At 44.8% G+C, this 115,343-nt stretch carries 105 protein-coding genes and 1 tRNA gene (1 of these 106 running past the window's edge); 61 read left to right on the forward strand and 45 right to left on the reverse strand.

The genetic code is table 11. The annotated features are described in order from the left end of the window. Positions 1-190 precede the first annotated feature (190 nt). Together nagE and glnS are read left to right on the forward strand one after the other, a co-directional pair. Positions 191-1,684, forward strand: a complete 1,494-nt coding sequence (nagE, locus tag R7E29_RS01285; protein ID WP_005384985.1) for an N-acetylglucosamine-specific PTS transporter subunit IIBC — start codon at positions 191-193, stop codon at positions 1,682-1,684. Positions 1,685-1,960: 276 nt separating this feature from the next. Continuing rightward, a complete protein-coding gene (gene glnS, locus R7E29_RS01290; protein ID WP_005382124.1) occupies positions 1,961-3,631 on the forward strand; it encodes a glutamine--tRNA ligase in 1,671 nt (556 codons plus the stop codon). Positions 3,632-3,853: 222 nt separating this feature from the next. On the opposite strand, the gene fcrX is transcribed toward glnS, so the two are convergent. Beyond that, positions 3,854-4,303, reverse strand: a complete 450-nt coding sequence (gene fcrX, locus R7E29_RS01295) for a ferric iron uptake transcriptional regulator FcrX (protein ID WP_005382141.1) — start codon at positions 4,301-4,303, stop codon at positions 3,854-3,856. Between the two features lie 200 nt (positions 4,304-4,503). On the opposite strand from fcrX, the gene R7E29_RS01300 reads away from it, so the two are divergent. After that, a complete protein-coding gene (locus R7E29_RS01300; RefSeq protein ID WP_005382144.1) occupies positions 4,504-5,007 on the forward strand; it encodes a DUF4442 domain-containing protein in 504 nt (167 codons plus the stop codon). Positions 5,008-5,059: 52 nt separating this feature from the next. Here the strand turns inward: R7E29_RS01300 and fldA are convergent, their stop codons facing one another. The 3 genes from fldA to R7E29_RS01315 all read right to left on the reverse strand — a co-directional run bounded on the left by fldA (position 5,060) and on the right by R7E29_RS01315 (position 6,743). After that, positions 5,060-5,593 (reverse strand): flavodoxin FldA, encoded by a 534-nt coding sequence (gene fldA / locus R7E29_RS01305; RefSeq protein WP_005382146.1) that lies wholly within the window; start codon positions 5,591-5,593, stop codon positions 5,060-5,062. 48 nt (positions 5,594-5,641) lie between these two features. After that, a complete protein-coding gene (locus R7E29_RS01310; protein ID WP_005393038.1) occupies positions 5,642-5,863 on the reverse strand; it encodes a DUF2788 domain-containing protein in 222 nt (73 codons plus the stop codon). 112 nt (positions 5,864-5,975) lie between these two features. Then, positions 5,976-6,743, reverse strand: a complete 768-nt coding sequence (locus R7E29_RS01315; RefSeq protein WP_017819953.1) for an alpha/beta fold hydrolase — start codon at positions 6,741-6,743, stop codon at positions 5,976-5,978. Positions 6,744-6,835: 92 nt separating this feature from the next. Between R7E29_RS01315 and seqA the strand changes: the two genes are divergently transcribed. Further along, entirely contained in the window at positions 6,836-7,378 is a 543-nt protein-coding gene (gene seqA, locus R7E29_RS01320; protein ID WP_005382149.1) for a replication initiation negative regulator SeqA, read from the forward strand. A 92-nt stretch (positions 7,379-7,470) separates the two neighbouring features. After that, entirely contained in the window at positions 7,471-9,117 is a 1,647-nt protein-coding gene (gene pgm / locus R7E29_RS01325; protein WP_025766986.1) for a phosphoglucomutase (alpha-D-glucose-1,6-bisphosphate-dependent), read from the forward strand. 61 nt (positions 9,118-9,178) lie between these two features. On the opposite strand, the gene R7E29_RS01330 is transcribed toward pgm, so the two are convergent. Continuing rightward, on the reverse strand, positions 9,179-9,952 hold the full coding sequence (locus R7E29_RS01330) for a DUF1853 family protein (RefSeq protein WP_054576698.1): 774 nt from the start codon (positions 9,950-9,952) through the stop codon (positions 9,179-9,181). A 232-nt stretch (positions 9,953-10,184) separates the two neighbouring features. Here R7E29_RS01330 and R7E29_RS01335 point away from each other — a divergent pair, with 232 nt between their 5' ends. Continuing rightward, positions 10,185-10,943, forward strand: coding sequence for a Nif3-like dinuclear metal center hexameric protein (locus R7E29_RS01335; RefSeq protein WP_025766984.1), 759 nt, complete (start codon positions 10,185-10,187; stop codon positions 10,941-10,943). 92 nt (positions 10,944-11,035) lie between these two features. Here R7E29_RS01335 and R7E29_RS01340 read toward each other — a convergent pair whose 3' ends face one another. Further along, positions 11,036-12,325 (reverse strand): citrate synthase, encoded by a 1,290-nt coding sequence (locus tag R7E29_RS01340; RefSeq protein WP_005382163.1) that lies wholly within the window; start codon positions 12,323-12,325, stop codon positions 11,036-11,038. A gap of 396 nt (positions 12,326-12,721) precedes the next feature. Here R7E29_RS01340 and sdhC point away from each other — a divergent pair, with 396 nt between their 5' ends. The 8 genes from sdhC (at position 12,722) to sucD (ending at position 22,431) form a co-directional block, all read left to right on the forward strand. After that, on the forward strand, positions 12,722-13,114 hold the full coding sequence (gene sdhC / locus R7E29_RS01345) for a succinate dehydrogenase cytochrome b556 subunit (protein WP_017634811.1): 393 nt from the start codon (positions 12,722-12,724) through the stop codon (positions 13,112-13,114). Beyond that, positions 13,108-13,452 (forward strand): succinate dehydrogenase, hydrophobic membrane anchor protein, encoded by a 345-nt coding sequence (sdhD, locus tag R7E29_RS01350; RefSeq protein ID WP_054576699.1) that lies wholly within the window; start codon positions 13,108-13,110, stop codon positions 13,450-13,452. The genes sdhC and sdhD overlap by 7 nt, the downstream gene beginning before the upstream one ends. After that, positions 13,453-15,219, forward strand: a complete 1,767-nt coding sequence (gene sdhA / locus R7E29_RS01355; protein WP_005382172.1) for a succinate dehydrogenase flavoprotein subunit — start codon at positions 13,453-13,455, stop codon at positions 15,217-15,219. 15 nt (positions 15,220-15,234) lie between these two features. Then, on the forward strand, positions 15,235-15,945 hold the full coding sequence (locus R7E29_RS01360) for a succinate dehydrogenase iron-sulfur subunit (RefSeq protein ID WP_054576700.1): 711 nt from the start codon (positions 15,235-15,237) through the stop codon (positions 15,943-15,945). Between the two features lie 171 nt (positions 15,946-16,116). Then, on the forward strand, positions 16,117-18,942 hold the full coding sequence (sucA, locus tag R7E29_RS01365) for a 2-oxoglutarate dehydrogenase E1 component (protein WP_017634810.1): 2,826 nt from the start codon (positions 16,117-16,119) through the stop codon (positions 18,940-18,942). 28 nt (positions 18,943-18,970) lie between these two features. Further along, entirely contained in the window at positions 18,971-20,179 is a 1,209-nt protein-coding gene (odhB, locus tag R7E29_RS01370) for a 2-oxoglutarate dehydrogenase complex dihydrolipoyllysine-residue succinyltransferase (RefSeq protein WP_005382177.1), read from the forward strand. A gap of 213 nt (positions 20,180-20,392) precedes the next feature. Next, the gene (gene sucC / locus R7E29_RS01375) at positions 20,393-21,559 is read left to right on the forward strand and encodes an ADP-forming succinate--CoA ligase subunit beta (protein ID WP_005382179.1); all 1,167 of its coding nucleotides are present in this window, start codon (positions 20,393-20,395) and stop codon (positions 21,557-21,559) included. Continuing rightward, positions 21,559-22,431, forward strand: a complete 873-nt coding sequence (gene sucD / locus R7E29_RS01380; RefSeq protein ID WP_005382181.1) for a succinate--CoA ligase subunit alpha — start codon at positions 21,559-21,561, stop codon at positions 22,429-22,431. The genes sucC and sucD overlap by 1 nt, the downstream gene beginning before the upstream one ends. A 119-nt stretch (positions 22,432-22,550) precedes the next feature. Here the strand turns inward: sucD and znuB are convergent, their stop codons facing one another. Together znuB and znuC are read right to left on the reverse strand one after the other, a co-directional pair. Further along, positions 22,551-23,336 (reverse strand): zinc ABC transporter permease subunit ZnuB, encoded by a 786-nt coding sequence (znuB, locus tag R7E29_RS01385; RefSeq protein ID WP_005382183.1) that lies wholly within the window; start codon positions 23,334-23,336, stop codon positions 22,551-22,553. Continuing rightward, positions 23,329-24,117: a zinc ABC transporter ATP-binding protein ZnuC gene (gene znuC, locus R7E29_RS01390; RefSeq protein WP_005382185.1), complete on the reverse strand. Its 789-nt coding sequence runs from the start codon at positions 24,115-24,117 to the stop codon at positions 23,329-23,331. Before znuC ends, znuB begins: the two co-directional genes overlap by 8 nt. Positions 24,118-24,195: 78 nt before the next feature. On the opposite strand from znuC, the gene znuA reads away from it, so the two are divergent. From znuA to R7E29_RS01415, 5 genes are all read left to right on the forward strand, one after another. Beyond that, positions 24,196-25,083 carry a zinc ABC transporter substrate-binding protein ZnuA gene (gene znuA / locus R7E29_RS01395; protein WP_054576701.1) on the forward strand — a complete coding sequence of 296 codons (888 nt, stop codon included), beginning with the start codon at positions 24,196-24,198 and terminating at the stop codon, positions 25,081-25,083. A gap of 202 nt (positions 25,084-25,285) precedes the next feature. Further along, positions 25,286-28,663 carry an AraC family transcriptional regulator gene (locus tag R7E29_RS01400; RefSeq protein WP_054576702.1) on the forward strand — a complete coding sequence of 1,126 codons (3,378 nt, stop codon included), beginning with the start codon at positions 25,286-25,288 and terminating at the stop codon, positions 28,661-28,663. Positions 28,664-29,496: 833 nt separating this feature from the next. Then, positions 29,497-29,724 carry a ferrous iron transport protein A gene (locus R7E29_RS01405; protein ID WP_005382190.1) on the forward strand — a complete coding sequence of 76 codons (228 nt, stop codon included), beginning with the start codon at positions 29,497-29,499 and terminating at the stop codon, positions 29,722-29,724. Then, complete coding sequence (gene feoB, locus R7E29_RS01410) at positions 29,724-32,000, forward strand: Fe(2+) transporter permease subunit FeoB (RefSeq protein ID WP_054576703.1); 2,277 nt, start codon at positions 29,724-29,726, stop codon at positions 31,998-32,000. Before R7E29_RS01405 ends, feoB begins: the two co-directional genes overlap by 1 nt. Next, complete coding sequence (locus tag R7E29_RS01415) at positions 31,997-32,227, forward strand: FeoC-like transcriptional regulator (protein WP_005382192.1); 231 nt, start codon at positions 31,997-31,999, stop codon at positions 32,225-32,227. The genes feoB and R7E29_RS01415 overlap by 4 nt, the downstream gene beginning before the upstream one ends. Before the next feature lie 108 nt (positions 32,228-32,335). Here the strand turns inward: R7E29_RS01415 and R7E29_RS01420 are convergent, their stop codons facing one another. The 3 genes from R7E29_RS01420 to argS all read right to left on the reverse strand — a co-directional run bounded on the left by R7E29_RS01420 (position 32,336) and on the right by argS (position 35,337). After that, a complete protein-coding gene (locus R7E29_RS01420) occupies positions 32,336-32,857 on the reverse strand; it encodes a YqhA family protein (RefSeq protein WP_042523163.1) in 522 nt (173 codons plus the stop codon). A gap of 150 nt (positions 32,858-33,007) precedes the next feature. After that, complete coding sequence (locus R7E29_RS01425) at positions 33,008-33,436, reverse strand: HIT family protein (RefSeq protein ID WP_005446436.1); 429 nt, start codon at positions 33,434-33,436, stop codon at positions 33,008-33,010. Between the two features lie 167 nt (positions 33,437-33,603). Next, positions 33,604-35,337 (reverse strand): arginine--tRNA ligase, encoded by a 1,734-nt coding sequence (argS, locus tag R7E29_RS01430; protein ID WP_054576704.1) that lies wholly within the window; start codon positions 35,335-35,337, stop codon positions 33,604-33,606. A gap of 220 nt (positions 35,338-35,557) precedes the next feature. Between argS and R7E29_RS01435 the strand changes: the two genes are divergently transcribed. After that, positions 35,558-36,154: a VOC family protein gene (locus tag R7E29_RS01435; protein WP_054576705.1), complete on the forward strand. Its 597-nt coding sequence runs from the start codon at positions 35,558-35,560 to the stop codon at positions 36,152-36,154. A 72-nt stretch (positions 36,155-36,226) separates the two neighbouring features. On the opposite strand, the gene R7E29_RS01440 is transcribed toward R7E29_RS01435, so the two are convergent. From R7E29_RS01440 to purU, 3 genes are all read right to left on the reverse strand, one after another. Further along, positions 36,227-36,595 carry a hypothetical protein gene (locus tag R7E29_RS01440; RefSeq protein WP_017819944.1) on the reverse strand — a complete coding sequence of 123 codons (369 nt, stop codon included), beginning with the start codon at positions 36,593-36,595 and terminating at the stop codon, positions 36,227-36,229. 4 nt (positions 36,596-36,599) lie between these two features. Beyond that, positions 36,600-38,219 (reverse strand): S1 family peptidase, encoded by a 1,620-nt coding sequence (locus tag R7E29_RS01445; RefSeq protein ID WP_005382202.1) that lies wholly within the window; start codon positions 38,217-38,219, stop codon positions 36,600-36,602. A gap of 206 nt (positions 38,220-38,425) precedes the next feature. Further along, the gene (purU, locus tag R7E29_RS01450; RefSeq protein ID WP_005382206.1) at positions 38,426-39,259 is read right to left on the reverse strand and encodes a formyltetrahydrofolate deformylase; all 834 of its coding nucleotides are present in this window, start codon (positions 39,257-39,259) and stop codon (positions 38,426-38,428) included. A gap of 218 nt (positions 39,260-39,477) precedes the next feature. Here purU and R7E29_RS01455 point away from each other — a divergent pair, with 218 nt between their 5' ends. The 7 genes from R7E29_RS01455 (at position 39,478) to rnd (ending at position 46,971) form a co-directional block, all read left to right on the forward strand. After that, entirely contained in the window at positions 39,478-41,418 is a 1,941-nt protein-coding gene (locus R7E29_RS01455; RefSeq protein WP_005382210.1) for an ATP-dependent DNA helicase, read from the forward strand. Positions 41,419-41,447: 29 nt separating this feature from the next. After that, the gene (gene tsaB / locus R7E29_RS01460) at positions 41,448-42,149 is read left to right on the forward strand and encodes a tRNA (adenosine(37)-N6)-threonylcarbamoyltransferase complex dimerization subunit type 1 TsaB (protein ID WP_213906498.1); all 702 of its coding nucleotides are present in this window, start codon (positions 41,448-41,450) and stop codon (positions 42,147-42,149) included. Between the two features lie 60 nt (positions 42,150-42,209). After that, positions 42,210-42,515, forward strand: coding sequence for a hypothetical protein (locus R7E29_RS01465; RefSeq protein WP_005382213.1), 306 nt, complete (start codon positions 42,210-42,212; stop codon positions 42,513-42,515). 41 nt (positions 42,516-42,556) lie between these two features. Further along, positions 42,557-43,114: a Slp family lipoprotein gene (locus tag R7E29_RS01470; protein WP_005382214.1), complete on the forward strand. Its 558-nt coding sequence runs from the start codon at positions 42,557-42,559 to the stop codon at positions 43,112-43,114. Between the two features lie 6 nt (positions 43,115-43,120). Then, complete coding sequence (locus R7E29_RS01475; RefSeq protein WP_213906497.1) at positions 43,121-43,975, forward strand: alpha/beta fold hydrolase; 855 nt, start codon at positions 43,121-43,123, stop codon at positions 43,973-43,975. Positions 43,976-44,081: 106 nt separating this feature from the next. Beyond that, positions 44,082-45,773 (forward strand): long-chain-fatty-acid--CoA ligase FadD, encoded by a 1,692-nt coding sequence (fadD, locus tag R7E29_RS01480; protein ID WP_005382216.1) that lies wholly within the window; start codon positions 44,082-44,084, stop codon positions 45,771-45,773. Between the two features lie 79 nt (positions 45,774-45,852). Beyond that, positions 45,853-46,971 (forward strand): ribonuclease D, encoded by a 1,119-nt coding sequence (rnd, locus tag R7E29_RS01485; RefSeq protein WP_031777213.1) that lies wholly within the window; start codon positions 45,853-45,855, stop codon positions 46,969-46,971. A gap of 77 nt (positions 46,972-47,048) precedes the next feature. Here rnd and minE read toward each other — a convergent pair whose 3' ends face one another. Genes minE through minC form a run of 3 tightly spaced genes read right to left on the reverse strand, consistent with a single transcriptional unit; the run spans position 47,049 to position 48,807 of the window. After that, on the reverse strand, positions 47,049-47,312 hold the full coding sequence (gene minE, locus R7E29_RS01490) for a cell division topological specificity factor MinE (protein ID WP_005388332.1): 264 nt from the start codon (positions 47,310-47,312) through the stop codon (positions 47,049-47,051). Positions 47,313-47,314: 2 nt separating this feature from the next. Then, positions 47,315-48,127, reverse strand: coding sequence for a septum site-determining protein MinD (minD, locus tag R7E29_RS01495; protein ID WP_005388331.1), 813 nt, complete (start codon positions 48,125-48,127; stop codon positions 47,315-47,317). Between the two features lie 17 nt (positions 48,128-48,144). Further along, positions 48,145-48,807, reverse strand: a complete 663-nt coding sequence (gene minC, locus R7E29_RS01500; RefSeq protein WP_054575214.1) for a septum site-determining protein MinC — start codon at positions 48,805-48,807, stop codon at positions 48,145-48,147. Between the two features lie 197 nt (positions 48,808-49,004). On the opposite strand from minC, the gene R7E29_RS01505 reads away from it, so the two are divergent. From R7E29_RS01505 to R7E29_RS01520, 4 genes are all read left to right on the forward strand, one after another. Further along, positions 49,005-49,286, forward strand: coding sequence for a YcgL domain-containing protein (locus R7E29_RS01505; protein ID WP_005382303.1), 282 nt, complete (start codon positions 49,005-49,007; stop codon positions 49,284-49,286). A 48-nt stretch (positions 49,287-49,334) separates the two neighbouring features. After that, positions 49,335-50,306: a lytic transglycosylase domain-containing protein gene (locus tag R7E29_RS01510; protein ID WP_005388330.1), complete on the forward strand. Its 972-nt coding sequence runs from the start codon at positions 49,335-49,337 to the stop codon at positions 50,304-50,306. 87 nt (positions 50,307-50,393) lie between these two features. Continuing rightward, on the forward strand, positions 50,394-51,338 hold the full coding sequence (locus R7E29_RS01515) for a LysR family transcriptional regulator (RefSeq protein WP_017634801.1): 945 nt from the start codon (positions 50,394-50,396) through the stop codon (positions 51,336-51,338). A 257-nt stretch (positions 51,339-51,595) separates the two neighbouring features. Next, a complete protein-coding gene (locus tag R7E29_RS01520) occupies positions 51,596-52,795 on the forward strand; it encodes a NupC/NupG family nucleoside CNT transporter (protein ID WP_005382298.1) in 1,200 nt (399 codons plus the stop codon). 68 nt (positions 52,796-52,863) lie between these two features. Here R7E29_RS01520 and folD read toward each other — a convergent pair whose 3' ends face one another. After that, a complete protein-coding gene (folD, locus tag R7E29_RS01525; protein ID WP_005382297.1) occupies positions 52,864-53,724 on the reverse strand; it encodes a bifunctional methylenetetrahydrofolate dehydrogenase/methenyltetrahydrofolate cyclohydrolase FolD in 861 nt (286 codons plus the stop codon). 203 nt (positions 53,725-53,927) lie between these two features. Between folD and R7E29_RS01530 the strand changes: the two genes are divergently transcribed. Next, positions 53,928-54,004: transfer RNA gene (locus R7E29_RS01530), tRNA-Arg, on the forward strand. A 185-nt stretch (positions 54,005-54,189) separates the two neighbouring features. On the opposite strand, the gene R7E29_RS01535 is transcribed toward R7E29_RS01530, so the two are convergent. The 17 genes from R7E29_RS01535 to R7E29_RS01615 are packed head-to-tail and all read right to left on the reverse strand — an operon-like array spanning position 54,190 to position 69,404. Next, positions 54,190-55,413: a beta-ketoacyl-ACP synthase gene (locus R7E29_RS01535; RefSeq protein ID WP_053307508.1), complete on the reverse strand. Its 1,224-nt coding sequence runs from the start codon at positions 55,411-55,413 to the stop codon at positions 54,190-54,192. Then, positions 55,410-56,135: a 3-oxoacyl-ACP reductase FabG gene (fabG, locus tag R7E29_RS01540; RefSeq protein WP_213906496.1), complete on the reverse strand. Its 726-nt coding sequence runs from the start codon at positions 56,133-56,135 to the stop codon at positions 55,410-55,412. The genes R7E29_RS01535 and fabG overlap by 4 nt, the downstream gene beginning before the upstream one ends. Beyond that, on the reverse strand, positions 56,132-56,596 hold the full coding sequence (locus tag R7E29_RS01545; RefSeq protein ID WP_017634799.1) for a hotdog family protein: 465 nt from the start codon (positions 56,594-56,596) through the stop codon (positions 56,132-56,134). The genes fabG and R7E29_RS01545 overlap by 4 nt, the downstream gene beginning before the upstream one ends. After that, a complete protein-coding gene (locus R7E29_RS01550) occupies positions 56,589-57,776 on the reverse strand; it encodes a beta-ketoacyl-[acyl-carrier-protein] synthase family protein (RefSeq protein ID WP_047102880.1) in 1,188 nt (395 codons plus the stop codon). The genes R7E29_RS01545 and R7E29_RS01550 overlap by 8 nt, the downstream gene beginning before the upstream one ends. A gap of 20 nt (positions 57,777-57,796) precedes the next feature. Further along, entirely contained in the window at positions 57,797-58,408 is a 612-nt protein-coding gene (locus R7E29_RS01555; RefSeq protein ID WP_054575211.1) for a DUF3261 domain-containing protein, read from the reverse strand. After that, on the reverse strand, positions 58,405-60,747 hold the full coding sequence (locus tag R7E29_RS01560; protein WP_213906495.1) for an MMPL family transporter: 2,343 nt from the start codon (positions 60,745-60,747) through the stop codon (positions 58,405-58,407). Before R7E29_RS01560 ends, R7E29_RS01555 begins: the two co-directional genes overlap by 4 nt. Beyond that, on the reverse strand, positions 60,719-61,339 hold the full coding sequence (locus R7E29_RS01565) for a LolA family protein (RefSeq protein WP_017634795.1): 621 nt from the start codon (positions 61,337-61,339) through the stop codon (positions 60,719-60,721). Before R7E29_RS01565 ends, R7E29_RS01560 begins: the two co-directional genes overlap by 29 nt. Beyond that, complete coding sequence (locus R7E29_RS01570) at positions 61,339-61,785, reverse strand: acyl-CoA thioesterase (protein ID WP_213906494.1); 447 nt, start codon at positions 61,783-61,785, stop codon at positions 61,339-61,341. Before R7E29_RS01570 ends, R7E29_RS01565 begins: the two co-directional genes overlap by 1 nt. Beyond that, entirely contained in the window at positions 61,785-63,338 is a 1,554-nt protein-coding gene (hutH, locus tag R7E29_RS01575; protein WP_017448720.1) for a histidine ammonia-lyase, read from the reverse strand. The genes R7E29_RS01570 and hutH overlap by 1 nt, the downstream gene beginning before the upstream one ends. Continuing rightward, positions 63,322-65,028 carry a glycosyltransferase family 2 protein gene (locus tag R7E29_RS01580; RefSeq protein WP_213906493.1) on the reverse strand — a complete coding sequence of 569 codons (1,707 nt, stop codon included), beginning with the start codon at positions 65,026-65,028 and terminating at the stop codon, positions 63,322-63,324. The genes hutH and R7E29_RS01580 overlap by 17 nt, the downstream gene beginning before the upstream one ends. Next, entirely contained in the window at positions 65,021-65,389 is a 369-nt protein-coding gene (locus tag R7E29_RS01585; RefSeq protein ID WP_054575205.1) for a hypothetical protein, read from the reverse strand. The genes R7E29_RS01580 and R7E29_RS01585 overlap by 8 nt, the downstream gene beginning before the upstream one ends. Positions 65,390-65,399: 10 nt before the next feature. After that, positions 65,400-66,800, reverse strand: a complete 1,401-nt coding sequence (locus R7E29_RS01590; protein ID WP_054576720.1) for an AMP-binding protein — start codon at positions 66,798-66,800, stop codon at positions 65,400-65,402. 4 nt (positions 66,801-66,804) lie between these two features. Further along, positions 66,805-67,365 (reverse strand): hypothetical protein, encoded by a 561-nt coding sequence (locus tag R7E29_RS01595; RefSeq protein ID WP_054576721.1) that lies wholly within the window; start codon positions 67,363-67,365, stop codon positions 66,805-66,807. Beyond that, positions 67,365-67,622, reverse strand: coding sequence for an acyl carrier protein (locus tag R7E29_RS01600; RefSeq protein WP_025766966.1), 258 nt, complete (start codon positions 67,620-67,622; stop codon positions 67,365-67,367). The genes R7E29_RS01595 and R7E29_RS01600 overlap by 1 nt, the downstream gene beginning before the upstream one ends. Before the next feature lie 15 nt (positions 67,623-67,637). Then, positions 67,638-67,898 carry a phosphopantetheine-binding protein gene (locus R7E29_RS01605; RefSeq protein ID WP_005382278.1) on the reverse strand — a complete coding sequence of 87 codons (261 nt, stop codon included), beginning with the start codon at positions 67,896-67,898 and terminating at the stop codon, positions 67,638-67,640. Positions 67,899-67,911: 13 nt separating this feature from the next. Then, positions 67,912-68,679 (reverse strand): lysophospholipid acyltransferase family protein, encoded by a 768-nt coding sequence (locus tag R7E29_RS01610; protein WP_005388305.1) that lies wholly within the window; start codon positions 68,677-68,679, stop codon positions 67,912-67,914. Next, entirely contained in the window at positions 68,676-69,404 is a 729-nt protein-coding gene (locus R7E29_RS01615; protein WP_054576722.1) for a beta-ketoacyl synthase chain length factor, read from the reverse strand. The genes R7E29_RS01610 and R7E29_RS01615 overlap by 4 nt, the downstream gene beginning before the upstream one ends. 76 nt (positions 69,405-69,480) lie before the next feature. Here R7E29_RS01615 and R7E29_RS01620 point away from each other — a divergent pair, with 76 nt between their 5' ends. The 13 genes from R7E29_RS01620 (at position 69,481) to R7E29_RS01680 (ending at position 86,059) form a co-directional block, all read left to right on the forward strand. Beyond that, entirely contained in the window at positions 69,481-69,879 is a 399-nt protein-coding gene (locus tag R7E29_RS01620) for a hypothetical protein (protein WP_005382272.1), read from the forward strand. Positions 69,880-69,906: 27 nt separating this feature from the next. Next, positions 69,907-70,974 (forward strand): class I SAM-dependent methyltransferase, encoded by a 1,068-nt coding sequence (locus R7E29_RS01625; RefSeq protein ID WP_005388297.1) that lies wholly within the window; start codon positions 69,907-69,909, stop codon positions 70,972-70,974. Between the two features lie 7 nt (positions 70,975-70,981). Continuing rightward, positions 70,982-72,226: an NAD(P)/FAD-dependent oxidoreductase gene (locus R7E29_RS01630; protein ID WP_054576723.1), complete on the forward strand. Its 1,245-nt coding sequence runs from the start codon at positions 70,982-70,984 to the stop codon at positions 72,224-72,226. Between the two features lie 210 nt (positions 72,227-72,436). Continuing rightward, the gene (locus R7E29_RS01635) at positions 72,437-73,177 is read left to right on the forward strand and encodes a transglycosylase SLT domain-containing protein (RefSeq protein ID WP_081008346.1); all 741 of its coding nucleotides are present in this window, start codon (positions 72,437-72,439) and stop codon (positions 73,175-73,177) included. A 99-nt stretch (positions 73,178-73,276) separates the two neighbouring features. Beyond that, positions 73,277-74,485: a DEAD/DEAH box helicase gene (locus tag R7E29_RS01640; protein ID WP_213906492.1), complete on the forward strand. Its 1,209-nt coding sequence runs from the start codon at positions 73,277-73,279 to the stop codon at positions 74,483-74,485. Positions 74,486-74,735: 250 nt separating this feature from the next. Continuing rightward, on the forward strand, positions 74,736-75,398 hold the full coding sequence (locus R7E29_RS01645) for a potassium channel family protein (RefSeq protein ID WP_005388291.1): 663 nt from the start codon (positions 74,736-74,738) through the stop codon (positions 75,396-75,398). Further along, a complete protein-coding gene (locus tag R7E29_RS01650; RefSeq protein ID WP_054576725.1) occupies positions 75,395-76,762 on the forward strand; it encodes a TrkH family potassium uptake protein in 1,368 nt (455 codons plus the stop codon). The genes R7E29_RS01645 and R7E29_RS01650 overlap by 4 nt, the downstream gene beginning before the upstream one ends. 360 nt (positions 76,763-77,122) lie before the next feature. Continuing rightward, positions 77,123-80,107 carry a M6 family metalloprotease domain-containing protein gene (locus tag R7E29_RS01655; protein WP_196363363.1) on the forward strand — a complete coding sequence of 995 codons (2,985 nt, stop codon included), beginning with the start codon at positions 77,123-77,125 and terminating at the stop codon, positions 80,105-80,107. Positions 80,108-80,279: 172 nt separating this feature from the next. Continuing rightward, positions 80,280-81,092: a hypothetical protein gene (locus tag R7E29_RS01660; protein ID WP_054576726.1), complete on the forward strand. Its 813-nt coding sequence runs from the start codon at positions 80,280-80,282 to the stop codon at positions 81,090-81,092. Positions 81,093-81,268: 176 nt separating this feature from the next. Further along, positions 81,269-82,738: a protein adenylyltransferase SelO gene (locus tag R7E29_RS01665; protein ID WP_054576727.1), complete on the forward strand. Its 1,470-nt coding sequence runs from the start codon at positions 81,269-81,271 to the stop codon at positions 82,736-82,738. Positions 82,739-82,950: 212 nt separating this feature from the next. Then, positions 82,951-83,949 carry a TRAP transporter substrate-binding protein gene (locus tag R7E29_RS01670; RefSeq protein ID WP_017634784.1) on the forward strand — a complete coding sequence of 333 codons (999 nt, stop codon included), beginning with the start codon at positions 82,951-82,953 and terminating at the stop codon, positions 83,947-83,949. A 70-nt stretch (positions 83,950-84,019) separates the two neighbouring features. Continuing rightward, positions 84,020-84,694 carry a TRAP transporter small permease gene (locus tag R7E29_RS01675; RefSeq protein WP_005384308.1) on the forward strand — a complete coding sequence of 225 codons (675 nt, stop codon included), beginning with the start codon at positions 84,020-84,022 and terminating at the stop codon, positions 84,692-84,694. A gap of 3 nt (positions 84,695-84,697) precedes the next feature. Continuing rightward, positions 84,698-86,059 (forward strand): TRAP transporter large permease, encoded by a 1,362-nt coding sequence (locus R7E29_RS01680; protein ID WP_005382255.1) that lies wholly within the window; start codon positions 84,698-84,700, stop codon positions 86,057-86,059. A gap of 33 nt (positions 86,060-86,092) precedes the next feature. Here the strand turns inward: R7E29_RS01680 and R7E29_RS01685 are convergent, their stop codons facing one another. The 3 genes from R7E29_RS01685 to R7E29_RS01695 form a co-directional block, all read right to left on the reverse strand. Continuing rightward, entirely contained in the window at positions 86,093-86,275 is a 183-nt protein-coding gene (locus R7E29_RS01685) for a hypothetical protein (protein WP_021034161.1), read from the reverse strand. Between the two features lie 78 nt (positions 86,276-86,353). Further along, positions 86,354-87,691: a sigma-54-dependent transcriptional regulator gene (locus R7E29_RS01690; protein ID WP_017819922.1), complete on the reverse strand. Its 1,338-nt coding sequence runs from the start codon at positions 87,689-87,691 to the stop codon at positions 86,354-86,356. A 4-nt stretch (positions 87,692-87,695) separates the two neighbouring features. Then, positions 87,696-89,501: an ATP-binding protein gene (locus R7E29_RS01695; protein WP_054576728.1), complete on the reverse strand. Its 1,806-nt coding sequence runs from the start codon at positions 89,499-89,501 to the stop codon at positions 87,696-87,698. A gap of 526 nt (positions 89,502-90,027) precedes the next feature. Between R7E29_RS01695 and tig the strand changes: the two genes are divergently transcribed. From tig to R7E29_RS01730, 7 genes are all read left to right on the forward strand, one after another. Then, complete coding sequence (tig, locus tag R7E29_RS01700; protein WP_005382251.1) at positions 90,028-91,335, forward strand: trigger factor; 1,308 nt, start codon at positions 90,028-90,030, stop codon at positions 91,333-91,335. Positions 91,336-91,440: 105 nt separating this feature from the next. Continuing rightward, entirely contained in the window at positions 91,441-92,067 is a 627-nt protein-coding gene (clpP, locus tag R7E29_RS01705; protein ID WP_005382347.1) for an ATP-dependent Clp endopeptidase proteolytic subunit ClpP, read from the forward strand. A 70-nt stretch (positions 92,068-92,137) separates the two neighbouring features. After that, positions 92,138-93,418, forward strand: coding sequence for an ATP-dependent protease ATP-binding subunit ClpX (gene clpX / locus R7E29_RS01710; RefSeq protein ID WP_005382345.1), 1,281 nt, complete (start codon positions 92,138-92,140; stop codon positions 93,416-93,418). Positions 93,419-93,548: 130 nt separating this feature from the next. Beyond that, positions 93,549-95,900, forward strand: coding sequence for an endopeptidase La (gene lon, locus R7E29_RS01715; RefSeq protein ID WP_005384300.1), 2,352 nt, complete (start codon positions 93,549-93,551; stop codon positions 95,898-95,900). Between the two features lie 191 nt (positions 95,901-96,091). Further along, on the forward strand, positions 96,092-96,364 hold the full coding sequence (locus R7E29_RS01720) for an HU family DNA-binding protein (protein WP_005382341.1): 273 nt from the start codon (positions 96,092-96,094) through the stop codon (positions 96,362-96,364). Between the two features lie 201 nt (positions 96,365-96,565). Continuing rightward, the gene (ppiD, locus tag R7E29_RS01725) at positions 96,566-98,425 is read left to right on the forward strand and encodes a peptidylprolyl isomerase (protein ID WP_053307495.1); all 1,860 of its coding nucleotides are present in this window, start codon (positions 96,566-96,568) and stop codon (positions 98,423-98,425) included. Between the two features lie 255 nt (positions 98,426-98,680). Then, complete coding sequence (locus R7E29_RS01730) at positions 98,681-98,965, forward strand: ComEA family DNA-binding protein (protein WP_031777211.1); 285 nt, start codon at positions 98,681-98,683, stop codon at positions 98,963-98,965. Between the two features lie 98 nt (positions 98,966-99,063). Here the strand turns inward: R7E29_RS01730 and rrtA are convergent, their stop codons facing one another. Beyond that, on the reverse strand, positions 99,064-99,615 hold the full coding sequence (gene rrtA / locus R7E29_RS01735; RefSeq protein ID WP_005382331.1) for a rhombosortase: 552 nt from the start codon (positions 99,613-99,615) through the stop codon (positions 99,064-99,066). A 3-nt stretch (positions 99,616-99,618) separates the two neighbouring features. On the opposite strand from rrtA, the gene R7E29_RS01740 reads away from it, so the two are divergent. Continuing rightward, complete coding sequence (locus tag R7E29_RS01740) at positions 99,619-100,233, forward strand: tRNA-uridine aminocarboxypropyltransferase (protein WP_054576729.1); 615 nt, start codon at positions 99,619-99,621, stop codon at positions 100,231-100,233. A gap of 6 nt (positions 100,234-100,239) precedes the next feature. Here the strand turns inward: R7E29_RS01740 and R7E29_RS01745 are convergent, their stop codons facing one another. From R7E29_RS01745 to R7E29_RS01755, 3 genes are all read right to left on the reverse strand, one after another. Then, on the reverse strand, positions 100,240-101,562 hold the full coding sequence (locus R7E29_RS01745; RefSeq protein WP_017634779.1) for an anti-phage deoxyguanosine triphosphatase: 1,323 nt from the start codon (positions 101,560-101,562) through the stop codon (positions 100,240-100,242). A gap of 15 nt (positions 101,563-101,577) precedes the next feature. Next, positions 101,578-102,162, reverse strand: a complete 585-nt coding sequence (gene yfbR, locus R7E29_RS01750; RefSeq protein WP_017634778.1) for a 5'-deoxynucleotidase — start codon at positions 102,160-102,162, stop codon at positions 101,578-101,580. Between the two features lie 90 nt (positions 102,163-102,252). Continuing rightward, on the reverse strand, positions 102,253-103,467 hold the full coding sequence (locus tag R7E29_RS01755; RefSeq protein WP_005384283.1) for a pyridoxal phosphate-dependent aminotransferase: 1,215 nt from the start codon (positions 103,465-103,467) through the stop codon (positions 102,253-102,255). A 217-nt stretch (positions 103,468-103,684) separates the two neighbouring features. On the opposite strand from R7E29_RS01755, the gene R7E29_RS01760 reads away from it, so the two are divergent. The 7 genes from R7E29_RS01760 (at position 103,685) to R7E29_RS01790 (ending at position 111,196) form a co-directional block, all read left to right on the forward strand. Beyond that, positions 103,685-104,992 carry an isochorismate synthase MenF gene (locus R7E29_RS01760; protein ID WP_054576730.1) on the forward strand — a complete coding sequence of 436 codons (1,308 nt, stop codon included), beginning with the start codon at positions 103,685-103,687 and terminating at the stop codon, positions 104,990-104,992. Continuing rightward, complete coding sequence (gene menD, locus R7E29_RS01765) at positions 104,989-106,707, forward strand: 2-succinyl-5-enolpyruvyl-6-hydroxy-3-cyclohexene-1-carboxylic-acid synthase (RefSeq protein WP_318082378.1); 1,719 nt, start codon at positions 104,989-104,991, stop codon at positions 106,705-106,707. Before R7E29_RS01760 ends, menD begins: the two co-directional genes overlap by 4 nt. After that, on the forward strand, positions 106,694-107,521 hold the full coding sequence (menH, locus tag R7E29_RS01770) for a 2-succinyl-6-hydroxy-2,4-cyclohexadiene-1-carboxylate synthase (RefSeq protein WP_054576732.1): 828 nt from the start codon (positions 106,694-106,696) through the stop codon (positions 107,519-107,521). The genes menD and menH overlap by 14 nt, the downstream gene beginning before the upstream one ends. Further along, complete coding sequence (gene menB / locus R7E29_RS01775; protein ID WP_005382318.1) at positions 107,514-108,380, forward strand: 1,4-dihydroxy-2-naphthoyl-CoA synthase; 867 nt, start codon at positions 107,514-107,516, stop codon at positions 108,378-108,380. The genes menH and menB overlap by 8 nt, the downstream gene beginning before the upstream one ends. 125 nt (positions 108,381-108,505) lie before the next feature. Beyond that, a complete protein-coding gene (gene menC, locus R7E29_RS01780; RefSeq protein ID WP_042524032.1) occupies positions 108,506-109,495 on the forward strand; it encodes an o-succinylbenzoate synthase in 990 nt (329 codons plus the stop codon). Continuing rightward, positions 109,480-110,907: an o-succinylbenzoate--CoA ligase gene (menE, locus tag R7E29_RS01785; protein ID WP_054576733.1), complete on the forward strand. Its 1,428-nt coding sequence runs from the start codon at positions 109,480-109,482 to the stop codon at positions 110,905-110,907. The genes menC and menE overlap by 16 nt, the downstream gene beginning before the upstream one ends. Positions 110,908-111,007: 100 nt before the next feature. Then, positions 111,008-111,196 carry a hypothetical protein gene (locus R7E29_RS01790; RefSeq protein WP_005382314.1) on the forward strand — a complete coding sequence of 63 codons (189 nt, stop codon included), beginning with the start codon at positions 111,008-111,010 and terminating at the stop codon, positions 111,194-111,196. Here R7E29_RS01790 and R7E29_RS01795 read toward each other — a convergent pair. From R7E29_RS01795 to R7E29_RS01805, 3 genes are all read right to left on the reverse strand, one after another. After that, positions 111,193-112,122, reverse strand: coding sequence for a YeiH family protein (locus tag R7E29_RS01795; protein WP_086013920.1), 930 nt, complete (start codon positions 112,120-112,122; stop codon positions 111,193-111,195). The genes R7E29_RS01790 and R7E29_RS01795 overlap by 4 nt on opposite strands. Before the next feature lie 115 nt (positions 112,123-112,237). Next, positions 112,238-114,112: an MFS transporter gene (locus R7E29_RS01800; RefSeq protein WP_005384269.1), complete on the reverse strand. Its 1,875-nt coding sequence runs from the start codon at positions 114,110-114,112 to the stop codon at positions 112,238-112,240. A 13-nt stretch (positions 114,113-114,125) separates the two neighbouring features. After that, entirely contained in the window at positions 114,126-114,716 is a 591-nt protein-coding gene (locus R7E29_RS01805) for a TetR/AcrR family transcriptional regulator (RefSeq protein ID WP_005382308.1), read from the reverse strand. Between the two features lie 392 nt (positions 114,717-115,108). Between R7E29_RS01805 and R7E29_RS01810 the strand changes: the two genes are divergently transcribed. After that, positions 115,109-115,343 carry the 5' end (the start) of a Tim44 domain-containing protein gene (locus tag R7E29_RS01810; RefSeq protein WP_054576734.1) on the forward strand. Its footprint extends 638 nt past the window's final position, so the window shows 235 of its 873 coding nt (coding positions 1-235); its start codon is at positions 115,109-115,111; the stop codon falls past the right edge of the window.

The following is a 115,343-nucleotide window of genomic DNA, read 5'->3' on the forward strand; positions in this document are numbered from 1 at the left end:
TATAATAAAATAAGTTTTATGATCTCGCTAGCAAAAACCTTCCGAAAGGGCAAATTGTGGTGATTATGATCACAAACGGTGAGCTTTTAATTTGCGGAGCAAAATTAATATCATAAACTTAGGATGACTAAATTAGACGGCTGAAATAAGTCATTCAACATAACATCTAATCCTATAGGGGGAACTTAAGGTGAACATTCTCGGATACTTCCAGAAGGTGGGTAAGGCGCTTATGGTGCCGGTTGCCACACTTCCTGCAGCAGCAATACTCATGGGTATTGGCTACTGGATCGACCCAAATGGCTGGGGCGCAAACAGTGCACTTGCTGCATTTCTTATTAAAGCTGGTGCAGCGATCATTGACAACATGTCAGTATTGTTCGCTGTTGGTGTTGCTTACGGAATGTCTAAAGACAAAGATGGCGCCGCTGCACTTTCAGGCTTCGTGGGCTTCTTAGTTGTCACAACGCTTTTGGCCCCTGGTGCAGTATCACAAATTCAAGGCATTGACCCAAGTGAAGTACCTGCTGCATTTGGTAAAATCAATAACCAGTTCGTAGGTATCTTGGTTGGTATTGTTTCTGCTGAGTTGTACAACCGTTTTTCTCACGTAGAGCTGCACAAAGCACTGGCGTTTTTCTCTGGTAAGCGTCTTGTACCTATCCTAACGTCTTTTGCTGGTATCGTTATTGCGTTCATCCTGATGTACGTTTGGCCATCAGTTTACGGCGGTCTGGTCAGTTTTGGCGAAAGCATTCAAGGTATGGGTGAAGCAGGTGCAGGTGTTTATGCATTCTTCAACCGTCTTCTAATTCCTGTTGGTCTGCACCATGCACTAAACTCAGTGTTCTGGTTTGATGTTGCTGGTATTAATGACATTCCAAACTTCCTTGGCGGTGCGAAATCATTAGCTGAAGGCACGGCAACGGTAGGTGTTACGGGGATGTACCAAGCGGGCTTCTTCCCAATCATGATGTTTGGTTTACCAGGCGCTGCTCTAGCGATGTACCATACTGCGAAATCAAAGAATAAAGAGAAAGTGGCATCTATCATGATTGCGGCTGCGTTTGCTTCATTCTTTACAGGTGTAACAGAACCACTTGAATTTGCATTCATGTTCCTTGCTCCAGGACTGTACGTTCTTCACGCAGCGCTGACTGGTCTATCAGTTTATATCGCGGCATCAATGCAGTGGATTGCAGGTTTCGGTTTCTCTGCTGGTTTAGTCGACTTAGTATTGTCGACTCGTAACCCGCTAGCGGTAAACTGGTACATGCTCATTGTACAAGGTCTTGGTTTCTTTGCGGTTTACTACTTCGTGTTCCGTACCGTGATTGTTAAGTTTGGCCTTAAAACACCGGGACGTGAAGATGATGAAGAAGCTTCATCTAACGTGGCTGGATCAAGCAATTCTTCAGAGCTTGCTCGTCAGTACTTGAAAGCACTTGGCGGTCATGACAACCTAAGTTCTATCGATGCCTGTATTACTCGTTTGCGCCTTTCTGTGAAAGATATGAGCGTTATCAATGAGAAAACTCTGAAAGATCTTGGAGCTATGGGAGTTGTGAAGCTAGGTACAAACAACCTACAAGTTATCCTTGGTCCACTAGCAGAGATTGTTGCTGGTGAGATGAAGAATGTATCTAAAGATGAAGACTTAAGTGGTGTTCAGTTACCAGCTTAACTGTTTAATAGTGGTGCGATTGTTTGTTATTGGTATTGCAAACAATTGATACTACAACATCGCAAAAGGCCTCCGCAGGAGGCCTTTTTTCGTTTAGGCCCTTTGAATCTGCTTTGCTTTCACGCCAACTCAATAAATATTGTCGTTTTAGAGCGAGTTCTTGTTGTCTAATTGCTTAGAATTGTGGATCATTAGGAACAATGTACTCTGTGAAACCATACTTGGATACAGGGTTCCGTTTTCTCTGACAATACTAATATTTTTGAGGTGCTATAGATGAGTGAAGCTGATGCTCGTCCATCAAACTTTATTCGCCAGATCATTGATAAAGATCTAGCGGATGGTAAACACACTAGCGTGCATACTCGATTCCCGCCGGAGCCAAATGGCTACCTGCATATCGGTCATGCTAAGTCTATCTGTTTGAACTTCGGTATTGCTCAGGACTACCAGGGTCAATGTAATCTGCGTTTCGACGATACAAACCCTGAAAAAGAAGACATCGAATACGTTGAGTCTATCAAGAAAGATGTAAACTGGTTGGGCTTTGAGTGGAGTGGTGAAGTATGTTACTCATCAAACTACTTCGATAAGCTTTACGAATATGCAATTGAATTGATTAACAAAGGCTTAGCGTACGTAGATGAGCTAAGTCCAGAGCAAATTCGTGAATACCGCGGCACACTAAAGGCGCCAGGTAAACCAAGTCCATACCGTGACCGTTCTGTTGAAGAGAACTTGGCGTTGTTTGAAAAAATGCGCGCTGGTGAATTTGAAGAAGGTAAAGCGTGTCTTCGTGCTAAAATCGACATGGGTTCTTCATTCATGGTCATGCGCGATCCAGTTTTATACCGTGTGCGTTTTGCTACGCACCACCAAACTGGTGATAAGTGGTGCATTTACCCAATGTACGACTTTACGCACTGTATTTCTGATGCATTAGAAGGCATTACGCACTCTATTTGTACGCTTGAATTCATGGATAACCGTCGTCTGTACGATTGGGTTCTAGACAACATCACGATCGAAAGCCGTCCACATCAATACGAGTTCAGTCGTTTAAACCTTGAATATACAGTGATGTCTAAGCGTAAGCTTAACCAGCTAGTTACTGAAAAACTGGTTAATGGTTGGGATGATCCACGTATGCCGACTGTCTCAGGTCTGCGTCGTCGTGGCTTCACACCTGCATCTATTCGTGAGTTTTGTAAGCGTATTGGTGTAACGAAGCAAGAAAATATGATCGAGTTTAGTTCATTAGAATCTTGTATTCGTGATGACCTAAACGAGAACGCTCCGCGTGCAATGGCTGTACTGGATCCTGTTAAAGTTGTTATCGAAAACTTTGAAGCAGGCGCAGTAGAAAACTTGACAGTTGCCAACCACCCAAATAAACCAGAAATGGGCGTGCGTGAAGTGCCATTCACGCGTGAATTGTGGATTGAGCGTGAAGACTTCCGTGAAGAAGCGAACAAAAAGTACAAGCGTTTAGTGCTAGGTAAAGAAGTTCGTTTACGTGGTGCTTACGTGATCAAAGCTGAGCGCGTTGAGAAAGATGCCGAAGGCAACATCACAACGATCTTCTGTTCTTACGATGCAGATACGCTAGGTAAAAACCCAGCAGATGGTCGTAAAGTGAAAGGCGTTATTCATTGGGTGTCAGCTGATAAAGCTCTTCCAGCGGAAATTCGCCTGTACGATCGTTTATTTACGGTGCCAAACCCAGGCGCAGCGGAAGATTTTGCTTCTACTATCAATCCTGAATCATTAGTTGTGATCAATGGCTTCGTCGAGCCTAGCCTAGCTTCTGCAGAAGCAGAAAAAGGTTACCAGTTTGAACGTATGGGTTACTTCTGTGCAGACTCGAAAGACTCTTCAGCAGATAATCTAGTATTCAACCGCACGGTTGGTCTACGTGATACCTGGGCAAAAATTGAGAATCAATAATTTCAATTAATGCTGAGAACGATGAAAAAATGCCAGCAAACGCTGGCATTTTTTATACCTAATCCCACAGAGTGCTATATAGATGTGCAAAACTGTGGAGAAAAAAGATGGGTGTTTAGTAGCTTTTGTTCTGTAACCAAAGTACTGACGTCTAAGGTACTGACTTCTAGAAACAAAAAACGCCAGCATGTGCTGACGTTTACTTTTTAAATTAACAAACCCTTATTTTTTCGGTTTGTGTGCATCTGGATTGTCTTTACAACCACCATCGCTACACTTGCCGTACAAGTATAAGCTGTGGTTTGTTAGTGTGACATTGTACTTAGCTGCAATCTCTTTTTGACGTTCTTCAATAAGATCGTCAGAAAATTCAATTACCTCACCACAGTCTAGGCACACTAGGTGGTCGTGGTGATGTTGAGTCGATAATTCGAAGACTGACTTTCCACCTTCAAAGTGGTGACGAGTTACAATACCAGCATCGTCGAACTGGTTTAGAACTCGGTAAACAGTTGCTAGGCCAATTTCTTCACCTAGATCAATCAACTTTTTGTACAAATCTTCAGCACTGATGTGCTGGCAGTCTGGCTGCTGAAGTACTTCTAGAATTTTTAGCCTCGGAAGGGTTACTTTTAAACCCGCATCCTTCAGCGCCTGATTATTATCTGACATATACTTTCCCGTTGGATCATCTGCAGCGATTTAACAGAATTCAATCTTCCTACCATTATAGGATAAGCGTTCGGAACATTAAACCACGAACTTCAAAGGGTTAATAGAATCTTTTTGTAAATTAGAAACAGGTCCATTATATTACAGCTCTGACCAGTTACAATTGTGTAACATTAAGCTTGGAGAGGGCAGGGATAGCGATGAATAGGCGACTAGCGAAGATATACAAACCAGGAATTGTAAAGTTCGCACTCAATATTTGGCCTCCTTTTTGGGGGGCGGGTATTAAAATCTTACATATTTCTCAAGACTTCCGTACTGTAAAGGTACGTTTAAAGCTTCGCTGGTGGAATAAAAATGCCAATCGCACCCAATATGGCGGCAGTATTTTCTCTTTAACTGATCCTATTTACTCGTTGATGCTGATGGGGATTCTACGAGAGGAATATTATGTGTGGGATAAAGAGGCAAGCATTAACTTTATTAAGCCGGGGCAAAGTGATTTGTTTGCAGAATTTGAGGTCACTGAAGGGATGCTGGAAAACATTTATCAAATGACACGGAATGGAGAAAAGTGTTTTCCTGAGTTTATTACTCATGTAAAAGATAAACAGGGGAATGTGGTTTCAGAGGTTCAACGCAAGCTTTATGTAAGAAAGAAACCTCAGTATCGCGAAGAGGAAGTACTTACCGATGCTGTGTGACAATACATACAAAAAGACCTCCAAGTGGAGGTCTTTGCATCATTCAATTTGATTAGCCTTCTAGCTCAGCTAAACACATCTCTTCATAGATCTGTTTAACCCAGCTTTCAACACGCTCGTCAGTCAATTCTGGTTGGCGGTCTTCATCAATACATAGACCTACGAATTGGCTTTCGTCACCTTCAACAAGTGCTTTAGACGCTTCAAATTCGTAGCCTTCTGTCGAGGTATGGCCAAGAATTGTGCCGCCTTTAGATTCAACGATATCACGGACTGTGCCCATCGCGTCACAGAAGTATTCTGCGTAGTCTTCTTGGTCGCCACAGCCAAAGATAGCCACTAGCTTAGTAGAGAAGTCGATTTGCTCAAGCTCAGGGAAGAAGTCATCCCAATCACATTGTGCTTCGCCGTAGTACCAAGTTGGGATACCTAGAAGAAGAAGATCGAAGTTATCAATGTCTTCTTTGCTGCTTTTCGCGATGTCTTGAACGTGAACTAGATGTTTACCTAGTTGCTTTTGAATCATCTTTGCAACGGCTTCAGTATTACCTGTGTCGCTACCGAAGAAGATACCTACACTTGCCATAGAGTCTATACCTTTACATTGTTTGTTATTGGCGATGTTACTAAGGGTTTAACCTAACCCTGAGCCTTCCCAAGTTAGCTGAATTACACCTTTTGCAATAAAGCCAGCACAGCCTAGGAAAAGGACTAACCACACAATACGACGACCAAAAACAGGTACATTGCCTTGCTTTAGCACATCTTTTATCGCCATCCCGATGAAAAAAAAGATAGCAGCAAAAAGAAGATCGAGCCCAATAGACTCGAGCATATCCATATAGTCGTAAAGCATTTTAGCCCTTCATGCCGAAAAATCTTGGGCGCACTATACCACTGTTAAACGGTAAAGTTAATGCACTACAAGAAGGGTTATTTCAATAATCTAGTGTTGCTTTTCGAATTTGTTAACTCGAAATGTATTTTCGAATGACTCTCATTACTTCTGTCGGTTTCTCGGCGTGTAACCAGTGACCAGTGCCAGCGATAATGTGTGCTTTAGCATGGTTAAATTGTCGCTTCACTGCCGGCTGATGTTCTGGCATTAAGTAGTCAGAGTCGCCGCCTTTGATAAATAAAGTTGGGATATCTGTTGGTGTGATTTCTTGCCAGCCAATAATTTGGTCATAATTCTCAAAAAGGCTCGGTACGTTAAACCGCCAATCCATCTTATCGCCATTTTTGTACAGTGATTTAGAGAGAAATTGTCTTACACCATCGAGTTCAATATGTTGAGCTAGGATATCCATGGCTTGCTGTCGATTTGCTGGTTTTTCATTAATAACAGCATGTAAGCCGTTAAAAACATTATCGTGACGGTTCGTAGTGTAGGCTACAGGCGCCATGTCGAGAACGACTAACTGCTTGACTACATTTGGCGCAATGTCCACAAGAGCCATCGCGACTTTTCCGCCCATGGAGTGACCAATAACAATAGATGGCTCAACGTTTAAGTGCTGAAGGAGCTGAGCCACATCTTTTGCCATATCGGTATAGTTATGGACTTCGGAGTGGAAAGAGAGGCCGTGATTTCTCAGATCAATACTGATCACCGTGTGATCTTTAATAAGATCGCGGGCGAGTAGACCCAGATTACTTAAACTACCAAACAATCCGTGAATCAAAACAACTGTTTGGCCTTGGCCTTCCTGCTTATAGTTGAGTAATGCTGACATTTTATCTTATTCGTGATGGGTTTAACGTGGAGTATCCGCGTGGATCTCGTTATAATCCCCCAGAGTTTAAACATTGAGAATGTGAAAAGCGAATGAAAACAATTGAGGTTGATGAGGATCTATACCGTTATATAGCTAGTCAAACTAAGCATATCGGTGAAAGCGCCTCGGATATTTTGCGACGCCTTTTAAACCTTGATGGTCAGTTGCAGGAAGCTAAAGCCGCGCCTGTAGTAGAGAAGCCACAAGGGATTGTAGTAAGTAAAGATGCGGGTAAAACGGAATCTGTTGATGTAGTGAAAGAAATGCGTTCGCTGCTTATTTCTGATGAGTTTGCCGGTCTAAAAAAAGCGATTGATCGCTTTATGTTGGTATTATCGACCTTACATAAATTGAATCCAGAAGGTTTCGCCCAGGCTACGAATGTAAAAGGACGCAAACGCGTGTACTTTGCAGATAATGAAGAAACCTTGCTAGCAAACGGTAATACGACCAAGCCAAAAGCCATTCCTGGCACACCGTTTTGGGTTATCACGAATAACAATACAAGTCGTAAAAGACAGATGGTTGAACAAGTGATGGCACACATGGGGTTCCAACCTGACTTAATAGAAAAAGTAACAGGTTCAATCTAAGAAACCTGATAGAAGCCTCATAATGCGTCGCAGTGAGCGGATATTATGAGGCTTTTTTAATTTTATTTGTATTGAAAGAAAGGATGTCAAACATGGCTATGCACCCTCGTGCTGGGCAAAAAGCGCAGCAGGAAGATCTTCACAATATCCCAGCACTCGTTGCTAACTACTTCTTACTTCAACCAGACGCGGCAAACGCAGAACACAAAGTTCAATTTGGTACTTCTGGCCACCGCGGTACTGCAGACAAGCACACTTTTAACGAAAACCACATTTTAGCGATCGCTCAAGCGGTAGCAGAAGTTCGTGCTGAGCAAGGCACAACTGGCCCGTTGTTTGTGGGTAAAGACACGCATGCGCTATCTGAGCCTGCTTTTTCAAGTGTGATTGAAGTATTGATTGCAAATGGTGTGAAAGTGATTGTCCAGCAAGACAACGGTTACACGCCAACACCGGGTATTTCACACGCGATTCTGACTTACAACATCAAACACGATGAAAAAGCAGACGGTATCGTTATTACCCCATCACATAACCCACCACAAGACGGCGGAATCAAATACAATCCGACACATGGTGGTCCTGCAGAAGCTGAGTTGACTCAAGCTATCGAAGATCGTGCGAACGAATTGATTGCTGAAGGTTTACAAGGTGTTAAACGCCTACCACTAGCAGAAGCAAAAGCATCGGATCTGTTTGTAGAGATGGACTTGGTGAAGCCATACATTGATGACCTGGTGAACGTTATCGATATGGAAGCAATCCAAAAAGCGAACCTGAAGATTGGTGTAGATCCATTGGGTGGCAGCGGTATCGATTACTGGCGTCAAATTGGTCAGGCATACAACCTAGACCTAACGCTAGTAAGTGAATCGATCGATCCTTCTTTCCAATTCATGTCGCTAGATAAAGACGGCGTTGTGCGTATGGACTGTTCTTCTCCTTACGCAATGGCGGGTCTATTGGCACTGAAAGACGAATACGATTTAGCATTTGGTAACGATCCTGACTACGACCGTCACGGTATCGTTACGCCAAAAGGTTTGATGAACCCGAACCACTTCTTAGCCGTTTGTATTGACTACTTGTACCGTCATCGTGACGCGTGGGGTAAAGACGTCGCTGTTGGTAAAACACTAGTTTCAAGTGCGCTGATTGATCGTGTTGTTGCGGATCTAGGTCGTGAGCTATGTGAAGTGCCTGTTGGTTTCAAATGGTTTGTAGACGGTCTGTACACTGGTAAGTTTGGTTTCGGCGGCGAAGAAAGTGCTGGTGCGTCTTTCCTTCGTAAAGATGGCACGCCTTGGTCAACAGACAAAGATGGCATCTTGCTATGCCTTCTAGCAGCAGAGATCACTGCGGTAACGGGTAAGAACCCTCAAGATTACTATGAAGAGCTAGCGGCGAAGCACGGTGAGTCGAAGTACAACCGTATTCAAGCTGTAGCAAATGGCCCACAAAAAGACGTATTGAAGAAGTTGTCACCAGAAATGGTTGCGGCTGAAACTCTAGCAGGTGATGCTATCACTGCTCGTCTAACGCATGCACCAGGCAATGGTGCTGCGATTGGCGGCCTTAAAGTAACGACAGCTAACGGTTGGTTCGCTGCTCGTCCATCAGGCACAGAGGACATCTACAAGATTTACTGTGAAAGCTTCAAAGGTGAAGAACATCTGAAACAAATCGAAGCTGAAGCACAAGAGATCGTTAATCAAGTGTTTGCAGCCGCTGGTTTGTAAAACATCCAATGGTCAATGTATCTAGCAAAGGGTTGATGTGAAAACATCAACCCTTTCATGTTTAAGTGCCCCGAACCGCTTTATCTCCGGGCCATGAATCTGGTACCACAAACCAGAATTGACCGTCTTCCGTTTGTGCGTGTATGAATCGATCTAAAGGCTTTTCAATAGGTTGAGAGAAATCGTCTGTACCGATCGCCCAGCATGGTTTATGTAAATGATAAAGTGGTTTACCAATTAAATCCCATTGACTTTGATAGCACCAGTAACCACTAATCTGACTTGGATTTAATTCATAACCCAAGCACTCCTTAGGAGTTGGCTCTGGAGTAAACGGATTAATATAGAGTCGTCCTTGCATCAATAGATGCTCTTGTGGGGCGTCGTTTAACGGAATTATTTTTTGAAATTCCGGGCGATCGCTCATTTTCAATTGATGAGTAAGCATTCTATTCAGTTTTGTATGCAGCTGGTCGTGAGCATTCGGACCATACCAAACGCCGTTATAAAGAAGATAAAACTTAATCGCCACTTCCCAGTGTTCTATTTGATTTGATTCTGTATTCCGCAACACCAAATCTATAGCACCAATGGTCTTACCTTCGATGTCGTTTAACTGAACCTCTTCAGCGATAACCTGATATCGTTCTGAACTAGAGAGAACTGCAGTGCATAAGTGCTGATATAAAAAGCCCAATCTTGGATTACCATTGTATTGCTCAGTGTTCTTTAAAGGCGTTACCGTAAGATCCTCTAAGGTTGCAAACGGAGGGCGTAACTTGAAAAGAGGAGGTGAAGTGGCGATCCATTGGTAAAAGCGTTGCAGTTGGTTCATCCGTATCCCTAAATGTATGGTGAGGCGACAAGCTTTGTTATTGTAACTAAATTTGCTTTTGAGGGTAGGGTGGCTAGCATCGATATTAGGGTTCGAGATACACTTTAAATACCTAAATGATATCAAGGTGCCAGATGTCAAAACGTTGTTGTATCAACTAGGTTGCACACTCTCGGTCTGATTTCATCGAGAGGTTATTTAGGTTTACATGCGCTAGAAATTGGAAGTAATAATGAATAACTTAAAGCTAGAACAGATTCTTAATGACAAACTGTCACCGCAGTTAATTAAAGATTACGCACCAAACGGGTTACAGGTAGAAGGGACGCCAGCCGTAAAGCGTATTATCACTGGCGTAACCGCCTCTCAAGCCTTAATCGATAAAGCGATTGAGCTTAATGCAGACGCATTGCTTGTTCATCATGGCTATTTTTGGAAAGGTGAGCCTGAGCCAATTCGTGGCATGAAAGGTAAACGAATTCGTAGCCTGATCAAAAATGATATCAACTTATATGGTTATCACCTTCCTCTAGATATTCATCCAGAGCTAGGCAACAACGCTGAATTAGCTCGCTTACTTGAAATCGAAGTAGAAGGTGGGCTTGAAGGGCACCCTCAGTCAGTTGCTATGTTTGGGCGCTTGAAAAAGCCGATGTCTGGTGTTGAATTTGCGAGTAAGATCAACCAAGTTCTTGAAAGAGAGCCTCTGCATATCGCTCCAGAGAATACTGATAAGATGATTGAGACAGTCGGCTGGTGTACTGGTGGAGGGCAGGATTTCATTGAACTTGCTGTACAGCACGGGCTGGATGCATTTATCTCTGGAGAAATTTCAGAGCGCACCACTTATACTGCTCGTGAAATGGACATTCATTACTTTGCTGCAGGTCATCATGCTACTGAGCGTTATGGTGTTCAGGCCTTAGGCAAATGGCTAGCGGATGAATATGGCCTACATGTGGAGTTTATCGATATTGATAATCCGGTTTAGCGTTCTCCATTAATAACGTTAAACGCAAAAAAGAAAAAAGGGTTGAGACGAAAATCTCAACCCTTTTGTTTGTCTATCTTCGTACTAAAAGATCATTCACGTTCGTGAAGTGGAGAAAACTCACGTTGTGTTTCGCCAGTGTATAGCTGACGAGGACGACCGATGCGGTTCAGTGGATCGCTGTGCATTTCGTTCCAGTGAGCAATCCAGCCGATGGTACGAGAAATCGCGAAGATAACCGTAAACATAGAAACTGGAATACCAATCGCTTTAAGAATGATACCTGAGTAGAAGTCTACGTTCGGGTACAGCTTCTTAGACACGAAGTACTCATCAGAAAGTGCAATGCGCTCAAGTTCCATTGCAACGTCTAGCAGAGGGTCTTGAATGTTTAGCTCTTTGAGAACTTCATGACACGTTTCGCGCATTACTGTCGCACGTGGGTCGTAGTTCTTGTAAACGCGGTGGCCAAAGCCCATTAAGCGGAATGGGTCATCTTTGTCTTTCGCGCGGTCTACATATTCAGGGATGTTATCGACGCTGCCAATCTCTTCTAGCATTCTCAAGCAGGCTTCGTTTGCGCCACCGTGAGCAGGCCCCCAAAGGGATGCAATACCAGCGGCAATACATGCAAATGGGTTCGCACCAGAAGAGCCAGCTAGGCGAACAGTTGATGTCGACGCATTCTGTTCGTGATCCGCGTGTAGAGTGAAAATCTTATCCATCGCACGGGCAACCACAGGATTTACTTCATACTCTTCGCAAGGGTTTGCGAACATCATATGCAAGAAGTTCTCTGCGTAGCTAAGGTCGTTACGAGGGTAAATAAATGGCTGACCGATAGAGTATTTGTAACACATCGCCGCCAGTGTTGGCATTTTTGACAGCAGACGGTACGCTGCAATTTCGCGGTGTTCGTCGTTGTTAATGTCAAGAGAGTCGTGATAGAAGGCTGCAAGTGCTCCAACTACACCACACATTACCGCCATTGGATGAGCATCGCGTCGGAAGCCATGGAAAAAGCTTGCGATTTGCTCGTGTACCATTGTGTGACGAGTAACGGTCGTTTTGAATTGCTCGTATTGTTCTCGGGTAGGGGCTTCACCATAAAGAAGGATGTAACATACTTCTAAGTAATCTGCGTTATTGGCTAATTGATCAATCGGGAAACCGCGGTGCAAAAGAATACCTTTGCCGCCATCGATGTACGTGATTGATGATTCACAAGATGCAGTGGCAAGAAAACCTGGGTCAAAAGTAAAGTAACCATTGGCTCCCAGCTTACGAACGTCAATTACAGGTGTACCTAGCGTACCGTCCATAATTGGCAGTTCGATTGGCGCTTGACCTTCAACATGAAGGGTCGCTTTCTTATCCGCCATAACAATCTCCTTTGTTTATTATTTAATCCGTCCAGGATGTTTATGTGCCATTTTTGTACTGTTGTTAAAGCTTAAAGTCAATTTTTCTCCATCTTTGTGTGCACTTGTTATGATTTTTCTCATGAAAATCGTTAAAAATCTGTTCTATGTAGCATAATTTGTTACACCAATTGTATTAGAATGTTGCTCGCCGTATATTGGCAAAGAAAATTTTAGTTAAATCCTTATAAATTCGGGGCTAGAAACAAAGAGTGAGGTTTGTTGCTGGATTCCGTTTGTTAACAACTTGTTTACAATTATCTGAGTGGTTACTCGCGATATTTGTTAAATAGATGTTAACTTTTGTACGTTTGGAAGCTGAAATTGGTTATAACAATAAATGCTCAATGGAGCTGAGTGAGCAAGCCCGTGAAAGAAAGAAAGTCAAGACCTGTTAATTTAGATTTACAGACCATCCACTTTCCTATCACAGCAATCGCATCCATCCTACACCGTGTGTCTGGGGTAATTACGTTTGTTGCGGTGGGTATATTACTGTGGTTACTATCCATTTCTCTGTCATCCCCAATGGGTTTTATGGAAGCCGCTGACATCGTCGATAGCTTCTTCGTAAAATTCATCCTGTGGGGAATTCTTACTGCACTTGCCTACCACATCGCAGGTGGTATCCGTCACTTATTGATGGATCTAGGTCACTTTGAAGAACTAGATTCAGGCACGATGAGCGCTAAAGTCGCGTTTGGTGCAACAGCAGTATTATCATTATTGGCGGGGATCTTGGTATGGTAAAACACGTATCTTCATTTGGTCGTAATGGTGTACACGATTTCCTACTAATTCGTGCAACTGCAATCATTATGACGCTATACACGATTTATCTGATTAGCTTCTGTGCATTTTCAGATATCTCTTACGCATCTTGGAGCCAATTCTTTGGTGGTACCTTCACTAAAGTATTCACCATGTTGGCACTTGTCTCGATCCTGATTCACGCTTGGGTTGGTTTGTGGCAAGTATTAACTGATTACATTAAGTGCGCGAAACTACGTGGCGCACTACAACTTGGTGTTATTGCCGTGCTATTCGGCTATGTCTTCTCTGGTCTATTTATTCTGTGGGGTGCGTAAGTGTCTATTCCAGTTCGTGAGTTTGATGCCGTAGTAATCGGCGCTGGTGGTGCAGGTATGCGCGCTGCACTACAAATTTCAGAGCAAGGCCTATCATGTGCTTTGTTGTCAAAAGTATTTCCAACACGTTCTCATACTGTGTCTGCACAGGGCGGCATTACCGTTGCTCTGGGTAACTCGCACAAAGACGATTGGCAATGGCACATGTACGATACCGTTAAAGGTTCCGACTACATCGGTGACCAGAACGCGATTGAATACATGTGTAAAAATGGTCCTGAGTCAGTTATCGAGCTTGAAAAAATGGGTCTGCCATTCTCTCGTTTCGATAACGGTACCATCTACCAACGTCCATTCGGTGGTCAATCTAAAGAGTTTGGTGGTGAGCAGGCTGCTCGTACAGCCGCTGCTGCAGACCGTACTGGTCACGCACTTCTTCACACGCTTTACCAGCAAAACGTAAAACACAAAACAACCATCTTCTCGGAGTGGTACGCTTTAGATCTTGTGAAAAACCAAGACGGCGCAATCATGGGTTGTACTGCGATTTGTATGGAAACGGGTGAAATCTGTTACTTCAAATCAAAAGCAACCATTCTAGCTACAGGTGGTGCAGGTCGTATTTACGCATCGACCACTAACGCGCACATCAACACGGGTGATGGCGTTGGTATGGCACTTCGCGCAGGCGTTCCAATGCAAGACATGGAAATGTGGCAGTTCCACCCAACAGGTATTGCTGGCGCGGGTGTTCTAGTGACGGAAGGTTGTCGTGGTGAAGGTGGTTACCTTCTAAATAAAGATGGTGAACGCTTCATGGAGCGCTACGCACCAAACGCGAAAGACCTTGCTGGTCGTGACGTGGTTGCTCGTTCAATGATGATTGAAATTCGTGAAGGCCGCGGCTGTGATGGTCCTTGGGGTCCACATATCAAGTTGAAACTTGATCACCTTGGTAAAGAAGTACTTGAATCACGTCTACCAGGTATCTGTGAACTGTCTCGTACATTTGCACACGTTGACCCAGTGAAAGAGCCAATTCCAGTAATTCCAACTTGTCACTACATGATGGGTGGTGTACCTACTCAAGTCTCTGGCCAAGCAATTAAGCAGAAGGCCGACGGTAGCGAGATGGAAGTACAAGGCCTTTACGCATGTGGTGAGATTGCTTCTGTATCGGTACACGGTGCTAACCGTCTGGGTGGCAACTCATTACTAGACTTGGTCGTATTTGGTCGTGCCACTGGCTTGCACCTTGGCGAAACGCTAGCAGCGCAAGCAGAAGCTCGTCCTGCAACAGAATCTGATATTGAAGCGTCTCTAGCGCGTACTATGCGTTGGGAAAACAGCACTGGTGGTGAAGATCCAGTTCAGATTCGTAAAGACCTACAAGCATGCATGCAAAACAGCTTCTCGGTATTCCGTGAAGGCGATGCGATGGCAACCGGTCTAGAAGAGTTGAAAGTGATTCGCGAACGTTTGAAAGACGCGCATCTAGCGGACAAGTCTTCAGAGTTCAACACGCAGCGTATCGAGTGTCTAGAACTTGATAACCTGATGGAAACCGCGTTTTCAACTGCCGTTGCAGCGAACTACCGTACAGAGAGTCGTGGCGCACATGCTCGTTTCGATTTCCCTGAGCGTGATGATGAGAACTGGCTATGTCACTCTATCTACAATCCGGAAACAGAAGCGATGACTAAGCGTGATGTAAACATGACGCCAACGCATCGTGAAGCTTTCCCGCCGAAAGTACGTACATACTAAAGGGAGGATACGACTATGAAATTAAACTTCTCTTTATACCGTTACAATCCGGATGTGGATACTAAGCCTTACATGAAAGAGTATACCCTTGAGGTAGACGAAGGCTCAGACATGATGGTGCTTGATGCATTGATTCTGCTAAAAGAGCAAGATCCAAGCATCGCTTTCCGTCGCTCATGCCGTGAAGGGGTGTGTGGTTCTGATGGTTTGAATATGAATGGTAAAAACGGCCTAGCGTGTATCACACCGTTATCTGCTCTACAAGGCGATAAGATAGTTATTCGTCCACTACCAGGGTTACCTGTCGTGCGCGATCTTATCGTTGACATGACGCAGTTCTATGATAACTATGCGAAAGTTAAACCATTCTTGATTGATGATGGTGCATTACCACCATCACGTGAGAACCTACAATCGCCTGATGATCGTGCGCATTTAGATGGATTGTACGAATGTATCATGTGTGCATGTTGTACAACGTCTTGCCCATCATTCTGGTGGAACCCTGATAAATTCATCGGCCCAGCTGGTCTTCTCGCAGCGTACCGTTGGCTAATTGATAGCCGCGATACGGCAACAGATGAACGTTTGTCTGAGCTTGATGATGCATTTAGCGTTTTTCGTTGCCATGGCATCATGAATTGTGTAAGTGTTTGTCCTAAGGGATTAAATCCGACGAAAGCCATCGGTCACATTAAGTCGATGTTGGTTAATCGTTCGGTTTAATTTACTCGCTCTTAGGAGTGTCGCAGTGTTGCGGATCACCCGATATGACCGCTTCACTGCTTCAGTAATATTCGAGTAAAGAATACAAAAATTGCCGACCGTATTTTTAGTCGGCTCTTATAGCTCGGCAAAGACCGAAGCAAACGTGAAAACTACTGGTTAAGGGAAAATATGCACAACGGCGTGATGAAGGCATGGCTCGAGTCTTCACACTTGGCTGGCGCCAATGCAACGTATGTAGAGGACCTCTACGAACTGTATCTAAGTGATCCCGATCTGGTAAGTGAGGAGTGGAAACGTGTTTTTGAAGGCTTGCCTAAGCCATCAGAAGAAGTGGCAGAACAACCACATTCACGTGTCCGTGACTACTTCCGACGACTCGCTAGAGAAACAAAGCATTACAATGTCCAAGTTAGTGACCCAGATGTCGATGCAAAACAAGTAAAAGTTCTACAGCTAATCAACGCATACCGTTTCCGCGGGCATGAAGCTGCAGAATTAGACCCACTAGGTCTATGGCAACGCCCAACAGTGGCGGAGTTAGACCCTGCTTTTCATAATCTTACCGAAGATGACTTCGAAGAAACTTTCAACGTAGGTTCTTTTGCTGTTGGGCAAGAAACCATGAAGTTGAAAGATATCTATGAAGCCCTCAACAAAACTTATTGCGGTTCCATCGGTGCTGAATATATGCACATGACTGACACAGAGCAAAAGCGTTGGATTCAGCAACGCCTTGAGTCTGTCGTAGGCCAGCCATCATTCAACAAAGATGAGAAGCGCACATTCCTAGAAGAGCTAACAGCCGCTGAAGGTTTGGAGCGTTACCTCGGGGCGAAATTCCCAGGTGCAAAACGTTTCTCTTTAGAAGGTGGTGATGCGTTGATTCCGATGACGAAAGAGTTGATTCGTCATGCGGGTACAAGTGGAATGCGTGAAGTGGTTATCGGTATGGCTCACCGCGGTCGTTTGAACATGCTGGTGAACGTACTTGGTAAGAAACCTCAAGACCTGTTTGATGAGTTCGCCGGTAAACACGACGAAACTTGGGGGACGGGTGATGTGAAATATCACCAAGGTTTCTCTGCTGATTTTGCGACTCCAGGCGGTGATGTTCACTTAGCGCTTGCATTTAACCCATCACACCTAGAAATCGTAAACCCGGTAGTCATGGGCTCAGTTCGAGCACGTCAAGACCGCTTGGGTGATAATCAAGGTAGCAAAGTGCTTCCTATCACCATCCACGGTGATTCAGCAATCGCTGGTCAGGGTGTGGTTGCCGAAACGTTCAACATGTCTCTTGCTCGTGGGTTCCAAGTTGGTGGTACGGTACGTATCGTCATCAACAACCAAGTAGGCTTTACGACGTCTAATCCTCGTGACACGCGTTCTACGATGTACTGTACCGATATCGCGAAGATGGTGCAGGCGCCAATTTTCCATGTAAATGCCGATGACCCAGAAGCAGTTGCTTTTGTTACTCGCATTGCATTGGATTACCGTAACGAGTTCAAGCGCGATGTCGTGATCGATCTTGTATGTTACCGTCGCCACGGTCACAATGAGGCGGATGAGCCAAATGCGACTCAGCCTTTGATGTACCAGAAAATCAAAAAGCATCCTACACCACGCAAATTGTATGCAGATGTTCTGATCGATAAAAATGAATCAGATATCGAGACAGCGACTCAGTTAGTCAATGAGTATCGCGATGCATTAGATCGCGGTGAAGTGGTTGTTAAAGAATGGCGTCCAATGGCGTTGCACTCTGTAGACTGGTCCCCTTACTTAGGGCACGAATGGGATATGGAGTGGGATTCAAAATACGACAAGACACGCCTTATTGAGCTAGGCAATCGTCTGTGTCAGTACCCAGAAAGCCATAAACTGCAAAGCCGTGTTAATAAGCTATACAACGATCGTCTAGCAATGATGACCGGTGAAAAAGCTATTGACTGGGGTATGGCTGAAACATTGGCATATGCTACATTGGTTGACGATGGCAAGCGTATTCGTCTTTCTGGTCAGGACTCGGGTCGTGGTACTTTCTTCCACCGTCACTCGGTTCTTCATAACCAAACCGATGCAAGCACTTACATTCCATTAGCGAATATTCATGACAACCAAGGGCCATTCCAAGTCTTTGACTCAGTATTGTCAGAAGAAGCTGTGTTGGCGTTTGAATACGGTTACGCAACAGCCGAACCAGGTGGTTTAACTATCTGGGAAGCACAGTTTGGTGATTTTGCCAACGGTGCACAAGTTGTTATCGACCAGTTTATCTCGTCAGGCGAGCAAAAGTGGGCGCGTTTGTGCGGTCTTACTATGCTTCTACCTCATGGTTATGAAGGTCAAGGTCCTGAGCACTCATCTGCACGTTTAGAGCGTTACCTTCAGCTTTGTGCTGAGCAAAATATGCAGGTTGTGGTTCCTTCAACACCGGCTCAGGTGTACCACATGATTCGTCGTCAGGTTGTACGCCCAATGCGTCGACCTCTCATTGTTATGTCACCGAAATCTTTGCTGCGCCACCCTCTATGTACTTCAACGATTGAAGACTTGGCGGATGGTACATTCCAATCTGCAATTCCAGAAGTAGATGATTTAGAACCAAGCAAAGTGAAACGTGTCGTGTTCTGTGCTGGTAAGGTTTACTTTGACCTACTAGAGCAGCGCCGTAACAACGAGCAAGACGATGTTGCTATCGTGCGTATTGAACAGCTTTACCCATTCCCAATGGAAGAAGTACAAACAGCAATTGCTCAATACACTAACGTTGAAGACTTCGTGTGGTGTCAGGAAGAACCTCAGAACCAAGGTGCTTGGTACTGTAGCCAACATAACTTCCGTGCCGCTATTCCTGCAGGTGCAAATCTTAAATACGCAGGTCGCCCAGCTTCTGCTTCGCCAGCAGTTGGCTACATGTCGGTGCACTTGAAACAACAAAAAGCGTTGGTTGAAGACGCTCTGAACGTGAACTCAAAAACTTCGAATTAAGAACTAGAAGTTAAAGGAAGAAACAGATATGACAATTGAAATTCTGGTTCCAGATTTACCTGAATCAGTTGCTGATGCAACCGTAGCGACATGGCACAAACAACCGGGCGACGCAGTAGAGCGTGACGAGGTTTTGGTTGACATCGAAACAGACAAAGTTGTGCTAGAAGTTCCAGCTCCGGAAGCTGGCGTTTTAGAAGCTATTGTTGAAGCAGAAGGTGCGACAGTACTTTCTAAACAAATCATTGCTAAATTGAAGCCAGGCGCAGTTGCAGGTGAACCAACTGCAGACAAAACAGAAGGTACTGAAGCATCTCCTGATAAGCGTCACAAAGCTGCGCTTAGCGAAGAAAGTAATGACGCACTAAGCCCAGCAGTGCGCCGTTTATTGGCTGAACATGGCTTAGAAGCAAGCCAAGTGAAAGGCACTGGTGTTGGTGGTCGTATTACGCGCGAAGATATTGAAGCGCATCTTGCGAACGCTAAATCTGCGTCAAAAGAAGACTCGCCAGCAGTGGTTGACGTGCCGGCAGCGGCTCGCAGTCAGAAACGTGTTCCAATGACTCGCCTTCGTAAGACAGTTGCTAACCGTTTGCTAGAAGCGAAGAACAACACGGCAATGCTAACGACGTTTAACGAAGTGAACATGAAACCAATCATGGACCTTCGTAAGCAGTACAAAGATCAGTTCGAAGAGCGTCACGGTATTCGTTTGGGCTTCATGTCTTTCTACGTGAAAGCAGTGACAGAAGCGCTTAAGCGTTACCCAGAAGTAAATGCTTCGATTGATGGCGATGACATTGTTTACCACAACTACTTCGACATTAGCATGGCGGTATCAACGCCACGTGGTCTAGTTACACCTGTCCTAAAAGACTGTGACAAGCTTGGTTTCGCTGATGTTGAAAAAGGCATCAAAGAACTGGCTATCAAAGGTCGTGATGGCAAGCTAACGGTAGACGAGCTAATGGGCGGTAACTTCACTATCACAAACGGTGGTGTGTTCGGTTCACTAATGTCTACACCAATCATCAACCCACCTCAATCAGCGATTCTTGGTATGCATAAGATCCAAGAGCGTCCGATGGCAGTGGATGGCAAAGTTGAAATCTTGCCGATGATGTACCTAGCGTTATCTTACGATCACCGCCTAATTGACGGTCGTGAATCAGTTGGTTTCCTAGTAACGATTAAAGAGTTACTAGAGGACCCAGCACGTCTCCTATTAGACGTTTAATATCGCTAAAACGTCTAGTTATCGTAGGTAGCTAGACGTTAAAAATTTCAATGGCTAGACTAGCTCAACGTTTGGCCTTCATTTGAATCCTTCAGTATGAGAACTCATGATAAAGGATTGATTTGAGAAGACCCTACAGACGTACAAGCAGCCAAGACTGCAGCGTTATGGAAATAATAAATCCCTTAAGGGAAAAACAGACGGAATATCGAAATGAATTTGCATGAATACCAAGCCAAACAGCTGTTTGCAGAATTCGGTTTGCCTGTGCCAGAAGGCTACGCGTGTGATACACCACAAGAAGCTTTTGAAGCCGCAGGCCGTATTAGTACAGCCAAGAAAGTAGTTAAATGTCAGGTTCACGCTGGTGGCCGTGGTAAAGCGGGTGGCGTAGAGCTACACGATACAAAAGAAGGCGTTAAAGAGTTTGCACAGAAGTGGTTAGGTAAAAACCTAGTAACTTACCAAACAGACGCAAATGGTCAGCCAGTAACAAAAATCCTTGTTGAAGAAGCTTCAAATATTGCGAACGAACTATACCTAGGTGCGGTAGTTGACCGTGCTAGCCGTAAGATCGTTTTCATGGCTTCTACCGAAGGTGGTGTGGAAATTGAAAAAGTTGCGGAAGAAACGCCGGAACTCATCCACAAAGCAGCAATTGACCCACTAGTAGGTCCACAAGCTTACCAAGGTCGTGAGCTAGCGTTCAAACTTGGTCTTGAAGGCGACCAAATCAAACAATTCGTTAAGATCTTTATGGGTCTTGGCACTATGTTTTCTCAGTACGATCTTGCTCTGCTAGAGATCAACCCACTTGTGATTACTGGTGAAGGCAACTTGCTATGTCTTGACGGTAAGATCAACATCGACTCAAACGCACTGTACCGTCAGCCTAAGCTTCGTGAAATGCACGATCCTTCACAAGAAGATGAGCGTGAAGCACACGCAGCTCAGTGGGAGCTGAACTACGTAGCACTAGACGGTAACGTTGGCTGTATGGTTAACGGTGCAGGCCTAGCAATGGGTACGATGGATATCGTAAACCTACACGGCGGCAAACCAGCTAACTTCTTAGATGTAGGTGGCGGCGCGACGAAAGAGCGTGTTGCTGAAGCATTCAAGATCATCCTATCTGATGACAATGTGAAAGCGGTACTTGTTAACATCTTCGGTGGTATTGTACGTTGTGACATGATCGCAGAAGGTATTATCGGCGCGGTTAAAGAGGTAGGCGTAAGCGTACCTGTTGTTGTTCGTCTTGAAGGCACTAACGCTGACCTAGGTCGCGAAGTTCTTGCTAATTCTGATGTTGATATCATTGCTGCTGAGTCGCTAACTGATGCTGCTCAGAAAGTTGTTGCTGCTGCGGAGGCTAAATAATGTCTGTATTAATTAACAAAGACACTAAAGTAATCTGTCAGGGGTTCACTGGTGGTCAAGGTACTTTCCACTCAGAGCAAGCTATCGCATACGGTACGCAAATGGTTGGCGGTGTGTCTCCAGGTAAAGGTGGCCAAACTCACCTAGGTCTTCCTGTATTCAACACAGTTCGTGAAGCAGTAGAAGCGACTGGCGCAACAGCGACAGTCATCTACGTACCAGCACCTTTCTGTAAAGATGCAATCCTAGAAGCGATTGACGCGGGTATCGAGCTAATCGTAACGATTACTGAAGGTATCCCTACTACAGATATGATCGACGTAAAAGTGAAGCTAGAAGAAACTGGCGTTCGCATGATTGGTCCTAACTGTCCGGGCGTTATCACTCCTGATGAGTGTAAGATCGGTATCATGCCTGGTCACATCCACAAGAAAGGCAAAGTAGGTATTGTATCTCGTAGCGGTACTCTAACTTACGAAGCAGTTAAACAAACCACTGACGAAGGTTTCGGCCAGTCTACTTGTGTTGGTATCGGTGGTGACCCAATCCCGGGTTCAAACTTCATTGATATCCTAAAACTGTTCCAAGAAGACCCTGAGACAGAAGCGATCGTTATGATCGGTGAGATCGGTGGTACTGCAGAAGAAGAAGCAGCAGCATACATTAAAGAAAATGTAACGAAGCCAGTGGTTTCTTACATTGCTGGTGTAACTGCGCCTCCTGGTAAGCGTATGGGCCATGCTGGTGCGATTATCTCTGGTGGTAAAGGTACTGCTGAAGACAAGTTCGCTGCACTAGAAGCGGCTGGCGTTAAAACTGTGAAATCTCTAGCAGAGATTGGCCAAGGTCTACGTGAAGTGACGGGTTGGTAATCGACCACACTACTTAATAAGTATTAAAAAGCCTGCGACTTCGCAGGCTTTTCTTTTTCCGTTTCCGTGGGTTTATGTTTGTTGTTAGCAAGGTCTTTCGCGTTTAATGCTCAATGCGATTATGCTTTGCTTTTAATCAGCTGGCTCAGCATAAATAAGGATGTTGCGCTGATCACTACAGAAGGGCCGGCCGGTGTATCGAAGTGCCATGATAGGCTAAGCCCCATCAGTACTGCCACTGAGCCAATAATAGATGCGAACAATGCCATTTGCTCTGGTGATGAAGAGACTTTACGTGCTGTTGCTGCTGGGATAATTAGGAGCGAAGTCATGATCAACGCGCCAACGAACTTCATACCTACTGCGATTACTACACCCACCATTAGCATTAACACCAATCGAACTAAGTCTGTATTCACGCCCTCAACAGCGGCAAGTTCTTCACTAACAGTGCTAGAAAGCAGTGGGCGCCAGAAGACGTACAAACACGCACTCACCGCAACAACACCTGCGTAAATAAACATCAGATCTTGTGGAGAGACGGCAAGTAAGTCCCCAAATAGGTAGCTCATTAAATCGACGCGCACGTTTTCCAAAAAGCTAACCGATACTAAACCGATAGAGAGTGCACTGTGTGCCAAGATACCTAACAACGTGTCTGTAGCCACAAGTTGTTGCTTTTGCAGAGTGACAAGCAAAACGGCCAGAGCTAAACAGCAGACGAGTAGCGCAAGGTAGAGATTTACGTTGAGCAAGAAGCCCAGCGCTAGGCCCATTAACGATGCATGAGCTAGGGTATCTCCGAAGTAAGCCATTTTACGCCAAACGACAAATGACCCAAGTGGACCGGCAATGATCGCAATACCAATACCAGCAAGAATAGAAGGTAGGAGAAACTCAATCATGATGGTGATGTCCGTGTTTATGGTGGGAGCATGATGTCGCATCACCGCTTACTGGCGTTCCGGATAAATCGTGATGATGGTGCTCATGGTCGTGATGATAAAACGCGAGAGATTCTCTCGCTGCATTGCCAAATAGCGCGATGTAAGAAGGGTGCTGAGTAATAGTGGCAGGTGAACCTGAGCAGCAAACATGGTGATGCAGACAAATAACATCGTCCGTTTTCGCCATCACTAAATGTAAGTCATGCGATACCATAAATACGCCACAATCAAAGCGGTGACGAATGCTCTCAATTAAGTCATAGAGATCGATTTGACCTTGGATATCCACCCCCTGAGCTGGTTCGTCTAATACTAATAGCTGAGGACGCTGAAGCAGAGCGCGCGCCAGTAACACTCGTTGGTTTTCACCACCGGATAAGCGATGCATATTACTATTAAGTAAATGTTCAGCGCCAACAAGCCTTAATGCATCAATGCACTCCTGCTTACTGTATTTTCCTGCTAAATTTAGGAAGCGGGTTACATTCAATGGAAGGGAGTCATTGAGCTTCAACTTTTGAGGAACGTAACCAATTTTCAGTTTTCTTTGTCGGTTCAACTTGCCGCTAGTCGGCTTTTGAAGACCTAAGATAACTTTGACTAACGTTGATTTTCCCGCTCCATTGGGACCAATTAGGGTAGTTATTTTGCCCTTTTCTAATTCCATACTAATGTTATCGAGAACTCTGCGGCCATCGAACTCGACGCATAACTGCTCAAGATGGACTAAGGAAGACATGAATGAAACTCATTTGCAAATCAATAATGTTATAATGTAACATTATCTCACTTTCCACGCCATATCCCAAGTAAAACTATGAAAAGAGCATTAATTCTTGCTGCCTCAGCAATGTTAACACTGCCAGCACAGGCGGTAACGGTACTGACGAGTATCAAACCTATTCAGTTGTTAGTAACAGAGCTTACTCAAGGAGTAACTTCACCAGACGTGCTATTGCAGTCTAACACATCACCCCATGACTATGCTTTGCGTCCATCGGATGTTAAAAAGGTCGCTTCGGCTGATTTGGTTATCTGGTACGGACATGATCTTGAACCGTTTCTAGAGAAAGTTGTTTCGGATAGATCGAATACTTTGACTATTAGTCAAATTCCAAATCTAGAATTGCGTGAATTTGATAGTGAGCACAACCATGACCATGATGGGCACGATCATGGCTCACATGATCCGCACTTTTGGCTAGGTGTAAGCCAAGCACAACAAGTGGCCAAGGCTGTTGTGAATCAACTTGTATCACTTGATCCGGAAAATGCAGCTCAATATCAAGCGAACCTCAAAAAGTTTGAACTCGAGCTAAAAGACACTGACCAACAGATAAAGCAGAAGCTGGCACCAGTAAAAAACAAAGGTTACTTTGTATTCCATGATGCTTACGGTTATTTCGAAGATCGTTATGAACTAAATCAAATGGGGTATTTTACTGTGAGCCCAGAACGCAAGCCAGGAGCGAAGACCTTAATTCAAATTCGTCAAAAGCTAAGTGGTGAAGATGTGGCTTGTGTATTTTCTGAACCTCAGTTTACCCCGGCTGTCGTTCAGAGCGTAATGAGAGGCAGTGATGTCGCTAAAGGCGAGCTTGACCCGTTAGGGAGTACAATTGAAGCAAAACCTGGCAGTTACTTTACTTTTCTCAACAATATGGCGAATAGTTTTGAGCAATGCTTGAACAAAAAGTCAGATTAAGTGCTGTCGTAATGTAGGAGTAGTCTTTTTAACGTGATCCAGTAGTAAGAATTACAACCTTTGGTAAGGCGAGCCTTTTCTCAGAAAGTAATTGAGATATCATTACCAATAATTATCAGCTCAAAATAACCGTATCAATCCATGTTTTACAAACGATGAACGGTCACTTTCAGAGCACAAATTGATACAAAAGGTTTTCGTCTTGCTACGCCAATTAGCCCTTGCTCTGTTGGGCTTTGTCTTATCCTACCAAGCATTTGCGCTTCATAATGCAAATGCAATCTTTTACCCTTTGCCAACTCAGGCAAAGGGTACTTTTATCGCGGCTAAAAAGTTGTTCTTGGGTGAAAAGGGCGGTTTGTGGATTCATGACGTACACGGACGAGTCCTGTTTTACGATGGTCAAACTATATTGCCTAAATCAGGTAGCTTCCTACAAACGTCGGCTAAGCAGTTGGCTTATCATAAAGGTGCTTTTTGGACCTTTATTGAAAATGAGGTCTATCGAACCTATCCAAATCAGGAACGACGTTTAGTCTTTAGTTTAAATCCAGGCTCACAAATAAGAAAAATAGGGTCTTCAAAGAACTATATTTGGGTGAGTGATGGCGCGCATTTCTATACCTACAATATCGACACTAGCGAGTTAAACTCTTTCTCTCTATTGCAGCTCTATCAACATAGTAATAATAGCTACGTTTACATTAATGATGCGGTGCTAGTTGAAACCAAGTGGGCACTAGCAACGACTTCCGGCTTCTATCTTTCTGAAGGTGATAAGTTTGACCATGTCGCTGCCTCAGGTCAAAACTACATTGAGAAAGTCTATTATTCACACACGCGAAGAGAAATTTTGATAGGTACATTGCGTGGCGCTTTAATTTTCAACATTTACCAGCCTGATAAAGAAGTGATTAGAATTGGCGGCTCACATGTTTTGACATTCGCAGAGACAAATCAAGAGTATTGGGTGGGGACCGAGCATGGTCTTTATTTGTACTCATTTTTTTCAGGTGAGGTCACCGAAGTCGCGCCTGCAAGTTTTCTTGAGTTAGAGTTAGATAACACGAAGATTTATTCGTTGTTGAGCGACAATATGGGAGGGATGTGGATTGCGACTAACCAAGGTATTCGTTATTACTCGCTATTTAGTAAAAAATTTGAACGAGTGACCTTTAGTAGTTATGACTCACACACCCTATCAGGACGAATTCGGCAAACTATTGAAGGTCCTGATGGTGCGCTTTGGTTTGCTGATGACCGAAAGATTTATCGTTCAGGAAAGAGTGGGATTAACCAAGTCTTAGAGTTGGAGTCGCAGATCAATGAATTTGCGTTTCAAAACGGTATGCTTTGGCTTGCGACCTCAAAAGGGCTGGAAATATTTGAGCTAAATGGTCTCAACAAGATTACATATCCTTATTTACAGGTTATGGCCGGACATGCCGTAGAGCATGTGACCGTTGATGGTGATGACCGTCTTTGGGTATCAAGCGGATACCATCTTTACAATGTTGATACTGCTGCACGAAGCGTACGAAACTTTGGAAGTGAGTGGCTAGTAAGTCAGTATTTGCCTGCTAAGGTTACGCGCCTATATGATACTGAAGATGCCCTATTAATAGGCACCGATCATGGCGTATACCAATACAGTAATGACAACATCCAGTTTATCCGTTTTTCAGAAAAGTTTGGTGAATCATTAGACATGACCACGGCGGTTGATGGCAGCCAGTGGTTTGCTTCATCTTATGGTGTGTTTAAAACTGATACACGAAGCGATGAAAAACGTGTTGTTGAAATGAGTGAGCCCAACGCCAGACCTGCTTGCTTGATCAGAGACAGGCAAGGTGTATGGTTAGCTTCCTCTGTCGGTTTAAGCTATTACCACCTTTCGGGTGAGTTAGTGAAACATTACTCATCGTCATCAGGCTTAATGAACAATGAGTTCCTCCCTGGTATTTGTAGCGTTATACAGCAGACAGAAATTGGTGAGCGAGAGCTTGTTCTGGGGTCGAAGTACGGACTCGTAAAAGCAGAAGCATCCAAGCTGCTTGTATCTAATCCCCCAGAGTCTAAGTTTATTGTTAGCCAAGTTGTGCTTGAAAATGAAGTTCTGCAAGTTGGTAGTGCCGATCTGAATGGGCTCACACTGCCATATGGATCTTCGCTGAGTTTTTTATTCGGTGTGATGCCAAAACCAGACAGTCAAAACTTGTACTATCGATTGAACAACGATGACCCATGGCAAACGTTAGAGGGGGGCCAACTGACACTCGAGCACCTTAGTTCCGGTGAATATCACTTGCAGGTCAGTAATGAGTCTCAAGTTGCCGCTGGAGTCGTTGGTTTAGAATCTCACTTTATCGTCCTTCATCCTTGGTATCTATCGCGATTTGCTATTTTAGGCTTTGTCGTAGCTAGTATTGCGGTCGTTGCAGTACTCGTATTCTGGCGCTCGCGCTACGTTGTACAGGCTAACCGTGATCTAGCAGCTCAAGTGACCCTCAAAACGAATCAGTTAAGACATCAAAGTAGAGTGTTGCTTACGAGCAACCAGCAATTACGTAAACAGATTCAAGTTAGAAACCTACTCGTAGACCATGTAGCTCTATCCATAAAATCAAGCGTCGACTTTATTGTGGCGAAACTACCTATGCCTCTGGATACTGCGACAGAGGAGCATTTGGCTAAAACGAATTGGCAGTTAAATGAACTCAAAAGTGTTCCAAGTGATGTAAGTGGTGGGAGCCAGAACTACAACTTGAGTCAGATAACTCAGTCAGTGGTTGATGTATGGCAAGATGACTTTGCAAAAGCGGGTATTTTGGTAGAGCTAGAAGATGAGAGCAAGCAGAGCCGGGTTGCTCTGGAAAGCTTTAATCTTGATGTTATTTTCAATAGCATTTTTGCCAATATCATCAAGCGCTCTTTCCGAGGTCAAACGGTTAGAATTATGCTAGAAGAGGGGCATGATATTGTGTCATTGAGCTTTCTTGATTACGGGACGCAATTACCTAATAAAGTCGCGACTGGGTTTCCATCTAACTTAAATCACTCTGAGTTGAGTATTGACCACCTTGCCCAATTAGTGACAACGAGTGGTGGTTATTTGGCTGTCTTCTCTTCTGATGCTCAAAACAAAGTCGAGATTACATGGCCATCTGCGAAGGAAAGTAGTTATCTGGATGAACCGCAGCAAGAACCCAATCCTGTAACTATTGCAGAAGATCAAGTCACACCAGAGAAAGAGTGGTTGCAAAAAGTCTATCAATTAGTGGCAGAGCATTACCATGATCCTGAATTTGGCACTGCGTCAGCCGCTAAAATGCTGTATATGTCTGAACGCTCTTTGCAGAGACGTTTTAAATCTGCCTCGTCAAGAACGTTAAAAGACTATGTCACAGAGGTTCGTTTAGAAACGGCGTGTGAACAGTTATTGGCGGGTGAGAAAATCAGTGAAGTCGCCTTTAACTGTGGCTTTAATGATCCATCTTACTTTAGCCAAAAGTTTAAGCTACATTTTGGTTTGCCCCCGTCCAAGTTTGCTTTGACTCAAGAAAGCCAAGAAATTAACTAGAAAACCTTCATTACACGCTCCCTAGTTAATAGTTAAGATGCTGGGGAGCTGCATGCAGTGCTCTATTATTGCTGCAGTTGCTAACGCAGTGAGTTTCATTGTTTTTTCATCACATCTAGCCTACAAATCCATTCTCAACACGTAAGCACGATCACGTTCTATCTGTTAGTCGCGATGTTCATAGCAATAAGCATAAATGGCTTCAAGAGAATGATTTATTGATAGTTGCAACAAATAAATGACAGTTGTATTGCTGTATCAAAAGAGCGTTGTTCATTTGGGTGAATGATGGTGTGCGACATTCGTGAAAACGAAAACTGTGTTGAAAAGATGAATAAGGTAAAGAAGTTTTGAAAGAGGTGAAAAAAAATATCGTGGTATAGCCGGGGGGACTATACCACGGGTGTCAAGGACACCTTCGCTTGCTGCCGGAGTGACATGTTGCCATGCCACCTCTGGAATTTATTAGAGAGGTTGCCCTCTCGATGGAGTAACTATACGAGAGGTTACTTATTTTTCTTATAAAAATAACGCCATGTTTATATGAGAAAAGCGACAACGTTTGGTTTTTTACTTAACCAATTGTTTTAATTTGTATTTTTTGTTTTCTATCTTGGTTTGTGACATTTTTGTTTCGTTAGGTGTCATTTTTAATTGTTAATTTTGACGTAAATAACGAGAGGAAATTTACGAAGTTAACGTTTGAAAGCGTGAAAACATTTACGGAATCTTTGATTTCACACAAGGATTGAGGGGGTATAGGGGAGTAATATTGGCAACCTAAACTCATTAAATAATAATATTTCTCATTAGCAATACTCTTAAGGGCCACTATGAAGTTATCAGAGATTAATCCTGGCGATACGGTGACGATTCGGTTGTTAGATGGTCTTTCATCAGATATCAGAAAGAAACTCATGGTAATGGGGCTGCTTCCCAATACAGAAGTCAAAGTGATTCGACGTGCGCCAATGGGCGATCCTTTACAAGTCGAAGTCCGTGGTGTGTCTGTCGCATTGCGAGAAACAATTGCTCAGAAAATTGAAGTGGAGCGAGTGTAATGCAATATCAAGTGCTAACCGTAGGTAACCCTAATAGTGGTAAAACGACGCTATTTAATGGTTTAACTGGCGCAAAACAGCAAGTTGGTAACTGGGCAGGCGTCACGGTTGAAAAGAAAACGGGACAATTCAAGCATGCTGGGGATGAGTTTTTGCTCACTGACCTTCCGGGTATTTACTCATTAGACAGTGGTAATGATAGTAATAGTATTGATGAATCCATCGCATCGCGTGCGGTTCTAACTCATCCTGCTGATCTCATTATTAACGTGGTGGATGCTACAAGTTTAGAGCGCAGCTTATATATGACGCTGCAACTTCGCGAACTTGGTCGCCCTATGATTGTTGTCCTCAACAAGATGGATGCGCTAAAGCGTGAACGTCAGATGATTAACGTTGCAGAGCTTGAGAAAACGTTAGGTTGTCCGGTTGTCAGTTTATCTGCAACCAATAAAACTCAAGTGGCAGAGTTTAAAGAAAAGCTCCATAAATCCATCGTTCAAGGAGTGCCACTTAAAGAATTGTCTTTGCATTATGGTGAGAAGATGGAGTCGGCAATTCAAACGGTTTCCGCACTTTTTAACGACCAAACCGTCGCTCATCGTGCACTAGCGATTCGTGCGCTTGAAAAAGACACAATGGTGCTCAATAGTCTTTCTGATATTGATAGAAGCAAAGTCTTGGAAGTCATTACGACGTTAGATTTGGATATCGATTTGCATGTCGCGGATACTAAGTACACGCATCTGCATGAACAGTGTAAAAAAGTTCGCCGAAGCGAAGGCAAGTTAAGTCGTAGTGTGACTGAAAGACTCGACCAGTTTATTTTGAACAAGTGGATTGGAATTCCTTTCTTCTTTGTTGTTATGTACCTGATGTTTATGTTCTCGATTAACATCGGTAGTGCATTTATCGACTTTTTTGACATTGGTGTGGGCGCATTGTTGGTTGATGGTGGGCATCACTTGTTAGACGGTCATTTGCCTGTGTGGTTAGTGACGGTTCTTGCTGATGGTATCGGTGGTGGTATCCAGACAGTTGCAACCTTCATTCCGGTTATCGCGTGTTTGTACCTCTTCCTAGCGGTACTTGAGAGCTCAGGTTACATGGCTCGTGCAGCATTCGTACTAGATAAAGTGATGCAGAAGATCGGCCTACCGGGCAAAGCATTTGTACCGTTGGTTCTTGGTTTCGGCTGTAACGTACCGTCAATCATGGCAACTCGTACTCTAGACCAAGAACGTGAGCGTAAACTGGCTGCCTCTATGGCACCATTTATGTCATGTGGTGCTCGTCTGCCTGTATACGCGCTATTCGCAGCGGCATTCTTCCCAGGTTCTGGCCAGAACATTGTATTCGCACTTTACCTACTTGGTATTGTGGCAGCGATCTTCACAGGTCTTTTCCTTAAGCACACGCTTTACCCTGGTAGCAGCGATAGCCTATTGATGGAAATGCCAGATTACGAGCTTCCGACGCTACAAAACGTGGTGATCAAAACTTGGCAAAAGCTAAAGCGCTTTGTACTTGGTGCAGGTAAAACCATCGTTATCGTTGTTGCTATTCTGAGTTTCTTCAACTCATTGGGTACTGATGGCAGTTTTGGTAATGAAGACAGCGAAAACTCGGTGCTTTCTAAAGCTGCGCAAGTTGTAACTCCAGTATTCGCGCCAATCGGTGTTCAAGAAGATAACTGGCCAGCGACGGTTGGTATCATTACCGGTATCTTCGCAAAAGAGGCGGTAGTTGGTACGCTTAACAGCCTGTACACCACGCCAAGCGACGGTGAAGACGCAGAATTTGATCTAATGGGCAGCCTAGAAGAGGCAGTAATGAGTATCCCTGAAAACTTAGCCGGTTTGAGCTACTCAGATCCACTAGGCATTGAAGTGGGTGACTTAACTGACTCAAATGCCGTTGCCGAAGAACAAGAAGTCGATGCTTCTATCTTCGGTAACATTAAATCTCAGTTTGCTTCTGGCAATGCCGCATTTGCTTACCTAATCTTTATCCTACTGTACACACCTTGTGTGGCGGCGATGGGGGCTTACGTACGTGAGTTTGGTCATAAGTTCGCACGCTTTATTGCGGTTTGGACAATGGGCTTGGCTTACCTATGTGCGACGTTCTACAACCAATTGACGCATTTCGCAGATAGCCCAGTGACAAGTGGCATTTGGATGGCTGTGATCGTTGCTATCTTCTTTGGTACCTACCGTGTGTTCAAACAAGTTGGTAAGAAACAAAACGGTGCATTAGAGGCGCAAGTAGCATGATTTTAAAAGAGCTTTATCAATACATTGCAGACAAAGGAACCGTCTCCCAGTCAGATCTGGCTAAACAGTTTGGGATGAGTGAAGATGGCGCCGACGCGATGTTAAACGTGTGGATTAAGAAGGGCAAAATTAGCCGCCTAGTCGACACTAATAAAGCTCATGACGTGACTCGTGTTCGCTACTCAGTGACTAAACAAGATGGTTTGTCTCTGACAGTCACCATGTAGCGACTATCAAAATTAGTCACCTAAAAATTATCACGTAAAAACGACAAAGCCGCATCAGCAATGATGCGGCTTTTATTTTGCTGGTTATTGTTTGTGAATACAGCGAAATTAATGTTCTTCAGAGTGTTTAGTCGCGCCTAACCCTAGGAACTTCAAACCAAGACTTAAAACTAAAATCGAAATAGGTAATGTTAAGATCGTCCAATCTAAGCTGTCGAAGTTAATCAGCACGAGCTCTAAGAACTTCACAAACAAGATCACGATGATGACTTCAGCCAAAATGTTTTTTAGATGGCCGATGTTCGGGGTTCTGATCCAATGCAAAACCGACTGCTCTTGTGTTTTCGCTTTAGCTTTGTTGGAAATAAATAGTGTGTAGATGCCGTGAGCAAAGATGAACAAAACTAGTGCGACAAGAAACGTATCCAGTGACTTGATCAAATAAGCGATCGCGATGTCTGCTTTATCTAAATGTGCGAGTGCTTCTGGAGGTGTTTGATTGAGAATGAAGACCGCAAATGCCGAATAGGTTTTTGCTGCACCCATAAGAAAAAGCAAGAATGAAGCAGCCATGGAACAGATGATGGCGATCCAGCTGACGTATCGGAATGTGTTGAAGACTTGTTTCATGATGACCCTCTCTAACTGAGCTGGTAGTCTAAACAAGTTTTATTTTAGTGATAATCCCAGAAAAATGAGAAAGATTGTTACAAATACGTATTAATCTTTCTCTGTCTATTTCAGCCGTATTCAAAGGCGAATTATTTTCGCTTGCAGTTCTTATGCTTTTTGGAAAATAGAGCTCAGTGACAACACGTTTTTAATGCGACCAAGTAATTCGTTTTGCTCTTCTTCTGTACGGAATTCACCTTTGGTGTTACCCCAAACCGGTCCCGGCCATGCGACGTCATCTTTGAAGCGAGCAATATGGTGAATGTGCAGCTGTGGCACCATGTTACCTAGTGCGCCAAGGTTTAACTTGTCTGGACGGAATGTTGCTTCCAGTGCTTGGCTTACTGCCTGAGATTCTAGCAAAAACTGTTGCTGTTCTTTCATTGGCAAGTGGTGAAGCTCTTTTAGGTTTGCACGTTTAGGTACCAAAATAACCCATGGCACGGCATTGTCTTTATGCAGAAGTGCCACACACAGTGGGAAGTGACCGATAACGGTAGTGTCTTTTGCCAATTGAGGGTGCAGTTCAAAACTCATTATATTATCCGATTTGAATTGAATGACATCAGTATACGCCAGATAAAACAAAAGGTTGACGCTTTCACGCCAACCTTTTGAAATCATATCGATTCTCGATTCTCGATTCTCGATTCTCGATTCTCGATTCTCGATTCTCGATTCTCGATTCTCGATTCTCGAATCGCTTACATGCGCTCTAGAGTATCAATACCTAGTAGAGACAGACCTTGCTTGATGGTCTTCGCTGTTAGCGCTGCTAGTTTCAGACGGCTTTGTTTCACTGCTTCGTCTTCAGCAACTAGGATAGGGCACGCTTCGTAGAAGCTAGAGAACTGACCTGCTAGTTCGAATAGGTAGCTACACATGATGTGTGGTTGACCTTCGCGAGCGACAGATTGAACCGCTTCTTCGAACTGCATAAGCTTAGCAATAAGTGCTTTCTCTTTCTCATCAGTGATTTTGATGTCACCTTGGAGAGCGTCCATAGCAACACCAGCTTTAGCGAAAATAGAAGCTACGCGAGTGTATGCATATTGCATGTATGGTGCTGTGTTACCTTCAAACGCTAACATGTTGTCCCAATCGAACACGTAGTCAGTCGTACGGTGTTTAGATAAGTCAGAGTATTTAACCGCTGCCATTGCAACTGTTTTAGAGATCTTCTCTTTTTCTTCCGCATCTAGCTCAGGGTTTTTAGATTCGATCAGTTGTGCTGCACGAACTTCTGCTTCATCTAGAAGGTCGGCAAGGCGAACGGTACCACCCGCACGAGTCTTGAATGGCTTACCATCTTTACCAAGCATCATGCCGAACGCGTGGTGCTCAAGAGATACTGACTCTGGCACGTAGCCTGCTTTACGAACAATTGTCCAAGCTTGCATTAGGTGCTGGTGTTGACGTGAGTCGATGAAGTAAAGCACACGGTCTGCGCTTAGCTCTTCATAACGATATTTTGCACATGCGATGTCTGTTGTTGTGTATAGGAAACCGCCATCGCGTTTTTGAACGATAACGCCCATTGGTTCGCCATCTTTGTTCTTGTATTCATCTAGGAATACAACTTGCGCGCCATCATCTTCAACGGCAAGACCTTGTTCTTTTAGGTCTGCAACGATCTTAGGAAGCATGTCGTTGTACATGCTCTCGCCCATCACGTCGTCACGAGTCAGTGACACGTTTAGACGGTCGTAGTTGCGCTGGTTTTGGATCATGGTTACATCAACGAGTTTTTTCCACATTTCTGCACAGTACTCGTCACCGCTTTGCAGTTTCACAACGTAGTTTCGCGCCTTTACTGCGAAGTCTTCATCTTCGTCGTACAGCTTTTTCGATTCGCGGTAGAAGCCTTCAAGGTCCGCAAGTTCCATAGAAACTTCGCCAGACTCTTGTTGTACACGCTCAAGGTTTGCGATAAGCATACCGAACTGAGTACCCCAGTCGCCGATGTGGTTCGCACGGATCACTTTGTGACCTAGGAACTCAAGAGTACGTACTACCGCATCACCGATGATGGTTGAACGTAGGTGACCAACGTGCATTTCTTTAGCAACGTTTGGTGCAGAGTAGTCAGCAACGATAGTTTGAGCTTCGTCTTCTGCAACGCCAAGACGTGAGTCAGCCAGTGCTGCTTCCGCTTGTTTTGCTAGGAACTCTTCGCTTAGGAAAATGTTGATGAAACCAGGGCCAGCGATTTCTGTCTTGCTCGCAATACCATCTAGGTCTAGAACATCCAGTACTTTCTGTGCAAATTCTCGTGGGTTAGTACCCAGTTTTTTAGCAACGCCCATTACGCCGTTTGCTTGGTAGTCACCAAATTGTGGCTTTGCTGATTGGCGTACTGCCGCAGGACTGCCTGCAGGTGCGCCAGCGGCTTCTAGAGCCTGAGATACTTTGTCATTAATAAGTGCTTGGATATTCACACGCGTTTCCTTCAATTCAAGGACGAAGAACTCGGCGAAGTAAGTGCCGAGTTCTGTTGGAGTTCACAAAAATGGGGCTAATGATAACAACTTTATTGCTTTTCATACAGAGAGGAATTGGGGAAATTTATACTTTTTCGATTGAATGGAAATGTGGTTTGGTTTGCGTTTACTATTGCGCTCAGAGTAATGAGATAAATCGCCCCAAAAGAGAACCACAATGACGACTCAACTAGTTGAAAAACGCCTAGCGCCTAAATTGATGATCCAAGATCTGGATGCATTTATGGCGAAGATTGAAGAGCTTGCATCCCTGTTAAAACTGGATCTGAGCTTTGCTCAAGCTGACCATATTGCGCTGCGAATTAATGATACTGAAACAGCAAAAGCCGCGCATGAAGCATGGAATCAATACGGTAAGGTGATTTCACAAGCGAAAATCAACGGTCGCCCGATTATTGTTATTGAATTCGACAAAGCGTTAGAAAGCCGTGGCTGGAAGATAGAGTGTCTGGAACTGCCATACCCTGCGGAAGGCAAAATCTACCCAATTGAAAGCTGGGAACATGTGGAGTTTGTTATTCCGTCTCATACCGAAACTGCAGACGAGTTTCTTGCTGATTTGAAACATACTTACCCAGCGTTTGGGGCGCGTTTTAATGAGTTGGAAGAGCTGGGTGTAAAGATCAAACTGTCGAGCCCGAAAGGGGATGGCGAACGCTTGAACAACCCAACGGTGGCGTTTAAGTACCAAGGCATTTGTATCAAGCTGCACCCGCATTCACTTAAGCGTATTGTGGAGTCTGAGCAGGCGTAAAACGCTAGGGTGAGAATTGCTGAGTTGCGATAGGCAAAAAGGGAGCCGAGGCTCCCTTTCGTAAGCGAATCACTATTTAGCCAGTGACTTGCTTTTTGGGTTGGTAATGGAAAGTTTTTTGCCTTTCAACTCTTCATCTAAAGGCAGTGTAAAAGTTTTGGCAAACGGCATTCGTTTACAATGATCCGCCTTGTCTCTAACGATAGTAATAAGAGCTTCTGTCTGTGAGCTTTGCTCTATTTTTAGGCTAAAGTCCTCGTTTTCACTGCAGCCGTTAGACTCTGTGATAAATGAAATTTGACTCTCACTTGTCCTATAAGTCTCTACCATCATTGCTTGGTGCTCAGACGTCTGGTTTGTTTGCAGTCCTGCGTTTGCTGAACATGCAGTTAAACTGATAGTGCCCAAACCAAGTAGGAATATCTTGAGTCTATGTTTCATCTCGTTACCTTTTTTTGCGTCGTACGAATGAACCTGCAGCCATTAACACCAGTAGGCCAATAGATAAACTGCCGCCTGAACTAGACTTTTTATTAACGTCGTTACCAGCATCGCCCGTATTATCTGTGCTGACTGACATATTTATGTTGCGAACAAATGCTTGCGCGCTGTAAATGCCACTTGAAAACGGGTGTTGGACGTATTCAAACGTTATCGTATTAGATGCTTTGTAAAGATCGATCTGGATCTCTTTATAATCGAGGAGTTGGTTGGTGCTATCGTAAATTTCACCATTAACTAAGATGAACAAGTAATCAAAACCATCGGACATTACTTTGAGATCCATGGTAAGTTTGCCCTTCGGAAGATCGGTCAAAACCAGCTCAGATACACCAGGATAAGCTCCCATATCCGCTGATTGCAGTTCACCATTTTCAGCCGTCCAAGCGTTTTGACCGGTATAAACATTTGCGTCTGCTAGCGGAATGGCATTACGCACTGATCTGCTTGCTTTATCTACACCTGAATACTCGAAAGTTGTTGTGAGTCTGGACAGTTTCGGATGATCGGTAAAGAGCTCTATCGTTGTTTCTGATCCCGAATAGCTAGGTTGGTAGCCGACGGTAATTTGACAGCTTTGCGAAGGCTTTAAGGTACCAGTACAAGTGCTTTTCTCGATGGTACTTCCGTATGATATTGTGCTTTGGTAGATGTTGAATGGGATAGTATCGTCATTACGAATAGTAAAGGTCTCTTGCTGCGCTTTTCGCTCAACGAAACGAAGATCTCGGTACTTAGTGAAGCTGATAGTATTGCGATGGCTATCTATCCATCCATTGTGTTGAAAATGAGCGACGTTGGCGTAAACACCATAAGCGTTTGGTTGAGCACATCCATCCCCCCAGCTGACCACGCCTAGCAATTTGTTGATACCGTTATCATCAACGATGAGTGGACCGCCGCTATCTCCTTGGCAGCTATCTTTTCCTCCCCAATAGTATCCGGCGCAAATACCGTCATCTGATACATTAGAGTAGTTTCCTGGTAGGTTTTGGCAGGTAGCTCGATCTACGTATTCCAAATCTACTTGTTGTAAAACGGTTGGGTATATTCGGTCTGTCGTGGACGTATTTCCCCATCCAGCCACGTGCAACTTGTCTCCTACGCGTACGCTATCTAAAAGTTCTGGCGTTGCCAGGTCAATAGTTGCGCTATCGATATTGCGTTCTAATTCAATAAGAGCAATGTCATTGTTCGTTGTTATGTTGTTATATTCATCATGTGAATAGATATTTTTAATGGCGATGCGCTGTGCTTGAGACTCTCTGTTTTTGTCATAAAGACCAAGAACGATATCCAGATCGTCCGCATTAAGACCTTCCACACAGTGCGCAGCAGTTAATACGTATTTTCCACCTAGGAAACTGCCACCACAAAAGTGACCAATAGATGTAGGTTGTCCTTTACGTACCAGTGAAGCAATAAATTTCCAGTCGGAAGTGTTGGCAGGTTCGCCGCCGATAATGCGAGTGGATACATCATTCTGAACAGGCTCAAGAGTATCTGCGATTGTGGTTGCTGGTAAAGTCAGCCCAATCAGAAAAGCCACTAACGTTTTTTTCATTTTAATTCCGTAATATTAACGTGGTTTATTATAAGGAGGGCAAATGATAAACGGAATCATTCTCTCAGTAAATAGTTGTGGAGAAATGAAAAATTATAACGTATCGGTTTAACTTTGATGGTTAGAATTGGAGGGGGGATCTTCTGAAAAGATGAAACCCGCCAAGTTGGACGGGTTTCACTATCGTTGTAACTAGTACGGAGGGATTACAGGATCACTGTCTTATTCCCATAAACAAAGACGTGGTCATTGATCACTTTATTCAAAGCCTTACTCAATACGTTCTTCTCTACATCGCGTCCCGCTTGCGCCATATCTTGGGCATTGAATGTATGGTCGACAGGAATTACGTCTTGCTTGATGATCGGCCCTTCATCTAAATCATTAGTCACGAAGTGTGCTGTTGCACCGATGATTTTCACACCGCGATCGTAAGCTTGTTGATATGGCTTCGCGCCAATAAAAGCAGGTAAGAAGCTGTGATGAATATTAATGATTTTGTGGTGATATTTCTCAACAAACGTCGGCGTTAATACGCGCATGTATTTAGCTAGCACCAAAAAGTCAGCATCGTATTGATCGATCACTTCTAGCATCTTCTGCTCGTGTTCTTCACGGCTAAGGTTTTCATGGGTCACATGGTGGTAAGGAATGTCGAAGCGTTCAGTGAGAGTTTGCAGTTTGTCGTAATTCCCCACCACAGCGGCGATCTCAACATCTAGGCTTCCATCGTAGGTTTTCATCAGAATATCGCCTAAACAATGCGCTTCTTTTGTGACGAGAATGACGATGCGCTTACGGCGAGAGCCAACCAATTTACGCTTAGCACCTTGCGGGAGAGCTTGGTCCAAGTCGGCAAGAAACGTTTGATCGTTGAAGTACCCCTCCAACTCCGTTCTCATGAAAAAGTGGCCACTGGTATTATCAACAAATTCGTTATTGTGAACGATGTTGAGTTGGTGCTTGTAACAGATATTAGTAATTTTCGAGATGAGACCCGGGGCGTCAGAACAGTGGGTCAACAGTGTTTTCTTTTCCATAAATCAGGTACTTCCATGCATTAATATTTTAGCGTACGAATTTGTTATTATTCCCTGGCGGGTGTAACTGTACTGCCATGTTTCACCATAAATAATCTATTCTTACGTTGGTTTCAACAAAATATCCGCGTGTCGCCGCAAGCTGGTCAGATTGTGGGCTGATGTCACTCCTATTCCTCTGATATACTCTCGATAATTTTTCAAACTCAATACCAAGCATGATCGCAAAAACTTTTTCCTCTGATGGCGCGTTAGGTAAGGCCATTCCTGGCTTTCAAGCTCGTCAGCCACAAATCGATATGGCGGAAGCCGTCAGCAGTGCGATCAAAGATCAAACCCAGTTGGTGGTGGAGGCAGGAACCGGAACCGGTAAGACCTTCGCCTACTTAGTCCCTGCGCTGTTAAGCGGTAAAAAAGTGATCATCAGTACAGGCTCGAAAAACTTGCAAGAGCAGTTGTACCATCGTGACTTACCGCTCATGGTCAATGCGCTTGGTTTTTATGGCCAAGTGGCGTTATTAAAAGGGCGTTCTAATTATCTGTGTTTGGATCGTTTGAGCCGCCAAATGGTCGAAAGCCACACTAATGAATCTGACCCGACGTTATTAACTCAACTGGTTAAAGTGCGTGCTTGGTCATCAGAAACCAAAACAGGTGACCTTGGGGATTGTGATGATCTGCCAGAAGACAGCATGATCATTCCGACCATCACCTCAACCAATGATAACTGTTTAGGTAAAGAATGTCCGAGCTACACTGATTGCTTTGTATTGAAAGCGCGTAAGCGAGCCATGGATTCCGACATTGTTGTAGTGAACCATCACTTGTTTCTTGCTGATTTAGCGATTAAAGAAACAGGGTTTGGTGAACTGATTCCAGAAGCCGATGTGTTTATTTTTGATGAAGCTCATCAGTTGCCAGATATTGCGAGCGAATATTTCGGCCAGTCAGTTTCAAGCCGCCAAATTCACGATCTTGCCAAAGACATTGAAATAGCCTATCGCACCGAAGCCAAAGATATGCGTCAATTGCAAAAAGTGGGCGACAAACTCATGCAAAGCGCAATGGACATGCGGATTGTATTGGGTGAGCCAGGCTTTCGTGGCAACTGGCGTGAGGCGTTGCAATCAGGTTCTATTAAGCGAGAATTATTGCGCTTAACTGACAGCCTCGAATTGGCGATTGATGTACTCAAAATAGCCTTAGGGCGCAGTCAATTACTGGATACCGCCTTTGAACGAGCAAATTTGATCAAAGGCCGTATCGACCGGGTATGTGATGTCGATATTACCGGTTACTCATACTGGTACGATACCTCGCCTCGTCATTTCGCTCTGCACATTACGCCTCTTTCTGTCGCGGACAAGTTCCATGAGCAAATAGAGATTAAACAAGGCGCTTGGATTTTCACGTCAGCAACCCTAGCCGTATCGGGCGATTTCAAGCACTTTACTGAGCGCCTTGGCCTCAAGCCTACAAAGCAATTTTCTCTGCCGTCCCCCTTTGATTATCAAAAGCAAGCGCGCCTTTGTGTGCCAAGGTATTTGCCAGAGCCAAACAGTAACGGCTTAGCGGATAAGTTAGTCCGAATGCTTGCTCCGGTGATTGAAGAAAATGATGGTCGCTGCTTCTTTTTATGTACCTCGCACAGCATGATGCGTGAACTAGGTGAGAAGTTCCGAGAAGTACTTGAGCTGCCTGTGTTAATGCAAGGGGAGATGAGTAAGCAGAAAACCTTGGCGGAGTTTATGGAACTGGGTAACGCTTTACTCGTGGCGACGGGCGCTTTCTGGGAAGGGATTGATGTTAGAGGTGATGCGCTGAGCTGTGTTATTATCGACAAATTACCGTTTACCGCCCCTGACGATCCGTTACTCAAAGCCCGTATCGAGGATTGTCGATTACGTGGCGGTGAACCATTTGCTGAAGTACAAATCCCGGATGCAGTGATTACGTTAAAGCAGGGAGTAGGGCGATTAATTCGAGATCAGAAGGATCACGGTGCGTTGATCATTTGTGATAATCGCCTCGTCACGCGAGACTATGGTGGTATTTTCCTCGGAAGCCTACCACCTATCCCAAGGACGCGAGACTTAGATGGAATCAAAGCATTCCTGAAAGCAGAACAATCTGTCACAGACGCAAGTGCTGAGGCATAACCCAATAAATGAAAGTTGTAGAGAGTTAAATGAGCGCAAAAATTCTTGCTATCGATACAGCGACTGAAAACTGTTCAGTTGCGTTGTTGGCTAATGATCAAGTGATTTCACGTAGCGCGGTTGCACCACGCGATCACACCAAAAAAGTACTGCCAATGGTTGATGAAGTACTCAAAGAAGCTGGCCTGACTCTACAAGAGCTGGATGCGTTAGCGTTTGGACGTGGTCCAGGTAGCTTTACTGGCGTTCGTATCGGTATTGGTATCGCACAAGGTTTGGCGTTCGGTGCTGACTTACCTATGATCGGCGTTTCAACGCTGGCTGCAATGGCTCAAGGTAGCTATCGCTTACATGGTGTGACCGATGTCGCTGTGGCCATTGATGCACGTATGGGTGAAGTTTACTGGGCACGTTACACTCGCCAAGCAAACGGTGAGTGGGCAGAGATGGATGCAGAGTGCGTAATTCCACCAGCACGTCTCGTTGAAGAAGCACAAGCAGACGACAAAACGTGGACGACAGCAGGTACTGGTTGGGATGCTTACCAAGGAGTATTAGCAGACCTACCGTTTAATTTGACGCATGGTGACGTTCTGTACCCTGATTCACAAGACATTGTGATTCTTGCTGAACAAGAATTTAAAAAGGGTAATACTGTGCCGGTCGAAGATTCGAGCCCTGTTTATTTACGTGATAATGTGACATGGAAAAAACTTCCTGGTCGCGAATAGTCCGTTTTTCATTAACCTGACAAAAAGCAGGGCGTTTGCCCTGTATTTTTATTGAGTGCTATGGCGTCGATTAATGGCTTGCCTCCTTCTTTGATTCCCGGTGCAAATCGCACTAATAAAGCCAGTCAAAAGAAGCCGGTAAATAAATCACAAACAAAGCAGCCTGTAGGTCAGCCTTCAAAGGTTGCTAACGCCGTGGCGCACTCCATAAAACACGTGGATGAGTCCCAAATTCACCGAGCTCAAGTGCAATATGACCTTCCTGAAGGGGGCGCACGTAAAGCCATGGAGCAGTACATGGATGTCATGAATCGAGCTAAAAAAGAGGAACTGGCTCAATTACTTGGTGTCGATATTTACGTGTGAGATCTCCCCAGCTTGGGGTTACTAATATTGAAAGGTGGTTTATGAAGGTTTTTGGACGGTTTTTTCTCGCATTATTTGCTACGGTTGGTTTGTCTGCGTGTAGCTCGTTGCCAGAGGAGCTAAATGCAAGCACAGAGTTGGTCGTTACAGACTATAAAGCTTTTGCTGAGTCTCAGGGGCAAGTGAGTGAAGATGTTCGCCTTGGTGGAATCATCGCTAAAGTGGATAACTTTAAAGATAAAACGCGTCTAGAGATTGTAAACCTTCCTATCAGTAAGTCTGGTAAACCTGATATTGATGAAGAGCCTACGGGGCGTTTTGTCGCCTATTTTGATGGCTATTTAGAGCCTGTCGCCTTTAGTGAAGGCCGTTTGGTGACGGTTGTAGGCAAAGGAGCAGGGGAAGAAGAAGGAAAGATCGGTGAGCACGGTTACATCTTCCCGGTAATTAAGGGGGAAGGGTACCGTTTATGGAAAATTGAAGAACGTGTACGCATGTATGACTCGCCAACCTACTTTTACCCATGTTACTCGATTAACTGCCGCATGTGGCGTAATGATTTCCCACAAGACGGTAAAGTGATAAAACAGGTCAAATAATCTGCGATGCATGAGCGTCAATTCGAGCTTCCTGTCGGCAAAATGGCAGCCCTTGAGATAGGGAACGAGAAAACGGCTGACTTGTCAGTCGTTTTTCTTCATGGGTGGTTAGATAATGCGGGCAGCTTTAAAGCGCTCATGGAGCAGTTGAATCAACTTAATCCTCACTTACACCTCCTCGCCATCGATCATTTTGGTCACGGTTTATCGAGTCATAAATCTCACGATAATTATTCCCCCTTTCACGACTATATTGCCGATTTGTATCAGTTTTTGGACGAATTATCACCAAACAGACTGATATTAGTAGGGCATTCACTTGGTGCTTTAATCGCAAGTTGCTATAGTGCAGCGTTTCCAGAGCAGGTCGAAGCTCTTGTGCAAATTGAGGGAGCAGGACCTCTTCATGAGGATCCTACTAACAGTTTGCCTCGTCTTCGCGATGGCGTTTTAAGTCGAATAAGACAGCAAAACAAGCCAGAGCGAGCCATTGCCTCCTTCGATCTGGCGTTAAAATTACGCATGCAAGCCAACCAATTAACCGCTGAGCAACTTCTACCGATAGTCGAGCGTGGAACAGAGCAGCGAGGAGATAAATGGTATTGGCGGCATGACGCCAAGTTAAAATGTGCGTCGCTTTACCGAATGGCGCAAGCGCATGCTAACTCGATTACCAGCCAAATACGTTGTCCTCATTTGATTGTATTAGGCGATCAAGGATTTCAGAATTTACCATCTAACCAAGCTGATTGGGGAGAGAACCCACCGCAAGTGGTTTCTGTCAAGGGTGGTCATCACTGTCATTTAGAGCAAATACTCGAGGTCGCAACGCGAATTCTTGGTGTAGTTAACAAAATTTAAACAAGTGTTTGAGAGTTGCGTGCTCAAGCACGTTCGCTGTGCTGTAATAGCTTTCAAAATAAAAAGGACGCTATTTTTTAGCCAGTTATAAACGAGGAGTAACATCGTGGATAAACCATGGCTTTCACGTTATCCAAGTGACGTACCTGAAACCATTAATCCAGAGCAATATGAGTCTTTGGTAGAAATGTTTGAACAGTCTGTACAAAAATATGCAGACCAACCAGCATTCATGAACATGGGCTCGGTTATGACCTTCCGTAAATTGGAAGAGCGTAGTCGCGCATTCGCAGCGTATCTGCAAAACGAGTTAAAACTGCAAAAGGGTGACCGCGTTGCTCTGATGATGCCAAACTTACTGCAATACCCAGTAGCATTATTTGGTATTTTGCGTGCAGGTTGTATCGCCGTAAACGTTAACCCACTTTACACTCCTCGTGAACTTGAACACCAATTGAATGACTCAGGTGCGACGACGATTGTGATTGTGTCTAACTTTGCGAATACGCTAGAACAAATCGTCGATAAAACACCAGTCAAACACGTAGTGTTAACCAGTCTTGGTCAAATGCTGCCACGAGCGAAAGGTACGATTGTCGATTTTGTCGTGAAGTACGTTAAGGGCATGGTGCCTAAGTACGATTTACCTGGTGCAATCTCAATGCGTCAGGCTCTACGTAAAGGTCGTCGTCTACAATACGTTAAACCGTTTATGTCTGGGGATGACATTGCATTCCTGCAATATACGGGGGGGACGACAGGTGTCGCGAAAGGCGCGATTCTGACTCACCGCAACATGATTGCGAACGTTCTACAGGCAAAAGGCGCGTACGGACCGGTTTTATCTCCGGGGCGTGAATTAGTCGTGACAGCATTACCGCTGTATCACGTATTTGCTCTTACCGTAAACTGTCTGCTGTTTGTTGAAATGGGTGGTCGTAACTTACTTATTACCAACCCTAGAGATATTCCAGGGTTCGTGAAAGAGCTACAAAAGCATCCGTTTACTGCGATTACGGGCGTGAATACCTTATTTAATGCATTGGTCAATAATGAAGATTTCCACGAGTTGGATTTCAGTAATCTACGTTTAGCCGTTGGCGGCGGCATGGCAGTGCAGCGCTCAGTGGCAGAAAGATGGCAAAAGACCACGGGTTGCTATTTGCTCGAAGGTTACGGTCTAACAGAGTGTTCTCCGTTGGTGGCGGCATATCCGCATGATCTTGTTGAATACAATGGCTCTATTGGTCTGCCGGTACCATCAACAGAAGTTCGTATCGTGGACGAAGAAGGTAACGCTCTTGCGAATACTGAAACTGGCGAACTTCAAGTTCGTGGTCCTCAGGTTATGCAAGGTTACTGGCAACGACCTGAAGCAACGAAAGATACGATTAACGAAGACGGCTGGCTATCAACTGGCGACATCGTTAAGTTCGATGACGAAGGCTTCCTGCATATCGTTGACCGTAAGAAAGACATGATCTTAGTATCAGGCTTTAATGTTTACCCGAACGAAATCGAAGACGTTGTAGCACTTCACGGCAAAGTACTTGAAGTTGCTGCTATTGGTCAGCCGCATGAAGTGTCTGGTGAATTAGTGAAGATTTATGTCGTGAAACGCGATCCGAGCTTGACCAAAGACGAAGTGATCGCGCATTGTCGAGAACACTTAACTGGCTACAAAGTTCCGAAGTTGGTTGAGTTCCGCGAAGACTTACCTAAAACCAATGTCGGTAAGATCTTGCGTCGTGTTTTACGCGAAGAGAATGACGCTGAACTTGCGAAGAAAAGCGCATAAGCCGATTTCGTCGAGTCGAGAGATTTAAAAAATGATAGAATGCCAGCGTTTTGCTGGCATTTTTTATAGCGAGAAGTATGTGAACTATCAAATTATTACTAAAAACAAAGACCTAGAAGAGGTTTGCACTCATGCCCGAGAGGCAGACGTAGTGATGTTGGATACCGAATTCGTTCGTATTCGCACTTTCTACCCGCAGTTAGGTCTGATTCAGCTTTTCGATGGTAATCGCCTCTCGCTGATTGATCCGACTGAATTAACGGATATGACGCCGTTTGTAGCGCTATTAAAAGATACTTCTGTGCTAAAAGTGCTGCACGCATGTGGTGAAGATTTAGAAGTTTTCCAAAACGCTTTTGGTTGTACACCATTCCCTATGGTGGATACGCAGCTGATGGCCGCTTTTCTCGGTCACGGCTTATCGACAGGCTTCGCATCGCTGGTGGAAGAATATTTAGGCGTAGAGCTCGACAAAAGTGAATCACGTACCGACTGGATGGCTCGTCCACTGACACAAAAGCAATTAGATTATGCTGCCGCAGATGTTCATTACTTGTTACCGTTATACGAAAAGCTGTTTGATAAGGTGACGCAAGCAGGTTGGTGGGAAGCTGTACAGCAAGAAAGTGATTTACTCGTTTCGAAACGTATTCGCGTAACTAATGAAGAGAATGCCTACCTTGATATTAAGGGCGCTTGGCAATTAAAACCTTCTGAGCTAGCGATTTTAAAGCCATTGGCGACGTGGCGTTATCGTGAAGCAATCAAACGAGATTTAGCGCTGAACTTTATCTTCAAAGAAGGTGATCTATTAACGGTCGCTCGTCTTGGTTTAACGAACTTTAAGAAGATGGAAGCAGAAGATATTGATATCCGAGCGATTAACCGCCATGGCGCGAAGATTGCCGCGATTGTTAAGCAAGCGAAGCAAACACCTTCTGAAGAGTATCCTGCGAAAATTGAGCGTTTAATGGACTATCCGGGTTACAAGCAGGTCTTCAAAAATATGAAAGACTTGGTGAAATCGGCTTCGCAGAAGTCAGGTTTAGCCACGGAGTTCCTTGCCTCTAAAAAGCAGATCAATCAGTTGATCAGTTGGGTTTGGAAAAAAGATCGTGACCCAGAAGTATTGCCTGATTTGATGCAAGGGTGGCGTTTGGATTTACTCGGCGACAAGATGAACAAAGCATTAAAGTAATGAAAGATGAAAAAGGTTGGCCTCGATGCCAACCTTTTTCGTTCTAATTAGAGTATTCGTCTTGCGAGAGAAACTGATTACTTTTCTTCGTCTGGTAGCTTCACATTTAGCTCAAGAACTGAGATATCGTCGTCTTTGTGCTCAAATGTTAAGTCAACCATATTTGGATCAATTGCCACGTACTTGCTGATCACCTTCAAGATGTCTTCTTTTAATTGAGGCAAGTAAGACGGCGCAGGATCATTTTGGCTGCGGCGCTCTGCGACAATGATTTGCAAACGCTCTTTAGCTAGATTCGCAGAAGTTTTCTTCTGTGGACGGAAAAATTCTAATAATGACATGTCTAGCCTCCAAAGAGTCGTTTAAAGAGTCCTTTCTTCTCCTCAGTAAGGAAACGAAATTCAACCTGATTGCCTAATAAGCGATCAACGGTGTCAGAATAAGCCATACCCGCATCGGTGTTATCGTCAAAAGTGACTGGCACACCTTTGTTTGACGCGTTAAGCACGGCTTGGCTTTCTGGAATCACGCCCAGTAGTGGAATATGTAAGATCTCCTCAACGTCTTCAACGCTTAGCATTTCGCCTTGAGTGACGCGAGATGGGTTGTAGCGAGTCAGTAACAGATGCTGTTTTACTGGCTCTAGCCCTTGTTCTGCACGCAGTGACTTAGAATCTAAAATACCGAGAATGCGGTCAGAGTCACGTACAGAAGAGACTTCTGGGTTCGTTGTGACAATGGCTTCATCGGCATAGTACAAGGCCATTAACGCGCCTTGCTCGATACCTGCTGGTGAATCACAAATAATGAAATCAAAGCCCATTTCATCAAGTTCGCCGAATACGCGCTGAACACCATCTTTTGTCAGTGCGTCTTTATCACGAGTTTGAGAAGCAGGAAGAATAAATAGGTTGTCCGTGCGCTTATCTTTGATCAGCGCTTGGTTTAATGTCGCTTCACCGTTAATGACGTTCACAAAGTCATACACGACGCGGCGCTCACAGCCCATGATTAGATCGAGGTTACGCAAACCGATGTCAAAATCGATCACCGCGGTCTTTTTTCCCTTAAGAGCTAGACCAGAGGCGATGGCTGCGCTTGAAGTGGTTTTACCAACGCCACCTTTACCAGACGTTACTACAATAATGCGTGCCATTTTTTTTCCTTTTTAGATTAAATCGCGAGAACTTCTAAATGTAATGATTCATCGGCTTTACTGATCATTACTTTCTTTTGCCAGTACTCGCTTTCAATTTGATCGCTTAACCAGTAGTTACCCGCAATGGATACCAGTTCTGCTTGTAAATCGTGGCAAATAATACGCGCTTCCTGCTGACCACTTGCTCCTGCAATCGCACGACCTCGAAGTGTGCCATGGATATGAATAGAGCCGTCAGCAATGACTTCAGCACCTGCACTGACGTGCGCTAGCACCACCAAATCACCATCTTTTGCGTAGATCTGTTGTCCTGAGCGGACAGGCGTACGAACTACTTTCGTTGGTGCCATTTTGGCAGGTGCTTGGCTTGGTGATTTGCTCGCCGACATAATGGCGAAGCCAGCTTCGGAAGCAAGGTTTTGTACACGCTTGTCTTTACAGCCCGTTACACCGACCGGAATAAAACCAGCATCTGAGATGCCTTGTTTAAGCTTAGGGAAATCAATGTCGCCTTGTACTTTTGCTATATTGATTACCAAAGGCGCGGATGCAAAAAAAGAAGGTGCTTGAGAAACTTTTTCTTGCAAAAATTCGACAGTCTTTGCGATCTCATTGTCAGAAAGGTGTAAAACTGACAATGTAAAACTGCTACCTTTAAGGTCTGGTGAATGGGTCATCGTGGACTTCTTGCCTTTATTGAAAGAGCGTTGCCTTAAACTAGGTATGTCATGTTATATTTCATCCTTTGACGCAGCAAGTTCTCTCGGGGGCAAATAGGTGAATTAATCTCAAATTTGCTATTAAGTTTGCGAGAATTTGACGTTTACAACCTAATCCGCACTCAACGCGGCTAAATCAGCATAAAAGGCGTGTCATGCTTTGTTCTATTTATAAAAGCTCGAAAAAAGAAGGTACTTATCTCTATATTCCGAAAAAGGATGATTTTTCACAGGTTCCTGACACCTTAATGCAGATGTTCGGTAAGCCTATCGCTGTCATGACGATTAAACTTGATGGCCGTAAATTGGCACAAGTTGATATCGAAAAAGTGAAGGCTTCATTACAAAATGATGGCTTCTTTCTTCAGGTTCCACCGCCGCCGGAGAACCTATTAGAAAAGTACAAAGAACAAAAAGCCCAGCAGAAAGGCGAATAACGTCATCGTTTTTCATCTGGGATTTCTGCCTTGCTCAAGGAGGGCAATATGAAAAAGATACTGGCTACCATGCTTAGCGTTGGTATGTGTACCTCGGCTTTTGCAAGTAGCGAGGGTTTTGATGAATACTTGAATAAGCTGCGTGCTGAAGCTCGTGATAAAGGTATCTCAGAGCAGGTCATTAGTGCTGCTTTTGCTAATGTTGAGTACAAGCCGCGAGCAGTAAAAGCGGACCGAAACCAACCAGAAAAGAAACTGACATTGGATGAGTACATTCCTCGCGCGGTGCCTGAATGGAAGGTGAAGCAAGCCAGACAACTCTACAAAGAGCATTACACTGAGCTAAAGCGTATAGGCGATGAGTACGGTGTCCACCCGCGCTTTATTGTGGCACTTTGGGGAGTTGAAAGTAACTTTGGTAAGTTTACCGGCAACTTTAAAGTGATTGATGCACTATCCACAATGGCATTTGAAGGCCGTCGTGAAGAGTTTTTCCGTAAAGAGACCATGTCGGCACTGCAGATCCTCGATCAAGGCCATATTGAGCTAGAGAACTTTAAAGGCTCATGGGCTGGTGCGATGGGTCAATGCCAGTTTATGCCAAGCTCTTTCCTTCGTTTTGCTGCTGACGGCAACGGTGATGGTAAAAAAGACATATGGCAATCTGAAGCGGACGTGTTTGCATCAACCGCTAACTATTTGAGCAAGTCTGGTTGGGATGATAAATATACTTGGGGTCGCCAAGTTAAGGTTCCTAAAAATATTGATCGCAGCCTGGAAGGGCGCACGGCTGAAAAAGGCAAATACCTTCAAGAGTGGAGCCAATTAGGTATCACAAAATATGACGGTAGCCCGTTGCCAAAACTGGATGAAGACATCAAAGCATGGTTGATCATGCCGGACGACGAGAATGGTCGTACGTATCTGGTTTACAATAACTACAACGTATTGATGAAGTGGAACCGCTCTTACTACTTCGCACTTGCTGTGAGCCACTTGGCTGACCGCATTAAATACTGATCTGCCACAAACAATTCGGCATCCAGTCTTCAATACAAGGGCTCTTCGGAGCCCTTTGTTTTTTCTATAACCAAATCGAGGTAAAGCGTGTTATCTGAACGTGCCGCACAAATGGTGATTTTCTCCGCTCTTCTTAAACACAAAAGCTTCACAGCTGCTGCAAAGAGCTTAGGCGTGTCGGTGTCTCATGTGAGTAAACAGTTGAGTCAGTTAGAAGCGTCTCTTGGTATCAAGCTTGTTCAACGCACTACGCGAAGCTTTACGCCGACAGAGGCAGGGAAAACCTTTTTTCATCACTGTGAGCAAGTGGTACAAGCGGTGAGCAGCGCCACATTAGAGATGGAAACCCAGCGGGATGAAGTAGCAGGTTTGGTACGTCTTGGGTTGTCGCAATCATTTGGTACCTTACACATTATTCCAGCGATTCAAGAGTTACGCGAACTGTATCCTCAACTTCAAGTGGAAGTACATCTGTTTGACTATAAGGTCGATATGTTAGCCGAAGGGCTCGATTTATGGGTAACCAACAACGAGCATTTGCCTGAAGGTTACATTGCGCAGCGTTTGACGGATTGCCAGTTTGTTGTTGCGGCATCGCCAGATTACTTATTGAAACATGACACGCCAACAGAACCGGATGACCTATCTGCTCACAACTGCCTCATATACAGAAGCTGGGAGCGTGACTATACGGGGTGGGCGTTTACCAAAGATCAGCAAGAATTGAACGTAAAAGTCTCGGGTAACTATTCAGTAGATCTGGCAGAAGCCGTTCGGGATGCGGCTATTGCAGGTTGGGGTATTGCCTACCTTGCCACTTACTTGCTGGGGGATGAGTTTAGAACGGGTAAGTTAATACAGCTGTTACCTGACTGGAAAGCCAGCCAGTCGATGCCGTTTTATGCGGTATACCCAAGCCGCCAGCATATGCCAAAAAAAATATCCGCAGTGATTAACTTTATCAAACAGAAGATCGGCAATCCTTGTCATTGGGACCAACGTTTGGCACCTTACATCTCTATTCCTAAATAACAGGATCAATGACGTTGTAGAACGACACATAAGGTGATTCACTTCACAAAAATTTTTCCTGAACCAGAAACATATTTTCTATATGGAAATAATTAAAATAAGCAAACGTTTATCTTCAATAAATTCAATTGGTTATTTTGTTGGTCAGTTATTGGTCGCTTAAACTTTTCACACTGTTAACATCCTCAACTTGCAGCATTTTGAGTCCGCTATACAATCCGGTGCCTTCCATATCCCCCTTCTGTCGGATTCATTTTATGAACTCAATTATTGGTATCGTAGCCATACTATTCCTAGCATGGCTACTTTCTACAAATAGAAAAAATATAAAGCTGAGAACGGTGTCGTTTGCGTTTGCTTTGCAGGTACTGTTTGCGTTGTTGGTTTTATATGTACCAGCAGGAAGAGATGCGCTGAATTCAGTGAGCAGTGTTGTGTCGAATTTGATCAACTATGGTCAAGAGGGCATTGCGTTTTTATTCGGTAATTTGGCGACAGGGGGCTTCACCTTTGCGATCAATGTTCTGGGTATCATCGTTTTCTTCTCCTCTCTTATCTCAGGTCTTTATCACATTGGTGTGATGCCAAAAATCATTAACTTTATCGGTGGTGGTATTCAAAAGCTGCTGGGTATCGGTCGTGCTGAGTCTTTGTCTGCTACGGCGAATATCTTTGTTGGCACCATTGAAGCACCATTAATGGTAAAGCCTTACCTAAAACACATGACTGACTCGCAGTTCTTTGCAGTTATGACAGGTGGTTTAGCGTCAGTTGCTGGCGGAACGTTGGTTGGTTACGCATCACTGGGTGTCGACCTCAACTATCTTATTGCTGCTGCATTTATGTCAGCACCTGCCGGCTTGTTGATGGCAAAAATTTTAATGCCAGAAGATACGGATAAAGCAGCAGATATCGACATTAGCCAAGTTGAAATTCCACGTGCAACCAACGTAGTAGAAGCATTAGCCGATGGTGCCATGGCGGGTGTACGCATTGCTGTATCGGTCGGTGGTACGTTACTGGCGTTTATTAGTGTCATTGCAATGCTAAACGGCATGTTAGGCTGGATAGGTGATCTTATTGGGACACCATTAAGTTTTGAGCTCATCCTAGGTTTTGTGTTTGCGCCAGTCGCTTGGTTGTTGGGTATACCATGGCAAGAAGCAACCACAGCAGGCTCGCTGATTGGTAACAAGATTGTGGTGAATGAGTTCGTCGCTTTCATCCAGCTTGCAGAAGTGAAGTCTCAACTTAGTGAACACTCACAAGCAATCGTGACGTTTGCTTTGTGTGGCTTTGCAAACATCTCAAGCATGGCGATGCTGATTGGTGGGTTGGGCTCATTGGTACCAGAAAAGCGTGCATTTGTTTCTAAGCATGGTTTCCGTGCGATTATCGCTGGTGTCATGGCGAACTTAATGAGCGCTTCGATTGCGGGCGTGATTTTAAGTCTGTAATTGAAATAGATATCAACAATTAGCAAAAAGGCTCCTTGCGGAGCCTTTTTCGTATCTGAAGTTTTACGTTATTTGTCTGTGTGGAACTGTTCGCAAGCGAGCATCGTGTTCTCAATTAAACTTGCGACGGTCATTGGGCCAACGCCACCAGGAACAGGAGTAATAAAGCTCGCACTTTCACGTGCTTTGTCGTATTCCACGTCGCCAACTAGTTTGCCTGAATCAAGACGGTTAATACCGACATCGACCACCACTGCGCCTTTTTTAATCCACTCACCAGGGATGAAGTTAGGCTTACCAACCGCCACCACGACAACGTCAGCTTGACGCACATGACTCTCTAGGTCTTTGGTAAAACGGTGACATGTTGTTGTTGTGCAGCCCGCAAGCAGCAGCTCAAGTGTCATTGGACGACCAACAATGTTTGATGCACCAACCACAACCGCATGTTTACCACGTAGCTCAATGTTGTAACGGTCGAGTAGGGTAATTATGCCCTTTGGCGTGCAAGAGCGAAGCTTTGGAATACGCTGCGCAAGACGACCAACGTTGTAAGGATGGAAGCCATCCACGTCCTTCTCTGGGTGAATGCGCTCTAAAACATGTGTTGTGTCTATGCCCGCAGGAAGGGGTAATTGCACTAGAATGCCGTCAATTTCATCATCGTTGTTTAATTCATCAATCAGAGCTAGTAACTCTTCTTCTGAGCTAGACGCAGGAAGGTCAAAAGACTTAGAAACAAACCCAACTTCTTCACATGCGCGGCGTTTGCTACCAACATAAACCTGAGAAGCAGGATCTTCACCAACTAGAACCACTGCTAAACCAGGAGCACGTAGCCCAGCTTCAACACGTGCTTTAACACGTGCAGCCACTTCGGATCGAACAGTTTGGGAAATGAGAGTTCCGTCTATATTTTGAGCAGTCATGACTTTCCTTATAAATTAAGAAGGCAGATTATCTGCGGCGCATTGTCGCAGAATTTCTTATTAACATCCATACGCAAACGTTTGCTTTGTGGTGTTTTTGAACATTAAGCGTTTTAATGGACTTTTTTTAGGCATTCAGATCAGAATGTTATGAAAACCCGTTGATTTACCCGTTTGAACTCGTATAATCCTGTCCCTGTAGCGCGCCCTTAGCTCAGCTGGATAGAGCACGTCCCTTCTAAGGATGTGGTCATTGGTTCGAATCCAATAGGGCGTGCCATTTATTCAAAAGCCTCGATAACTCTTTGAGTTGTCGGGGCTTTGTCGTTTTTAGGTTTTTGGCTGTAATTGCCACTCTATCTACAACTTTTGAATGGCATTCTAGCCATTGCAATTTCTAGCAATCTGGATAGCAACCAATAAAAAAGCGCTGGTTAACCAGCGCTTTTGCATTTATTAAGGGCATTACATCTTTTTAAAGATGATGGAGGTGTTGATGCCGCCAAAGGCGAAGTTGTTACTCATCAAATATTTCACGTCCAGCTCTCGGCCTTGTCCGGCGATGTAGTCTAAATCGCCACATTGCTCGTCGAGGTTTTCTAGGTTGAGCGTTGGGTTAAACCAACCTGTGTGCATCATTTCTAAACCTAGCCACGCTTCAATCGCGCCACAGGCGCCTAGTGTGTGGCCAAAGTAGCTCTTGAGTGAACTGATTGGCACTTTGCCCAGAGCATTCGCTGTTGCGTTGCTTTCCGCAATATCGCCGCGGTCGGTGGCAGTGCCGTGAGCAGATACATAGTCGATCTTCTCAGAAGGAATGCCCGCGTTTTGCAAAGCCATTTCCATACAGATTTGCATGGTTTCCATCTGTGGTTGAGTGACGTGTGCGGCATCACAGTTGCTGGCAAAACCGATGATTTCTGCATAGATTTTCGCGCCACGAGCGACGGCGTGTTCGTACTCTTCCAGAACTAGCGTTCCCGCACCTTCACCAATCACCAAACCATCGCGATCGGAGTCATAAGGTCTTGGTGTGCTTTTCGGGTCTTCATTCTTCAGACTGGTGGCAAAAAGGGTATCGAAGACCGCGGATTCCGTTGGGCACAATTCTTCAGCGCCACCAGCAACCATGACCGTTTGGTAGCCGTGCTTGATCGCTTCGTAGGCGTAGCCGATTGCTTGGCTGCCAGAGGTACATGCACTGCTGGTTGGGATCACTCGGCCTTTCAAACCGAAAAATAGACCAACGTTCACTGCCGTGGTATGCGGCATCATTTGCACGTAAGTCGTTGCGGTGATCGCTTTAGTGGTTTTCTCATTCAGCATGACACCAAATGCGCCGATTGCGTCAGTACTGCCTGTTGATGAGCCGTATGCGATACCCGTTTGACCATTGGTGAGTACGTCGTTACCAATCAAACCTGCTTGGCTTAGTGCGTTTTCTGTTGCGACGGTCGCCAATTTGGAAACACGCCCCATGCCGCGTACTTGCTTGCGCTTGTAGTGCTTTGGCAGTTCAAAATCTAAAATTGGTGCCGCGAGCTTGGTGTTCAAACCATCATACTGTTCGTAAGAAGGCATGTATTGCGTCGCGTTCTGGCAGTCACGCAGTTTTGGTTCGACAGATTGCCAATCGTTACCAAACGCAGTCACGCCTGACATTCCGGTTACAACAACTCGACGGCTCATACTAGGCCTCCGTTTACCGAAATGACTTGGCGAGTTACATAGCCTGCGATGTCAGACATAAGGTAACTGACTAAACCAGCAACTTCTTCTGGCTCTCCCATGCGGCGCAAAGGAATTTGCGGCATCGCATGTTCTTTCACGTGTTCGTCTACCATGCCTGTGTCGATAAGCCCTGGAGCAACGCAGTTGACGGTGATTTTGCGTTTTGCCAGTTCAAGCGCGAGTGATTTTGTTGCACCAATTACGCCCGCTTTCGCTGCGCTGTAGTTAGTTTGACCACGATTCCCCGTTAGGCCAGAGACTGATGCAAGCGTAACAATTCGGCCGCCTTTGCGCTTTTGCACCATTGGCATAACACAAGGGTGAAGAACGTTGTAGAAGCTATCTAAGTTGGTATGAATCACACCATCCCATTCTTCTTCGGTCATCGCAGGGAAAGCGGTATCTTTTGTGATACCAGCGTTGTTCACGACGCCATAGTAAGCGCCGTGTTCGGCGATATCGGCTTCTAGCTTCTCACGACAATCTGCACGGTCACTGATGTCGAATTGGATAAGACGACCGCTACCACCATGCTGTTCGATGGTGTTTAGGGTGTCTTGCGCGCCTTGTTGATCGCCCATGTAATGGACAATGACTTGGAAACCATCTTTGGCTAATTGAACGGCAATGGCTTTACCGATGCCTTTGCTGGCACCTGTAACGAGGACTTGTCGGGTCATTGTTGACTCCTGATTTTCATTTCTTGTAATTTTTCTTCTGATGGAACGTAAACGTTCAATTGGCAAGTCGCTACAACAGTTCCTTGTAGCTCAATACGGGCTGAAAAAACCGCCATACCGTTATCTTCCATAACTTTTTCAGCATACACATCGAGCACCTGTCCGCGAGAAAACGTATCGCATTCAGACGTGTATCGACGGCTACCAAGCAAAAAGCCAATCGGTGGCGCTTGTTCTTTCATTAATGCGTGGTAACCAGACCACGCCGCGACAGATTGCGCCATAAACTCAATGCCAACGTAAGCTGGCACAGTTTGAGAGGCCGAGTCGAAGAACGGGTTGTGTTCTGCGATATCAACCTGGCAGTGAATCGTATCTTGTTGAACATCCAAAGCACGATCGACCAAGATCATTGGTTTGTCGTGTGGCAAAAGTTGTTCGATGGGAGGAAGTTTAGTCATGAGCGTAACCAAAAATAAGACTAATATTATTGCCACCAAAAGCAAAAGAGTTGCTGAGAATCGCTTTGTTACCCAGTTTGGTTGGCGTCTCAACTAACGATATATGGATATCGTCTGCTTTGGTTTCGCAGTGTTGTATTGGCAAATCAAGGTTGTACTTGAGAATATGCCAAGTGATCGCGGCTTCCGTTGCACTTGCTGCGCCTAATGTGTGTCCGGTAAGTGGCTTTGTCGAGCTTACGGGAACGGAGTCTCCAAAGCAGCGATGAATGGCTTTGCTTTCCATCGCATCGTTTAACGGCGTTGCTGTGCCATGCGCGTTGATGTAACCAATGTCTTGCGCTGTAAGTCCTGCATTGGCCAACGCTTTTTTCATCGCTTCTTCTGCGCCTAACCCTTCTGGATGTGGTGCGGAAATATGGTGTGCGTCTGAGCTGTCGCCAGCTCCGAGAAGAGCAACGGGCGCAGGTGTTTTGCTTAGCAACATTAATGCTGCGGCTTCGCCGATATTGATGCCGTTGCGATGTTGATCAAACGGCTTACAAAGGCTATCGGATAGAGCTTCTAGACCGTTAAAGCCGTTTAGTGTTAGCCGACAAATGGTATCTACACCACCCACAATAACCGCATCAACAATGCCAGAGCGAATCAGGCGTTGCGCGGTTAAAAAGACACGACCACTAGAAGAACAGGCGGTTGAAACTGAGTAATGTGGGCCGCTCAAATCAAAGTAGGCGGCAATAAAATCGCTGCAGTTGCCAAGCTCTTGTTTGGTGTAATGGTAGTCGGCAGGAAAATTACCCTTTGCCAGCTTTTCACCAAATGCGATTTCGCCATCTGAAATGCCAGATGTGCTGGTGCCGATCACGACTGCGATACGGTCACGGCCATATTTAGCAATGGCGTCACGCACGTCGCCTTCGATTTGCTGCAAAGCCGAAAGTGCGAGGCGGTTGTTTCTCGTATCAAACTGGCTGAGTGCGGGTGGTAATTGCGGTAACGTCTGTGCGATTCGACCGATTACTGTTTGGCGGCCTGAATTTAAAATATCTCGGTCAACCACCATGTTGGATGGCTTCGCTCCCGATAAACACTGGTGGATGAGCGCGTCATCTTGCCCCATGGCAGAGTGAAAGCCACAGGCCTGAATATACAAAGGTTGAGAAGAGCGAATAGGCATATTGTTATTCTAAATTTTTCTTAATTAATCTGATGTTGCAGTGTTTGAATAGAAATTGAAAACTGATGTTTGAGGTGATGAAAATCAATCTTACCCTCTAACTTGTTAGAAGAGCTGTATTGAATCTCAATGATCTTTTCACCGTCGCTATCAAAGATGGCGCGAGAATTATTTTTATCAATAATTCGCCACCTTACCTCATTTAACGATCCTTCCCAAGCGGAACTCGGCCAGAGCGTGATCATCAGGTTAAATAATACCTGTTCTGGCTGCGGTAGCGAACCTTGTAAACCGTTGAGCACTTCGGTTTGAATTTGTTCTCCATCGTAAGACAGTGAGAGTACTCTTGTCCCCCAGGATGAGAAGCCTGCCAGCACCACTTCGTTGTTGGTCACTTGCAGTTGTACCGGAAGTTGCTCAGATGTGGTTTTACCATCTATTGCCCAAGAAGCCGTAATTAACTGACTGGCAGACAACTGATAGCCCAAGCTTGCGGGAGTGGGCAAGCTAACTTGGGTGTGCTCGGCAATGTCGACCTGAGGCGTCGATTGGTGAGGGACCAAGCTGCATGCACTTAAAAACAGGCTCAGTGCGAATAACGTCGCGCAGCGAAAGGCGTGATTGAAAATCATGACGTCGTTTCCTCTGTTTTAATTGCAATCGGAGAGAGCAGCCAAGCGACAAAAATACCACTTAACACCGTAATGCCAAAACTGTGAATCGCGTGAGTTTGGCTGAGTGACAGCAATCCAAATGACAACACAGTGGTCATTGCCGAAAGGGTGATCGCCAATAGTGTGCTCACACTGCGGGCTTTCTCGGCAAAGAACAGAGTGTAATCGATCCCTATACCAAGAATGAGCACCAAGCCAAGCAAGTTGAACAGGTTTAATGTTGTTCCCATCGCGACAGCAGTTGCCAGACCGCAGGCGCAAGCAATCAATGATGGCAGTAAAACTCGGCAACTGTGTTGCAGACCGTACCGCTTGATTAATACCAGAAAGATCACAGCACTGGCGGCTGCCAATAGCTCCATGATTTTGATTCGGTATTCACCAAATAGGGTGGATATTTCTTCAGCTTTGTTTAGGTAGACAACATCAGACTGTGATTTGGCAAATGCCTTAACAACAACGGAGTCTTGCAATTGGTTTAACACCACTACCGTTGCCGATTTTCCTTTGATCTTACCCAAATGAAGAAAACGTACAGGCGCTGATACCGGGTTTTGCAAGTACTGTTCAACCGTAACAGGGATAAAGTCGGCGTCCATTTTGGGCTTTTTACTTAAGCCCAGCCCGGAAGTAAGTGGGCTGGATTGTGTCGCGTAAAGATCGCGAATCAATTGATAGTCTTGTTGCTGACGTTCCACTGAGCTCAAGTAGCGGCTCAGGCTCTGGTAGCTTTCGATGGTGCTGTCCGCTTTCCACGCTTCTAAAGTTGGTGTCAAAGACTCCAGCTTTTTCATTAGGTTTTCGTCATCGTCGGCGGTAACGACCAACATTTGCTGCGAAGATTGCATGCCACTGAGCGTCGTAATCAAGGTTTCTTGCTGCTTGAGATCGTTCGGCATCGTTTGCAGCAGACGAATGTCGTCATCGTAGTTCAATTGCAGCAAGAAAAAGCCACTCGCAACCACACATAACATCGGTAATCCGACTTTAATTCGAGGTTGATTCCAAAGCGTTAACCATTTCGCCAACAGTGATTGTCCCGGTAAAGTCGAAATGGAGCGCGATGGGTTACGAGCCAGTATCGGATACCAAGCCACCACGGTGATGTAAGCGGCAATCAGACCAATGGATGAAAACAGCGCAAGCTGCTGCAAACCAGGAAAGGGTGCCACTAACATGCCCAAATAGCCGATCAAACTGGTGATTAAGCCAAGTGTGATCGCTATGAAAATATGCTTTAACCCTTGCTCGCTATCCCATTCATTTCCCGCCGCAAGGCGTTCGGTTAGGTAGTGGAATGCGTAGTCGATAGACACGCCGATTAAACTTGCGCCAAACACTAAGCTGAACAGATGGACTTTTCCAAAAATCCACGTCGTAACGGACAACGCAACGAGCAAACCAATGGTGATGGAAAGCAGTGCGAGAGACAGTGGCATCACACTACGAAAGACCAACACGAACAATGCAATGATACCGAGCAGAGAGAACACACCGATGGTACTGATCTCCGATTTTGCACTTTGCGTACCAAAGTCGGCGTAAAATAGAACGCCTGTATGTGAGACTTCAGCGCCATATTTCTGCGCGACGCTTTGTTCTAGCGCTTGAATATCAGGGACGGCAAGCTGCCCAGTTAGGCTATAAGGCGAGTCTTTTAGTTCGGCAGTAATAAGCAAGTATTGAGCACCGTCTTTTTCGACGGACAGATAGCCGTTATCCAATCGGAAAGAGGACGATTGCTGGGTAACTTGGCTTAAATAATCACGAAATAGCAAGAAAGGATCATTTTGTAACTCTTGCCCAGTCACTCCAGAAAACGGGTTGTACAGAGACTGAATCACATGCTGCACTTGCTGTTCTGGATTTTTGCTTAAACGCTCTCGTTGTTCAGGCGTCAGCAATTGGAAACGGTGCTTAAAGTAGTAACTCGCCCAAGCTTGCTGCTCTTGAGGTGAGATTTTTCCCACCACATCGCGAAAATGATTACTTTGTCGTAACCCCTTATCAAATTCAGTGGCCGCTGCAAAAAGGGCATTTTTGTCCGGCGCTGTGATCACGAAAATGACTTTGTCGCTCATACTTGCCGAGACCGACTCAAAGGCTTGCTCAGCCACCGGGTTTTGTTGGTTCTTCGGCAGCAGTTTTAAAATGTTGGTCTCAATCGGAGATTCTGCACTCCAAACCCATTGTTTGAGTAGCAACGCGCCCGCTAAAACAACGAGATTGAGCCAAACCAGAGCAAAGGTGTGAGTGCCAAGACTGAGTTTAGAAACGGAATTGAGCGTCTTCGGCATCCGTGAGTTCCTGAGGTAGAGAGGTCTGGTTCGTAAACGTGATTTCGGTCTTATCGCCACGCAGCTCTTGTAGGGTTAGGCGATCAATGTGCGTTTTACCGGAAAGAGTGATGGATTGAAACACCGCATTTAATGGCGACTGTTTTGGCACTAAAACGAGCTGCCATTGATTGTTCTCAACTGAAAAATCGAGTGTGAATTGTTCTTGCAGTGCAGAAGTATCCCCGTGGAACACGGATAAAAACACATGGCTAAAGTAGAACGCCATTGGGTTTTCTTCAGCAGAAATCGTTTTCGGAGCTTGGTCGGCAAAAGTCTGACGAAGTTTGTTTTCCGTCAATACCAAATTGACTGCGAAAGGTTCAGTTTGTTGCCACAACAAGCCATGTGTTTTGCTCAGTGTGAACTGACCTTTAGAGGTTAAAGGTTGACTAAACATTTCCAGATGACGCTGCTGCGTAAAATCTCCGCGTACGATTTCATGCTGAGACAACTGCTGTTGAAGCGACGCCAAATCCGTTACGTTTGCTGTCGGTGTGGCCAATGCTGGAACAGAAAATATCAACAAAAAAGAGAGTAACCACTTTTGCATTAGCTCAGGCTCCCATGGTTGTGCCATTGCTCTACTTTATCTAAAAAGACTGCTGGAGACACAAAGCACATCTCTTGCTTTTCAATGGATACGGCGACTTGCGTTGTATGCGCTTTGCACATACGTTGATTCGTTTCGGCGTCGTAAATCACGTAATCCACACGCAATCGGTTTTCCCACTCAGTGAGTTGCGCGGTAATACGAATGGTGTGATTAAACGGAATCGCCTTGACGTATTTAACGCGCGTGTCGATGATCGGCCACATATACCCAGAGTTTTGCATATCGCGATAGCTGTATTGAATCTTCTCCATCAGCACACGACGCGCTTCTTCAAAATACCGAAAGAAGTTGCCGTGATAAATCACGCCCATCGGGTCAGCATCTTGGAATGAGGTGACCATAGTCACCTCCGCTTCTAATGGGTAGAGAACCTGCTCTTGCATTATACCTCCGCGTAGAGTGGCCAATGACGTTGCTGAATGCGTTCAATGAAATGACGCAAATCTTGTTCTAACGGGCGATCTTCAATCACAAATTCAAACTCGCTCAGTACGGCGTCACGAATTACTCGCAAACTCTGACTCATGTGGTGTTCGTCCAATTCGTTATGACGACGACGAATCTCAACCGCTTGAACGCTTGCTAGGAGTGAAGCCGCAGCAACTTGCTCTGTTAACTCAAGTACGCGTAGGCAATCACGAGCCGCAATGGTGCCCATGCTCACTTTGTCTTGGTTGTGACATTCGGTTGAGCGAGAAAAAACGCTCGCTGGCATGGTGTTTTTCAAGGCTTCTGCCGTCCAAGCTGAGATACCAATCTGAACCGCTTTAAAGCCGTGGTTGATCGGTTTACGCTCGCCTTCTGCACCAGTTAAGTTAAACGGCAGGCCGTTATTGAACTTGTAATCCATCAGTTGCGCCATCTGACGGTCCAGCAAATCAGCTAAGTTGGCAATGTTCACTTTCAACGTATCCATCGCCATTGCGATATGACCACCGTAGAAGTGACCGCCGTGCAGAACGCGCTCGTTGTCGCCATCGATAATTGGATTGTCGTTGGCACTATTTAGTTCATTCTCAATCAATTGACGTAGCCAAGGCAGTGAGTCTTGCACCATGCCAATTACGTGTGGCGCACAACGCAGCGAGTAGCGATCTTGCAGTCGGTCGCTATTGCGTGGCGGACGCTCAGCATTGAGATCATCACGCAGCCAAGCCGCAACTTGCTGTTGACCAGGGTGAGGCTTTACCGCAAACAACGCTTCATCAAAGTGGAAGTCATTACCTTGCATACCCACAGAGACCATCGCGGTAATCTTGGTGCAAAGCTGAGCTAGGTATTCTGCGCGTTTGTAGGCAAGACAGGCGAGGGCAGTCATCACGGATGTACCGTTCATTAACGCCAAACCTTCTTTTGGTTTTAGGCGAATTGGCTCAATGCCCAGCTCTGCAAACACTTCTTGTGTTGGTCGCACATCGCCTTTGTAAAGCACTTCACGCTCGCCAATTAAGGTCGCCGCTAGGTAAGACAGAGGCGTTAAATCGCCACTTGCGCCCACCGAGCCTTCTTGTGGAATACGCGGCGCAATGTCGTGGTTGATAAGCGTAACGATTTGGTTCAACAGATCGTGAGACACGCCAGATACGCCTTGCGACAATGAACACAAACGGGTTGCCAGCACCGCGCGAGCTTGCTCATGAGAAAGGATTTGACCTAAGCCACAACCATGGAAGCGTGTAAGGTGCAACGGAAGTTCATCCACAAGAGCGGGTGGAATCGCCACAGTACATGAATCGCCGTAACCGGTAGTCACGCCGTAAATAACGCCTTCTTCTTTCAGTAATCGTTCCAGAAACGCCACGCCACGATCAATTTTCGCGGTAAATTCTGGCGAGGTGTTCATGTTTGCCTTTGCACCTTGAGCAATGGCAACGACATCTTCGATGGTTAAAGATTGGGCACCAAAAGTGATGTTGTGATTATTGTTGTTTGTCATGTGGCTGATTACTTAAAGTCCAGAAGTTAAAAAAGTTGTACCACTGTAACGGCGCTTGCAGTGTGTGGTGTTCTAATCTGTGGGCGTACTGTTGAACAACGTGTTCTAGTGCCTGCTGACGCTCCTTGCGCGGTAGCGTGATTTGGTCACTAAAGTGTTCAAAGTACACATTAAAATGCGGAGTGTTTGCTTCATCGTCGCGTAGGCCGAAGAGTAGATAAACCGGCGCTTTTAATACCGAGGCCAGCATGAATGGGCCTTGCGGAAATGGCGCTGGTTTACCAAGAAAATCTGCCCAAACGACACGATTTTCTTTGCTGGTAGAAGTGCGATCGCCAACGATCACCACCCATTCGCCTTGCTCGATTTTTTGTTGAAGCAGAATCGCGGTGTCTGGTCCCATTGAGCTGACTTGAATCAAATTCAGTTCCGAGTTTGGGTTTACCGCCTTCATTACCGCATTAAATTGTTCAGCGTGTTGGGTAAATACCAAGGCGTTGATTTTGACATGAGAGTGTCGACGACCAAGCGCGCGGCAGAGTTCGATATTGCCAAGGTGCGAGCCTAAAATGAGCACGCCTTGTTTTTTCTGCGCCATCTCTTCGAAATGATGCTGGCCGTGAATGGTTAGGTTATCGACGTTAAAGTCACCTTGCCAGGCAGCCAGTTTGTCGAGCATGGTTCGCCCAAAAGAAAGCAGATGATGATAGCTGTCCAACTGTTTTGGTAGTGCGATGTTCTGCTGCGCTGCGTAGTGCTGTAAGTTGTTCAGGTAAACCTCAGACGCTTCACGGGCAGATTTACCCGTGAAGTGGTAGTAGCGCATGACTAGCTTTAAAATCAGGTCGAACGCTTTTCTACCGAACAAGCGGTAAACCGCGAGCAAGGTTTTGATGCCTAAAATCGTGCCTTGTTCTTTTCGTTTCGACCAGTGGGCATTGCTGTCGTCTGTGTGACTGTGCTTTCTGGCGAGTAGCGAAGGAATGCGCGGCAACATGCCAAAAAATAGGCGAGTGTGCATCCAGCTTATCTTGACGTTGTCCCACAATGCGTCGAAGTGGGAAATGCCACCTTCAGGGTAGATCACGCGCGTTGGAACAAAATCAATGTCGACGCCTTCCCAATACATTCGCACCAGAATCTCGATATCAAAATCCATGCGTTTGCCGATGCTGTACTTGTTCAACACGGCGACCGTTTTCGCCACTGGGTAGGCGCGAAAACCGCACATGCTGTCTTTGATAGACAGTGACAAGGTTTCTATCCACACCCAAACGTGTGTAGCGTAGCGACCATACAAACGGGATTTGGGTACGCTCTCGTCGTATATCGGTTGGCCCGAAATCAGGTTATCTGGTTTTGTTTCGCTGGCGCTGAGCAATTTCGGCAATGCTTCTAGGTCGTGCTGACCATCTGCGTCGATTTGAATGGTGTGCGTAAAACCAAGTTGGTGAGCTTGATGTAGGCCTGCCATCACCGCGCCACCTTTGCCTTGGTTTTCTCTCAAACTAATCAGTTTTATCAGTCCTTGCTCACTCAAAGCAGAAAGCGCTTGTTTGGTGTCTTCATTGCTGCCGTCGTCCACGACCAGCACTGGCAAAGCGAAAGAGGATAACGACGCAACCACGTCTGCAATTGTGCTGCCGTGGTTGTAGCAAGGAATTAAAAAGCAGGGGCGATAATCACTCACGTGACTCACCCAGTTTCATTTTTCCTGACGAGTGAGCCACCAAGGTTTCACCGTTTGTCGATGTGTACTTAAAGGTCAATTTCTCGCGCTCATTGTCCCAAGAGAGTGAGAGGCAAACGTCGGCGTTTGGCAGAATCGGCTCTTGAAATTTGATGACTTCCATTCCTTTAAATACCTTGGGAGTATTCAAATGTTGAACGGCGTAGAACAGCGCCCAATCAATTTGAGTGACGCCGGGTAAAAGAGGGAAGTGATTGAAATGACCTTGGAAATCTAAGATGTCAGCATCCACTCGCAGCGACAGCTCCGCGGTATGGTCACTCACTTCAATATTCTGAATAGTTGGTTTTCTTTTATCCATGTTACTAGCTTTATTGGAATAGTTTTTCAATTTCAGCAACTTGGCGTTTGCCTTGGCTGTTCAATGGAATTTCGTCGACCACTCGGAATTTTCTCGGGATAGCGATCGGTTCTAGCCAATTGCGCAGTGCCTTGCGAAGCTCAAGCCAAAATTTGCCTTTACCAAGTTCATTAAGCACATCGCTGCCTTGATCGTTAAGTACGATGATCGAGACTAACGTGAGGCGACCAGATTCTTCCATTGGGATCACCACGCTTTCTTGAATCCACGGCAATTGCTCTAAACGTTTTTCCACTTCGACAAGGGAAATACGCTTTTCTTCGACTTTGACGATTCGGTCAGTGCGTCCACGCAATTCAAAAGAAATACTATCATGGAAATAGCATTCATCCGCAGTTTGGTACCAAGTGTTTTCATCAATGTGTGGCGAGCGGAGCTTTAAACAATTTTCATGGTTAAGCTCGGCTTCAACACCAGGGAATAACGTCCAGGGAGTACTGGCTTCGTGCTGCTGACGGTAAGCAATGCCGCCGGTTTCTGTGCTGCCAAAAACTTCAATAGGAAGTGACCGAAACAACTGCTGGCTGTGCTGCGCCGCTTGGTTTGGCAAGGGGCCACCAGAAGAAAATACGCACCGAATCGCAACCGGATCGTGCTCTTCACTGAGTCGTTTTAGTAACGCAGGGCTGCTTACTAGCGTGGTGTCAGCATCAGCGTGATGGACAATTTGCTCTGGGAACTCAAGGTTGTGTGCTGAAAATGGACGTGCAGAGCACAAAGGCCACAATACGCGGAACAGCAAGCCGTAAATGTGTTGATGAGAAACGGTGCTTTCAACGCGTGTGCTGGCAACCGTGTCGCCCCATAGGTTATCTAGAATAGAAACTTCGATGTCGAGCTGTTTCAGCGTTTTTGCAATGGCTTTTGGTGTGCCGCTTGAACCCGAAGTAAATAGCGTTACTGGTATTTCTGCCAGGTTTAATTCACGCCAAAAATAAGGTTGTTTGGCCTCTGGCTCGTTAATCACGGTGGTTTCTAGCAATGATTGAGCTTCGATCAAAAGCGAGCTCACCAATTCTGGAACCGAGACATCGGCATCATGCAGCAACAAATCGTAGTGCTCACTGAGCTCTTTGAGTGCTTCTAGTTGGTAATTACCAGGTAATACAATGGATTTTCCTGTATAACAACAAGCAAAAAAGCCAACGGCAAACAGGTAGCTGTTGCCAAAACACAACGCAATGTTTTGCGTTGGTTGGGTTTCTAACTGCTGAGTAAGTGTTGCGACGTGCTGCTGGAAATCACCCCACGTGATAACCGTGTCGCGATCGTAAGAGACTGGGGATTGCTCAGACCTCTCTGCGATGAACAAGGTCGCAAGGGAGGTAAAGCTCGAATACGTTGTATTCATACGATTAGTGTTCCTTTCGAACAAATTGACGCACGATCCACTCTCCGGCGAACAAGCTACCAGCAAGTAAGTAGCTAATCAGACCGTTATACAGCGTCCATATTTTTACTGGCAGGAAACAGGTATAGAGGGCAAAAACGGCATTCAGTACAAAAAAAACGCACCAAACCATCGTTACTTTGCGAGTGTAAGCAACGCCGCTTGGCGGTAGTTCTGGTTCTTGTAAACGCGCGAGCCTCTCTATGATCGATTGCGGCTGTTTTAAGCTCAGTCCAAATACACACAGCATACATACATTGACAACGACAGGGTAAAACTGAAGCCACCCATGTTGTTTAAACACCATGCCAAGCGTAATTAGGACAATGCCAACAGCGCCCGTAACGAGCGCCAAGAACTTAAACTCTTTTAGTGGGGTCTTATTTGCGACGAAAACACGCAAAAGTAACGCAGCAATTAACAAGCCCCCAACTAAGTTCAAGCCAAATTTATCTATACCGAAATAGACGGCGAAGGGGTAGGCAAACAGTACAATTGCAGACAGACCAGTCAGCAATTGGCGCATTAACTTTCCTTCAATAACTCAGTAACAGCGTTAACCACATCGTCGACGGTTCTTACTGTACTAAACTCTGCCGGCTTGATTTTTTTGCCAGTGACATTCTGTAGGTGTACGACCAAATCAACGGCGTCAATGCTATCAAGATCGAGATCTTGGTATAAGTGCGCATCTGATTGAATGTCGGCTGCATCAATTTCGAACAGCTCAACAAGCGCATCTTTAACTTGTTCAAATACTTGATCTTTATTTACATCAGTCATGAATATACCTACAACTTATTCATTAGTTTGAGAAGAAACGTATTTCGCTAGATTTGCTACAGACGCAAAGTGTTCGCGCGTATTTGAGTCGTCGGCATCAATAACGATGTTGTATTGTTTTTTTATTGCGAGTCCAAGCTCAAGCGCGTCGATAGAATCTAAGCCAAGTCCATCACCAAAAAGTGGTGCATCCGTTTCAATATCATCTACGGTTAAATCTTCAAGGTTTAAAGCATCAATAATAAGTTGCTTAATGTCGTTGTGTAACTGTTCCACTGGGACCTGCTTATTAATAAAAGTTTTCTGGAAAAATGTTTTCAGCTAGGTGCTGTTGTAAGCGTCGCGCCGCTATTGTCGGCGACGTAGTTTGCTTTATAAAGGGGGTAATCTCAACTTTATCCTTAACTTCAACCCTGAAAAAGGGCTTTGTTGCCGGTACTTGATACCATTTTTTCTCTTTTGTGAGGAAACTTGGCGTTACCGTAATATGGACAACTCTTAAATCTCGTTCTGTTCTTACCGCAATTTGTGCTGCACCGCGTTGTAATTTCGGCTCTACACCTGGTGTTGTTCTTGTTCCTTCAGGAAATATAAGCAACACGTTGCCTTTGTTAAATCGTTCATCACAAAGTGCTAATAAATCATCCGGTGCTTCATTGGGAATATATCCGGCTGCTTTTACGATGTGCTTCATAAAAGGATTCGACCATATTGCCGATTTTACTAAACAGTCGCAGCGATTTAATTGTGAAGCAATGAGAACGTAATCGATTAAACTAGGGTGGTTGGCAACAATTAAACAATTACGATCTTGTTGAAGAATATCGGCACCAATAATTTGATAATCGATTGCGCCACTTAGCTTCATCAATTTACAAAATGTGTTGAATGAATATCGAATCGCACCCTGAACTTTATATTCGCGTTCCGTTTGGTCTGAAACAAAAATACGAATGGTCGGAATAACAATGAAACTCAGTACTAAACCACCTAACCCAAATACTGAAAAACAAAAGCCTGTTGCTAGCACACGCCAATACTGATTTAAGCGAGTCATTTTTTGTGCCATTCCCAAGCTTGTTGCGGAGCGAAAATAGTCCACTGGCTTTTATCTAACAAGTATTGTTGCAAAAATACTAAACCTTGAGGAAGAGGATGACCGGAACGTTCTGCGTTTATGGAGCTTTGTATCGCGAACTTGTCTCCATGAGAAAGTATTAAGCCAAGTCCAAACCCTTGGTATTGTTGGTTTTCATATTCTAAATAAGAGTCAGGCATAGGCTCATCAAAATCAACAAGCAGTACTTTTTTGTCAGGATTGTCGGACAAAAACAGCCATGCTTCTAATATTGCGCTTTGGAATGTGTTTTCTGCCGCAGCGATAGAAGTTAGGGGAATGGGTTGTTTAGTTGCGATAGTGGCAAGCCCTGCGGCGGTATTGTGCACCGATTGAGAAAAAGCCATCGGAGACGCCTCTTCTCCATTAATTATATCTTCAACTAGTGCGACGCTGCGATGCAGTTCACCATGACGGCTTGAAAATACAAGGTAATCAACTTGATGTTGATTAAGCATTTCGATTGCAGTTTGTACCGCCAGTTTACTGAGTGGGCTCATTCTTCTGCGCATCATCGCAGGAATATTTGCAATATTGATTTTGCCATCTTCTGGCCATTTTATCTCTGTTGCCCATTGTTTCCATTCATTGGATTCGGATAAACCGAATGAATTCGCTGTCCACGCATCAATATTGAACGAAATGTTGATCTTCGAGTTTGGCATATTGGGTTAAATTGTTTATTTTACAGCTCGATACAAATTGGGGTTGACCCAAATTCACAATAAAAAGGAAATTATCATGTCGCGTTTTAAGCTGTATGTCTCGTTATTATTAACTTTGCTTCTTGTTGGTTGTGGACGAGTACAACCTGTAATGAATGTGGAGGATACTCCAGTTGCTTATGATCTTCAAAATAAACAAGTAAAAATGGCCATAGTGCAATCAGCAACTAACCGAGGCTGGACGATCGAAGAAGTAAGCCCTGGTGTTCTTATTGCAAAAATCCACGTTCGTAAACACTCTGCAGAAGTAAAAATCCCATACAATAATAAATATTACTCAATTATTTATCTCAACTCAGTAAATCTCAAAGCAAGTGATGGCAAAATCCACCGCAATTACAATCGTTGGGTAAACAACTTGAATGTTGATATTCAGCGAGCTATTGCATTGTTGGGCAATCAATCTCAACAATAAAACTATTAATTGCAGTTAGGTTTTTCCGTGTTAAATCAAAATAATGACCCTTTTAATGCTTTTGAAGCGAAGACAGAAGCTCAGAAGTTATCTTTTGCACCAATCGTGTTCCAGACCGCCAAAACGCTTCGAGATTTAGGTATTTTAGCCGCTTTAGACAGCGCTGGCGCTCAAGGCATGAGTGCTACAGATATTGCCGAGAAAACGGGAGTATCAGAATATGGTGTTAAAGTACTGTTGGATATGGCGATTAGTGCGCATATTGTTTTATGGGAACGACCTAACTATTCGCTTGCAAACCTTGGTTTTTACCTTCTTCATGATGGTATGACGAATGCAAACATGGATTTTACGGCAGATGTTTGTTACGCCGCGATGATGCATTTGACGGAAGCAATTCAAGAAGGTAAACCGTCTGGTTTGAAAGAGTTGGGCAATTGGGAGACCATCTATCAAGGTCTATCGACGTTACCAGAACAAGCCAAACAGAGCTGGTTTAAGTTCGATCATTTCTATTCGGATCGCTCGTTCCCACTTCTGCTTAAAGAAGTATTTGCAAGCAAGCCAAAGCATCTTGTGGATATTGGCGGAAATACGGGAAAATGGGCGATTCAGTGTTGTAAACATGACCCTGACGTTCAAGTGACGATTGTTGATTTACCACAGCAATTAGAAGTAGCGATGAAGAATGTTTCAGAAAACCAGTTCGTCGAGCGTGTACGTCCATACCCTGCAAACATGCTGGATAAAGCACAAACATTGCCTGGACACGCTGACGTATGGTGGATGAGCCAGTTCTTGGATTGCTTTTCCCCAATTGAGATCCTCAATATCCTTAAAAAAGTTAAAGCCCAGTTAACGAAGGGAGATACTATTTACGTATTGGAGCTGTTTTGGGATGCTCAAAAATACGCGGGAGCTTCCTATAGCCTTAATGCCACTTCTCTTTATTTTACCTGTTTAGCTAACGGTAATAGTCGCTTTTATCGCAGTGATGATTTCTTAGAAATTGTCGAAGCGGCAGGTTTATCTGTCGTTGAAAGAACCGACAATATTGGCCTTGGTCATACCTTATTAAAACTACAAGCAAACTAAATTCAGAATGAAAACAGAGCTCAAGCAAGTTGTTGTCGTAGGAGCGGGGCCATCAGGTTCAACCGTTTCTGCCTTATTAAAATCGCGTGGCATAGATGTTGTTGTCTTAGAAAAAGCGACTTTTCCACGCTTTTCTATAGGAGAAAGCCTGCTCCCTGCATGTATGGAAGTTGTTGAACAAGCAGGAATGACCAATGCAGTAAAGCAGTTTGGCTTCCAGTATAAAGATGGTGCTGCATTTCGTCGTAATGGCGTATACACCCAGTTCGACTTTACAAACAAATACACGCCAGGACCGGGCACGACGTTTCAGGTTCAACGTGCCAACTTTGATAAAGTATTGGCAGATAGCGCTGAAGAGCAAGGCGTAGAGATTCGCTATCAGCATGAGCTGCTCAACCTAGTGTTTGAAGGGAAAAAGTCTCGATTAGAAGTGCTCGACTCAAATAAGAAGGCTTATCAAATCGAAGCAGATTTTGTGTTGGATGCAAGTGGCTTTGGGCGTGTTTTGCCACGCTTGTTGGAGCTAGAAGAACCTTCTTGTCTTCCGCCTAGAAAAGCGATCTTTACCCATATCGAAGATCATATCTCTCCCCAAGAGCCGGAATACGATCGCAACAAAATTTTAATTTCAGTTCATCCTGAAAATCACGACGTATGGTACTGGCTAATCCCATTCTCTAATGGTACTTGTTCGTTTGGTGTGGTGGGTGAGCCAGAATTTTTCGAACAATACCCAGAAGATAAGATTGCAGCGTTGCAGCAGTTAGCCAATGAAGAGCCGGGTTTGGCTTCTTTGTTGCGAAATGCGAATTACCCGAATCCAGCAGGCGAGTTGGGTGGCTATTCTGCTAACGTCAAACGTTTAGCGACAGAGCACTACGCGTTGCTTGGTAATGCAGGTGAGTTTCTTGATCCTGTATTTTCATCGGGTGTCACTATCGCCATGAAATCGGCAGAGTTTGCAGCGGACTGCGTGGTTCGTCAGCTGAATGGTGAAAAGGTTGATTGGCAAGAAGAGTACTCGCAACGCTTAATGGTGGGAGTGAACACATTCCGCACTTATGTGGAAGGCTGGTACAACGGCACGTTGCAAGATGTGATTTTCTATCAAAAACCGAACCCACGTATTAAACAGATGATTAGTGCGATTTTGGCTGGATATGCTTGGGATACGAATAATCCTTACGTAAAACAAAGTGAGCAGCGTTTGTCGACGCTTGCAGAACTGGTTCGGGAAGCTGAACTGTAAGAATATACATTCGCTTATCCGAGAATCAGTAAACCTAGGTCTTACCAAAAAATTGGTAAGACCTTTTTAATGCCTCTTTACTTTTACTTCTAGCGTGTTGGAGACACATTGACCACTTACATCGGTGTGTATCGAATTTGAGAATTTTTATGGTGACATTGATCACGTCTAGAGTTCCTGTTGCTGATATTTATATTAAATTTGTAGGAAATGGATTACATTCTGGGAGTGTTCCCTACATCCGGCTTCGTTGTGAAAACGGTTTATAAGCAACTGTATAAGTTAGTAAAGTTCCAAAAACTACATCAAAAAAAAGACAAGTTTCTTACCAAATCAATTCGCTTGGTGAGTTCGAGCCATCGACTACGCCAAACGCTTCCTCTACTTTCTAAAATTGTCGAAGAACATGACGCATCAACGGTCTCTTCGATTGCAGATCCCGAGAACGCGGTAGCGTGGGGAGGTAAAGTTTCTCCAGAGTTCAAATCTAAAGTCATCCGTATTAGTAAAGAGCTAAAGATCAATCCTAATCATCTTATGGCGTGCATGGCATTTGAAACTGCTGAAACTTTCAGTCCAAGCATCAAAAATGGTTCCGGAAGCGGGGCTACAGGGTTAATTCAATTTATGCCCTCTACCGCAGAGTCATTAGGAGTGAACACAAAGACTCTTGCGAGAATGAGCGCGCTTGAACAACTTGACTATGTGAAAGCGTACTATTGGCCCTATCGAAATAAAATTAATAGCCTAGAAGATGCTTACATGGCCATTCTCTACCCTGCTGCGATTGGCAAACCGCCGTCTTTCGTTTTGTTCAGACAAGGCTCAATTGCCTATCGACAGAATGCAGGTATCGACCGCCACAACACGGGGAAAATCACGCTTAATGATGTTTCCTACAAAGTGAGGAAAAAACTAGAAAAAGGTTTGCAGCCCAATTTCATGGGCTAAGATTGTGTCATGTTCCTAGTTTTTCGCGCATGAATCCTTCTGTTACTTCACGGGGATTCTGATACACTACGCGCCCATTTCCTCTGTTGAGACCTTTCTATGCCATTTTCTAAGCTTGGTTTAAGCGCATCGATTGCTGATGCAGTAAAAGCGCTAGGTTATGAAAACCCCACTTCTATCCAACAAAAAGCCATTCCAATCGTATTGCGTGGCCGCAATTTAATTGCAGCAGCGCAAACGGGCACAGGTAAAACGGCCAGTTTTGTTCTGCCAATCTTAGAAAAGCTTAGTCGAGGCGAAACGCAACGTAAAAAACGCGCTCGTGCGATTATCCTAACGCCAACACGCGAACTTGCGCTTCAGGTTCATCAAAGTATTGAAGCTTATGGTAAAAACTTACCATTACGCTCAATGGCGATGTTTGGTGGTGTGGATTATGCACCACAAAAACAAGCCTTGATCGAGGGTGTCGATATTGTGGTAAGCACGCCTGGGCGCTTGATTGATCTGTACGGTCAACGCGCGATTCACTTTGATGAAGTGGAAATGCTAGTGCTTGATGAAGCCGACAAAATGTTGGATATGGGATTCATCGATGCGATCGACAAAATCGTCGACTGTATGCCAGAACATGTGCAAAGTTTGCTGTTCTCAGCGACGTTATCTAACCCTGTTCGTGACTTGGCGAAAAATGCGATTATTGATCCTGAAGAGATCACGATTGCAAAGCACAGTGCCTCAAAATCAAATATTAAACAGTGGATCACGGCCGTCGATAAAGACATGAAGTCGTCGCTGTTAAGTCACTTGCTTAAAGAAAATGACTGGTCGCAAGTACTGGTATTTATTGAAACTAAACACGGTGTAGCCAAACTGGTAAGCCAACTTGAGAAACGTGGCATTGTGGCAGAAGCATTCCACAGTGGCCGTAATCAGCGTGTTCGCCAGGAATTAATAGAAAAGTTTAAAGCGGGTGAAATCCAGTACTTAGTCGCAACCGGCGTTGCTGCGCGCGGTATTGATATTGATAATCTGCCAGTTGTCATCAACTACGATTTACCTTACCCAGCGGATGAGTATGTACATCGTATTGGTCGTACAGGTCGTGCTGGCGCGAAAGGTGAGGCGATATCACTGGTTTCAAAAGACGACTTTAAGAACCTCTGCATGATTGAAAGTCGTTTAGGGCACTTGCTAGAGCGAGTGGAAATTGAAGGTTTTGCGCCAAGAAAGCCAGTACCAATTTCAATTTTAAATTACGTGCCTAAGAATAAACGTAAACCGCACGATAAGCGCGAATCAAAATAGCCAGTTTATCCCATGATCTAAAAGCCGCATTCTTGCGGCTTTTTGCGTTTTTAGGCATCCAATTATGTAGCCATCGCGACGGTTTCTATTCGGTAATGAGGAAAAAAGTTAATCAGTGTCATACGCTTAACACGTAAAGTGAATCAAGGTGCGTTAAGCTTTTGTCAATTATCTGTCCGCAGGTTTGCACAAGGTAAGGAATGGGCGCAAACTTTTTTGCTTGCTAATGAATGCATAAGATGGGGCACAAATGAAAACAGGTGATAAGCAATTCGCCGTTATTGGTCTTGGCCGATTTGGTTTGGCAGTGTGTAAAGAGTTACAAGATTCAGGCGCTCAAGTTTTAGCCGTTGACATCAACGAAGACAGAGTTAAAGAAGCCGCCAGTTTTGTTAGTCAGGCGGTTGTGGCTAACTGTACTCACGAAGAGACGGTTGCTGAGCTCAAACTTGATGATTACGACATGGTGATGATTGCCATCGGAGCGGATGTCAATGCCAGTATTCTTGCGACATTGATTGCTAAAGAGGCGGGAGTAAAGTCAGTATGGGTTAAAGCCAACGATCGCTTCCAAGCTCGTGTTCTGCAAAAAATTGGCGCAGACCACATTATCATGCCTGAGCGTGACATGGGGATACGTGTCGCGCGTAAAATGCTCGATAAACGGGTTCTTGAGTTCCACCCATTAGGCAGTGGCTTAGCTATGACGGAGTTTGTGATTGGCTCTCGTTGGATGGGTAAGACACTAAGTGATTTGGCTCTGTGCAAAGTCGATGGCGTGCAAGTGCTAGGGTTTAAACGGGGCCCAGAAATTACCAAGGCACCTGACCTTAATACCACACTAGAAATTGGTGACCTAATTATTGTGGTCGGCCCTCAAGATGCGCTCGCAAATAAATTAAAATCGCTATGACGTATTTTCATCAGAAAGGTGTTTTTTACGCACCAGATGGTAAACAAGAGAAAGCGAAAGGCAACGAACCGCGAATTATATTGCTCAGTTTTCTCGGTGTTTTACTGCCTTCTGCGGTATTGCTAACCTTGCCAGTTTTTTCTGTTACGGGCCTGTCGATAACGGATGCTTTGTTTACCGCAACGTCCGCTATTAGTGTGACAGGGCTTGGTGTAGTCGATACTGGGCAACACTTTACGCTTGCGGGTAAAATCTTGCTGATGTTTTTAATGCAAATCGGTGGGTTGGGGCAGATGACGTTGTCGGCGGTCTTACTCTATATGTTCGGCGTGCGTTTGAGTTTGCGTCAACAAGCGCTGGCGAAAGAAGCATTAGGGCAAGATCGGCAAGTCAATCTAAACCGACTAGTAAAGCGGATTGTTGTTTTCGCGCTTGTTGCAGAAACGATCGGGTTTATTTTTCTCTCTATCCGCTGGGTCCCTGAAATGGGCTGGCAGACTGGTATGTTTTACGCCTTGTTTCATGCAATTTCTGCATTTAACAACGCTGGGTTCGCGCTGTTTTCTGACAGTATGATGAGCTTTGTGAATGATCCGTTGGTTATCTTTACACTGGCGGGGCTATTCATTTTTGGCGGGCTTGGTTTTACTGTTGTGGGTGACATCTGGCTAAACTGGCGCAAAGGTTTCCACTTTTTGCATCTTCACACCAAAATCATACTGATTGCGACACCGATATTGCTCTTAGTCGGAACGATGATGTTTTGGTTACTTGAGCGAAGCAACCCAAACACAATGGCGTCTTTACCTGCAACAGGGCAATGGTTGGCGGCATTCTTTCAATCTGCGAGTGCGCGAACGGCAGGGTTTAATAGTGTTGACTTGGCGTTGTTTACCCAGCCGGCCTTACTGGTCATGATTGTTCTGATGTTAATTGGAGCGGGTTCCACCTCAACGGGGGGCGGTATTAAAGTTTCCACATTTGCTGTTGCGTTTATGGCTACGTGGACCTTTTTACGCCAAAAGAAACATGTGGTTATGTTTAAGCGAACCATAAATTGGCAAACTGTGACTAAATCATTGGCAATTATCGTTGTGAGCGGAGCCATCCTGACAAGCGCAATGTTTTTATTGATGCTTACCGAGAAGGCCAGCTTTGATAAAGTTATGTTTGAAACCATTTCCGCATTTGCCACAGTGGGGCTCACCGCCGGTTTGACTGCGGAACTTTCTGAACCTGGTAAATACATTATGATCGTGGTGATGATCATTGGTCGTATTGGGCCGCTCACGCTTGCCTACATGTTGGCACGTCCTGAACCTACCTTGGTCAAATACCCAGAAGACGCCGTTCTTACAGGTTAATATAGCGTTAAACAATGGCCGCGCGACCATTACGAGCATTGATTAATAGCAGTGCTCGTACATTTATAGAATATGTGGAATGTTGCCCAGTTTTACCTATAAATTCGTAGAAGTTCATTTCTTCTTCCTTTCGTTTCGATACTATTCATTCACTCAATTTATATTCTCAGAAGCTACGCTCATAACAGCGTTTTGGAATCCGACGCTTTTGTAGTGTGACACCAAACTACGTCGTGTTATCTGAGCGAATTGATACCAGCCTTCGTCAATAGTCACTCAGTCTTACTCTATGCCCATAGGGTTACTTTGTGTTTGTTGTGCTTGGTATTAATGAACGAATCGAAAAGATGGAGTCGTACTTTGAAATTCAACACACTCGCCATGGCTATGTTAACTGCGCTTCTTGCAGGGAAGAGCATGGCAACTACTCCGCCATCACCGGTTTGGCATACTATTGCGTTGAGTGATGGTAGCTCCAGTGAGGCAATTCTACGTGGAACGGCAGATTTCCACTGGTTTGAAGATAAGCAGGGCAATGCCTTACTTCAGGAAGACGGCGTTTGGTTTTTCGCGCAGATTCAGCGCGAGTCAGGCACGCCAATATTGATCTCGACAGGTGTGGTGAAAACGCAGTCGAGTGAGCCACCTGAGTCGGCGAGGTTTCGCCCGGATTTACAAGTTAAACCGCAATTATCTTCTCTAAAAACCATTGAACCGATGGCACGAAAAAACCTACTGCGTTCGGCGCAAGGTTACCAGGCGATGAGCAGTTCAACGGTGAAGCAGCAGCCCCTATTGGTTGTGCAAGTTTCGTTTGATGACCAAGCAATGGTGCATGATTTTGAGCAACGCGTATTTAATACCAATGGTCAAAGCGTTGTGGATTACTTTGATAAAAACTCTCAAGGTAAATTCAAAGTTGTTCCTGCACTTGAGAGTTACGGCACCGCCAATGACGGTGTGATAGATGTGACTGTGGCACAAAGCCACCCTAACTGTCACTCTAGTTCGACTGATAAAACATGCACCGCCAAGTTGAATGCGGTTTTCACCGAGGCTTATCAAAAACTGGATCCATACTTTAATCTTTCGGTCTACGACAGCAATCAAAATGGTACCGTAGAACCGTCAGAACTCTCTGTCATGTTTATTTTTGCGGGGGGAGATCGTTCAACAGGGGTTCTCAACCGTCCTGCGATTTGGCCGCACAAATTCTCTCACGATGATGTCACACTAGATGGTAAAAAGATCACAGACTATTGTGTGTTCGCTGACTATCAAGTTGATCATCAAGCGACGTTGGGCGTGATCGTACACGAGCTTGGCCACTTAATGCTTGGCTTACCGGATTTGTACGCAAGGAACAGTGATGCCTCGATCGGCTCTTGGGGCGTGATGGGTGGCGGTTCATGGGCGCAGAAACCGGGAGATTCATACGCTGGTGACACTCCGGTGAACATGAGTGCATGGAGCAAACACGCTGCTGGTTTTGTTGTACCAACGGTAACTCATGAAAGTCCAGCGCCTATTTCTGTGAACAACGACGATGTCAAGCTGGTGTATCTCGACCCGTACTTGAAAGAGTTTGGCCCACGTGTTTACTTGGAAAATCGCACCTTTAGCGGTTACGACCGAGCATTGGCGGCTGAAGGTATCCTGGCGACGTCGGTTAATGTCCAGAACCGCTTTAATGATGTTGGCGCGATGCAGGTTCAAATCATGCAGGCTGATGGTCTGAATGAGTTAGAAAATGATGGTAGGAGTGACGCTGACGATTTATACCCTAATGGTGGCGATGTCATTTCAGATACATCGACCCCGGGTCTGAGAGCGATCACAGGGTTTGATACTGGGGTTCGTATTTCCAACATTGCCAGCAACACCAACGGCGGTAGCTTTTCTCTTGAGCATACAAACGAACCAAATAAATCAGCATGGCTGAACTCTCTTCACCAAGGTTATGTGTACGCGAGTGGGAGTAACACTCTGGCGGTGTCACTGGACTTGAATAGTGATACAGAGCTTGATGGTCTTCAACTTTACGCGCAAAGAGATAGCGCTCAAAGTGACATGACTTATCGAGTTTGGCGATTCCCATTTTCTGGAAACATTGGCTATCGATTAATATTGAATCAAAACAACGCTGAGCTTTTACAGCAAGGTAACTTCCAAAAGTCATCTCGAATTTTATTCCCTCAATCAAGCCAATTGAGTGCGGGTCAGCACTTATTGGTTGTTGAATTGGAAGGCGGTCAATTTGATGCAAACTTTGATTTCGGCCGCTTGCTAAAAACTGAAAAAGCCTCCCTACCTGTAATGTGGACTGGTGATTACAGTGAGATTGGCACGTTTGGTCTAGAAAAAGCCGGGTTCTCTTATATTCCGTTTGCAGCATTATTAAATGTGGATGCGAGCAACTTGGTTGAAGCGAAATCTGATTCGTTACAAACCAATAAAAATACGCCAATCAAACTGAACCTGATGGACAATGATTTCATGGCGGTAGGGTATCAGTTCAATGTGGACATTGTGCAGAAGCCTGAGCACGGCACCATCTCTGGCAACCAGTACCAACCTGAAGCTAACTTCGTTGGTCTTGACACTTTCCAATATCGTTTGTTGTCGGTTGATGGTGCGTACTCATCTTCAATCGTGAATGTGCAGGTGGAAGTGCTTGGCAGCAACGAAGCGCCAGTGGCTGTGATTGATATTGATAATAAAGACATGACGGTTGGGCAGCGAGTCACGTTGTCTGCGTTAAATAGTACGGATGCTGATGGTGATGTGTTGAGTTATAAATGGGAGCAGTTGGCTGGCACTTCAGTTTCTCTTGGCAATGCAACCAGTGTTAGCACGAGCTTTACGGTGCCTCAAGGTGCAAAAGCGGGTGAGGTTCTGACATTCCGTTTAACCGTGACTGACCCTAGTAATGAAACGTCCAGTGCTACCGTCGATTTAACCATGAAAAACGCAGTGCCAGTTACGCTCGTAGATACGGCGACCGTTGCCGTTGGTGAAAGTATTCTGATTGATGCAGCGAGCAATGATTCGGATGTGAACGGCGATAAACTGGTTGTAGAAAGCGTACAGAACGTAACGGGTGTGGGAAGTGCGAGTGTAGAGAATGGCAAAATCCGTTTTCAAGCACCGGATAGCCCTACTGACGGCATCAAGCTGCAATATACGGTTTCAGACGGTCATGGTGCCACTGCTACGGGGGAAGTTATCGTGACGGTTGTTGCTTCTTTGAAGACAACGACATTCAAGAACTCAGAAGGTAGCGGCAGTGTTTCTTATTGGGCTTTGATGTTACTTGCAACATTAGGCTGGCGACGTCGCGTCTAAAACGGTATTGAATTGCGGTATAAGCCACTCATATTGAGTGGCTTATTTTTTATCTGATTTATTTTGGTTTCGTTCTCATTGTCTTATGAGATGTGTTTCTCATTATTTTTAAAGCGATTTTTCTACTCTGCGGTTACCCTAGGGGCCGATTTTTATGAACTAAGGATGTTATATGTCTACCGAGGGCTTTTCTGTTTCGGAAATATGCCGAGAAGCGACAGTGATGGTCAGAAGGAATCTACTCGCAATTGTTATTGCTTGTATTCCGTTGATTATCGTGCACTCAATTTTTGCTTTTATGTATCCTGAAATGACGGGGAAAGATCAAGCGAACGTTCAAGAAGGCAATGTCTCAGGATTTTATTTCGTCACAATTATTTTGTACCCACTTGTTGCCGCTATGGCGGCTGTGCGTGTGCATCGAATTTATTTAGCCGGCGATTACATGCACTCTGCGTTGGATGTATTTCGTTTGTCAGCTCGAGAATTCCGTTTCATAGGCTGGTGGATACTGTTTGGACTGATGATGATGCTCGTTATTGGTATCCCGATCTTTGTGTTGTCGTTTATCTACATTGCAGAAAGTGGTGAAGCCGACTTTGTTGCTATGGCTATTATCACAACGATTGCAAGCATTCCCGGCTATTGGGTAATGGCGCGATGGTCATTTGTGTTGCCAGCGACTGCAATGGATCATCAGCCTCGCAGTTTGCGTCGTTCGTGGAACCAGAGCAGAGCATACAACAAACAAGTATTCATTTTGATGGGACTAATTCCATTGGGTGCGGGCTTGCTCAGTCAGCTGATCTTTAGCCACTTTACGAATCTCTTTATGTTGAGCCTCGTCGGTGTGGCCTATGGTATTTTTGGCGCGTACCAGCTGGCATTGTTATCATTGAGCTATAAAACGGTAGTGGATATCGAACGCGCTCGTTTTGATACGCCATCACAGTCACCAAAAACGGGTGAAGAATTTTCCGCTTAACCCTTTGATCGTTTTTACATGCTACCTCCGTTTAGGAGACGGTCTGCGGCAGGTTGATACCTTCCTGCCGCCTTCGCGTTATTCACGCAAAATACCCATGCCCATTTCATGGCTGAATGACAGGGACATTCACACGTATACTCACAACAGTACTTCTTTTTATTAAGGAACCCTACATGTCCATTTGGCAACGGGTCAATTTCACCCATCGCTTTAGTCAATTACCGTCAGCGTTCTATACGTTGGTCGAGCCACAACCCTTGGACAACACTCGCTGGGTCGCTTGGAATGGTGAGTTTGCACAGCAGTTTGGTTTACCAGAAGAGCAAAACGATGAGTTATTGGCGGTTTTTTCTGGGCTAAGTGAATTCGAACAATTTCGTCCTCTTGCGATGAAATATGCAGGCCATCAGTTTGGCGTTTACAACCCAGATTTGGGCGATGGACGTGGATTACTGTTGGCAGAAATTGAGCATCAGGATGGTACTTGGTTTGATCTTCACCTCAAAGGTGCAGGGCTAACGCCTTACTCGCGAATGGGAGATGGGCGAGCGGTATTACGCTCAACTATCCGTGAGTACTTGTGCAGTGAAGCCATGGCGGGCCTTGGGGTTCCCACGACACGTGCTCTCGGTATGATGGTCAGTGATACACCTGTTTATCGAGAAAAAACGGAATCGGGCGCTTTGTTACTTCGAATGGCTGAAACCCATGTTCGATTCGGTCACTTTGAGCATTTCTTTTACACCAACCAGTTAGCAGAGCAGAAGCTGTTGGCGGATAAGGTGATTGAGTGGCACTTTGCTGATTGTGCATCGGCGGAGAAACCATATGCCGCGATGTTTGACGCCATCGTGACTAAAACAGCCGAGATGATCGCATATTGGCAAGCTTTTGGTTTTGCGCATGGTGTGATGAATACCGATAACATGTCAATTCTTGGGCAAACTTTTGATTATGGTCCGTTTGGCTTTCTTGATGATTATGAGCCGGGATACATTTGTAATCATTCAGACTACCAGGGTCGTTACGCATTTGATCAACAGCCTAGAATTGCGCTTTGGAACCTGTCAGCACTGGCGCATGCGCTATCGCCACTCGTTGAACGAGAAGATTTAGAATCGTCGTTGAGTCAATTTGAAGTTCATTTAAGCCAGCAGTTCAGCCGCCTCATGCGTGAGAAGTTGGGCTTAAAAACCAAGATAGCGGAAGATGGGCGTTTGTTTGAAGCTATGTTTGAGCTTCTTCACCAGAACAAAACGGACTACACTCGCTTCTTCAGAACGCTTTCAAACCTTGATAATGCGCCTTCCCAAGCCGTAATCGATTTATTTCTCGACCGAGAAGCTGCGCGAGCTTGGCTTGATCTGTACTTAGCTCGGTGTGAGCTAGAGGTTGATGAACTAGGGGGCCTGATTTCAACCGAACAGCGTTGCAAACAGATGCGTCAGGCCAATCCCAAATACATCTTGCGTAACTACTTGGCTCAGTTGGCGATTGATAAAGCGGAAGAAGGGGACTTTAGCGAATTACACCGATTGGTCGAACTGTTAAAACGCCCATTTGATGAGCAACCCGAGTTTGATGACTATGCGAAATTGCCACCGGAATGGGGGAAGAAAATGGAGATAAGCTGTTCTTCATAAGTGGGTCATTTTCCACCCATTTGTATCTTTTTCTTGGGTGGAATTCACTCGTTACACTTCGGATTTATGTTAATGGACTGTGTTAATTTATTGAAATGCATATAAATTTTAACATGGTCCATTAATTGCTCTTTGTTGAACATCCGTACCCATCGCCTAACACCTAGTTACTCATGGACGGGATGGGATGTGATTCAACAAGGAGAATAATAATGTTTAAGCCTCTAACTCTACTATCTGTCTCTGCACTTGCTGTTACCAGTTTTAATGCTGCCGCAAATTGTGACCCGGGTGAAACGGTCATCAAGTTTAGCCATGTAACGAATGCGGACAAACACCCTAAAGGCATCGCGGCTTCGTTACTTGAAAAGCGCGTCAACGAAGAGATGAACGGTAAAGTCTGTATGCAGGTGTTTCCTAACTCAACACTTTATGATGATGATAAAGTGTTGGAAGCGCTACTGAATGGTGATGTTCAACTCGCTGCTCCTTCTCTTTCTAAGTTTGAGAAATTCACCAAGAAGTACCGCCTTTTCGATCTCCCTTTCTTGTTCGATGATGTCGACGCGGTTGACCGTTTCCAAAACTCGGAAGCGGGTGAAAAGCTGAAAAACTCAATGAAACGTCGTGGCCTACAAGGCATTGCGTTTTGGCATAACGGCATGAAGCAAATGTCAGCCAACAAGCCGCTCATTTCTCCAACTGATGCTGAAGGACTTAAGTTCCGTGTTCAAGCCTCTGATGTACTCGTTGCTCAGTTTGAGCAGCTAGGTGCTAACCCACAAAAAATGTCGTTCAAAGAAGTTTACGGCGGCTTGCAAACTAAGGTTATTGATGGTCAAGAAAATACTTGGTCAAACATTTACGGCAAAAAATTCTTCGAAGTTCAAGATGGCATTACGGAAACGAACCACGGAATTCTGGATTACTTAGTTGTGACGTCAAACGACTTCTGGAAAAACTTACCAGATGATCAGCGCGAGCAGTTAAACACCATTATTCAAGAGGTAACTGCGCAGCGTAATGCTGAGTCAACCAAAGTAAACCTTGCGAATAAGAACAATATCATCGAAGCAGGTGGTGTGGTTCGTACTCTAACGCCAGAACAGCGCCAAGAATGGGTCACTGCACTTCAACCAGTATGGAAGAAGTTCGAAAAAGACATTGGTTCTGACCTAATCGAAGCCGCTTTGGCGTCTAACCAAAAATAATAACACCTAGCACATTTAGCCCTCTCAAACTGAGGGGGCTCTTTCCCCCTACAGACGACGTGATGTAATTATGGAACAGACTTTTTTTGCCAAGGCTGGACGAATCACCGATGCCATTGAAGAGACTTTGATTGCTTTCTTCTTGGGTGCCATGACCTTGCTGACCTTTGCCAATGTCATCTTTCGTTATGTCTTTAACGACAATATTCTTTGGGCGCTTGAGCTCACCGTTTTCATGTTCGCATGGATGGTGTTGGTTGGCGCATCTTATGGTGTGAAAAAACACTTTCATATTGGTGTCGATGTCATTATTAACATCGTTCCGGAAGGTAAACGAAAAGCCCTGGCGCTTTTTGCTGCAATGTGTTGCTTAGCCTTCTCTATTTTGCTGTTAATTGGCGCTTGGAACTACTGGTATCCGTTCGCTACTGACCGAGCGTGGTATGAAACGGACGATATTCCGATGCCTGAAATACTCCAGTTCATGGCCGACTGGTTAAATGAGGGAGAGCGTTATGAAAAGCTGCCACGTTTTATTCCTTACTTCGCTTTGCCACTTGGAATGGCGCTACTAACGTTTAGATTTGTTCAAGTCACGTGGCAAATCGCTACTGGTAAGCTCGATCGCTTGATTGCAGGACATGAAGCGGAGGAAGAGCTCGAATCTCTTAAAGCTGAGATGAGTGACGCTGAAGACGTAATGGCTCCAAAGGCCTCGCAAGACGCTAAAAACAAGGAGCAATAAGCCATGGATATCTTATTTCTATTTTTGATGGTAATTGGCTTTATGCTGGTTGGCGTGCCAATTGCTATTTCGCTGGGTCTTTCCAGTGTTCTTTTCCTTTTAATGCATTCGGATGCCTCTTTAGCGTCAGTTGCTCAAACGCTGTTTAATGCATTCGCGGGCCACTACACGCTATTGGCTATTCCATTCTTTATATTGGCTTCAAGCTTTATGTCGACGGGTGGCGTAGCAAAGCGGATAATTCGTTTCGCCATTGCCATTGTAGGCTGGTTCCGCGGCGGTTTGGCGATGGCTTCGGTTGTCGCGTGTATGATGTTTGCCGCGTTGTCAGGTTCCTCACCTGCAACGGTTGTTGCCATAGGTAGTATTGTTATCGCAGGTATGATCAAAAACGGTTACTCAAAAGAGTTTGCCTCTGGGGTAATTTGTAACGCAGGTACGCTAGGGATTTTGATCCCACCTTCGATTGTGATGGTGGTGTATGCAGCCGCAACGGATGTGTCAGTTGGACGTATGTTCCTTGGTGGTGTGATTCCCGGTTTGCTGGCGGGTGTCATGTTGATGATCGCGATTTACATTGCCGCGAGAATCAAGAACCTTCCAAAGCAACCTTTTGTCGGTTGGAAAGAAACTTTTGATGCCGCCAAGGATGCAAGCTGGGGCTTGTTGTTGGTCGTCATCATTCTTGGTGGTATCTATGGCGGTATCTTTACGCCGACAGAAGCCGCTGCGGTTGCTGCTGTGTACTCATTCTTTATTGCTAACTTTGTATACAAAGACATGGGGCCATTTGCAGACAAGAAAAACACTAAACCTGCGCTCGTTAAAATCTTCCAAACCTTTGTTCATAAAGACACGAAACACACCCTGTATGAAGCGGGCAAACTCACCATCATGCTGCTGTTCATCATTGCTAATGCCTTAATTTTGAAGCATGTTTTAACGGAAGAACGCATCCCGCAAATGATCACCGAGTCGATGCTCTCGGCTGGTCTCGGACCAATCACTTTTTTGATTGTGGTGAACGTCTTGTTGCTGATTGGTGGTCAGTTCATGGAGCCATCAGGCTTGTTGATCATTGTTGCGCCGCTCGTGTTCCCAATTGCGATTGCATTAGGTATAGACCCAATTCATTTGGGCATAATGATGGTGGTGAATATGGAGATAGGAATGATAACGCCGCCCGTGGGTCTTAACTTATTTGTGACCGCTGGTGTTGCCAAAATGTCGATGATGAACGTAGTGAAGGCAGCATTACCCTGGGTTGGAGTGATGTTCTTGTTCCTAATTATCGTCACATATGTACCATGGGTTTCGACTTGGTTGCCTACTACCTTGATGGGGCCGGAGATCATTACCAAGTAATGGAAGCCAGAAAGTAGAAAGAGGTGTGAGAATTCACACCTCTTCGTCTATTGACTTGTAACAAGTTTTGCGCGGGTCTGAATTAATTCGACGTTCATAGTGTCGCCACCTCTTTTTATTTTTACGACGCTCTTCACCGAATCTTCTCTCTTCTTGATAGCAACCGTCTACGAGCACGGTATCTGTAACAATCGGTATTCTCACTTTTTCGTTCATATCTATAACAACCATGATAAACCCGTTGTTAAAAATTATGATTCAAGTTGAACATAATGCCAGCTATTTGAACGTGTTTTATTTGTAAAGGTCTTTATTTATTTGGTAGCGCTGCATCTTGTCGTAAAGGGTTTTTCTTGGCACATTCAATTGGCACATTGTCTGTTTAATACTACCGTTGTTTTCTAATAAAGCGCCTTCAATGGCTGCTCTCTCAAACTCCGCCACTTGCTCTGCAAGGCTTGAGGAAGACTTAGCGACTGGGTTTGATTCTCCCAACTGAATTAACTTACCCAATAGCACAAAACGCTCTGCAGCATTTCTGAGTTCTCGAACATTGCCAGGCCAGTCATGGCTCATCAGTTGCGCTAGATCTTGGGGTGACAAGCTAGGTGAGCTTTTGCCATAACGTGAAGCTGCTACCAACAGAAAGTGGTGAAAGAGGGCTGGAATGTCTTCTTTTCGTTCGCGTAGTGGCGGGAGATCCAAGGTCACGACATTGAGCCGATAATAGAGATCCTGACGGAAAGTACCTTCTTCAGCTGCGTGTTTTAAATCGACCTTTGTTGCGGCAATCACTCGAATATCTAAAGGCAATAATTCATTTGAACCGACACGCTCAATCACGCGCTCTTGTAATACCCTCAATAAACGAATTTGGGCTTGGATAGGCATCGACTCGATCTCATCCAAGAAAAGTGTGCCGCCTTGTGCAAACTCAAATTTACCGATACGACGGCTTTCGGCGCCAGTGAATGCGCCTTTTTCATGGCCGTAGAGTTCACTCTCAATTAAGTTCTCTGGAACCGCTCCACAATTTACGGCGACAAAGTTTTGGTTCCGGCGAGAGCTTTGCTCATGTAAAGAACGAGCGATTAACTCTTTCCCTGTACCGGTTTCACCAAACAATAAAATATCGGCGTCGGTATCGGCGATTTGGGTGATGGTCTCTCGTAATATTTGGATGCTAGAGGTTTCACCAATAACTCGTGGACCAAGGGTTTTACTGGCTTTAAGTGACAGGCGCAGTTTTTCATTTTCATTGGTTAGTTTGCGCTTCTCAATCGCCCGCTTAACCGTTTCAACCAAATGCTCTGGCGCAAAAGGTTTCTCAATAAAGTCGTAAGCGCCTTGATGAAGGGCTTGCACTGCCATGGAAATATCACCGTGTCCAGTGATCATGATGACGGGTAAGTTTGCATCGCGTTGAGTCAAAGTTGTTAGCATATCCATACCAGAAATGCCCGGTAAACAGATATCAGTGACCACGACGCCAGCTTCTTCTCCTTGCTGCATCGCTATTAAAGCCGATTCTGCATCCACAAAAAACTTGGCGTCGATATCCGCAAGTTCAAAGGTCTGTTCTATAGCGAGTCTGAGATCGGCCTCATCATCAATAAAAAACACCTGACACATGATCTTATCCTTTTGATGGTTCAGTGTTGTAAGAAGTGATAGGTAAACACAATGAGAATCGAGCGCCGCCTTGTTCTCGATTATGGGCACATAATTTTCCATTCATACTGGCTAAGATTTGTTGCGAGATAGAGAGACCCAAACCTAAACCGTTCAGTTTAGTGGTTAGAAACGGCTCACATAAATCAGAAAGTGAGAAAGAGCCAAGTCCTGGGCCATTATCATCAACATGAATCCAAACCAAATCAGTGTGCTCATCGTGTTCTACAGATAATTCTACCTGTTTGTCTTGTTGCTCTTTGAGTGCTTCTATCGCATTAGTCAGTAAATTGACCAACACTTGCTCCAGTTGAATAATATTGATCTGCACTTCAACATCATGCTCTGGCAAATTTGTTTCTAACGTGACGCGCCCTGATTTAAATGCGGGCTTCATCAGTTCTTTTACAGAGGCAATAACAGGGAACAGTCGAGATTGAGCCAACTCGTCACCACTGGTTTTTTTGGCGAAAGAGCGAAGTTGCTGACTGATATTTGCCATACGGTCAGTGAGAGCAGAAATGCGAGTGAGATTATCTTTCACTCGCTCATATTTTTCTTTTTTTAGAAACAGCTTGCCGTTCTCCGCAAAGCTACGAATTGCCGCAAGTGGATTATTCAGTTCATGGCTGATACTGGCCGACATTTGTCCTAACACCGCGAGTTTCGCTGCTTGCACCAATTCGTCTTGAGTAACGCGTAAAGTTTGCTCGGTATCGATACGCTGTGCGATCTCCGCTTGCAACTCGGCAGTCCGTGCCATGACTTGATATTCCAACTTTTGATTGGCTTCTTGTTGAATTCGTTCAATTTGCAAGTGACGCTGTTGACGGTGATAAATAAGCTGACCAATTAAAAACAAAACCATGAATGCTAGAGTGAGTACAAAGATGTAACCCATGGTGAACCAAACGATCGACTGTTTAGGAGACAGCACACGAATAGTCAGTTTGAGTTCGGGTAGGGGCAGCGAAGAGACCACCAAGGTTCCTTTATTGTATGGGTAACCCTGTTTAAGCTCAGAATGCACCTCGTCCAAACTACCCACTAATCCAAGCGTTTCAATTGGCGCATCAAGATATTGTTGGCTTGCCCAAACTTGCTTTTTCTCTTTTTTTGTCAGTGGCTGTAAGCTTTTGAGTAGCCATTCACTTCGGCTACTCATGAAAACAATTCCGTATGGGTCGCTGGCGACAAAAACACTGTTAGGTTGCTGCCAGTTGTCCTCTATCTTACTTAGGTCCATCTTCACCACGACGACACCAAGTACACCGCCAGCGTATACGATGGGATAAGAATAGTAGTAGCCACGTTTACCAGATGTTGAGCCCAGTGCGTAGTATTGGCTTCGTTTACCTACAATGGCTTGTTTGAAATAAGGTCGAAATGCAAAATTTCGCCCGATAAAGGAGCGCTCTTTACGCCAGTTGCTGGCCGCGATCGTTGTACCCCATTGATCGATTAAGTAGGTGTCCGCTGCTTCAATCACGCCATTAACGGATTCTAAATACCGATTAGTGATTTCCAGTTGCGCACTGTTGTTGGGGTGCAGAAGGGCTTGATAAAGTGGATCATCTTTAGCGAGAAGATTTGGGATATGGGCGTACTTATCGAGTTTATTTTTTATATGGCCAGAAAATTGCTCCAGCTGTGATTGGTGTTTATCAAGTAGAGATTGATAACTGGTCTGCCAAACCCAATGGCCACCGATAATTGCGGACAGGAAATAGAAAGCAAAAAATGTCAGCAGAATCCGTTTTTTTTGCGACATCCTTACACTCCTTACAACTTCCTTTGGTCACGTAAGAAAATGTTAATAGTTTGTAGGAAGGATTAGGGATTTAGTTTTCAACTCTGTGGAGTAAAACAAGAGCAAGATCTCTTTTTAGGCTTTTCGATAAAAAAACCGGTCGATTCTCTTGAAAAAGTCGCTATTGTCCCCATTCTAGATATGCTGGCGATGCTTAGACGGTGTCTGAATCGCATTTTTGAAGAAAAAATGGGTCAGCATTCGAGAATTTAGCGCAGACAATGTCCACATAGTGGCTATTGGCTCGACAGGGTTGCGACAGATCGCTAGAATGTCGCGTCTAAAAATTCTGTCCTGAGGCTAATAGGAGATACCTTTGGTTATTTTATCGAAGATATCACTGATTAGTCCGGTACTGACAACCAGTATCGATACTCGATTTTAAATTAGGTGTTCGGACAGAACACTACACAAGGATGAAGCGTAAGCTCCTCTGAGTTTCGCTCATACGCTCGGAAAACCGAGCCACTTTAGAGGTTTATATATAATGCAAGTTACTGTTGAAACGCTAGAGGGCCTAGAGCGCCGTCTAAACATTACTGTTCCAGCTGCAAACATTGAAGACGCTGTAACAGCTGAACTACGCAACATCGCTAAAAACCGTCGTTTCGATGGTTTCCGTAAGGGTAAAGTGCCTCTAAAAATGGTTGCTAAGATGTACGGCAAAGCAGTACGTCAAGACGTTCTTGGTGAAGTAATGCAACGCCACTTCATCGAAGCTATCGTTAAAGAGAAAATCAACCCAGCTGGCGCTCCAACTTTCGCTCCTGTAGAGAACAAAGAAGGTTCAGACCTAGTTTTCACTGCAACTTTTGAAGTTTACCCAGAAGTTGAGCTTAAAGGCCTAGAGAGCATCACTGTTGAAAAACCACTAACAGAAGTTAAAGATGCAGACGTAGAAGAGATGATCGATACTCTACGTAAGCAACAAGCAACTTGGGTTGAAGTTGAAGAAGCAGCAGAAGATGGCAAACGCGTAAGCATCGACTTCGTTGGTTCTATCGACGGTGAAGAGTTCGAAGGCGGTAAAGCTGAGAACTTCCCTCTAGAAATGGGTGCTGGTCGCATGATCCCTGGTTTCGAAGACGGTATCGCAGGTAAAACTGCTGGTATGGAATTCGACATCGACGTGACTTTCCCAGAAGATTACCACGCTGAAAACCTAAAAGGTAAAGCAGCTAAGTTCGCAATCAAAGTGAACAAAGTTGAAGCTCGTGAACTTCCAGAACTAAACGACGAGTTCGTTGCTAAGTTCGGTGTTGTTGAAGGTGGTGTTGAAGCACTTAAAGCTGAAGTTCGTAAGAACATGGAACGTGAACTTAAGCAAGCTGTTAAGAACCGCATCAAAGAGCAAGCGATTGACGGTCTAGTTGAGCAAAACGACATCAACGTACCATCAGCGCTTATCGAGCAAGAAATCCAAGTTCTACGTCAACAAGCTGCACAACGCTTCGGTGGTAACCCAGAAGCTGCTGCTCAGCTTCCACGTGAACTGTTCGAAGAACAAGCTAAACGTCGCGTAGTTGTTGGTCTTCTACTAGGTGAAGTAATCAAATCTGAAGAGCTAAAAGCGGACGACGAGAAAGTTAAAGCTCTAATCGAAGAAATGGCTACTGCATACGAAGATCCATCAGAAGTTATTGCTTACTACGAGCAAAACGAAGAAATGATGAACAACATGCGCAACGTAGCTCTAGAAGAGCAAGCAATCGACGCGATCATCGCTAAAGCACAGGTTTCTGAGAAAGAAGTAGGCTTCAACGAGCTACTTAACCAACAACAACCTGCTGCTTAATAAGCAATATCTTGCGTAGAAGGTTGACTTAACGTTAACTATTCTGCTAACAATGGTCCGTATGATAGTCATCATCCGGGCCATTTATTTTAGGGACATAAGAATATGAGCTACCAAGAAAAAAATGCAATGTCGCCAATTATGGACGCGCTAGTACCAATGGTGGTTGAACAAACTTCCCGAGGCGAACGCTCTTACGACATCTACTCACGTCTGCTGAAAGAGCGCGTGATTTTTTTAACGGGTCAAGTGGAAGACCACATGGCAAACCTTGTCGTGGCTCAGCTACTTTTCCTAGAATCTGAAAATCCAGATAAAGATATTTTCCTATACATCAACTCGCCAGGCGGCAGCGTAACAGCTGGTATGTCTATTTACGATACCATGCAGTTCATTAAGCCAAATGTCAGCACTGTGTGTATGGGTCAAGCATGTTCAATGGGTGCCTTCCTGCTTGCAGGTGGTGCGCCAGGTAAGCGTTACGTACTGCCTAACTCTCGTGTAATGATCCACCAACCATTGGGTGGTTTCCAGGGTCAAGCTTCTGATATCCAAATCCATGCTCAGGAAATCCTGACGATTAAACAGAAGCTAAACAAGTTGTTAGCAGAACATACAGGCCAACCTCTTGAAGTCATTGAGCGCGATACTGATCGTGATAACTTCATGTCATCAGAGCAGGCTGTGGAATACGGTATCGTGGATGCAGTGTTAAGCCACCGTGGCGAGTAATTAGCCAGCGCATTTTGGCAAAAATTGATATACACTCATTCATGAAGAGTAAAGGCTAAGAGGTTAGCGAATGACAGATAAAAGCAAAGAAAGTGGCAGCGGTAAATTGCTGTACTGTTCTTTCTGCGGCAAAAGTCAGCACGAAGTTCGCAAGCTAATCGCAGGTCCGTCAGTGTACATTTGCGACGAGTGTGTCGACTTATGTAACGATATTATTCGCGAAGAAATCAAGGATGTTCTCCCTAAGAAAGAATCTGAAGCGTTACCAACGCCAAAACAGATCCGTGAACACCTTGATGACTATGTGATCGGGCAAGATTACGCGAAAAAAGTGCTCGCAGTTGCGGTATATAACCACTACAAGCGTTTACGCAATGGTGATACAACGAGCGAAGGTGTGGAGCTTGGTAAGAGTAACATCCTTCTAATTGGTCCTACAGGTAGTGGTAAAACACTACTTGCGGAGACATTAGCTCGATTCTTGGATGTGCCATTTACAATGGCAGACGCGACGACACTAACCGAAGCCGGTTACGTAGGTGAAGACGTTGAAAACATCATCCAAAAGCTTCTGCAAAAATGTGATTACGATGTAGCTAAAGCGGAACGCGGCATCGTTTACATTGATGAAATTGATAAGATTTCACGCAAAGCTGAAAACCCATCTATTACGCGTGACGTATCTGGTGAAGGTGTTCAGCAGGCGCTACTAAAACTTATCGAAGGTACGGTTGCATCGGTTCCACCTCAAGGTGGTCGTAAGCATCCTCAGCAAGAATTCCTACAAGTGGACACATCTAAGATCCTGTTCATTTGTGGTGGTGCTTTTGCTGGCTTAGACAAGGTGATTGAGCAGCGTGTTGCAACAGGTACAGGTATTGGCTTTGGTGCTGAAGTTCGTTCGAAGAATGAATCGAAGACGGTAGGTGAGCTATTTACTCAAGTTGAACCTGAAGACTTAGTGAAGTACGGCCTCATTCCAGAATTCATTGGTCGTCTACCTGTAACAACAACACTGACTGAGCTTGATGAAGAAGCGTTGATTCAGATCCTATGTGAACCGAAGAACGCACTGACCAAGCAATATGCAGCATTGTTTGAGCTAGAAAACGCCGAACTTGAATTCCGTGAAGATGCGCTGCGCGCTATCGCGAAAAAAGCAATGGAGCGTAAAACAGGTGCTCGTGGCTTACGCTCGATTCTTGAAGGCGTGCTACTTGAAACCATGTACGAATTACCATCTGCAACAGACGTTAGTAAAGTCGTGATTGATGAGTCCGTCATTAATGGCGAGTCAGAGCCACTGCTTATTTACAGTAACGCAGACAATCAGGCAGCTGGAGCAGAGTAAATTCAGCCATAATGAAAAAGGAGGTAAGTAATTACCTCCTTTTTTTATTTCTCTTATTGAATCCAAACAATTAGCCCCCATATACTGCCTTAAGTAATACGTTAAACGTGAAAGCGGAAGAGAGAATTATATGAACTTGGAACGTTCCGAGCGTATCGAGATCCCGGTACTACCTCTACGTGACGTAGTGGTCTACCCACACATGGTTATTCCATTGTTTGTTGGTCGTGAGAAATCGATTAGCTGTCTAGAAACGGCGATGGAAACCAACAAACAAGTTCTTCTTGTGGCACAAAAGCAAGCGGACACTGACGAGCCTACGGTTGACGACCTATTTGACGTAGGTACGGTAGCCACCATTCTCCAGCTCTTGAAGCTTCCGGATGGCACAGTAAAAGTATTGGTCGAAGGCCAGCAGCGAGCAAAAATCAATCACTTTAAAGAGAGTGACTTCTTCCTAGCGGAAGCTGAATTTGTTGTTACGCCAGAATTGGATGAGCGTGAGCAAGAAGTGATTGTTCGCAGCGCGATTAATCAGTTTGAAGGGTTCATTAAGCTAAACAAGAAGATTCCACCAGAAGTGCTAACGTCACTTAATGGTATCGACGAAGCCGCACGCTTAGCGGATACCATTGCGGCTCATATGCCGTTAAAGTTGGTGGATAAGCAGCAAGTGCTTGAAATTGTTGACGTCACTGAGCGTCTGGAATTCCTGATGGGCCAGATGGAATCAGAGATCGACTTGCTGCAAGTTGAAAAACGAATTCGTGGTCGCGTTAAAAAGCAAATGGAAAAATCTCAGCGTGAGTATTATCTGAATGAGCAAATGAAAGCGATTCAGAAAGAACTTGGTGAGATGGAAGACGCACCAGACGAGTTCGAAACGCTACAGAAGAAGATTGACGAATCAAAAATGCCTCAAGAGGCCCGTGAAAAGACAGAGCAAGAGCTGCAAAAGCTCAAGATGATGTCTCCAATGTCTGCTGAAGCAACAGTGGTTCGTAGCTACATCGATTGGATGGTCAGCGTTCCTTGGGCTAAGCGCTCAAAAGTTAAGAAAAACTTAGCGAAAGCAGAAGAGGTTCTTAATGAAGATCACTACGGTCTAGAACGCGTCAAAGAACGTATCCTTGAATACTTGGCGGTTCAAAACCGTATCAACAAGCTAAAAGGTCCTATCCTTTGTCTTGTTGGTCCTCCTGGTGTCGGTAAAACATCTCTTGGTCGTTCAATTGCTTCAGCTACAGGCCGTAAGTATGTTCGTATGGCGTTGGGTGGTGTGCGTGATGAAGCGGAAATTCGTGGTCACCGTCGTACTTATATCGGCTCATTACCAGGCAAATTGATCCAGAAGATGTCGAAGGTTGGTGTGAAGAACCCGCTGTTCTTATTGGACGAAATCGACAAAATGTCTTCCGATATGCGTGGTGATCCAGCATCGGCTCTGCTAGAAGTACTTGATCCTGAACAGAATAACTCGTTCAACGATCACTACCTAGAAGTGGATTACGATCTCTCTGACGTTATGTTTGTTGCGACATCGAACTCGATGAACATCCCGGGTCCATTGTTAGACCGTATGGAAGTTATTCGTTTATCTGGGTACACCGAAGACGAGAAGCTGAACATTGCAAAACGTCACCTTGTTGATAAACAAGTGAAGCGTAATGGCTTGAAAGCGGATGAAATCGTCATTGAAGATTCTGCGATTATTGGCATCATTCGTTACTACACGCGTGAAGCGGGTGTCCGTAACTTAGAGCGTGAGATTTCTAAGATCTGCCGTAAAGCGGTGAAGAACATCTTGCTGGATAAGGACATCAAGTCAGTAACGGTAACGATGGACAACCTAAAAGAGTACTTAGGTGTTCAACGTTTCGATTACGGTAAAGCGGATGAAAGTAACCGAATTGGTCAAGTAACTGGCCTAGCTTGGACAGAAGTGGGTGGCGATCTATTAACGATTGAAACTCAATCAATGCCAGGTAAAGGTAAGCTGACACAAACGGGTTCTCTTGGTGATGTGATGCAAGAGTCTATCCAAGCAGCAATGACAGTGGTTCGCTCTCGTGCAGAAAAGCTAGGTATCAATACTGACTTCTACGAGAAGAAAGATATTCACGTACACGTACCGGAAGGCGCGACACCAAAAGATGGCCCAAGTGCGGGTACAGCAATGTGTACGGCATTGGTTTCTTCTCTGACAGGCAACCCTGTGAAAGCAGAAGTAGCGATGACGGGTGAAATCACACTGCGTGGTGAGGTTCTACCTATCGGCGGCCTAAAAGAGAAGTTACTTGCGGCACACCGTGGTGGCATTAAGACAGTGCTAATTCCAAAAGATAACGAGCGTGATCTGGAAGAGATTCCTGATAATGTTATCGCTGATCTGAAAGTTATCCCTGTACAGTGGATTGATGAAGTACTGAAAGTCGCACTAGAGCGAGACCCGACGGGCGTTGAGTTTGAGTCTCAAAAATAGTGATGTGTAGCAAAAATAAGTAAAAGTTTACGCTGATAAGCCCAAAAAGGCTTGTCAGCGTTTTTTTTGGGCGCTAAGTTAGTTTCGATAGCTGCCAGCCCTTGATGAATAAGGGGTGGAGCATATTTTCTTAACAATGGAACGAAAGTCATCACAAAAATAATCACAGATGACACAAAGGGGAAATTACAGTGAATAAAACTCAGTTAGTAGAACAAATCGCAGAAAATGCAGATATTTCTAAAGCGTCAGCGGGTCGTGCTCTAGATGCATTCATCGAAGCAGTAAGCGGAACTCTTCAATCTGGTGATCAAGTCGCTCTAGTTGGCTTTGGTACATTCAGCGTTCGTACTCGTGCTGCACGTACTGGTCGTAACCCAAAAACTGGTGAAGAAATCCAAATCGCAGAAGCAAAAGTACCAGCTTTCAAAGCTGGTAAAGCACTGAAAGACGCTTGTAACTAATCACGGCGTTATTTCTGTAACCGGCCATTTGCTTAACTTTTGCTCAAACAATAAGTTTCGAACAAAAATTTACAAACTTCGAGCCGAACTTTCTTAAATTATGCGCATCATACTGATGCGCATTTCTTTTTCTGATATTATTGCGCCATTATTTCTATTAGATAGAAGCAGTAGGCTTCAATTGTGGAGAGCAGTTAAATTATGATGGATCGACTACGCGAAGGCGTGAATAGCATCGCGGTCAAAATTATCCTTGGACTTATCATCCTGTCTTTCGTATTTGCAGGTGTAGGTAGCTACATCGTTGGTGGTAGCAACAACTCTGCAGCGAAAGTCGGTAACACTGAGATTCCTCGTGGTGAGTTCGAGATGGCATACCAAAATGAGCGTAACCGTATGCAAGCTCAGTTGGGTGACTACTTCTCTCAAATGCTGGCTGACCCTGCATATGTTGAATCTTTCCGCAAATCCGTTTTAGATCGAATGATCAATGACGTGTTGCTTGACCAACAAGCTGAAGCTTTGGGTCTGCGAATCAGCGACACTCAAGTGCGTAGCATGATTCTAGACATGCCTCAGTTCCAATCTAATGGTCAGTTTGATCAAGAGATCTATCAAGCTTCTTTGCGTCGTGCAGGCTTTTCGCCAGACTCTTTTGCTGAGTACATGCGTCGTGAATTGGTTCGTGAGCAACTGCTGAATGCGCTACAAAACAGTGAATTTATTCTGCCGGGTGAAGTACAAGCAGAAGGCAAGCTGTTCACTCAAACTCGTGATATTCGCACGATTCAGATCGACTTAGCGGAGTTTGCGAAAAATATTGAATTGACCGACGAAGAAATTCAAGAGTACTACAAAGCAAACCCAGACAACTTTACACGCCCAGAGCAGGTTAAAGTCTCTTACATCGAACTGTCAGCTGAAGCGCTAAAGGAACAAGTTAATGTTTCTGATGCTGAGGTGAAAAAGTACTACGACGAGCACTTAAACAAATACTCTTCAGAAGAGCAACGCCGTGTCGCTCACATTCTTGTAGAAGGGGACGATGAAGCAAAAGCGCAAGCTATCCTAGGTGAGCTAAACGCGGGTGCAGATTTTGCGACGCTTGCTCAAGAGAAATCTGACGATTTTGGCAGCGCTGAAAACGGTGGTGACCTAGGTTGGATTGAGCGTGATGTGATGGACCCTGCTTTTGAAGAAGCGGCATTCGCACTGAAGAATCCTGGCGATACGTCGGGTCTAGTAAAGTCGGACTTTGGCTATCACATTATCAAGCTTGAAGAGCTAAAAGATTCTGTGGCGAAGCCATTTGAAGAAGTCGCTGCTGAAATCAAACAAGAGATGGTTGACCAACAAGCGATCGATCAATTCTACGAGTTGCAAAATGAGCTTGAGCGCGTAGCGTTTGAATACCCAGACTCATTGTATGATGCTTCTCAAGCGGTTAACCAAGAAGTGAAGACAACGGACTTTATTTCTCAGGTTGATGCACCTGAAGTGCTTCGTAGCCCTGCGGTAATGCAAGCTATCCTAAGTCCTGAAGTTAAAGAAGATGGCCTAAACTCTGAAGCTATCGAAGTTGCGCCTGAGCATATTATCGTTGTTCGCGTTGAAGATGCGCGTGACGAGACAGTTCTTCCATTAGAAGAAGTGAAAGATCAGGTTGTTGCAGAGCTATCTCGTGTTAAAGGTGAGCAAGAAGCGATGGAACTTGGAACACAAGTCGTTGCGGCATTGAAAGAAGGTAAGACGAACGTGCTTGCTGAAAACAATCTTGCCTTTGGTGAACAAGAGACAGTAGATCGTCGTTCTCCGTTGGCAACAACGGTATTCGCGATGGCAAAACCAGTCGATGGTAAACCAGTATACGGTCAGTCTAAAGATCTTGAAGGTAACATCATTATCATCGAGCTTGATGCTGTAAACGCAGAGCTAGATAGTGAGTTAGAAGATCAAGTTGCGATGCAAATGCAGCGTGCATCTTCTCAGCAAGACTTATCATCTGTACTAGCCGTACTGCGTGCAAATACTGACATTGAGTACTTTGTTGTGAGCAACTAAGCACAATTAGTGTAATTTGTATGTTGAATAAAACGGACCGCATAAGCGGTCCGTTTTATTTTTGTCTTTATGAACTTCAATCATCAATAGGCATTACTTAAATTAGTGCGCGTTTAAGTGATAGCGGCCGTTGTGAATTCCGGGTCATCTCAGTTTGTTAAATGCATAACCATATTGCTTTCCATTGCAAACTTGATAGTGACTCGCTCTCGATGACTGTTTTTAGCCTACTATTTTGGAGATTGTATGTTCAATATGAAATGGATTTTGACATTGTGCTTATTTGTTTTTGCACCTTTTAGCATGGCTGCGGATTCAGCCACTGACAAATATGAAGGAATTGAAATTACTGTAAATATCAACACGGCCACTGCTGAAGAAATTGCGACCATGTTGAAAGGTATAGGTGAGAAGAAAGCGCAGAGTATAGTGGACTACCGCGAGGAACATGGCCCTTTTAAAACGGCAGCAGATTTGAAGAGCGTAAAAGGCATTGGTGAAGCGACAGTTAAGAAAAACGAAGACCGCATTTTACTGTAGCTTGATGTATTGCAGATATTGAGTCTGAATTCAGAACAATATCTGCTTCCCTATTACTGCTTTCCCGAACCAGCACCTCTTTCGTGGTTCGGGATTTTTTATCCGAATAAACGACGGCGAAGGCCTTTTTCCAGTAAAGCCATTACTAACCCACCGAGTGCGCCAAACATATGAGCATCAATAGCAACGTTTGCACCGATAAGCTCAGCAGTACTGCTTGATGGGCCATAGACCTGCTCCCATGCTACTTTGGCGATTAGCCCTCCGACTAACAACACACTGCTTCTTCTACTTTCAAAGACTTCTCTGAGCGCCCAAAATCCAAACAATCCGTGTAATACGCCGGATAAACCCACGTACACCGACATGTTGGTAAACAAATTCAGCGCACCAACACATGCACATAAGATTGAAAAAACGATAAGGAAGTTACGAGTGCTTGGGCGAAAAATAAAAGTAATGATCCACAATCCGGCGAGGTTCATTCCTAAGTGCGCAAAGTTGGTATGTGTGAGATTTCCTGTTACGATTCGCCACCATTCACCATGGCGTATATTGTAGCTGTGCCACTCGGTTAGGCTTGCCATTGGTTCAAATTGAAGTATCAAACAGATCACGCTGATAATACTCAGCAAGGTATAAAGGTTCACTCTATGTCTCGTTATTGTTCTCGTTGTGGAAAATCGCAAAAAGCGTGTATTTGCCAATGGATTGTACCGCTGGCAAGCGAGGTAGAACTTATCATTCTTCAGCACACGAGTGAAGAACATCGTCCGCTTGGTACGGCACGGATTCTCAATTTGAGTTTAGATAACTGTATTTGTTTGATAGGAGAGGACTTTTCTTGTGATGATGTCTTAAATCACTTATTAGCGGATGAGTCATATCAACATTTTGTTCTTTACCCATCAGAAGGGTCACGATGCATTTCTGAAATCACTCAAGCGAGTCATAGTGTATCTAAGAAAATACGTTTGATTTTGCTCGATGGTACGTGGAAAAAAGCGTACAAAATGTGGCAACTCTCAAGCAACTTACATCCACTCCCAACCGTGCAGTTGCCTAAGCAACTACAAGGGCGCTACACCATTCGTAAGGCGCCCTCTGAGAATAGCTTATCGACAGTCGAGGCAGGTTATCATTCGCTTCGCTTGCTTGAACCTGAGCGCGACTTTACACCGCTTATGCATGCCTTTGAAAATATGATCGAATTCCAAATCGCCCAGATGCCTCCGGGCGTTTTTGAAAAGAATTATTTGAAAGGTTGAGTGTTACTAAAGAACGATGGAAGAGAAAAGTTGGCGGTGTAGCTTTTGTGCGTGACCATCGGTCATTGCAGAAATATAATCGGCGATGACCCTCATTTTATTGCTCTCGCTCTTCGCCTGACACCACAGATCTCTTGTATGAACGGGTAGTAATCGCTCTGGGTCTGCTGTTAACGCTTCAAAAATATCCATAATAATTTGCTGACCCTTATACTCAACGATCTGGACCTGCGGGACTTGGATAACGAAGGTGCTGACAAAGTGCTTGAGTACGTCAAGTGCACGTGCCATCTGTGGTTCTAAACACGCATTCCAAGACAGTAACGGGTTATTAAACGGCTCATCCACCGTTTTGATTGAAATGCTGGTCAGTAGCGCGTTAACCATACCACCGATAGCATCTTTCCGCTCATGGTGCTTACCGCTAAATAGCATCTGTCCGATGGAATCGATATGAGCTTCAAACCACGGGTCGCCACAGTCCGCTAATTGACTTGCTGCGCCTTCTTGCCATTGCTGACGTGTCACCATACCAAGTACGATTGCATCTTCTAAATCATGAACACCGTAGGCGATATCATCTGCTAGCTCCATGATTGAGCAATCGAGTGATTTAAAACGCGTTTTACTGTGCTCAAACTCCGATTCTGGCGTTGAACGCATCAGACTAAGCAATGCCTTGTCGTTGTCAGAAAGCGGTGCAATTACCCAATCAAATAAGTCTTTATCACAATCATAAATGCCTTTAGCTGGGCTCCAATCTTTTGCTTTTAGTTTACGTTGATGCTCGGCTGGTTGAGGCAACTTGACGGAGCGTGTTTGACTAATGAGGGCAGGGTACTTAATCAAACCAAGCAGTGTGCGGCGTGATAAATTCATTCCGAAATGCTCAGTATAAGGCTCTAACTTAGTGACGATACGAAAGGTTTGGGCGTTCCCCTCGAAGCCGCCATGTTCGCGCATTACGTAGTTTAGAGCGACTTCTCCCCCATGACCGTATGGAGGATGCCCGATGTCGTGAGCCAAACATAATGAATCAATTAAGCTGTCTGATGGTAATAGATCGCGGAACTCTGGCTGTTTTTTCTTTAACTGGGCGACGATACCGGTCCCGAGTTGCGACGCTTCTAAGGAGTGTGTTAACCGACTGCGGTGAAAGTCTTCCAAGCTATTGCCGTGTACTTGGGTTTTTGCTTGTAGGCGTCGAAATGCAGCCGAGTGAAGAATACGCGCTCGGTCTCGTTGGTACGGGCTCCGATGGTCGTCTCGACGGATTTTATGCTCATCATCATGGCGCTCTTGCCATTGCGGGTGTAATTCAAACGACACGATTATCTCCGTAAGCTAACTGATTTCATCTAACGATAATTCGAAACTTGGGGCAAAGGTATTGAGAAAGTAATCCATTTCAGGCGTTCTGCGTTCTTGCAAAGTGACGTCTAAGCGTTTTTTTGCCAGAGCGAACTCATGGTTGCCGGCGCTCAGTTCTTCAAGACATTTTAAATAGGCACAGATGGAATCGGCTTGCTTAACGATTTTTGCGTCCTCTTCGTGTGCAGAGTGAGAAAGAAGATAGGGGGCAAAATCATCGTGGAACTCTTCCGGTAACATTGAGAGTAATTTTTGTTCCGCTGCCGATTCTATCTTCTTATATTCTTTGGCAATTTCAGGGTTGTAATACTTCACTGGAGTTGGAAGATCACCCGTTAATACTTCACTGGAATCATGGTACATGGCAAGAATAGCGATGCGTTCTGGATTAAGGTTGCCGCCGAACTTTTTGTTTTTAATTAGGGCAAGGGCATGAGCGACAAAAGCAACTTGTAAGCTATGCTCTGAAACGTTTTCTGGTGAGACGGACCGCATTAAAGGCCAGCGTTGGATCAGCTTCATTCGAGCCAGGTGGGCGAAAAAATGGCTTTCTTTCATGGCTTTCTCCGTTTCTGGTGTAAAAAAGGAACTCACTAGGAGTTCCTCTAAGCATATGAGAGATCAGCACTAATTACTACCAGTGGTTCATTACTGGCTGTAGGTTGATAGGAATCTTTCAAAACGTCCAATGGCGATTTCTAGATCTTCAACGTGCGGTAGTGTCACGATGCGGAAGTGGTCTGGTTTTGGCCAGTTAAAACCGGAACCTTGCACCAGTAAGACCTTCTCTTGTTTTAAGAAATCTAAAACCATCTGCTGATCGTTCTTGATGTTGTACATTTTAGTGTCGATTTTCGGGAAGAGGTACATCGCACCCTTAGGTTTGACACAAGAAACACCAGGAATCTGATTGATCAGTTCATACGCTCGGTTGCGCTGCTCTAATAAGCGTCCGCCTGGTAAAATCAGTTCATTGATACTCTGGTATCCACCTAACGCGGTTTGAATGGCATGTTGCATTGGTACGTTTGCACATAAACGCATCGATGAAAGCAGCTCCAAGCCATTCACGTACCCTTGAGCCAGATGTTTAGGCCCCGTTAGGAACATCCAGCCACCACGGAAACCACAAACACGGTAGGCTTTTGAAAGGCCATTGAATGTCATGACTAGCACGTCTTCAGTGAGTGTGGCGACTGAGGTATGTGTTGCACCGTCGTACAACACTTTGTCGTAGATCTCATCTGCGAAAATGATCAGTTTGTGCTGGCGTGCTATCTCAATCACTTCAAGTAGGAAGTCACGGCTGTATACCGCACCTGTCGGGTTGTTCGGGTTGATCAGAACAATGCCACGTGTCTTTGGTGTGATTTTCTTTTTGATGTCTTCAAGGTCTGGGTACCAGTCAGCCTCTTCATCACATAGATAATGAACCGGCTTACCACCAGATAGTGCAACTGAAGCTGTCCATAACGGATAGTCTGGTGCTGGGATCAGCATTTCGTCGCCATTGTTTAATAGCGCTTGCATAGCCATTACGATCAACTCAGACACGCCGTTACCTACATACACATCTTCGACATCTAGCGAGCGTATACCTTTACGCTGATAGTGTTGGACCACAGCTTTACGAGCAGAGTAAATGCCTTTGGAATCACAATAGCCTTGAGAAGTCGGCAGATTACGAATCACGTCGACTAAAATCTCATCAGGGGCGTCAAAACCAAATGGGGCAGGGTTACCAATGTTTAGCTTTAGGATTTTATGCCCTTCTTCCTCCATGCGCTTAGCATGTTTGAGTACAGGACCCCTAATGTCGTAGCAGACATTGTCGAGTTTTGACGACATCCCGATATTTTGCATTGTTTAATTCCTAAAAATTCGTTAATTTCTTTATTAAAATACAATAATTTGTTTTTTATTAGAATATATATCTGTAAATAATCTGTCTGCTGGTTAAGTTTTGCTCGCTTGCTATCACAGGATTTTGCAAAAGATCGCATACGACCTTGATTTGCTTTGGGTCTAAACTTAGAGTAGCCGTCAGTTACCATTTATCCTCACATACAACGAGGTTGATTTGTCACAGTTCCATCAAGCCGTAAAGAGAATTATCGAGCGAGTTCAGCAATCGGAAGGCAATCAAACACGTCTGGTCGAGCCCCTTAGCGAGAAACCTAATTTCTCATTTATTGATTGGCTTGATGCGCAACCACTTTTCCCTAAGTTTTATTGGCAGTCCCGCGATACACGTGAAGAGGTCGTTGCACTAGGGCAATTGCACGCTTTTGTTGAGCCAGGTCCTGCTTATACCATTCTAGGTGAAGGGCAAAGAGTCTGGGGCGGGCGCTCTTTTGATGGACAGCATGAGAAGAATCGTCGCTGTATGCCTTCTTTTTTCTTTTTGCCTCAAATTGAGTTAATTCGTTTTGACCAACAGTGGTCTCTCGCAGTTAATATTTCAGAAGACAAAGCGCGAACTCTAGCTGGGTTGAATAAACTGGTTTGTGAGGTCGCGACCTTAGCTCCAATTTCGTCTCACATCCGCTCTATTGTTCACACGCCAAGTCAGCCTCAATGGAATGAGTTAGTTCATAAGGTTCTGACTGGTATAGAGAATGATGATTTTAAGAAAGTGGTTTTAGCGCGTCGCTCTACCGTGCAGCTTGATAACACATTAAGTGCTGCACAGCTACTTAAAGCAAGTTACTTAAATAACCATCATAGCTTCCATTTCATGCTGAGCTTAGACAGTAAGCACAGTTTTATGGGGTCTACGCCAGAACGTTTGTATTCTCGCGTAGGGCATGAGCTACATACCGAAGCGTTAGCAGGTACGATTGGTCGGGGAGACAATGCCACTCAAGATATGGAGTTGGCGAATTGGTTATCCCAAGACCAAAAGAACCTCAACGAAAACCAGTATGTGGTGGACGACATCATTGACCGTCTATCACCACATTCTGAAGTGGTTGAAGTGGAAGCTGAACCGAGTTTGGTCAGACTACGAAAAGTGCAGCACCTTAAGCGAAATATTCACGCTAGTCTAAGAGCGGGGATAAATGGTGTTCAGTTGTTATCGGCGCTTCAACCAACAGCGGCGGTTGCTGGCTTACCCCGACAAGAGTCGATGCAATTTATATTGGATAATGAGCCCTTTGCACGCGGCTGGTACGCGGGGTCAATGGGTTATATAAGCCATGAACGAGCAGAGTTTTGTGTCGCAATCAGAAGCGCGCTTGTGCTCGGTGATCAAGTACAACTGTTTGCGGGCGCAGGGATTGTGCCTGGTTCTGTGGCAGAACATGAGTGGGCAGAACTTGATAAGAAAATGTCGACGTTACTTACGCTGATTTCTGATCATCCGCCATTGGGAGTCGCATCATGAGTCATGACCAAGCGGTGCTCAATCGAGTTTGGTCAGAAACCATATTGATTGAGCTTCAGCGATTTGGCGTTAAGCATGTTTGTATCGCTCCCGGATCTCGTTCTACTCCTTTAACTTTAGAAGCGGCAGAACAGTCCGACTTTTCCATTCATACTCATTTTGATGAGCGTGGATTGGGCTTTATGGCTCTTGGTTTAGCGAAAGCTACTCAGGAACCCGTGGCAATTATCGTTACCTCTGGTACGGCAGTGGCGAACTTATTACCGTCGGTTGCCGAAGCCAAACTTACTGGTGAAAAACTGGTGCTGCTGACAGCAGATCGTCCAGTAGAACTTGTCGGCTGTGGTGCAAACCAAGCGATAAATCAATTGGGTATTTTTTCACATCATGTTTCGGCCAGTTTGAATTTACCAAGCCCAAATTTAGCAACGTCGCTTAACTGGTTGCTGACCTCTGTTGACGAAGTGATGTTTACTCAGCAATTGCAGGGTAGTGCCGTTCATATTAATTGTGCATTTCCAGAGCCTTTGTATTCCAACGGCGCAAAAGCGGATTATCAAACCTACTTAGATTCGGTCGCCGGATGGCGAAAAGGAAGCGGCACTTATACTCAGCGTTTTAGCCATTTGTCACAGGCGAACATCCCGCCTTTTTCAGACAAAAAAGGCTTGGTTGTGATTGGCAGCTTACCGCTTGAACAAGCGAAGTCGGCGCAGGCATTTGCACAAAAGATGGGATGGCCAGTACTTGCAGACCCGCAAAGTGGTCTCAGTTCGGATTGGGCGTATTACGATGTATGGCTTCAACTTCCCGAGTTCGTAAACGAGCTTGAATCTTGTGAACTTATTATCCAATTTGGTAGCCGAATCATCTCCAAACGTTTGAACCAATGGATTGATAAACAAGTATCGAAAAATCAACAAAGTAAAGACGCTCAGTATTGGTATGTCTCACCTTGTATGGACCGGAATAACCAAAATCATCTGGCGCAAACGCACTGGGTTGAGCCTCCTAAAACGTGGGTTTCTCGCATTAGTTTTGAGAAGTCAATATTTGCTGGGTGGGCTGATAGGTTAGCGAATGACGTTAAGCGAGTTCATCAACGTATCGAAGAAGCCTTCCTATCTGATTCAGCGTCTGCCATTGACGAAATTGCGTTGGCAGCAGACATCAACGAGCGCACAAAGAACGTAGATGTTTTCTTGGGTAATAGCTTGTTTGTTCGGCTTGTTGATATGTACGGAAAATTGGATGGTGTAGAGGTTTTCACTAATCGAGGCGCATCAGGGATTGACGGTTTGTTTGCTGCGGCATCAGGCGTGCAACGGGCAAGAGGTAATCCGTTACTAATGTATATCGGTGACACAGCAGCACTTTATGATCTCAATTCTCTGGCGCTATTTTCTCACAATAAACTGCCGGCGGTACTTGTTGTTACTAATAATGACGGCGGTGCGATTTTTGATATGTTGCCAGTACCACCAGAGCGCAGAACGACATATTATCAAATGCCTCATGGTTATCAGTTTGAACACGCGGCAAAGCAGTTTGGTTTGGCGTATTTGCATGTTTCTACACTGGAGCAATTCCAATCATCTGTAAAAGAGCATTTATGTCACCGCCAAGGAACGTTGCTGGTCGAGGTTCAAACCCCACCTAATCAAGCTGCTGAGACACTCAAGGCATTTAATAAGAGTCTGAATGCTTTACTTTGAACGTTTCCCTGTATTAGAAAAACACCAAAGTAGAACGTTGCCCACTTTGGTGTTTTTGCATGGCTTGCTTGGTAGCGGTGAAGATTGGCAAGCGTGTATCAACGCGTTACCCGAGTATGAACGTGTTACGGTTGACCTCCCTGGTCATGGGCACAGCCAATCTATTTCTTGCAGCGATCTGAATGATTGCTGCAAACTTCTTGGTTCCACACTATCTTTATTATTTCCCTCACAACAACCACTTATTTTGATTGGTTACTCTATGGGCGGCCGCATTGCGATGCATGGTATTGCCCATCAATGCTTTCCAGATCTCAATATTGCGGGCGCGATTGTTGAAGGGGGAAACTTCGGGCTTCAAACTGAGTCAGAGAAACAGGTGAGATTAGAGAATGATGCTCGCTGGGCAATGCGTTTCAAAACTGAACCACTTGAACGTGTTTTGAACGATTGGTACCAACAAGCGGTGTTTTCTTCACTAAACCATGAGCAAAGACAAACATTCATTGCGAAGCGAAGTGATAATCTTGGCTCAGCGGTGGCGAATATGTTGATGGCGACATCGTTAGCCAAACAGGCATATTTGTTGCCCTCACTGCAAAAGCAGAACATACCAGTGTATTACTTGTGTGGTGAGAAAGACCAAAAATTTAGCCAACTGGCACAACATAGCGGGTTGGCGTATCGACAAGTTGAAGGCGCTGGTCATAACGTCCATCAAGAGCAGCCCAAACAGTTTGCGATACATACCAAGCAAATAATTCAGTCTCACTTTGGTGAGAGTAACGAGAACAATGGGAATCACCATGGCTAAAACAGTAGGCATTTCTGAAGAAGAACTTTACGCTCCGGTTCAATGGAAAGATTGCGGCGAGAAATACGAGGACATTCATTACCATAAGTCTGAAGATGGTATCGCGAAAATCACCATTGCGCGTCCTCAAGTGCGTAACGCGTTTCGTCCTCAAACGGTAAAAGAGATGATTGATGCGTTGGCAGATGCGCGTTACGACTCTGGTGTTGGCGTGATCATTCTGACAGGTCTAGGTGAAGACGCATTCTGTTCTGGCGGCGACCAGAAGATCCGTGGCGACTATGGCGGCTATAAAGACGACCAAGGTACGCACCACTTAAACGTATTGGACTTCCAGCGCGATATTCGTACTTGTCCAAAACCAGTTATCGCATCGGTAGCGGGTTGGGCTGTTGGCGGTGGTCACGTTCTGCACATGATGTGTGACCTAACGATTGCAGCTGACAACGCTCAATTTGGTCAAACAGGCCCTAAAGTGGGTTCATTTGATGGCGGTTGGGGTGCATCTTACATGGCTCGCATCGTAGGCCAAAAGAAAGCTCGCGAAATTTGGTTCCTATGTCGTTTCTACAATGCTCAAGAAGCGGTAGACATGGGCCTAGTAAACACAGTTGTACCACTAGCGGATCTAGAGAAAGAAACCGTTCGTTGGTGTCGTGAAGTACTACAGCACAGCCCAATGGCATTGCGCTGCCTGAAAGCTGCATTAAACGCAGATTGTGATGGTCAAGCGGGTCTGCAAGAGCTAGCGGGTAACGCAACGATGATGTTCTACATGACTGATGAAGGCCAAGAAGGTCGTAATGCCTTTAACGAGAAGCGTCGCCCAGACTTCGATAAATTCCCTCGCAACCCATAATCCGTCTAAATGAGGAGCGTGTTAGCTCCTCTGTTCCTTTTTTCCTGAGCGCCTCGCCCTCTGGGAGGCTGGTGGGATTGCTCGTCAGAACGCTCAAATATACGGCATTACATAGGACTTGAATTATGCGTGAAGCGAAAATTTATCGTTATAGCTTGCCCATGGATAGTGGTGTCATCCTACGTGACAACAAGCTAACCGAACGTGTTGGTTATGTTGTTGCGCTTTCCGAAGATGGTAAAACAGGGCTTGGAGAAGTCGCTCCTCTTCCTGGTTTTAGCTTAGAGAGCACCGAAGATGCGGGTGTTCAGCTACAAGAACAGGCGGAGCGTTGGGTAGCAGAGTTGGATGTGGATTATGCCAAGATGTACCCGTCGGTTGCGTTTGGTTTATCGATGGCACAGCTTGAATTAGCTGGTGGCTTACCACAACAAGGTAAATACCAAACAGCGCCACTATGCACTGGCGACCCAGATGAGCTCATTCCAAAGCTGAACGAAATGGAAGGTGAGAAAGTCGCTAAGGTGAAAGTTGGACTTTATGAGCCAATTCGCGATGGCATGCTTGTGAACCTTTTTCTTGAATCAATCCCTCAATTAACGCTTCGACTCGATGCCAATCGCGCTTGGACACCAGAAAAAGCGCAGCAGTTCGCTAAGTACATTGCTCCGTCTCTGCGTCAACGAATCACGTTTCTAGAAGAGCCGTGCCGCTCTCCTGGCGATAGTCTCTCTTTTGCGATTAATACTGGTATTGCTATCGCTTGGGATGAAACATTGCAAGATGCGGTTCGTCGTGAAGATTTCCGTCTTGAAGATCTAACTGGTGTGAAAACGATCATCATCAAACCCACACTCATTGGTTCAGTGGATTTTTGTATTACACTGATAGAGAAAGCGAAGTCACTGGGGATGAAAGCAGTGATTAGCTCGAGCATTGAATCCAGTCTCGGTTTAACTCAATTAGCGCGCTTTGCCCAATGGCAGCTGCCTGATGAAGTTCCAGGTTTGGATACGATTGGCTTATTCAAAGCTCAGCTAGAGCAGGGCTGGCCTAAGTGTGAACTTCCCGTTCTTCCTCTAAAAGACCAGGAGATTGTGTGGCATTCTGCGTAGACAATATTGCGAAGGCACCATGGAAATATTGGGCTCAAACGAGCCCTTTTTCTATTGCACTCAAGACATCAACAGAAGTATTAAACTGGCAACAACTCTCGAAGCGTATTGACCAATACACTCACTATTTGAATGACTTGGGTGTAACTCGGGGGGATGTGCTGACTTTGGTTGGCAAGAACCAAGTAGAAACACTGTTGTTTTATCTTGCCTCCAAACAGTTAGGCGCGCTCGCTGCGCTGACCATGGAACAACCACTAGATAAGTTGCAGGGTAAGCTTGCTACACTTTACAGGCCTGATCAAACTCGGTTTATCTGGTTTTCTCTGGAGTGCGCTTCGACCTTTTCTGAACATGATATACAAAAACTCAAGGCAACATTGCTTTCACCGCCTGTAGTATCACAGAAAGAGAGTGATTCGTTGACTGAAGATAGCTATCATCATGACCGGCTAGCTTCAGTAGTATTTACTTCTGGCTCTACAGGGGAGCCTAAAGCTGTGGTTCATACACATCGACAGCATCTTGCGTCTGCAGAGGGCTTGTTGCAGGAGTTCATTTTCACTCAGCAAGATGCTTGGCTATTATCGCTTCCGCTGTATCACGTCTCTGGATTAGCGATTGTCTATCGTTGGCTATATGTCGGAGCAACACTAAAAGTCGGTTCAGGGAAACTTGTTGATGATGTTCAGGGCGTATCACACGCTTCTTTGGTTGCGACTCAGCTCAAACGGTTATTGGATGATGATGCACATTTGTCATTGACACATGTGCTACTGGGCGGCAGTCACGTTGATCATGAGTTGGCACTACGAGCATCAGGGCAAGGCATTGAGACGTGGTTAGGTTATGGGATGACGGAGGCGGCCTCTACCGTTACCGCAAAGAGAATTGACAGCACCAGTAATGCTGGACATGTATTGAAGCACCGTAAGATAAAATTAGTTGACCAACGCATTTTTGTTGGCGGTAAGACATTAGCGGCAGGGTATTTCCATCAAGGACATGTTACCCCATTTCTGGATGAGAAAGGCTGGTTTGACAGCAAAGATCTTGGCGAGTGGCAAGGTGATGAATTAAAGATAATCGGCCGTGCCGACAATCAGTTTATCTCTGGTGGTGAGAATATCCATTGTGAAGAGATTGAAGCCGCTTTGAACCAAATTGATGGTGTAGTGCAGAGTATAGTGGTTCCAGTCGAAGACGCGGAGTTTGGTCATAGACCAGTAGCTGTGATTCAGACCAATGGATTGCGCAGCAAGTCGGAGTATGACCAGCACTTGCAATCAAAGTTAGAGAAGTTTAAATGGCCAGTGGAATACCATGTAATGCCACTAACTCTACTAGACGGTGGGATCAAAATTTCACGTAAGGCCGTGAAAGAGTGGCTACTGTCATCACTTCAGCATTAGTCAATTTTGCTATGTATTAGTCATAAAGAGAATTTCGTATCTTTATAACTCTGAATCATAATTATGCTTCTTCGTGGAGAGAAAATGCATAAGGTTCAGGATGGCAAAGCTAGTTTTAATTGCGGCAGTAGCACTACAAATTGGTATCGCGATAAGTAGTGAAGGGCTAGCCCGCTCTCTTGCAGAGCTAACGGCATTTTTGATCGCTATTGCGTTGGTCGTTATATACAAAAATAGCAAACGGGAAATGCCGTCCCCTCAACGCGATAAGCAGACCACCAATATCTAAAACAGTAACCAACTTAGAGAAGTGGTCGAAATTAACACCCACAGAGTCACACCAAACAACAGTGGCTTAGCTCCAGCAGACTTTAGTTTTGAAATTGAAATGCTACAACCTATCAAGAACAGACATACAACCAACGCTTGCTTTGCTCCAATGAAAATGCCGTGATAGACCATTTCAAATTGAGGAAATAAGTCGCTAAACGCGATAGCTGCACAGTACCAAAAAATGAAATAAGGGATAGCTAGTTTTTTCTTTCCATTCTCTTTTTGGCCTCTTGAAAAGATGACGGCACTGATCAAAGCAACAGGAATGATCCATAAAGCGCGCGCGAGTTTCAATGTTGTTGCCGTCGTTAGTGCTTCTTCCCCAAAGGCCGAGGCAGCCCCGACAACAGAAGATGTGTCATGAATGGCAATCGCAGCCCATGTGCCAAACGTGTGTTGATCTAGCCCTAAAGCATGTCCAATCACAGGAAACACAAAGAGTGCAATTGAGTTCAGGACAAATACCGTTGCCAGTGCTAATCCAATCTGCTCGTCTTTCGCTTTAATGGCCGGTGCCACAGCAGCAATTGCGCTACCACCACAAATTGCAGTACCTGATGAGATTAAGTAAGCGGTTACTCGCTCCAATTTAAGTACCCTGGCAATGAGAGTGCCCATGATCAGTGTGCCTGTAATAGTGGCGATGATCAGGCCGATACCATCCGATGTGACTGCAAGTGCTTGCTCAAAGTTGATGCCAAAGCCTAAGCCAATAATCGAGTAAGACAGCAGCTTTTTAGTAAAAGAAGCGATGGGCAGCTCGGAAGGCACAAAACCAAAACTTGCGAGTAGAAAACCGATAACTAGAGCAATGGGAGAGGAGGCAAGGGGGGTTAAACAAAAAAGTAACGCCAATCCAAACAGGAGGTAGTTTCTATTCAAGGTTTTTATTCGCTGTTGTGAATGAAAGGGAGAGTATATCGCACTGGGTGTGGTCAGTTTGTCTTAATGATTTGAACACATGTTCAGTTATCCTAAACATGTGTTCAAGTGTATTTTATCGCCAGTCGCCTCTGAGTTGATGCACTTTATCGAACATTGTTTTTGCCGTTGCCTCATTTGGTGGCACCGGTTGTCCTGCCTCAATTTCTAGCTTTGACCAAAATCGAGTCGGTAAGCCACAGCATGCGCGACCTTTTGCGCGGCTGAAATAGCTTCCCCATAAGCCTTTAAGTGCAACAGGTATGACGGGTACTGGGCTACGACGTAGAATGATATCAATACCTCGCATGAATTCATTCATTTCACCATCTGAAGTTAATCTTCCTTCAGGGAAAATACAGACGATATGACCTTCGCTTAGCGCAGCTTCCACATCGTTAAATGCACGTCTGATAGAGCTTCTGTTACTCGCTGAAATTGGAATTACCCCAGTTCGACGTAAAAAGCGCCTTAATGGAGGTAGGTTGGCGTAATCTTCCTCCATCACAAAACGAATCAACCTTGGGCATACGGCACTAAGTAGCAATGCATCCATGTAGCTTACATGATTACATACAATTAATGCCCCACCATGCTCGGGTAGGTTGTGTAGATTCTTATGCTTAACTCGATAGATGGTGTGCGTAAGCATCCACATGACAAAGCGAACTACAAAAATAGGAATTTGCAAAAAGATGTAAGCGGCAACTAAGAAATTTAAAATGGCTAACAATGCAAACAGCTGAGGAATTGTCATCTTGATTACACTTAGGCACACAATACCCAAGACAGCGCTGCCGACCATAAACAGAGAGTTAAAGATGTTGAGCCCTGCGATGACTTGAGCACGTTCGGTTTCCTTTGCTCGATGCTGCATTAATGCGTAAAGAGGCACGATAAACAAACCGCCCGAAGCGCCAATCATCAATAGGTAGAAAAATAATGGCCAAAAAGGCTCATATCTAAAGAAGTCTACAAAGTTATGGAAAGTAGGTAGATCATTGGGAATGGAAGTGGCCATTAGGTACCCAAATACCGTAATGCCAAAGGCACCAATTGGCACAATACCGACTTCGATACGATGGTTTGAGATCCAATTGCAAAGTAGCGACCCTAGCGCGATACCAATAGAAAATAGAGCGAGCAAGAAAGACACCGCACTCTCGGTGCCATTTAGGTAAATCTTAGTGAAATTCGGAAATTGTGTTAGATATGCGGCGCCTAAAAACCAAAACCAGCTTATTGCCATTATGCATTGAAAAACAACTCGATCGGATTTGGCGATAGAGAGCGTGTGTTTGGTTTGCTTGTATGGTTGCCAACGAAAAGAGAGATTGGGCGCGCTGGCTGCAGCAAAGGGGATTGAGCGGCTCGACAAGTAGCCTAACAATGCGAAGATCACGACACAAAATGCGGCGAGGTATTTTGCGTTGTCTGCAGAGGCTATAATCCCAGCGCCTAAGGTGCCAATAAGGATGGCGATAAAGGTACCAGCTTCAACAAGAGCGTTGCCGGGCACTAACTCTTTAGCATTTAACTTTTGAGGCAAAAGGGCATATTTAACTGGGCCAAAAAATGCTGACTGTGTGCCCATTAAAAACAGTAGCAATAAAAGCACACCATAACTTTCGGTTATGAATCCGATGGCACCTAACAGCATGATGGCTATTTCAAATAGTTTGACCTTACGAATAAACCATGACTTTTCATATTTGTCGGCTAATACGCCAGCGGAAGCAGAGAACAGAAAGAACGGTAGAATGAACAAGCCTGCCGCAAGGTTGATGAACAAATTGCTCGAAATAGGTAGTGCACTGGAGCCAGCGAATGCGACAAACAACAGCAAAACGTTTTTAAAAATATTGTCGTTGAAAGCGCCAAAAAACTGAGTAATGAAATAGGGCAGGAACTTTCTCTGCGTAAGTAAGGACGGCTGTCTGTCGGATGACATGGATAATCCTTTGTTACCAGTTCGTGAGGTAGTTAGAAAGAAGATTACTGATCAATTCTTTGCCATCAATCGGTTCACTAGAGAAAAACTTATCATCAACACTGAGTAAAGTAATGCCATGTACGCCAGACCAAAGGACTCGACTCGCTTGAATCACTTCGGATTCAGTACGATGTGGTGCGATTTGAGCCAATAGTGACTCTAGCATTCCCGTCATACCATCGATACGTTTGGCATGCCATTCCGGAAGTTCTGCTCCATTCATGTTGTGTTCGAACACTAACTGCCAACGGTATGGGTGTTTTTGAGCAAAATCGTGGTAGCAATAAGCGAGTTCAAAAAGCGCTTGATGGGAGTCTTTGCTGTCATTAGTCGCTTTGCGTGCTTCTTGAGATAACTCATCTAAAGTTTGAGCGACAACATGAAGCAACAACAAATTATAATTACCAAAAACATTTACCAATGTGCTTGGCACGTAACCAATCATGTTAGCGATTTTACGAAGACTGAGTTCGTGGTAAGAATTCTCATCTAAAAAGTTTTTGACCGTTGTTAACGTCAAATTCACTAACTCTTCTCGGGTGTGATCGTTTCTGCGCGCCATACTCTCAAACTACTTTATTGAACATCGTTCAATATGATAGTCAGCTACCTATTAACCGTCAACAAGGCAATGTGTCCAAGTGCCCTCAAGGTGTAGGATTCTGAGCTGTGTCACTGATTCTAATTCAAGTAAAACAATCTGGAGTATTAGTGAACTTATTCCATACTTTTTTTACATTGATCAAGCGCCTTCAGCTGAATTGCAAGCAGTGTGAGCAGTCTGCATTTTTGGCAATATTCTGATACATGTCAGCTTCTATAAGCTATTTTCATCAATCGGTATACAGAGTATGATGACTTAAAAATCATCTTTGGCGTGCTACTGTTTGAAACAACGATTGTTTCGTCTTGAAAATGGGGCACTATCTTAGATAGCTAACTTTAAGGATAACGATGAAACGTTTATTTTCTATTGTTGCTTTATTGATGTTTACTGTTGCTGTAACGCCTATCGCGGAAGCGAAGAAGTTTGGTGGCAGTAAGTCTTTCGGTAAGAGCTACAAAACTGCACCAGCACCGAAACAACAGCAACAAAACACCAATACGGTCGGCAAAGATCAGACGACAAAGTCTTCAAGTAAGAAAGGCCTTATGGGTGGTCTGCTAGGCGGACTTCTTGCTGGTGGTC

The organism is Vibrio sp. Vb1729, from assembly GCF_033338655.1.
GTDB lineage: Bacteria > Pseudomonadota > Gammaproteobacteria > Enterobacterales > Vibrionaceae > Vibrio > Vibrio alginolyticus.

Excerpts from the sequence above, each read along its gene's own strand:
- glnS (WP_005382124.1), top strand. The coding sequence starts at position 1,961 with ATGAGTGAAGCTGATGCTCGTCCATCAAACTTTATTCGCCAGATCATT.
- fcrX (WP_005382141.1), bottom strand. The coding sequence starts at position 4,303 with ATGTCAGATAATAATCAGGCGCTGAAGGATGCGGGTTTAAAAGTAACC.
- R7E29_RS01300 (WP_005382144.1), top strand. The coding sequence starts at position 4,504 with ATGAATAGGCGACTAGCGAAGATATACAAACCAGGAATTGTAAAGTTC.
- fldA (WP_005382146.1), bottom strand. The coding sequence starts at position 5,593 with ATGGCAAGTGTAGGTATCTTCTTCGGTAGCGACACAGGTAATACTGAA.
- R7E29_RS01310 (WP_005393038.1), bottom strand. The coding sequence starts at position 5,863 with ATGCTTTACGACTATATGGATATGCTCGAGTCTATTGGGCTCGATCTT.
- R7E29_RS01315 (WP_017819953.1), bottom strand. The coding sequence starts at position 6,743 with ATGTCAGCATTACTCAACTATAAGCAGGAAGGCCAAGGCCAAACAGTT.
- seqA (WP_005382149.1), top strand. The coding sequence starts at position 6,836 with ATGAAAACAATTGAGGTTGATGAGGATCTATACCGTTATATAGCTAGT.
- pgm (WP_025766986.1), top strand. The coding sequence starts at position 7,471 with ATGGCTATGCACCCTCGTGCTGGGCAAAAAGCGCAGCAGGAAGATCTT.
- R7E29_RS01330 (WP_054576698.1), bottom strand. The coding sequence starts at position 9,952 with ATGAACCAACTGCAACGCTTTTACCAATGGATCGCCACTTCACCTCCT.
- R7E29_RS01335 (WP_025766984.1), top strand. The coding sequence starts at position 10,185 with ATGAATAACTTAAAGCTAGAACAGATTCTTAATGACAAACTGTCACCG.
- R7E29_RS01340 (WP_005382163.1), bottom strand. The coding sequence starts at position 12,325 with ATGGCGGATAAGAAAGCGACCCTTCATGTTGAAGGTCAAGCGCCAATC.
- sdhD (WP_054576699.1), top strand. The coding sequence starts at position 13,108 with ATGGTAAAACACGTATCTTCATTTGGTCGTAATGGTGTACACGATTTC.
- R7E29_RS01360 (WP_054576700.1), top strand. The coding sequence starts at position 15,235 with ATGAAATTAAACTTCTCTTTATACCGTTACAATCCGGATGTGGATACT.
- sucA (WP_017634810.1), top strand. The coding sequence starts at position 16,117 with ATGCACAACGGCGTGATGAAGGCATGGCTCGAGTCTTCACACTTGGCT.
- odhB (WP_005382177.1), top strand. The coding sequence starts at position 18,971 with ATGACAATTGAAATTCTGGTTCCAGATTTACCTGAATCAGTTGCTGAT.
- sucC (WP_005382179.1), top strand. The coding sequence starts at position 20,393 with ATGAATTTGCATGAATACCAAGCCAAACAGCTGTTTGCAGAATTCGGT.
- sucD (WP_005382181.1), top strand. The coding sequence starts at position 21,559 with ATGTCTGTATTAATTAACAAAGACACTAAAGTAATCTGTCAGGGGTTC.
- znuB (WP_005382183.1), bottom strand. The coding sequence starts at position 23,336 with ATGATTGAGTTTCTCCTACCTTCTATTCTTGCTGGTATTGGTATTGCG.
- znuC (WP_005382185.1), bottom strand. The coding sequence starts at position 24,117 with ATGTCTTCCTTAGTCCATCTTGAGCAGTTATGCGTCGAGTTCGATGGC.
- znuA (WP_054576701.1), top strand. The coding sequence starts at position 24,196 with ATGAAAAGAGCATTAATTCTTGCTGCCTCAGCAATGTTAACACTGCCA.
- R7E29_RS01405 (WP_005382190.1), top strand. The coding sequence starts at position 29,497 with ATGAAGTTATCAGAGATTAATCCTGGCGATACGGTGACGATTCGGTTG.
- feoB (WP_054576703.1), top strand. The coding sequence starts at position 29,724 with ATGCAATATCAAGTGCTAACCGTAGGTAACCCTAATAGTGGTAAAACG.
- R7E29_RS01415 (WP_005382192.1), top strand. The coding sequence starts at position 31,997 with ATGATTTTAAAAGAGCTTTATCAATACATTGCAGACAAAGGAACCGTC.
- R7E29_RS01420 (WP_042523163.1), bottom strand. The coding sequence starts at position 32,857 with ATGAAACAAGTCTTCAACACATTCCGATACGTCAGCTGGATCGCCATC.
- R7E29_RS01425 (WP_005446436.1), bottom strand. The coding sequence starts at position 33,436 with ATGAGTTTTGAACTGCACCCTCAATTGGCAAAAGACACTACCGTTATC.
- R7E29_RS01435 (WP_054576705.1), top strand. The coding sequence starts at position 35,558 with ATGACGACTCAACTAGTTGAAAAACGCCTAGCGCCTAAATTGATGATC.
- R7E29_RS01440 (WP_017819944.1), bottom strand. The coding sequence starts at position 36,595 with ATGAAACATAGACTCAAGATATTCCTACTTGGTTTGGGCACTATCAGT.
- R7E29_RS01445 (WP_005382202.1), bottom strand. The coding sequence starts at position 38,219 with ATGAAAAAAACGTTAGTGGCTTTTCTGATTGGGCTGACTTTACCAGCA.
- purU (WP_005382206.1), bottom strand. The coding sequence starts at position 39,259 with ATGGAAAAGAAAACACTGTTGACCCACTGTTCTGACGCCCCGGGTCTC.
- R7E29_RS01455 (WP_005382210.1), top strand. The coding sequence starts at position 39,478 with ATGATCGCAAAAACTTTTTCCTCTGATGGCGCGTTAGGTAAGGCCATT.
- tsaB (WP_213906498.1), top strand. The coding sequence starts at position 41,448 with ATGAGCGCAAAAATTCTTGCTATCGATACAGCGACTGAAAACTGTTCA.
- R7E29_RS01465 (WP_005382213.1), top strand. The coding sequence starts at position 42,210 with ATGGCGTCGATTAATGGCTTGCCTCCTTCTTTGATTCCCGGTGCAAAT.
- R7E29_RS01470 (WP_005382214.1), top strand. The coding sequence starts at position 42,557 with ATGAAGGTTTTTGGACGGTTTTTTCTCGCATTATTTGCTACGGTTGGT.
- R7E29_RS01475 (WP_213906497.1), top strand. The coding sequence starts at position 43,121 with ATGCATGAGCGTCAATTCGAGCTTCCTGTCGGCAAAATGGCAGCCCTT.
- minE (WP_005388332.1), bottom strand. The coding sequence starts at position 47,312 with ATGTCATTATTAGAATTTTTCCGTCCACAGAAGAAAACTTCTGCGAAT.
- minD (WP_005388331.1), bottom strand. The coding sequence starts at position 48,127 with ATGGCACGCATTATTGTAGTAACGTCTGGTAAAGGTGGCGTTGGTAAA.
- minC (WP_054575214.1), bottom strand. The coding sequence starts at position 48,807 with ATGACCCATTCACCAGACCTTAAAGGTAGCAGTTTTACATTGTCAGTT.
- R7E29_RS01505 (WP_005382303.1), top strand. The coding sequence starts at position 49,005 with ATGCTTTGTTCTATTTATAAAAGCTCGAAAAAAGAAGGTACTTATCTC.
- R7E29_RS01510 (WP_005388330.1), top strand. The coding sequence starts at position 49,335 with ATGAAAAAGATACTGGCTACCATGCTTAGCGTTGGTATGTGTACCTCG.
- R7E29_RS01520 (WP_005382298.1), top strand. The coding sequence starts at position 51,596 with ATGAACTCAATTATTGGTATCGTAGCCATACTATTCCTAGCATGGCTA.
- folD (WP_005382297.1), bottom strand. The coding sequence starts at position 53,724 with ATGACTGCTCAAAATATAGACGGAACTCTCATTTCCCAAACTGTTCGA.
- R7E29_RS01535 (WP_053307508.1), bottom strand. The coding sequence starts at position 55,413 with ATGAGCCGTCGAGTTGTTGTAACCGGAATGTCAGGCGTGACTGCGTTT.
- fabG (WP_213906496.1), bottom strand. The coding sequence starts at position 56,135 with ATGACCCGACAAGTCCTCGTTACAGGTGCCAGCAAAGGCATCGGTAAA.
- R7E29_RS01545 (WP_017634799.1), bottom strand. The coding sequence starts at position 56,596 with ATGACTAAACTTCCTCCCATCGAACAACTTTTGCCACACGACAAACCA.
- R7E29_RS01550 (WP_047102880.1), bottom strand. The coding sequence starts at position 57,776 with ATGCCTATTCGCTCTTCTCAACCTTTGTATATTCAGGCCTGTGGCTTT.
- R7E29_RS01555 (WP_054575211.1), bottom strand. The coding sequence starts at position 58,408 with ATGATTTTCAATCACGCCTTTCGCTGCGCGACGTTATTCGCACTGAGC.
- R7E29_RS01560 (WP_213906495.1), bottom strand. The coding sequence starts at position 60,747 with ATGCCGAAGACGCTCAATTCCGTTTCTAAACTCAGTCTTGGCACTCAC.
- R7E29_RS01565 (WP_017634795.1), bottom strand. The coding sequence starts at position 61,339 with ATGCAAAAGTGGTTACTCTCTTTTTTGTTGATATTTTCTGTTCCAGCA.
- R7E29_RS01570 (WP_213906494.1), bottom strand. The coding sequence starts at position 61,785 with ATGCAAGAGCAGGTTCTCTACCCATTAGAAGCGGAGGTGACTATGGTC.
- hutH (WP_017448720.1), bottom strand. The coding sequence starts at position 63,338 with ATGACAAACAACAATAATCACAACATCACTTTTGGTGCCCAATCTTTA.
- R7E29_RS01585 (WP_054575205.1), bottom strand. The coding sequence starts at position 65,389 with ATGGATAAAAGAAAACCAACTATTCAGAATATTGAAGTGAGTGACCAT.
- R7E29_RS01590 (WP_054576720.1), bottom strand. The coding sequence starts at position 66,800 with ATGAATACAACGTATTCGAGCTTTACCTCCCTTGCGACCTTGTTCATC.
- R7E29_RS01595 (WP_054576721.1), bottom strand. The coding sequence starts at position 67,365 with ATGCGCCAATTGCTGACTGGTCTGTCTGCAATTGTACTGTTTGCCTAC.
- R7E29_RS01600 (WP_025766966.1), bottom strand. The coding sequence starts at position 67,622 with ATGACTGATGTAAATAAAGATCAAGTATTTGAACAAGTTAAAGATGCG.
- R7E29_RS01610 (WP_005388305.1), bottom strand. The coding sequence starts at position 68,679 with ATGACTCGCTTAAATCAGTATTGGCGTGTGCTAGCAACAGGCTTTTGT.
- R7E29_RS01615 (WP_054576722.1), bottom strand. The coding sequence starts at position 69,404 with ATGCCAAACTCGAAGATCAACATTTCGTTCAATATTGATGCGTGGACA.
- R7E29_RS01620 (WP_005382272.1), top strand. The coding sequence starts at position 69,481 with ATGTCGCGTTTTAAGCTGTATGTCTCGTTATTATTAACTTTGCTTCTT.
- R7E29_RS01630 (WP_054576723.1), top strand. The coding sequence starts at position 70,982 with ATGAAAACAGAGCTCAAGCAAGTTGTTGTCGTAGGAGCGGGGCCATCA.
- R7E29_RS01635 (WP_081008346.1), top strand. The coding sequence starts at position 72,437 with ATGGATTACATTCTGGGAGTGTTCCCTACATCCGGCTTCGTTGTGAAA.
- R7E29_RS01640 (WP_213906492.1), top strand. The coding sequence starts at position 73,277 with ATGCCATTTTCTAAGCTTGGTTTAAGCGCATCGATTGCTGATGCAGTA.
- R7E29_RS01645 (WP_005388291.1), top strand. The coding sequence starts at position 74,736 with ATGAAAACAGGTGATAAGCAATTCGCCGTTATTGGTCTTGGCCGATTT.
- R7E29_RS01650 (WP_054576725.1), top strand. The coding sequence starts at position 75,395 with ATGACGTATTTTCATCAGAAAGGTGTTTTTTACGCACCAGATGGTAAA.
- R7E29_RS01660 (WP_054576726.1), top strand. The coding sequence starts at position 80,280 with ATGTCTACCGAGGGCTTTTCTGTTTCGGAAATATGCCGAGAAGCGACA.
- R7E29_RS01665 (WP_054576727.1), top strand. The coding sequence starts at position 81,269 with ATGTCCATTTGGCAACGGGTCAATTTCACCCATCGCTTTAGTCAATTA.
- R7E29_RS01670 (WP_017634784.1), top strand. The coding sequence starts at position 82,951 with ATGTTTAAGCCTCTAACTCTACTATCTGTCTCTGCACTTGCTGTTACC.
- R7E29_RS01675 (WP_005384308.1), top strand. The coding sequence starts at position 84,020 with ATGGAACAGACTTTTTTTGCCAAGGCTGGACGAATCACCGATGCCATT.
- R7E29_RS01680 (WP_005382255.1), top strand. The coding sequence starts at position 84,698 with ATGGATATCTTATTTCTATTTTTGATGGTAATTGGCTTTATGCTGGTT.
- R7E29_RS01685 (WP_021034161.1), bottom strand. The coding sequence starts at position 86,275 with ATGAACGAAAAAGTGAGAATACCGATTGTTACAGATACCGTGCTCGTA.
- R7E29_RS01690 (WP_017819922.1), bottom strand. The coding sequence starts at position 87,691 with ATGTGTCAGGTGTTTTTTATTGATGATGAGGCCGATCTCAGACTCGCT.
- R7E29_RS01695 (WP_054576728.1), bottom strand. The coding sequence starts at position 89,501 with ATGTCGCAAAAAAAACGGATTCTGCTGACATTTTTTGCTTTCTATTTC.
- tig (WP_005382251.1), top strand. The coding sequence starts at position 90,028 with ATGCAAGTTACTGTTGAAACGCTAGAGGGCCTAGAGCGCCGTCTAAAC.
- clpP (WP_005382347.1), top strand. The coding sequence starts at position 91,441 with ATGAGCTACCAAGAAAAAAATGCAATGTCGCCAATTATGGACGCGCTA.
- clpX (WP_005382345.1), top strand. The coding sequence starts at position 92,138 with ATGACAGATAAAAGCAAAGAAAGTGGCAGCGGTAAATTGCTGTACTGT.
- lon (WP_005384300.1), top strand. The coding sequence starts at position 93,549 with ATGAACTTGGAACGTTCCGAGCGTATCGAGATCCCGGTACTACCTCTA.
- ppiD (WP_053307495.1), top strand. The coding sequence starts at position 96,566 with ATGATGGATCGACTACGCGAAGGCGTGAATAGCATCGCGGTCAAAATT.
- R7E29_RS01730 (WP_031777211.1), top strand. The coding sequence starts at position 98,681 with ATGAAATGGATTTTGACATTGTGCTTATTTGTTTTTGCACCTTTTAGC.
- R7E29_RS01740 (WP_054576729.1), top strand. The coding sequence starts at position 99,619 with ATGTCTCGTTATTGTTCTCGTTGTGGAAAATCGCAAAAAGCGTGTATT.
- yfbR (WP_017634778.1), bottom strand. The coding sequence starts at position 102,162 with ATGAAAGAAAGCCATTTTTTCGCCCACCTGGCTCGAATGAAGCTGATC.
- R7E29_RS01755 (WP_005384283.1), bottom strand. The coding sequence starts at position 103,467 with ATGCAAAATATCGGGATGTCGTCAAAACTCGACAATGTCTGCTACGAC.
- menD (WP_318082378.1), top strand. The coding sequence starts at position 104,989 with ATGAGTCATGACCAAGCGGTGCTCAATCGAGTTTGGTCAGAAACCATA.
- menH (WP_054576732.1), top strand. The coding sequence starts at position 106,694 with ATGCTTTACTTTGAACGTTTCCCTGTATTAGAAAAACACCAAAGTAGA.
- menB (WP_005382318.1), top strand. The coding sequence starts at position 107,514 with ATGGCTAAAACAGTAGGCATTTCTGAAGAAGAACTTTACGCTCCGGTT.
- menC (WP_042524032.1), top strand. The coding sequence starts at position 108,506 with ATGCGTGAAGCGAAAATTTATCGTTATAGCTTGCCCATGGATAGTGGT.
- R7E29_RS01790 (WP_005382314.1), top strand. The coding sequence starts at position 111,008 with ATGGCAAAGCTAGTTTTAATTGCGGCAGTAGCACTACAAATTGGTATC.
- R7E29_RS01800 (WP_005384269.1), bottom strand. The coding sequence starts at position 114,112 with ATGTCATCCGACAGACAGCCGTCCTTACTTACGCAGAGAAAGTTCCTG.
- R7E29_RS01805 (WP_005382308.1), bottom strand. The coding sequence starts at position 114,716 with ATGGCGCGCAGAAACGATCACACCCGAGAAGAGTTAGTGAATTTGACG.